This is a genomic window from Paucilactobacillus nenjiangensis, from assembly GCF_008632615.1.
GTDB lineage: Bacteria > Bacillota > Bacilli > Lactobacillales > Lactobacillaceae > Paucilactobacillus > Paucilactobacillus nenjiangensis.
On sequence record NZ_CP043939.1, the window covers coordinates 1,038,089 to 1,153,431 of the forward strand.

A 115,343-nucleotide genomic window follows, 5' to 3' on the forward strand; every position below is an offset into this window, starting at 1 on the left:
ATTCGACAAAGATGTTAGAAAATGTAACATCTCTTGTTGACTTTTTATTTTTCTACTGGTATTCTAAGACACATTAAGGGAAGGAGGGGACATTGTGAGTGAAAAAGAACTTCGTCGCTCGTTAGCGGTTCTTCCAATCGGGACAGTGATGAAATTGACAAGTTTAACTGCACGACAGATTCGGTACTACGAATCCCAAGAGTTAATTAAGCCTGAAAGAAGCGATGGAAATCGTCGCTTGTACTCGCTTAATGACATCGATCGGTTACTTGAGATTAAAGATTATATTGATGAAGGCCTCAACATGGCTGGGATTCGAGAAATCTACACTCAAAAGCAACTTGAGAAGCAGCAAATCAAAGAGCAATTGACGAAGTCGTTAACAGATGATGACGTTCGAAAAATTCTTCGCGATGAGCTTCTTCGGGAAAGTGGTTTTGGTCAGATTAATCAGGCTTCAAATTCACAACCACCCTTACAGAAACCATTTTAATGTTGGGTATAAGAAAGGACAGGAGATATTTTATGGCAAAGCACGTGTTTACAGACGATGAAGTTCGTCAATTAGTTAAGGACGAGAATGTTCGTTTCTTACGTTTAATGTTTACTGATTTATTCGGAACAATCAAAAACGTTGAGGTTCCAACTAGTCAACTTGAGAAGTTACTTGATAACAAAATCATGTTCGATGGTTCATCAATTGATGGTTTCGTTCGAATTGAAGAAAGTGACATGTACTTGTACCCTGATATGTCAACATGGATGGTCTTTCCATGGGGCGCAGAACATGGTAAAGTCGCACGCGTAATCTGTGAAGTTTACAATGCTGATCGTGAACCATTCGCTGGTGATCCTCGTAATAACTTGATTCGTGTCGTAGAAGACATGAAGAAAGCCGGATTCACTGATTTTAACATTGGACCTGAACCAGAATTCTTCCTCTTCAAGATGGACGAAGATGGCAAGCCAACTACTAAGCTAAATGACCAAGGTAGCTATTTTGATATGGCACCAATGGATTTAGGTGAAAATTGTCGTCGCGATATCGTTCTTGAATTAGAAAACATGGGCTTTGAAATCGAAGCCGCTCACCATGAAGTTGCTCCTGGACAACATGAAGTTGATTTCAAATATGCTAATGCACTTGAAGCTGCCGACAACATCCAAACATTTAAGTTGGTTGTTAAGACAGTTGCTCGTAAGTATGGTTTGTTTGCAACCTTTATGCCAAAACCATTGCCATCAATTAATGGTTCAGGTATGCACATCAACATGTCACTCTTTAATGGTAGTGGTAATGCCTTCTTTGATGAAAGTGGTGATCTTCAACTTTCGAAGACTGCTTATAACTTCCTTGGCGGTTTGTTAAAACATGCTCGTAGCTTTACAGCCGTTACCAACCCAATTGTTAACTCATACAAACGTTTAGTTCCTGGATTTGAAGCACCAGTTTATGTTGCTTGGTCAGGTTCTAACCGTTCTCCACTAATCCGAGTACCAAACTCACGTGGAGTTTCAACTCGATTAGAATTACGTTCTGTTGATCCAGCAGCTAACCCATATCTTGCTATTGCAGCAGTTTTGGAAGCCGGCTTAGATGGTATCAAAAATGATATTACGCCAGAAGATAGTGTTGACCGTAACATCTATCGCATGGGCGAAGCTGAACGTGAAGACAATCATATCGATAGTTTACCAAGTACACTTCACAATGCCTTGAAGTATCTTTCTGACGATGAAGTCATCAAGAATGCTATGGGTCCACATCTTTACAATGGTTTTGTGGAAGCCAAGAATCTTGAATACGATGCATATCGTCAAGAAGTTTCCGATTGGGAACGTGAACAATATATGGAAAAATATTAATCATAGTCTCCGATTTGAAGGTGATTTTGCCATTTGGCAGGATTACCTTTTTTATTTTTTTCTTAAATAAAATAAACGACTTTAATAAATTCGCATAATTAGGTATGATTAGTGTAAATACATGTGTTAAGGAGAGTTTGAAATGACAGAAGAGAATAGTCAGGAAAACGTGATTGATGTAATTTCCGACCAAATTACAATTAAAATGCAATATCTACAAAATTTGCAGGCGGCGGTTAGTGATCACGATGATAAACTAGTTTATTCATTGTTAGACTCTCGTCGATACGCATCCGAAATTTTACATACCGAAAACGTTGAAAATGACGTCACGGTTGCAAACTTAGTAGATAACCTATCTGACGAATTGAGCCATTATTTAAGTGCCAATATTATCAAATATTTGGGGCACCGCTATCCATTCTTCTATTATGAAGAATTTAAGCAAGGCCACTTCAGAGTGTACTTTGGTAATTGGTGGGATAGAAGAGAATTCGGTGAACTAGATGTCTTGAATGTTCGTTTCATTTTTGATGAAACAGAATATGAAAAGTTATCTACTTCTTTTGCCTTATCTAAAGAAAGTAAACGTTATAATACCGCCAAAATTGATCAAATTTCAGAAGAAAATGATCATTTACAGGACTTGATTGATAGTCAGGCGACCCGCGAAGCAAAAAAGAATGAAATTCAAGAAGAATTAAAAGAAGTGAACAACAAAAATGGAATGCCATGGGAATCTGGTAAGCAAAAAGAAGCCCGCCAAGAACTAATTGATCAATTAAGTGATTTAGAAGATCAAGATGATCAAGCCCGTGGAGCTAAGAAACAAATTAAAGATAATGAAGCCAAAGTCTTGGTCCTTTCAAAAGAAAATACCATCTTGAGCTATGAACAAAAGAGCATTATTGACACCTTTAAAAACTTCGAAACTTTTGAAGCTGCTAATCGGAGTCTTTATGCTGATTATCTTGCCTTTCTTTCAAGTGAAAAGCAGGTGACAGATCATGAGTAATGAAAAAATCACCACTCAAATGAATACCTTTACGGATACGCTTAAAGCTGGTCTAGATGCTGGTGAAATGTATGTTGACCTGATTAACCAATTAATTGAAACGGACGACGCAGAACAGCTCTTAGGGGCCGCAAATAAGCTCTCTGTCTACGAATTAAAGAACGATTTTGTGAAATACCCATTTCAATACCAGCCTCAAGATTACTATTTGGTACTGGCATCCCGACTGTTGCAATTTCATAATAATGAATCGCTGGAAACGTCAATTGATGATGCAGGGGCAGTGAGTGCGCGACTCAATCAATTAGGTAATTCAGCCAAATTTCAGTTTGTGATGGATAAAAGTAAAAATGGTGGGGCGCTGTTTACTGAAACGAAAACTAACGAAGCCTTATTTTATTTGAACTTACAAAAACGAATGATGCGATTTAATAACCGTTCACTCGTGAATTTATTTGTCGAAAAGTTGAGTGAAGTTACAACTATTATTCAAATTCAACAGGCAATTAATCCGCTAATGACCTTAGCACATTATCTACAAACTGACCTAGGATTTAGTGTAGATTTAGGTATTTTGGATACTAGCAATGCTGCCAAATATTATCTACTCAACAAACATATGGGGCTTGAAGTGATTGACAAGTTATTCGTTTCAACCGAAGGCACCGACTATATGTTGATGAATTTAACCAACGAGACGGGGATGAGTCTACAAATGGACTCAAATTCGAAGCTGACCTTGTCGTCAGGTAGAGAATCTTGGGCATTTTCTGTTTCTGATGAAAAAGAAGCCGTATCGTTCTTTGATATTTTGATTAGATTCAAGTTAATCCGAACTTGGTTTATGGATAATCGGGCATCATTGGAAATTAAGTCTGATCCAATGATTTTTAAAGAATAAAAGAGGAACCAAATATATGTTAGACATTACAGATTTATTGCACAGCTCAATTGAGTTGGATCACCAAATTTCGTACGATCGCCAAATTGCAATGAAACCAGAAAAAAGTTTAGAAAATGTTTATGTTGCCTTAGACGTTGAGTTGGCCGAAATTGCCAATACAGCAGAATGGTTTAAAGTTTGGAAAACCCATAAAGGCAAAGCTCATGATGGTAAAACCAAACGTGAAACTTTGCTGGGTGAATATGTTGATGCAATGGATTTTTTCTTACTTGCAAGTGCTAAGCATCAATGGACTCATTTAATTGTGTTGGACAGAGACGGCATTGAAAAAATCAAAGCTGCGAAAGCAGTACCACAAGATTTAAACAAAGAGTATTTGGCTATTAAACACATGTTAAATTCGGCTTATTTTGAGCATCGACAAGACGATTTTAAACATGCCTGGAGATTGTTCTTAAAACTAGGTCTGGTTGAATTTGGCTACTCAGAAAACGAAATTATGACGGCCTTTAAAAACAAGAATGTCATTAACCAACAACGTCAACAAAATGATTATTAAATTAAAAAGGACTTGAAAACAATAATTGCTTTCAAGTCCTTTTAGATTAGGCTGCTTTACCATTTTGATCATTAGAAATCGTTTGATCTTCCTGGTTATTGAAATGTTTACCAGAAGATTGCTTTTTCTTTGGATTTCCAAAAAATGTTTGCCATAGCATTGAAAATAACAAAATCGAAACAATAATAATAAATGGTCCCATGGCGATTCCTCCCTTAAACACAGATTTAACTGGTGCTTATATTACATTATCGTTTCATTTTTAACATAATGCAATATAATCCAGAAGAACCTAGGCAATCTTAAACTTTTAATATACAACTTAACTTTTATTTAATAATTTTGACTAAAAAGTCGTTGAAATTCTTTAGTTTTAAGCATAAACTGGCAAAAAGTATAAGAGGTGTAGTTAATTGGAAAAAATGCGAAGGCAAGAGCGTCAAATAGATTTAGCACGCATTAAAGACGTAGTTGAATCGAATCATATTTTAAGACTAGGAATGTTGTCTGAAGACTATCCATATGTCGTTCCAGTTAATTACGGTTACGAATGGCTCGATGATCAACTTGTCATTTACATTCATGGAGCACGACAAGGAAAGAAAATCTCCAGTATTAAAGCCAATCCAAAAGTATGTATCGAAATGGATCATGATAGTGAGATGATTAGCGGGGGGTTCAATTGCCCCTGACTATTCAACCGCGTTTTCGAGTGTGATTGGATTTGGACTCGCTGAAATTGTGACTGATTTAGAAGTGAAAAAGCATGCTTTAGATTTATTGATGAGACATGAAACAGGCAAAGGATTAAGTAACTATGATTTAATTCCAGATCAAAAGGTTAACGCGACCGCTATCATCAAAATTAGTATCGAAAAAATAACAGGTAAAGCACATCAACTGCCAAAAAAAGACAACCAAGACGAATAGTCGTGGTTGTCTTTTAGCTTTCACTTAAGCTTCTGTATAGAAGAAGTCGGTGAAGAAAATTTTATCATGCTTCAATTGGGTCATTAACTTAGTCACACTGGATGACATGTATCTTGGAGTATAAATCATGCCTTTTTGTAACCAATACTTAATTAATCCCAACTCAGCTGACACAATTAATGCCATTTGAATATCGGTAGGGACGTCAAGTTCGACGAAATCAGGTTCCAATTTTTCATAGAAGTGATTTATTTCTACACCAACCCGGTCGGATAGGCGATCGAAGAAAACAACATTTTCAGGATTGTTTAGGAGAACATCAAACGCATCTGCTTCATCCTCGATATATTTAAACGCGTGTTGCATTGAAAATACTTTAACGCCATTTGGATAGCTTTTTCCTGCTAAAGAGTAGACTTCAATCATGACGTTTTCAAAAAAATCGTCCAATATTCCATTCATAGCACGATCGATAAAGTCTTGCTTATCTTTATAGTGTAGGTAAAAAGTACCACGTGTAATAGACGCTGTTTCAGTGATTTTTTGAACACTAATATTTTCAATTTTATATTCTTTCATCAGATGCACTAGCGCTTGTTTTAAATTGTTACGGGTTTTGACAACTCTAGGATCTGTACGACTATTCTCCATAATAATCCTCCTCGATATATTTTTTTAATTTGTTAATGTTCAGTAATATGAGTTTAATTGATTATATAACGATGTAAGCGCTTAGTCAAACCCCCTAATAAGACAAATGTGCAAAAAACATTCATAACTTTAATGTCATATGGCATTGACAAGGGGCGTGAAAATTCTTATAATTATTCAAGTCTGGAGCGGTAGCTCAGCTGGATAGAGCATTCGCCTTCTAAGCGAACGGTCGTGAGTTCGAACCTCACTCGCTTCATTATTATAAAAAGCACACTTAACATTTTCAAAATGTTTAAGTGTGCTTTTTGGGTGCGCCCGGCATGGGCGCCAACTAGGTGGTGAAAGTCCACTGTGGGCCGTAGTAGTCGGAACCACTAGCCAAGGACAAGGGTGTCCACTGTGAAGTGGAATCTGAAGGAAGTCTGAGGAGCAAAATACCGCACCAATGAACAAGAAGTAGCTATAAGGCCAGAACTGATTGGATAAGATTGCCAAACAAATCGAAGTCCGATACTACTCAAAATCACGATGGTAAAGCTAATGGTGACATGGTATGAAAGTTGACGTTCTTACCCGGGGAGGCCTGATAGACAAGTCCCGACAAGAAGAGCAATCAAGTTCTACAGGACAACTGTTTCAGTGATGGAATACTGAGTTTATCAGGAGTCAGCCGAGGCCATAGTAGTGACTTCGTCACGAAGGGCTGAACAGTAATAACTCACATTGATTATGGAGGTGGAATTTATGCGACGATCGCAGAAAACAGAAAACAAAGCTGACCACCAGTGGATGGTAGGTCTGGAAGACCAAGAACAAACTGGGGCGCGTAGGATGAATTCTAATGAAACAACGATGATGAGTGGCATTAAGTTTGAACAACGCGTGTTGGATCGAGATAACTTGAATCTGGCCTATCAACGGGTTGTGCGTAATAAAGGTGTCGCAGGCATCGACGGAATGACCATCGATGATCTGTTAGGTTATTTGAGAGTTCATAAAACTGAACTTATTCATCAGTTGAATGATGGGACGTACCGGCCGAAGGCGGTTAAACGGGTAGAAATACCCAAACCAAATGGTGGCGTGCGAAAATTAGGCGTGCCAACGGTAATTGACCGAATGATACAACAAGCAATCGCACAAGTGATGTCTCCGATTTTTGAACAAGTTTTCTCAAATAATAGTTTTGGTTTTCGACCTAATCGAAGTGCGCAAGATGCAATTAAACGAGTGGTATCGCTGTATAACGAGGGTTACCACGTCGTGGTTGATCTTGATTTAAAGGCATACTTCGATACAGTCAATCATGATTTACTGATCAAGTATATCGAACAATATATTGATGATCCTTGGTTGATTAAGCTAATTCGAAAGTTTTTGACTAGTGGTGTTATGACTGGTTCAACCTTCGAAGCGAGTGTCGTGGGAACCCCGCAAGGCGGACCACTGTCACCACTATTGGCGAATATCTATCTCAATGAGCTGGATAAAGTATTAACGGAACGAGGTCTCCACTTTGTCCGATATGCGGATGACTGCAATATTTACGTTAAGAGTAAACGAGCAGGTCACCGGGTACTTGAGAGTATTAGTAGATTTCTGGAAAAGGATCTTAAAGTAACCGTCAATCGTGACAAAAGTAAAGTCGGGTCACCATTGAGATTGAAATTTCTGGGATTCTCACTGGGAGTTGGTAGGGGTGGTGCTTTCTCAAGGCCGTCAAAACAATCCCAAATACGGGTCAAACAGGAACTCAAACGAATTACGAAACGCAATCGCGGAATTTCACTTGAACAAATGTTTATGGAAATCACACGAAAAATGCGCGGATGGATTCAATACTACTCATCTGGTAAGATGACAAACTTCTTGAAACGAATAGATCAGTGGCTACGGTCTAGAGTTCGACAATACATCTGGAAATCATGGAAGAAAATCAAAACGAAGATCACTAACCTGAAACGACTAGGTTTGAATCAGAATAATACTCGGCTAGCTGCTTATACCCGCAAGGGTTACTGGCGCACAGCACATAGCAAAACACTACTTTATACGTTAACAAACGAAAAACTGGAACAACTTGGATTGATGAATCTCTCCAAGGTATTCAAGTCTATTCAAAATGCTTAAATTACTGAACCGCCGTATACGGAACCGTACGTACGGTGGTGTGAGAGGTCGGTAGCTGAACTAATCAACTGCCTCCTACTCGATTGTGGAATGATAGAACAACGAAGTTTTTAACTAGTCGTTCAAATGTTGAATTGCATATGCAGCTTCATCTGCGGTAAATTGTTCGCCATAACTAGAGGTTAATTGGTCTGAAATTGCATCAGGAGACATGTCCATATTATCCTGGTAATCTTTTGCCTTAGTTAACGCATTTTTGTTCCAGTCGACATTTTTTAAATTATCAACTGCGTATTGAGATGCTTCTGGTGAAAATCCTTCGCCAGCATCAGAAGATAATTGATCATATACTCCAGCTTTTGACATGTCCATCATTCTGGCATAAGTGGCTGCTTTACGTAATGCAGATTTATAATCAGCTGGAACGTCATCCGTAGAAGACGATTCTGTATTTTCTTCAGAATCTTCCTTTGATGAAGTCTCAACCTTTGTTGATTCAGTGCTGACCGGTGTATCTGATTTTGAACTTGTATCTGACTTTTTACCCATATTGGACAATGCAGCAACGACTAAAATAATAATTAGCCAAATCCACCATTTTTTGTACCATGCTTTTTGATTCTTTGTTTCCATATTGATTCCTCCAAAAGCAGCTTTTAGTGCCATTCAGAATTTGGGCATTTATTATTTGCTTCCAACAATGCTATTCTTCAAACTGTTTGTTGACGCGACTTGCAATCAAAACTGTATCCTGAAAAGCACGAGTGGCTTCAGGAATCGAATCCGCGTGAATAAATTGAGTCCAGCCGCCGTCAACATGGATCTGAACCTGCATTTCAACCCGGTGAATGGTGATTGCACCAACTCTTGCAAATGAAACATAATTAAACATTAATAAATCCTCCTAAATTTATATCTAATTAATAGATACGGTAAAAAATCGCTTTTACATTAAATTAATTAATTTTTTTTGAAAAGGTTAGTGATATTTTGAATTACATATTGTGGTATACTAATTAAGTATTCGTTTATCTTCTGCGGTTTGACCGTAGAAATGTAATCTGATATAATAAGCAAGTTGTATTTGTGAACCGCAACTACAACCGCACGCAACAAGTCTTCAAAGCTTTAAGTAGCTACTTGTATGGCGAGTCTAAGATATTAAGGAGGTGCACAATATGTACGCAATTATCGTAACAGGTGGAAAACAATATAAAGTTGAAGCCGGAGAAGCTATCTTCGTTGAAAAATTAAACGTTGAAGCTGGTGAAAAAGTTACTTTTGACGAAGTTGTCTTCGTTGGTGGTGACTCAGCTAAGATCGGTACACCAACAGTTGCTGGCGCAACCGTTACAGGTACTGTTGAAAAGCAAGGCAAAGAAAAGAAAGTTATTACTTTCAAGTACAAAGCCAAGAAACATTCACATACTAAGCAAGGTCATCGTCAACCATATACTAAGGTTGTTATTGACGCCATCAACGCTTAATCGAGGTAAGTACAATGATTAAAGCAAATTTTGAATTAGATTCTCAAGACAATATCTTGAGTTTCCAAGTAACAGGACATGCTGAAGCTGGGCCTTATGGACAAGATATTGTTTGTGCGGCCATCTCAGTTTTGACCATTTCAACCATTAATGGGTTAGAAAATGTTGTTGATGTGCATCCCCAAGTCATCTCAGATGATTCAGAGGGTGGATTCATATCAGTTCAAAAGTTGGCAATTGACCATGATAGTCAAATCTTGTTAAAAACTCTGATGAATGGAGTTCGTGATGTAGCTCAGTCTTATCCGGACAATATCATCGTTGAAGAAGTTACAAAAATTTAAAGTTGGAGGTGAACGATTATGATTATGGATTTACAATTCTTCTCACATCATAAAGGGGGCGGTTCTACTGCCAACGGTCGTGACTCAGCTGGACGTCGTCTTGGTACAAAAGCTGCAGACGGTTCAACAGTTACAGCCGGTTCAATCCTTTATCGTCAACGTGGAACACATATCAATCCTGGTGAAAATGTTGGTCGCGGAAACGACGACACACTTTTCTCAAAGGTTGACGGTGTGGTTAAATTCGAACGCATGGGTCGCGACAAACGTAAAGTTTCAGTTTACCCAGTTGCTGAATAATTAAAGTTGATTACTATCCCAAAAGTTTTGGCTTTTGGGATATTTTTGTGGAGTTAAATAGGTGGTGAAACTGATGAACCAGATTGAACAACTAAAAAATTTATTCCCAGAGTTATTTATTGATGCTTTTTTAATTACTGATGAAATTAATATGCAGTATTTAACCAATTTTAGTTTAACACAAGGTGATGGTTGTGTTCTAGTCACAGCTAGTGAAACGTACATAATTACTGATGCACGCTTTGAAGAAGCTCTAAATGAAACAAATTTAGGTGATGTCAAAGTAAGGATTATCCGTGATTACTTTGGGGCTGTGAACACATTGTGTGGTGCATTGGGTTTAGAAACGATTGGAATTGAAGATACGGTTTCTTTACGCATTTACGACGCATTAGTTGATCAGTTGGATGCTGATATCGATGCAATGGATGATGTCATTGAGACTTTACGTTCTGTTAAAAGTTCATCTGAAATTATGAGATTAACTGCTTCCGCAGAATTAAGTTCGGCCGGTTTTGAATATCTGACCCAAGCTATACACGTAGGAATGTCAGAATTGGAAGTAGCTAATTTACTCGATGCTTGGATGAAACAGCAAGGCGCTCAAAAGTCTTCTTTTGATACAATTGTCGCTAGTGGCATCAATGCGGCCAAACCGCACGCCACTGCAAGTGATAAAATTATCCAGTCTGGTGATTCCGTCGTACTCGATTTCGGCTACTTTTTGGACAACTACACGTCCGATATCACCCGAACTGTGGTGATGGGAGAAGCTAGTGAGCAGATTAAAGAGATTTATGGCGTTGTGTTGGCAGCATCTCAGGCGGTGATTACAACTGCTAAAGCCGGCGCCAATGGACAAGAACTTGATGCTGCCGGTCGAAATATCATTGATCAAGCTGGGTATTCACAGCAATTTAATCATGGCATGGGACATGGTATCGGAATGTCAGTGCATGAATTACCAGCAAGCTATGGACCAAACAGTTCATTAAAACTTAAGTCTAATCAAATTATTACCGTCGAGCCTGGAATATATCTTCCAAATCTTGGTGGAGTGAGAATTGAAGACGATATTTTAATCACTGAAAACGGTCACGAAGTACTAACAACTGCTAATAAAGAACTGCTAATTTTGTAATTTAGTTGCAATTTTGCGTTTAATATAGCAAAATATAAATTGATATGTAATCTAGGAGGAAACAAATAATGGCAATCTCAACAGCAGATTTTAAAAATGGTCTTACAATTGAAGTGGATGACGCAATTTGGCGCATCATTGAATTCCAACATGTTAAACCTGGTAAGGGTGGAGCATTCGTTCGCTCAAAATTGAAGAACCTTCGGACTGGCGCAGTGCAAGATAAAACTTTCCGTGCCGGAGCCAAAATGGAACGTGCAAACATTGAAACTAAAAAAATGCAATATCTTTATGCAGATGGTGACAATCACGTGTTCATGGATACAGATACTTATGAACAAACTGAATTACCTGCCGAAAACATTCAAAACGAATTGAAGTTTTTGAAAGAAAACATGGAAGTAAGTATTACTTCATTTGGTAACGAAACTTTAGGTGTTGAATTACCTAACACTGTTACATTGAAAGTGGCAGCTACTGAACCTGGAATCAAGGGTGATACTGCTTCAGGTGGCTCAAAGCCTGCTACAATGCAAACTGGACTTGTAATTCAAGTTCCATTCTTTGTTAACGAAGGCGACGAATTAGTTATTAATACAACTGATTCATCATATATTTCTCGCGCATAATCGAATTCACAAACTAATCGGAGGCGTTTAAAATGGCTGAAGAAACAAATCTAATTTTAAACAAGGATGACCAATCACTAGGATCAATTGAAATTGCACCAAGTGTACTTGAAACAGTAGCTGGCATTGCGGCTAGCCAAGTGGATGGTGTTTCAAAGATGCATGGTTCAATCACCAGTAATGTTACTGAATTATTGGGCCGACCAGATCATGCTCGTGGTGTAAAATTATCAAGAGATGAAGATGAACTTGTGGTAGATGTTGACGTTTATCTTGAATATGGAGTACCAGTTCCTCGGACTGCGCTTGAAATCCAAGACAAAGTTAAACAACAAGTATCACTGATGACGGATTTGAAAATTCAAGAAGTCAATGTTCACATCGAAGGAATGGTTCCTGAAAAATCAGAACAAAAAGTGGATCCCAACGATATTTTTGCAGAAAATGAAAATGGTGAACAATAGTGAGCATGAATCGTCATCAAATAAGAAAGAGCGCATTTCAAACCTTATTTGCTGAATTAGCAAATGAGGATGCGGACATAGCTGAGCTTTATAAAGAAGTTTTAGCTATTGAACACGAAAAGGATATTCCAGACTATCTTGTGACACTGGTTGAAGGTGTCAACAATCATCGGGATTCCTTAAATGAACAAATCCAAAGTTTACTGAGTGCCAAATGGACAGTCAGTCGGATTGCTAAATCTGATTTGATTATTTTACAAATTGCATTATTTGAAATGCAATACGTAGATGATGTTCCGAATGCGGTTGTGATTAACGAAGCATTGGAACTCGCCGCTGCATTCAGCGATGATTCTTCCAAGAAGTTCATCAATGGTGTTTTAGGTAGCTTTGAAAAACAAGTTGGATAATCAAAAGCTGAGATAGATTAAATCTATCTCGGCTTTTTTTACATCTGACAGAAAAATGAGCTCCTAAATATGATAAAATTGAATACATACATTCATTATTGGAGGGATTAAATTATGGCGATTATTTTAGATGGTAAGACCACAGCAGCGTCGCTAAATGATGCTACTAAAATTCAAGCTGATAAGTTAACCGCACAAGGTATCCAGCCAGGAATCGCGGTCATACTTGTAGGAGAAGATCCTGCGAGCCAAATATATACACGCAATAAACACCGTAAAGCTGAAAAATTAGGGATGAAATCGGTCCTAATCGAATTGCCAGAGACTGTCAGCCAAGATGAAGTCATCAATGAAGTTGAAAAGCTAAATCAAGACCAGTCAATCCATGCAATTTTGGTACAATCACCATTACCTGATCACATCGATGCCACCACTGTGACAAATTCAATTTTACCTAGTAAAGATGTGGACGGTTTTAACCCAACTAATTTAGGAAAATTATATGGACGCCAACCGGGTAATTATCCGGTGGCATGTACGCCTAAGGGAATTATGACGTTGCTCAAACAATATGATATTACATTAGCCGGTAAAAACGTTGTAGTCATTGGCCGGAGCGTACTCGTGGGCCGACCAGTCGCTGCTTTGATGATTAACCAAAATGCGACCGTCACGTTAGCAGGACGGTTTACGCAAAATCTCAAGGCACTGGCGAAAACAGCCGATATTTTGGTTGTTGCTACGGGGACGCCAGCGCTGATTTCTGGACAAGATATCAAACCGGGAGCAACGGTCATTGATGTTGGAATCAATCGTGGCGCAGACGGTAAATTGACTGGAGATGTTGATTTTGAAACTGCCAGCCAGGTTGCCGGTGCCATTACCCCAGTGCCGGGTGGAGTTGGGCCCATGACGATTGCGACTTTGATGCAACAAACAGTTGAATTAACTCAATGGAGTCTTAATAATGGAAAATAGTGATCAGTATCTTACTGTGACTGCCCTAACTAAATATATTAAGCGTAAATTTGATGTCGATCCTTATTTGGGTCGCATCTATTTAACTGGTGAACTATCTAACTTTAGATTACGTCCCAATGCTCATCAATACTTCAGTCTCAAGGATGATCACGCTAAAATCAGTGCAATCATGTTTAAGAGTGCATTTGAAAAAGTTAAGTTTACCCCTGAAGAAGGAATGAAAGTCCTTGTAACTGGTCGGATTAGCCTGTATGAAGCTAGTGGTAGTTACCAGATTTATGTTGATAGCATGCAACCAGACGGTATTGGTGCCTTATATCAAGCGTACGAACAATTAAAGAAAAAGTTGACTGATGAAGGGTTATTCGATTTACCAAAGAAACGGCTACCAATGTTTCCAAAGAGAATCGCGGTTGTTACTAGTCCAAGTGGAGCGGTTATTCGAGATATTATCACAACGGTCCAGCGTCGTTTCCCAATTGCACAAATCGTTTTATTTCCAGCACTAGTACAAGGGGAAAAAGCGGCAGCTGATATCGTCAAACAGATTGAACACGCTAATGAAATTGGTAACTTTGATACTTTGATTATTGGTCGTGGCGGTGGCTCTATTGAGGACTTATGGCCATTTAATGAGGAAATAGTTGCTCGTGCGATTGTCGACAGTCAATTACCGGTTATTTCCTCAGTTGGTCATGAAACAGATACGACGATTGCTGATTTGGTAGCGGATGTTCGAGCAGCCACGCCAACTGCGGCGGCAGAGCTCGCGGTACCAGTTTTAAATGACGAACTTCTTAAAATTAATCAGTATCGACAACGACTTTTTCAAGCAATGAATCAAACGATTAAAATTGACCAACAAAAAGTGGCTAAGGTGCGAGAAAGTTACATTTTCACGCAACCCACTAGATTATATGAACGCTATATTCAAAATGTTGATTTAGCCAAAAATCGCCTGGAACAACTCAAAGATGGTTATGAGCAAAATTGGCAACAAAAAGTTGATTTACTCACGAATCGTTTGTCTGGTCGAAATATCCAACAATCAATTGCCAATCAACAGCAACAATTAGCAAACTTAGAGGTTCGGATTAATCAAGCAAGTCGCACAATTATTAATAATCAACGACAATCAACAGCCAAGCTAATTGCACAATTGGATAATTTAAGCCCATTAAAAATTATGAGTCGTGGATATTCATACGTAACTTTGGATAAAGAAGTCGTAAAGTCAGTCACTCAATTAACACCAAATCAGACAATTAAAATGAATTTTGAAGACGGATCTGCTTCGGCAGAAATCAAAGAAATCAATAAGGAGTAGGAAATGGCTGAAAAAGTAAGCTTTGAAGAACAACTCGAAAAATTACAAACAATTGTGAGTCAATTGGAACAAGGGGATGTTCCATTGGAGAAGGCGCTAACCCAATTCCAAGATGGGGTTAAATTAAGCAAGCAACTCCAAGACACACTTGATAACGCTGAAAAAACACTTACTAAATTAATGGACGATAATAATCAAGAAATCAATTTTGATGCTGATCCTAAGGAAGAGTAATCATGATGTTTGAATTAACAACAATTGATGAATTGCAACAGACGATTGACGACTTTTTGAGTCGTAGTATTGAAGCTGATACTGACCAAACTCTTTTACATTCGGCCATGCAATACTCGGTGGCTGCTGGCGGCAAGCGGCTACGTCCAGCACTAACACTGCGAGTCATTCAAGCACTTCAACGCGATAATTTCGACTTAGAAAAGTATCTAAAAGCAGCGAGTGCACTAGAGTTACTTCACACGTATTCATTGATTCATGATGACTTACCAGCGATGGACAATGACGATTTGCGTCGTGGTATGCCTACCAATCACAAAAAGTTTGGGGATGCAATCGCAATTTTAGCTGGTGATGGGCTTTTGACCTTGGCATTTCAATGGTTAGTTGATAATCCACTTAATGATCAAGTGACTCGCAATTTAACTTTACAACTGTCGCATTATGCAGGGCCTGCAGGCATGGTGGCTGGTCAAGTAATTGATATTTCAAATGAAGGAAGCCAATTAACCTATCCGGAATTACAAAATTTACATCTGAAGAAAACTGGCGCTTTGATTGAATATGCAACGCAAGCCGGTGGCATTATGGCCGGTGCAACAGCTGAGCAACAAGCATTACTACTTTCGTTTGGACGACACTATGGACTCGCCTTTCAAATCTTTGATGATTTGATGGATCAAACTAGTACTACTGAACAAATGGGTAAAGCAGTGCATAAAGATGCGGTTGAAGAAAAAAATACATATCCTGGATTATTTGGGATTGACGGTACCAAAGACAAGTTATCTGCGGTGATTAAGGATGCTAAAGCTGATTTAGAAAAACTTTCTGCAATTTCACCAATTAAAAAAACGGATTTTGATGACTTTTTAGCGTACTTTAAGATATAGGGGTTAAATTAATGGAAAAACAACGAGTTGATGTTTTACTAGTTGAACAAGGACTATTTGATTCAAGAGAACAGGCTAAGCGGGCAGTGATGGCGGGTGAAATTTTGGGCCATAACAATGAGCGATTAGATAAGCCAGGCGAAAGGATTCCAACCACAACTACGCTTCACATGAAAGGTAATAAAATGCCCTATGTAAGCCGGGGTGGGTTGAAATTAGCCAAGGCACTAGAGGTGTTTAATATCTCAGTTGCTGACAAGATTGTGCTAGACATTGGATCATCAACAGGCGGTTTTACTGATGTGGTCTTGCAAAATGGTGCTAAAATGAGTTATGCACTCGATGTTGGGACCAATCAACTTGTTTGGCAATTACGTGATGATCCGCGCGTAGTCGTAATGGAACAAACCAATTTCCGGTACAGCAAACTCGCCGATTTTACGGACGGACAACCTCAATTTTCTTGTATCGATGTGTCGTTTATTTCCTTGGATTTAATCTTACCGAACTTAGCCACGATATTGATTCCAGGTGGAGAAGTGGTTGCACTGGTAAAGCCTCAATTTGAAGCTGGCAAGAATAAAGTTGGTAAACATGGAATTGTGCATGACGAAAAAGTCCATCATGAGGTTCTCGAAAAGGTGACTCAATTAGCCATTAATAATTCTTATGATGTAATGCACCTTGATTATTCACCGATTAAAGGTGGTCAAGGAAACATTGAGTTCTTAATGCATTTGAAATTATCTGATCAACCTGGGATAATTCAGGATAACGTATCAATAGATGACGTCATCGCAGCAGCGTATCAAAATTTGGACAAAAATAAAAACTCTGGAGAATAATTATGCGAAAAGTTGAAAGGCAATCACATTTACGTCAATTGATTAATAACACTAATATTGAAAGACAAGACGATTTTGTGCGATTATTGGCTCAAAAACATATCGAAGTCACGCAAGCTACCATTTCACGTGATATTAAAGAAATGCAATTAGTCAAAGTTCCAACTGCGGGTGGCGGTTATCACTATAGTTTCCCACCAAAGAAACAGATGGATAGCGAAAAGAAAATGCGCAGAACATTAAGAGATGCGTTTATTTCGATGAATGCCCAAGACAATATGGTTGTAATCAATGTGCATCCGGGTAATGGTCCAGCACTAGCTACTCTGATTTCTCAAACGAATGATGAGAGTCTCTTTGCGACCATTGGGGACGATGCGACAGTCCTATCAATTTGTAAGACTAAAGCAGCCACCCATGAATTTATGAACAAAATGACTAATTTATTAGCTGACTAGAGTTGAAAGGAGTAGTCGTATGCTTCAAGAATTAACAATTGATAATTTAGCAATAATCGACCATCTCTCATTAAATTTTAGTGACCAAATGACTGTTCTTACTGGTGAAACTGGAGCTGGTAAATCAATTATTATTGATGCAGTTGGATTACTAGTAGGTGGCCGAGGATCTCAAGAATTAATTCGTAAGGGAACCAATACCTTAAAAATTCAAGGCCAGTTTAAAGTAGCGAGTCAAATCGAATTAGATGACGTCTTAAATGAATTAGGGGTTGAAGCTCCTGATCGCATTTTAGTTGTTCAAAGAGAAATTAACCGCAATGGCCGTAATGTCATTCGAGTTAATGGGACTTTAATGAATACAACATCTTTAAAACGGATTGGCTCACGTTTAGTTGACATTGAAGGCCAAAATGATCATCAACTATTAATGCAACCAGAACAACATTTAGGTTTGCTAGATGAATTTGCCAATAAAGATGATAATTTATTAAGTCAATATCAAGAAACATATGAATTATATCAATCGACCCAACGAAAAATTAATCAAAAGCAAGCTAACCAACAACAATGGGCACAACGTTTAGACATGTTGGAGTTTCAAGTTAATGAAATTAAAAATGCTGATTTGATTGAAAACGAAGATGTAGATTTACAAACTGAACAAGAACGACTCAACCATTTTCAACAAATTAATAACGCCTTGCAAATTGTTCAAGGGGCGTTATCTGGCGATGAGAATGGTTCTTCATTAGATGCAATTGCTGCTTCAATGGAATCATTAGAAGAAATCAGTACATTTGATGATGAGTATGCTAAGCTTAATGAAAGTGTTTCAGAGGCTTATTTTAATTTACAAGATGCAGCCAATGAAGCGAGTCGACAATTAGATAACTTATCATTTGACGAGGGCCGTTTGAACGAAATCGAACAACGGTTAAATTTAATTGCTGACCTAGAACGTAAGTATGGCGGCTCGGTAACAGAGATTTTAGCGTACTATGATAAGATTTCCACTGAGTTAGATTCAATGACTGAAAATAACGTCACAGGGGATGAACTTGAAACCCAACTCGATAAATTAATTGCCAAATTAACCAAGCTAGGTGGAAAATTAAGTAAGAATCGTCAAAAAGCCGCGAAGACAATTGAAAAAGAAATCAAGAAGCAATTAGATGATTTGTACATGGATAAAGCAGTTTTTGAAATTAAATTCATGGATCATCAACCAAACACATTTTATCCCAGTGGGATTGATCAAGTTGAATTTTACATTCAAACCAATCCTGGGGAAGAAATGGGACCGTTGGCAAAAATTGCTTCTGGTGGAGAATTGTCCCGTGTGATGTTAGCGTTGAAAACTATTTTTGCACGTTCACAAGGAGTAACCAGTATTATCTTTGATGAAGTTGATACAGGTGTGAGCGGGCGAGTTGCGCAAGCGATTGCAGAAAAAATTAGGGTCATCGCTGATCAGTCTCAAGTACTTTGTATTACCCATTTGCCGCAGGTTGCGGCAATGGCGCAACATCATTTATTGATTTCTAAGGAAGTTCATGATGACCGAACGATTACATCAGTTGATGAACTTGATGAAAAATCTAGGGTTGATGAACTTGCCCGTATGCTGGCTGGCGCTGAGGTCACACAACTGACCGTCGAACATGCTAAGGAGTTATTGAACATGGCCAAATAATTTAACCACCGTTGATACGATGAGTTTTCATAGGAGGATTTATATGCTACTTTCACTCGAACATTTACGCAAAGAATATCCTGGACATAAGGTGGCCGTCAATGACGTCACCCTTGACATAGAAGCAGGTGAATTTGTCTGCTTTATTGGAACGTCAGGCTCAGGTAAAACCACGGTACTAAGAATGATCAATCGGATGCTGATGCCAACCTCTGGTACAGTGCTGATTAATGGTGAGGATACTAGCAAGTTAGATCCAGTTAAATTACGCCGTAAATTAGGTTACGTTATTCAAAACATAGGCCTGATGCCCCATATGACAATTCGTGAAAATATTACGTTAGTGCCTAAATTGTTGAAATGGTCACAGGAAAAACGAGATGCTAAGGCAATTGAACTGATCAAATTAGCCCAATTACCCGAAGAATTTTTAGATCGTTATCCATCCGAATTATCAGGTGGCCAGCAACAAAGAATTGGCGTGGTGCGTGCATTTGCAGCGGATCAAGATATTATTTTGATGGATGAACCATTCGGAGCACTTGATCCAATTACGCGTGAATCATTACAAGATTTAGTTCAAGATTTGCAACAACGCTTGGGTAAAACTTTCATTTTCGTCACTCATGATATGGATGAAGCCCTTCGACTTGCTACCAAAGTGGTCATTATGGATGCCGGTGATGTCATGCAGATTGATTCACCAGAAAATATTCTCAAACATCCAGCCAATGAATTTGTAACCAACTTGATTGGTGAAGAACGTTTGATTCAAGCACGTCCAAGTGTCACGCCAGTTGGACAAATCATGTTGAAGTCACCAATCTATATTACGCAAGATCAATCACTACCAACCGCTCTAGAAACCATGCACAAAAGCCGAGTTGATACTTTGCTGGTCACCGATGCTAATCGCGTACTGCGCGGGGTGGTAGATATTGAAACCTTGAATGATGAATTTAATTCTGGCAAAACGGTTGGCGACATTATGGATGATAAGGTATTTTATGTATTCGAAAATTCAGTTGTTCGTGATACGGTGAACCGGATTTTAAAAATGGGATATAAAAACGTCCCAGTTGTTAACAAAGAGTATCAACTTGTTGGAATTGTTACCCGCGCTACTTTAGTTGATATGGTTTATAACGCTCTTTGGAGCCAAGATGAGGATGCGAATGATCAGACTCAAATTGGAAACAAGGAGGCGAACGTGGATGATTAGTTTCTTTCAAACCAATGGAGCCGAGTTACTAGTTAAAATTTGGCAACATATCTATTTATCGTTTGTGTCGTTAGGATTAGGGATTATTGTTGCTGTACCAGTCGCAGTCGGATTAACACGGGCGAAAAAGCTTGCTGGTTTTGTTATCGGATTAGCCAGTGTCCTTCAAACCATTCCATCAATGGCGCTATTAGCCTTGATGATTCCAATTTTTGGGATTGGTAGTTTTCCTGCAATTGTAGCGTTGTTTATTTACTCATTATTGCCAATTTTACGCAATACGTATATTGGGTTAAATAATGTAGATCCAAGTGTCTTAGATGCGGCTAAAGGAATTGGCATGAGTAATATGCAATCGATTATGCAAGTGGAGTTGAAACTTGCCGCTCCAGTTATTATGTCTGGAATTAGATTGTCAGCTACTTTTGTGATTGCATGGGCTACGCTTGCTTCATACATTGGTGCAGGTGGACTTGGTGATTTCATTTTTAATGGGTTAAATCTTTATCGTAGTGACCTAATTTTAGGTGGTTCGATTCCTGTTATTATTTTGGCATTGATTACGGATTATATACTCGGCAAAATTGAGTATTTGTTAACTCCGAAATCAATCAGAGCGTAGGAGGGTCGTAACTATGAAAAAACGAAGATTAGCAATTATCACAGTTTTAGGAATTTTAATGCTTCTTTTGTCTGGTTGTGGCTTTCCAGGGTTAAATTCATCTTCAGATGATACAATTCGAATTGCTGCCATCAATACCACTGAACAACAAATCTTAGCCTCTATCGATCAACAAATGATTGAACATTATACTGATTTAAAAGTTACGGTTATTAGTAATCTTGGGTCATCAAATGTTACTTTGGAAGCTATGAAAAATGGCGACGCGGACATGTCTGCCGCCCGTTATGATGGGACTGATTTAACGACAATTCTTGGTAAAACCAGTAGTGGTGATCCTGCCAAAGATAGTGCAACGGTCAAGAAAGCATTCCAAAAGAAATATCATTTCACTTACCTGCCAACATATGGATTTGCGGATACGTATGCTTGGATGGTAACGCAAAAAACGGCTCAAAAATACAATTTAAATACCGTTTCTGACATGAAAAATAACGCCTCACAATTAAGCGTTGGACTTGATCAGACCTGGATGAAACGTAGTGGTGATGGTTATCCTGCTTTCCAAAAGAAGTATGGATTTGCCTTTGGTAAGGCTTTGCCAATGCAGATTGGGTTAGTTTATGATGCCGTGTCTGCTGGTAAAATGGATGCCGTACTTGGTTATTCGACTGATGGACGAATTAGCAGTTATAATTTGAAAATTTTAAAAGATGATCAACACTTCTTCCCACCTTATTATGCTTATCCAGTCGCTACTAATAAGGTCTTAAAAGAACATCCGGAATTAATTAAAGTCTTATCCAAACTAAGCGGTAAAATTTCAGTTTCAACCATGCAAAAATTGAATTATAAAGCTGACGATGAATTACAAGAACCTAGCGTTGTCGCTAGGAATTTCTTGAAGGCACATAATTACTTTGAAGGGGGTAGCAACTAATGAAGGGTATGAATTTAGGTCAACAATTAGTCGAATACTTCTCTAACAATGGTATGTATGTCTTACAGCAATTTAGCCGCCATTTCTTAATTTCAATTTATGGTGTCTTAATGGCCGCCATCATCGGTGTGCCCATTGGAATTTGGATTTCTCGTTCTAGAAAGTTAAGTAACGTTGTAATTGGGATTGCCAATGTGATTCAAACTGTTCCTTCACTAGCGATGCTGTCTATCATCATGCTAGGATTAGGATTAGGGGTTAATACAGTAATTGTGACGGTGTTCTTATATTCGTTACTACCAATTATAAAAAATACGTACACAGGTATGCAAAATGTGAATGAAGACGTTTTAGATGCTGGTAAAGGAATAGGAATGACTGTCTTTCAGCGATTACGTTTTATTGAACTTCCATTATCTATGTCAGTAATTATGGCGGGGATTAGGAACGCGTTAGTGATTGCAATTGGAATTACGGCAATTGGTTCCTTCGTGGGTTCTGGAGGATTAGGTGACATTATTATTCGTGGTACCAATGCGACTGATGGTGGGGCAATTATCCTCGCCGGAGCTTTACCAACAGCACTGATGGCTATCATTTCAGATGGAATCTTAGGATTTTTAGAAAAACGACTTGATCCATCGAAACATAGCAATTAAATTACAATAAAAAAGAGAAATTCCAATTTGATTTGGAATTTCTCTTTTTGAATGCACTATTTTAAAGTAATAAATTTAATTTGGTTGAAATCGATAAAGAAACTGACTGACTTAGAACTTTTTAAAAGAAATCTACTCTTCGATATTTTTGAAAGTTGACCAGTTGCAAACGAGGTTGATTCACTTACATTAAAAGGAATCATCTCAATTGTAATTGGAGAGTTATTAGCAATTGCTTTATCAATAAACAATTGTTTTTGGAAATCAGGCATTGCTGGACTGCTGACAGGAGCATCAGTTTTACGAGCATTTGCTAAAAAGAAATCATCAAATCTTTCCTTAAATTCAGTACTAACCCGTTGAATTGGCTTTTGATAATAATTTTGCATTTTTCTCTCCTCCGAACATACGTTTGCTATCAATAAATATAGTATACGAACAAATGTTCGAATTTGCAAGTGCCTTAATTTTTTCTTAATAACTTGGTGCTTTGAATAATGAAAAATGCTTGATAAAACAGCTAATTTAGTGCAAAATGAAAGGTATCATTAAAAAGGTAAGGAGCATTTTCAGCATATGGCAAAGCGCGGCATGTTAATTGTTTTATCTGGACCTTCTGGTGTTGGTAAGGGAACGGTACGTAAAGCAATTTTTGATCAAAAAACAAATGACTTTCAATATTCAATCTCAATGACTACTCGAAAGCCTCGCCCTGGTGAGGTCGATGGAGTTGATTATTTCTTTGTTTCTACTGAAGAATTTGAAAAACGAATTCAAAATGGTGGAATGTTGGAATATGCCAAGTATGTTGACAATTACTACGGAACACCGTTAGACTATGTTGAAGAGACTTTGAACTCCGGAAAAGATGTTTTTCTAGAAATTGAAGTTAATGGCGCTATGCAGGTTCGGGCTAAATGTCCAGATGGTGTGTTTGTATTTTTAACACCACCAGATTTAATCGAATTAAAGCAACGTTTAATTTCTCGCGGTACTGACGATATGGATGTAATCAACAAACGTATTGCCAAGGCTGTTGGTGAGATTAAGATGATGCAAAATTATGATTATGCTGTCGTCAATGATGTTGTCGCAAATGCTGTTGAAAAGATAAAAGATGTCATTCGTAGTGAACGTTTACGCGTTACACGAGTAATGCCTGATTATATCGGAATGTTAGGGGAGAATAACTAATGATTTTATATCCATCTGTAGATAACCTATTAAACAAAGTTGATTCACGTTACTCTTTAATTATGCTTGCTAGTAAACGTGCTCATGAATTAGAAGCTAATCCAGGAAGCGAATTACTAAGTAGCTATAATTCAGACAAGTCAGTTGGTCGCGCTCTTGAAGAAATCGAAGCCGGCGAAGTTACGATTGACAAAGAATAATTAATCCAAAATTTCCATTTTAGATCGCAATTTGTTGCGGTCTTTTTATTTTCAATTGGTTTCGTTGGTTGATAGAGCTTGTAATGGTATAATTTTAGAAGAGAAACCTGAGGGGGAATTTAAAATGGCAAATGTTGCAATTCATGTTACTGGCGGAATCGCTACTTATAAAATTGTGTCCTTAGTGCGTGAATTTCAAAAACATGGTGATGTAGTCCGAGTAGCCATGACAGATGCGGCTGAAAAATTTGTGACAGCAACTACTTTCAGTGCGTTGACCAAATACCCTACATTAACGAGTTTATGGTCTGAAGAAAATGCTGATAAAATTGCCCATATTGAATTGGCTGACTGGACAGACTTAGCCGTAATCGCTCCAGCAACTGCGAATGTCATTGGTAAATTAGCTAATGGAATTGCCGACGATGCAGTCACAACCACTTTAACAGCCACTGCAGCACGTAAAGTCATCGTTCCTGCCATGAACAATCACATGTGGAGTAATCCCGCGGTTAAACGCAATATTACCCAATTAATTAGAGATGGCTATGAAGTGATGCCACCAGTTAGCGGGCGTTTAGCAGAAGGTTATTCAGGTACCGGACGGATGCCAGAAGTCAATGACATTTTTGCCTTTGTGACGCAGGCCACCAAACCAATTTTGAAAGATAAAAAGGTATTAATCAGCGCGGGTGGTACGCGCGAGCAAATTGATCCAGTTCGTTTTATTGGTAACCGTTCATCTGGTAAAATGGGCATTGCACTTGCCAATGAGGCAGCTAATGCCGGTGCAGAGGTTACGTTGGTCGTTGGGCAAATTACAGTGCTATTACCAACGCATCCCCAAATTAAAATAATACACATTGAATCAACTAATGATTTGTTCAAGACAATATCAAATGAATTTACTCAAACGGATATTTTGATTATGGCGGCCGCAGTGGCTGATTTTGAGCCGGAAACCGTAGCCACTCAAAAAATTAAAAAATCCGCTGATAATGATGAATTTTTGTTAAAGCTTAAAAAGACTCCAGATATTTTAAAAACTGTTGGTGCGACAAAAAAAGACCAATTGGTGGTTGGCTTTGCAGCTGAAACACAAGGATTATTAGCCAACGCACAAAAAAAATTAATCAAAAAAAATGCCGATTTGATTATTGCAAATAACGTGGCTACTCCAGGTATTGGCTTTGCCAGTGACGACAACCAAGTGACGTTATTAGAACGTGATCAAGATCCAAAACAATTACCAAAAATGACTAAAAATGAATTAGCAGCACACTTAATAAAACTTATTGCAACCAAAATTAACTAGGTGATTAAATGGCGGAAATCGCACAAATTATTGTTGATGTCCCAACCATGCAAACAAATCGTCCTTATACTTATCAAGTTCCCGAACAACTGGAACATCAAATTCAAACGGGAATGCGTGTAGTCGTCCCATTTGGTAATGGTAGTCGACAAGTACAAGGTTTTGTTGTGGGGCTGGACGATCAAACCGCTTATGACGGCGAACTAAAGTCAATCATTTCAATATTAGATTTGAATCCAGTTTTAAATCAAGAACTGCTAACAATGTCTCAATGGTTAGCAGACTCTTGTTATGCCTTCAGAATTTCATGTATGCATACCATGTTGCCAAATGTCATGAAAACGAAGACTCATCGGCGTTTGAAAATTATTGATGAACTTGACGAGACAGATTTATTTGAATTATTTCATGGTCAAGATGAAATTGACTTTGAACCAGAAAATATGCCTGATGAAATTGTTAGTCGTTTACTCAAGTTGAAACGAAACCAACAAATTGAAGTAGTTTATTCGCTAACTGACCAAGCTAAATCAAAATTTGCCACTGGTATTAAGCCGCTCCTTAGTTTCGAACGGCTTGAAGAAGAACGTACTTCGCTACGAAAAACTGCGAAGGCGCAAAGTGAGTTATTGTCGTACTTACAAAGTATGATAGGCTCTGAAATTAAATTAAGTGAAGCGCGCGAGCAAACCGGCTTATCCAATGCTATTTTTTCGACTGGTGAGAAAAAAGGTTGGCTCGAAAAAATTCAGATAGAAACCTTTCGAACCCCAAAAGCCTTATTAAATGATGCAAAGAAGCCCATTCCAGAATTAACGGCAGACCAACAAACGGCAGTTGATGCGATTTGTGATTCAATTCAATCTACTGACCCACAAACATTTTTACTTCAGGGTGTGACTGGAAGTGGCAAAACAGAAGTTTATTTACGATCAATTGCTGAAACATTGGCCAACAATCAAACGGCCTTAATGTTGGTACCAGAAATTTCACTAACCCCCCAGATGGTCACGCGAGTTAAAAGTCGGTTTGGTGATTTAGTGGCGGTGTTACATAGTGGCTTATCAAATGGCGAACGTTATGACGAATGGCGCCGGATTGAACGTGGAGAAGCCAAAGTTGTTGTCGGTGCACGTTCAGCAGTCTTTGCGCCACTAGAAAACATCGGTTTAATTATCATGGACGAGGAACATGAGTCGAGCTATAAACAAGACGAAACCCCACGTTATCATGCAAGAAACGTTGCCAAATGGCGCAGTGATTATTATGGAGCTACGGTGGTGTTAGGTAGTGCCACCCCGAGCTTGGAATCACGCGCTAGGGCACAAAAAGGTGTCTATCAGCATTTGTTACTTCCGGAACGGATTAATCAACAGCCACTACCAGCGGTTCAAGTCGTCGATATGCGTCAAGAATTACGGAAACATGCGGAAAGTAATTTTTCCACGGAACTATTGGACGAAATTCAGATACGAATGAGTCGGGGCGAACAAAGTATTTTGATGCTTAATCGCCGAGGGTACTCATCATTTATCATGTGTCGGGACTGTGGGTTTGTTTTGCAGTGTCCCAATTGTGATATCTCACTGACTCTGCATATGGATACGCACACGATGAAGTGCCATTATTGCGGACACGAGGAACCTATTCCAAAAATTTGTCCTAATTGTCAGAGCCACAAGATTAGATATTATGGCACTGGAACACAAAAAGTCCAAGAAGAATTACAAGCGATTATTCCAGACGCTAAGATTTTGAGAATGGATGTCGATACTACCCGTCGCAAAGGCATGCACGAAAAGTTGCTGAATTCGTTTGGTAATCAAGAAGCCGATATTTTAATTGGTACCCAGATGATTGCCAAAGGGTTGGATTTTCCGAATGTAACCTTAGTGGGGGTTTTAAACGGCGATACGGCCTTAGGATTACCTGACTTCAGATCAAGTGAACGAACGTTCCAATTGCTCACTCAAGTCAGTGGCCGTGCTGGTCGAGCAGATAAAACTGGTTCGGTAATCGTCCAAACATTTAATCCAGATCACTACGCCATCAAACTAGCGCAGCATCACGATTATGAGCATTTTTTTCAAATGGAAATGAATATTCGCCATCGTGGTAAATATCCTCCATACTTTTATACGTTACAAATTTCGGTTAGCCATGAAGAAGAAGCTCAGGCAGCTAAAGCTATTATGAACATTGCTCAGTTTTTAAAACCAAACTTGGATAAAAATAGCATCGTCTTAGGACCAACTCCCAAGTCAATTGCCAGAATGAACCGTAAATATTACTATCAATTAGTAATCAAATATAAACAAGATACACGGTTACACCAATTATTAACGCAAATGATGGATCAAATTCAAAAACAAAGCCGACATGGTGTTCAAATTTCAATTGATCCGGAACCTCAAAATTTTATTTAAAAGGATGACTTAAATGACCTCAATCGTATTCATGGGAACACCTCAATTTTCAGTACCAATTCTAGAAAGCTTAATTGAACATCACTATGATGTCTTGGCGGTGGTTACACAACCAGACCGCAAAGTAGGGCGCAAACATGTATTAACTGCACCGCCAGTCAAGCAAGCGGCAGTTAAACATGGTGTTGAAGTACTGCAGCCAGAAAAAATTAATCATAGTCCAGAAATGCAGCGGGTAATTGATTTGCAACCCGACTTAATTGTCACAGCTGCCTTTGGCCAATTTTTACCAACCAAATTATTGGAGGCAGCGAAGTTAGCGGCAGTCAACGTCCATGCATCCTTATTGCCTAAATATCGTGGGGGAGCACCAGTCCATTATTCAATTATTAATGGTGATCAACAAACCGGTGTTTCCATTATCTATATGGAAAAGAAAATGGATGCGGGTGATATGCTAGCACAACGGGCCATCGATATTGAAAAAACTGATGACACCGGTAGCATGTTTGATAAATTAAGTATTTTAGGTCGCGACTTGTTATTAGAAACGTTACCAAGCCTATTGGATGGAACTAATCAAGCTGTTCCCCAAGATGACGAATTAGTTACATTTTCGCCAAATATTTCGACTGAAGAAGAATGCATTGATATTAACAAAACTGCCGAACAAATCGACAACCAAGTCCGGGGGATGCGACCATTTCCAATTAGTAACATGATTGTTGATCAATTGGTGACTAAAATTATTGATGTGACCCCGTTAACCGAAACGACTGATTTAAAACCTGGTCAAGTTGTGCGACTAACAAAAAAAGAACTCGTGATTGCAGCTGGGCAAGGGACTACTTTTAAAATTAATCAATTAAAACCCGCTGGCAAGCCTTTGATGACCATCGTCGATTATTTGAACGGTCATCACGATTTATCTGAAGGAGAACAATTAATTACTAATGACTAATTCATCTCAAAAGAAAACCGCGCGCTATCTTGCACTCGAATCACTCGAAAAAGTCTTAACTTCGGGTGCTTATTCGAATTTGCAATTAAATCAAGTGATTGAAAAAAATAATCTGGCCGATAATGATCGTCGATTGCTGACTAACTTAGTCTATGGCGTTATTCAACACCGTTTAACACTTGAATATTGGCTGGAACCTTTCACTAAGGGAAAGAAAATTGATGATTGGGTTAAAGCATTGTTAATGATGGCAATTTATCAGTATCATTATTTGGACAAAGTTCCAGATTGGGCCGTGACTGATGAATCAATCAAACTGGCAAAACAACGAGGCCATGAAGGAATTCGTAAATTTGTGACGGCCATATTGCATCGCATTTTACGTGAAGGCTTGACCGATTTTAATCAAATTGCTTCTGAGACGACGCGGGCAAGTATTGAATACAGTGTGCCAGAATGGCTCATTACCGAATTAATTAATCAATATGGTACTGAAAAAATGATTGAGATTGTCCAATCATTGAATCAACCAGCTAATCAATCATTAAGAATTAATACTCGCCTAACGGATAAAGAAGAAGTTTCACGACAACTCTATGAAGCAGATTTAGATTTTCGGGATAGCCAAGTAGCGGAAAATGCCTTGGTCTTAGAACATGGAGTGATTGCGAATACTGAGGCATTTAAAAATGGTGAAATTACCATTCAAGATGAAAGTTCCATGTTAGCGGTCGAAAATATGCATTTACAACCATCATTTAGAGTTTTAGATGCCTGCGCAGCTCCAGGCGGAAAAACCGTCCAAATTGCCGCTGAACTTGATGCAGATGCTGGTGGGAAAGTCACCGCGCTAGACATCCATCAACATAAAATCAAACTAATCGAGTCAAACGCTAAGAGATTGGCTGTGAATGATGTGGTTAAAGCAATTGATTTAGATGCGCGCAAAGTTGATGAAAAGTTCACTGATGAAAGTTTTGACGCAATTTTAATTGATGCTCCATGTAGTGGATTTGGCTTAATTCGCCGTAAACCAGAAATTCGATATGAAAAACGATTAAGCGATAGTTATAATTTACAAAAAATTCAATTAGAAATATTGGCGGCGGTTGCCCCAAAAATCAAAAAAAACGGTATAATCACTTACAGTACTTGTACAATTTTGCGACAAGAAAATGACGATGTGGTGAATCAATTCTTAGCTAACCATCCAGAATTTACGTTAGAAAGAACTCAGACAAATTTAAATCTAAAAGATGACCGTCAATCTGATACATTGACGATTTTACCAAGTGACTATGGTTCAGATGGATTCTTTGTCAGTTCATTGCGTCGGACGATGTGAGGAGTAGGATTATGAAGATTGCTTTTCAAACGGACGTTGGACAACAACGCGAGGATAATCAAGATTATGTGGGTACCTTTACCAACGATGCAGGCCTAACTTTAGCAATTATTGCTGATGGGATTGGTGGACATCAAGGTGGGGACGTGGCCTCAACAATGGCTGTGACACATATGGGCCATAACTTTGAAGAAACTAATGTCCAAGCACCCATTGAAGCATATCAATGGCTGGCCACCCAGGTTAGAAACGAAAATCAAACGATTATTGAAAAAGCAAATAAATATAAGGGCTTAAATGGAATGGGAACAACGTTAGTAGCTGCCATTTTATTTGAAGACAAAATGGTTCTCGGCAATATTGGTGATAGCCGGGGTTATTTGTTACGCAACGGTGAATTCAATCAGTTGACTGAAGATCATTCGTTGGTTAATGAATTAGTCAAAAAAGGTGTCATGACGGCAGAAGAAGCCCAAACTAATCCGAAGAAAAATATCATCACTCGTACGATAGGAATTTCCAAAGAAGCAGATACGGACATCAGTATTTATCGGCTTGACAAGCATGATCAGTTATTGCTGTGTACCGATGGGTTATCAAACATGGTGAGTGATGATGAAATTGCAGCCGTGTTAAGTTCTGATTTTGATATTAAGGCCAAGTGCCAAGAATTAATTGCACAGGCTAATCAAGCAGGCGGACCGGATAATATTACGGTTCTAATTGCGGATAATACTTGCCAGGAGGAAACTAACTAATGAATCCTGGATATAAAATAAGTGGTCGTTATGAAATTATCAGGTCGCTTGGTGAAGGCGGCATGGCCAATGTTTATTTGGCACACGATTTGATTTTAGATCGTGATGTGTCAGTCAAACTATTGCGTCTTGATTTACGTGACGACGAAAAAACTAAAAAAAGATTTCAACGCGAAGCACTTGCAGCTACCCAATTGAGTAATGACCATATCGTTGGTGTTTATGATGTGGGCGAGGAGCAAGGCTTACAATATATGGTGATGGAGTATGTAGAAGGTACTGATCTTGAGGCCTATATTAAAAAGAATTTTCCAATTCCTTATCAACAAGTTATCGACATTATGGCTCAAATTTTAGAAGCGGTGGAAGATGCGCATGAGCACAATATCATTCATCGAGATTTGAAACCTCAAAACGTCTTGATTGATAATCATCAGCAAATCAAGATTACTGACTTTGGTATCGCTGCGGTTGCCGAAAATTCGATGACTCAAACAAATACCATCATGGGATCAGTTCACTACCTTTCACCTGAACAAGCTCGCGGTGGGATTACAACCAATAAGTCAGATATCTATTCCTTAGGGATTATGTTGTATGAGATGCTAACTGGCAAGGTACCATTTGAAGGTGAAACGGCAGTTTCAATTGCGCTCAAGCATTACCAAGAAGAAACGCCTTCCGTCAGAGAATTTGATCCACGGATTCCACAAGCACTTGAAAATGTCGTGTTAAAAGCTACTAGTAAAGCACCGTCAGATCGTTACCAAACGGCAGATGCGATGCGCGAAGACCTAGCCACATCCTTGTCGTCAGCCCGCGCTGGCGAGAAAAAGTTTGCACCTAAGTCTGACGATCATGGTGAAACTAAAGTTTTAAGCGCAGCAGACCTGGAAAAAGCTGAAAATGGGGTTAAAATTGATGACTCCACACCAGAACCTGACAAAAAATCCAAAAAGAAACGTCGACGTAAGAGATGGCTGTGGCTCATTCCATTAGTGTTAATTATTGGTGTCGTGGTGTGGATTGCTTTAATGCCCGCCCGGCAAGTGATTCCAGATGTCTCGGGTATGACTGAAAGTGCTGCAAAATCAGCACTTGAAAAGAAAGATTTAAGCGTTGGGACAGTAACTACAAAGCATAGCGATACAATTAAAAAGGATCTCGTGATTTCTAGTTCTCCTAAAGCTGAACGAAAAGTCAAAGCTAAATCAAAAGTTAACCTGGTGATTAGCTCCGGAGTCAAAAAGGTAGAAATTCAAAATTATGTGGGGCAATCGTATAATTCAACGGCTGCTAAGTTACGTAAACTTGGTATTACGGTGAAGAAAACGACAATGTCCTCGAATGATTTTGGTAGTGGCAAGATTATGTCACAAAGTGTGAAATCGGGAACTAAGGTCAAGGCTAGTGATACTACTATCACTTTAAAAGTTAGCACAGGCAAAACCAAGATAACGTTACCAAGCTTTACTGGTAAAACATTGGCTGAAGTCCAGGAATATGCTAACCAAAACGACTTAAAAGTTAGTTCAACAGAAGAAACATCGAAAACGGTTAGTGATGGCAGCGTTATTAGTCAAAGTCCTTCAGCAGGATCAACGTTAACTGAAGGTGATACGATTTCAGTGGTAGTTGCTAAAACCTCAACTAAGACTGCGACTGAAACAGTCAGTGTTCCATTTGATAGTTCAAATAGTAAAACCGAAAATACTATTCAAATATATTTACAAGATTCTAACAATAACATTTCTGACGTTTCCCAAACCTTTACCATCACGTCAACTCAAAGCGTCACGTTAACTTTGACTTTGAACAATGATGACAAAGGCGCATATAAAATTGTTTCAGATGGCAACACAATTGCAAGTAAGAACAATATCACAGGAAGTTAATTAGGTGACTACATGAAAGAAGGAATCATCCAACAATCACTCGCTGGCTTTTATGACGTTTTAAGCGATGGTGAATTATATCGAACGCGTGGCCGTGGTAATTTTCGTCAACGCGGGATTAAACCGATGGTCGGTGACCACGTTGAATTTGACGCGCCTAATAATCGAGAAGGCTACTTGCTTGAAGTGTTGCAGCGCAAAAATGAATTAGTCAGGCCACCGATTACAAACGTTGATTTGGCGGTGGTGGTTACTGCTGTTCGCGAGCCAATTTTTTCAACCAATTTGCTTGATCGACAATTAGTTGCCTTAGAGTCTCAAAATATTACGCCAATTATCTATTTTTCTAAAACAGATCTACTGTCTGAAGAAGAGTTTACTCATTTACAAAAATCAGCAGATGGATATCAAGAGATTGGTTATCAAGTTTTTTATCAAAAAGATCCATTTGGCACGACTGAATTAGCTGAGTTACAGGCGGCTTTGAAAGATAACATTAGTGTCGTCATGGGACAAACTGGGGCCGGAAAATCAACTTTGTTGAATCACATCGCACCGCAGTTACAACTTGAAACTGGTGAAATCTCGCAAGCTTTACAACGGGGGAAACATACCACCCGCAAAGTCAGCTTACTCAATATTGATGGCAGTTTAATCGCCGATACACCAGGATTTTCATCATATGAAGCCTTTGAGATGGATGTGACTAAATTACCTAGATATTTCCCAGAATTTGTCGAATTAAGTGTCAATTGTAAGTTCCGTGGTTGTTTACATCTGAAAGAGCCCGGATGCGCAGTGAAAAACGCTTTAGAAAATGGTACAATATTAGCAAGCCGATATAAAAGCTATGAACAATTTCACGATTTAATTGTTCAGCAAAAACCTAATTATAAGAAATGAGGATTTGAATATGATTAAAGTTGCACCTTCAATTTTGAGTGCGGATTATGTTAATTTACAACGGGATATTGAAATGGTAGAAAAGGGTGGCGCCGAATATTTACACATTGACGTCATGGATGGTACATTTGTACCAAGCATTTCTTATGGTCCTGGTTTTGTAAAAGCAATCCGTAAAGTTTCTAACTTGTTTTTGGATGTACATTTGATGGTTGAAAAACCAGGTCATCTGATTCAAGACTTTGCCGACGCTGGCGCCGACTTAATTGGAATTCATGTTGAAGCTACACAACACATTCATGGTGATATTCAAACCATTAACAATGCAGGTGTGAAGTCAGAAGTTGTCATTAATCCTGGTACGCCGGTTTCAGCAATTTTGCCAATTTTACACATGGTTGATCAAGTATTAGTAATGACAGTTAACCCTGGTTTTGGTGGACAAAAGTTTTTGCCTGAAACTGTTGCAAAAATTGCTGAATTAAATCAGCTAAAAGCTGACAAAGGTTACACTTATGATATCGAAATTGATGGTGGCGTAAATGCCGATACTGTTGTGGCTTGCTATGAAGCTGGAGCTACAGTTGCAGTTGCCGGATCATACGTCTTTAATGATGCTGACCCAGTTGCTAAAATTAATGCTTTGAAAACAGCAACGAAATAAAAAAAGTGCGGTTTGTTGATTTCAACATCCGCACTTTTGTTTTTAAGGAGTATGGAGATGGACCAGGTAATTAATATTTTAGTTGGTGGACCAATATCTGAATGGCCCGACCAGCTCACAAATGGCGAAATTAGTGGCGATTGGATTGCGGTTGATAAAGGGGCAATTAGACTGCTTAAAATGGGAATTACGCCCAAAATAGCTGTCGGTGATTTTGATTCGACCGTTGATAGCGAAATGCAAATAGTCAAATCAAAAATTGATCACATTGAAGTTTTTCCACCGGAAAAAGACTTTACCGATACTCAAATTGGCGTCATGACGGCTATGAAATACTTTCCGAAGCATCAGATTGATATCTATGGGGCAACTGGTGGTCGAATTGATCATTTATTAGCTAACTTGTTTCTGTCATTAGAACCGCGTTTTGAGAAGGTTGTTGACAAACTGAGAATTATTGATCAGCAAAACACAATCCGATTCTATCAACCTGGTGAATATGAAATTATCAAAGAAGCCGATAAAAAATATTTAGCTTTTGTCAGTTTAACTGCCGTTGATGGTTTGACTCTGCCAGACGAAAAATACACATTACAAGATTTTAATTCCAGCTATCCAATTTCTTGGGCCAGCAATGAATTTAGTCAACCAACCAATCATTTCTCTTTTAAAAAGGGAATCGTTGCAGTGGTTCAAAGCAAAGATTAAGTGTGAAATCAAAAATACGCAATGACACTCGGAAAATCAAGTGTCATTGCGTATTTTTATTGCGTCTTTAGACCTGGTTGAGCACGTCAAGTGTGCGAAACAAAAAACCACCTGCTATGCGGGTGGAGAGCAAATGGGTTATACAAAAATGCCCCCATCAGATTTAGAATGAAGGTGTCGAAGCCAACATAAAAAATCGAAAGGGAGCATTAAATATGGCGAATAAACTTAATAGTCTTGCGCACACAAAATGGTATTGCAAGTACCATATCGTATTCACACCAAAGTATAGAAGAAAAATCATTTATAATCAATATCGGAAGGATATACAAAACGATATTAGGCTGTTATGCCAGTACAAAGGTGTTGAAATAATTGAAGGACACATGATGCCAGATCATGTACACCTGTTGGTCAGTATTCCACCCAAATTAAGTGTTTCAAACTTTATGGGATACTTGAAGGGCAAAAGTGCGTTAATGATGTTTGACCAACATGCGAATTTAAAATATAAATTTGGAAACAGGCATTTCTGGTCAGAAGGATATTATGTTAGTACAGTTGGTTTGAATGAGGCAACCATAACAAAATATATTAGAGATCAAGAAAAACATGATCAAGCAGTAGATAAATTAAGTGTTAAAGAATATGAAGACCCTTTTAAGGGTTCCAGGTAAGTAATAACGTCGCCACTTAAAGTGGCGGCAAAAGTGACAAATGCATTCAATTGGCTTTGATGAAATAAAAAGCCAGCGCCTTGAGACGCTGGCAAGTACATAGGGCTTATAGCCCATGAACAAACCATCCGTTTTACGGGCGGTTATGATTGAATTATTTAAAGGTCTTTTGGATCAGGTAAAAAATGCAAAAAAATAAACCATCCTGAGGTAGGATAGTTTATTTTAATAAATTAAACTCGAGTGACTTTACCTGATTTAAGAGTACGTGCTGAGACGTAAACTTTCTTTGGCTTACCGTCTACTAAAATCGTAACTTTTTGAAGATTTGGCTTCCAGCTACGACGACTTGAGTTAAGGGCATGAGAACGCTTGTTTCCAAAACGTGTCCGCTTACCAGTAATAAAATCTTTTGCCATGAATAACCCTCCTCATCTCATTGAATTTTGACTTGAGCGCTTGTTACAGCGCGATAACTCACTTAAATAATTTACCATAGCCGCGAATACATTGCAAGAATTTTCTTTCAAGTAATTTCACTTGACAGTAAATTATTTGCAAATTTTCGAAAATAAGCTAAAATATGTATTCGTTGTTGCACAAATGGACTAAAGCAGCATATTCTGATATTATATCATTAATGAGTTCAAGCAGAAGGGAGCCAATAAAATGGCAGTCAAAATTAAAACCCAGTTTGGGACTATTGATATTACAAACGATGTAATTGCAACAGTAGTCGGAGGGGCAGCTACTGACAACTATGGTGTTGTCGGGATGGCAAGTCGTAACCAATTGCGTGATGGCGTTAACGATATTTTAAGGCGTGAAAATTACAATAAAGGTGTAGTTATTCGTCAACAAGATAATGGTGTTTCAGTAGATGTAAACATTATTGTTGGATATGGCACAAAAATTTCAGAAGTTTCAAAAAGTGTGCAATCAAAAGTAAAATACAACCTAGAATCAATGCTTGGTGTTACGGCTAATTCAGTTAATGTCTTAGTACAGGGCGTTCGTGTACTAGCTGACTAATTGATATTTGTTCATCTGGAGGAAATTTAATTGACAGTTACAAAAATTACAAATCTTGAATTCGGTAAAATGGTTCAAGCTGCTTCGGCATGCTTGGAACAAAATGCCGAATTTATTAATTCGTTAAACGTTTTCCCGGTCCCAGATGGTGATACGGGAACAAATATGAGCATGTCCTTAGCAAGTGGTGCTAAATATGAACGCGAAGAAAGTAGTACTCGTGTGGATGATTTAGCTGCTGCAGTTGCTAAGGGCTTATTAATGGGAGCTCGCGGAAACTCTGGAGTCATCCTTTCCCAAATTTTTCGTGGCTTTTCAAAGGGCATGGAAGGCAAGGCAGAACTAACTGCTCAGGATTTTGTTGAAGCGTATGCTAATGGGGCTAAAACAGCTTATAAAGCAGTTATGAAGCCTACTGAAGGTACAATTCTGACCGTAGTGAGAGAATCTGCCGCTGCTGGAAATAAAAAGATTACTGAGACTGATGATTTAATCGAAGTTATTGAAACCATTTTTCATGCTGCTGATGAATCTTTAAAAACAACCCCTGATTTATTGCCAGTGCTTAAAGAAGTTGGCGTAGTGGATTCTGGTGGGCAAGGACTTGTCTTTGTCTTACAAGCATTTTATGAAGTGTTATCTGGCAAAACTATTGAAGTCGAAAGTTATCAACCAGATAATGCCCAAATGGATGAAATGATCAATGCTGAGCACCACCGTAGTGCTCAAGGTCAATTAAATCCCGATGACATCAAGTACGGTTATTGTACTGAAATTATGGTACGACTCGGTCGCGGTAAACAAGTAGATCAAGAATTTGATTACGACAAATTTTATGAAAAATTAGCCGGTTTAGGCGATAGTTTGCTTGTTGTAAATGACGAAGAAGTTGTTAAAGTTCACGTTCATACGGAACATCCAGGCGAAGTATTAGCTTGGGGACAAGAATTTGGTGATTTACAAAAAGTTAAAGTTGATAACATGCGTTGGCAACAAGAAGAAATCATGCAATCTGATGAACAAGAGTCTCCTGTGCCTGCTGCGGAACAACCTAATGGTGAAACAACTAAGACGATTGATACTGCTATTATTTCGATTTCTAGTGGAGATGGCATTGCCACATTATTCAAGAGCCTTGGAGTAACTCACGTGATTAATGGTGGTCAAACCATGAATCCAAGTACCCAAGATATTGTGGATGCAATCAACGCAAGTGGTGCCAAAAGTGCGATTGTATTACCAAATAATGGCAATATTTTCATGGCTGCAGAACAATCCGTTGATGTGGTTGATATTCCGGTTAAAATTGTCCATAGTAAGACGATTGCACAAGGAATGGCCTCATTACTTGAGTTTAATCCTGATGCCACGTTAGAAGACAATCAAACTGCAATGGAAGAAGCTTTATCAACTGTCAAAAGTGGTGAAGTGACTGTTTCAATCCGCGACACAACTGTCGACGGGGTTGAAATCAAAAAAGATAATTATATTGGTATCGTTGATGGTAAAATCACCGTTACCCATCCTGAAATTAAGCAAACGGCGATTGATATGGTTAAATCAATGTTGGATGAAGATAGTGAAATTGTCACAATTATCATGGGAACGGAAGGCAATCAAGCTGACGCTCAAGAAATTGAAAACGCACTATACGAAGTGGACGATGAACTTGAAATTGAAATCCATGAAGGTGGACAACCAGTTTATCCATACTTAATTTCCGTTGAATAATTAAAAAATGTGTGTGACATATTCTAAATCAGTTAGATATATGGAGCCGATTGATACAGACTAAATTGTATATTAATGAGGCTGTGCCGAAACGAATGTTTTGGTACAGCCTCATTTATTCAGAAAGGAGGTAACATGTTAAGTTTACAAGATTCTGTGGGTAATTTAGCTGGTGTTGGACCTAAACGAGTTGAAGATTTAAAAACATTAGGTATTTTTACGGTTGAAGATTTGTTACTGTATTTTCCAACTCGATACGATAGTTATGAAATTCAAAATCCTAATCAGGCTGTTGATCAACAAAAGTTAACTTTGCAAGGGACAGTCATGTCGGAACCGGTGATTGCACGGTTTGGCTATAAACGTAATCGGCTCAGTTTTAGGTTAATGGTCGATACGGAAGTCGTCATGGTTACATTCTTTAATCAACCCTATTTGAAAGATAAGGTTGAATTAAGCAAAGATATTGCCGTATATGGCAAGTGGGATGCAGTCCATAAACGGTTAGCAGGCACAAAAATCGTCAATATTACTACTAATCAAAACTCGGTGGATGCTGTATATTCCACTAATAAATCAATGAAACAAACCACGCTCCGAAAATTTATTAAGACGGCTTTTACAGCATATGAATCTGTGATTGCATCGTTACTTCCTCCTAAATTAATTCAACAATATAAACTAATTGAACGCAAAGACATGATTCGTGAAATGCATTTTCCATCAGATGATACACAAGCTGCTGAAGCCAGACGGACGGCAGCTTATGAAGAGTTTTTCTTATTTCAACTGAGACTTCAAGCCATTAAAATGGAAAATCAACAAAAAAATGGCATTTCAATTTTATATCGGAATGACGAATTAAAAGATTTTATTCACGCATTACCGTATGAACTGACAAAAGCTCAACAACGAGTGATCAATGAAATTTGCCGTGATTTACGTCGACCAATCCAAATGAACCGTTTGTTACAAGGAGATGTGGGGTCCGGTAAAACGGTGGTGGCCGCGGTAGCAATGTACGCCACGATTACGGCAGGCCTCCAGGCGGCCATCATGGCACCAACTGAAATATTAGCCGCGCAACATGCTCAAAACTTTGCTAAAATGTTTGAGGGGTTACATGTTAATATTGGCTTATTGACTGGATCAATGACAGCGAAACAACATCGTGAATTAACCGCCCAAATTAAAAATGGTTCCATCAATTTAATTGTGGGGACCCATGCCTTGATTCAAGATAGCGTTGAATATGCTAATTTAGGCCTGATTGTTACCGATGAACAACATCGTTTTGGCGTTAACCAACGGCAAAAATTGCGCGAAAAAGGTGAAGATCCCGATGTGTTAGCCATGACTGCCACGCCAATTCCGCGAACGCTTGCCATTACTGCCTATGGAGAAATGGATGTGTCCGTGATTGATGAATTGCCAGCTGGTCGGAAAACGATTAAAACTAGTTGGTTGAAAACTAATCAAGTTGGGGTCGCCTGGGAAAAGGTCAGACAAGAATTAGAGCAAGGCGCCCAAACCTATGTCGTGACACCGTTAATCGAGCAATCTGAAACGTTGGACGTTCAAAACGCCCAAGACTTATTTGAAGAATTACAAGAGTATTTTGCTCCACAATATCAAGTTGGTTTACTCCATGGTCGAATGCCAAATGATGAAAAAGATGCAATCATGGAAGCTTTCAAAGCTAATGAAATTCAAGTGCTTGTCTCAACGACGGTAATTGAAGTTGGGGTAGATGTTAAAAATGCATCGTTGATGGTTGTATATGATGCGGACCGTTTTGGATTGGCACAATTGCATCAATTACGCGGACGAGTTGGCCGCGGAGAGCGTCAAAGTTATTGTATTTTGATTGCAGACCCTAAAAATCAAGTGGGAATTCAACGGATGCAAACGATGGTTGAAACGACTGATGGCTTTGTGGTCGCTCAACGTGATTTAGAATTACGGGGATCCGGGGATGTTTTAGGATTAAAACAATCTGGGGTGCCAGAATTTAAAGTAGGTGATCCAGTGGGAGAACTTAAAATGTTACAAATTGCGAAGAGTGACGCGGCCGATTTGTTGTTAACGCCTGACTGGGATACTCAAACTGAAAATTTACCACTCGTCGAATATTTAACGATTAGAAAATTACAAACACACTTTGATTAAGGATGGTAACTGATATGAAAATTGCAGTCGACGCAATGGGCGGAGATCACGCGCCTAAAGAAATAGTACTTGGGGTTGAGCAGGCCCGGGATTTGTATTCCGATATTGAGTTCACCTTGTATGGTGACCAAGCACAAATTAACCCTCTTTTGACTAATCAAGATCGAATTACCGTAGTTCATACGAGTGAAATGATTGAGATGGGCGAGGAACCTGTCCGGGCAATTCGGAGTAAGAAAGATTCTTCAATTGTACGTGCCGCGACAGCGGTGAAGGAAAAAGAAGCAGATGCATTTTTCTCCGCTGGTAATACTGGTGCTGTCATGGCCGCGGGTTTATTTATCGTTGGTCGCATTAAAGGAATAGATCGTCCTGGATTGACTTCGATTTTACCGGCAGCACATCCGGATACCGATAAACAAAATTTTGTTTATTTGGATACTGGGGCCAATGCTGAAAGTAAAGAAAAAAATCTAGTTCAATATGCCTATCTAGGTAAATTTTATGCGCAGAAAGTTTTAGGCATTGAGAATCCTTCAATTGCTTTATTGAATAATGGTGAGGAAGAAGATAAGGGTGATCGATTACACAAAGCTGTCTGGCAATCACTCAACAGTGCAGACGATTTAAACTTTATTGGCAATGTCGAGGCTGGAAGTTTACTCATGGGTAAAGCGGATGTGGTCGTAACTGACGGTTGGACTGGAAATGCTGCCTTAAAAGCGACTGAAGGTACTGCTAAGACCATGTTAGCCTTAATTAAGGACAGTATTTTAAAGGGTGGTCTGCGTGCCAAATTAGGTTATTTGATTCTTAAACCGGTCTTTAGTATCGTTGGTAAAAATATGTCAACTTCAACTTATGGTGGGGCAGTTTTGTTAGGTTTAAAGGCCCCCGTAGTAAAAACACACGGTTCTTCTAAAGCTGATGCAATCAAGAATACAATTGGTCAAATCAAGACCATGATTGAGTCACAGGTCGTTAATCAAACTGTTGATTATTTTAATAACCAAGAAGTACTTGAAAAGATGGACAAGACCGACAAAATCGACTAGAATTGGTTAGGTTAAATTATTACAAGGGGTTTGTAAAATGGAAAAACAAGAAATTTTCGATAAAGTTTGCGAAATAGTTGGAGATCACTTTGACATCGATCAAGCGAAAATCACCAATGATTTGAATTTGAAAAATGATTTAAATGCTGATTCCATCGATTTTGTGGAATTCGTACTTGAAATTGAGGATACTTTTGGTTCTGAAATTTCAGATGCAGAGGCTGAAAAGCTAAACACAATTGGTGAAGTTGTCGATTATATTGCGGAACATCAAGCATAAAAATTGAATCTGAAATGGCCGACACGGGGATTCCTCGTCTCGGTCATTTTTGCGAATACTGCTTTATATAAGCGCTGAAAACACGTATAATATAAGGCAGAAGTATTATTAGGAGGATGATTACCATAAAAGAATTAGAAGAGCATTTGGCTAAAACATTTGGAATCCATTTTAACGATTCCAGTTTGCTGGCTGAAGCGTTTACCCAAGCATCGTATGTCAATGAGCATCCGAAAGAAAATTTAAAATATTATGAACGCATTGAGTTTTTAGGCGATGCCGTCATGCAACTAACTGTTTCAGAGTATATTTATCAACGCTATCCAGAAATGCCACAAGGGAAGTTGTCTCGATTACGTATTGCGATGGTTCAAGAAGATAGTTTTAGTAAATTTGCCTTGGAATGTCAATTTGATAAATTCATTCGACTCGGAAAAGGCGAAGAAAAAGCCGGTGCTCGTCACCGGTCATCATTACTCTGTGATATTTTTGAATCGTTTATTGGTGCACTGTATTTGGATCAAGGACGTGATGCAGTAATCAAATTTGTCACCAGAGTGGTATTTGCCAAGTTAGATCAAGGTTGGTTTGAACAAGAAGTTGATTATAAGACCCGCTTGCAGGAATATTTGCAACGTCATGGGGATGTTGAAATTGACTATGATGTGACCAAAGAAAGTGGCGCTGAAAGTGAGCGTGTGTATACCGTAGCTGTGAGTGCTGATAATAAAGTCATTGGTGAAGGTACTGGTACTTCAAAGAAGCGTGCAGAAATACAGGCCGCCAAAAATGCATTAACGAGATTACAATAATAAGGTAGCTGTGGGAGGGTAACATGCGACTAATTTCGCTTGAAATAAATGGTTTTAAATCATTTGCACAAAAAACAAAAATTGAATTCATGCCGGGGATGACGGGAATTGTTGGCCCGAACGGTAGTGGTAAAAGTAATATTATCGAGGCAGTCCGCTGGGTAATGGGGGAACAGTCTGCTAAGGATTTACGTGGGGATCGCATGGCTGATGTCATTTTTTCGGGTTCCTCAACGCGTAAATCACTCAATCGCGCCGAAGTTTCAATTACTTTTGATAATTCAGATCATTATATTAACAGTGACTTTAATGAAATTCGAGTGACTCGGCAGCTTTACCGTAGCGGTGAGAGCCAATATATGATTAACAATCAGGAATGTCGTTTAAAAGATGTAACTGAGCTATTTATGGACTCTGGACTTGGCCGAGAGTCTTTTTCGATTATCTCTCAAGGTCGAGTTGAAGAAATTTTTAATGGCAAGCCAGCTGATCGTCGCAAGGTAATTGAAGAAGTCGCTGGTGTGTCTAAATACAAGAAAAACAAAGACACTGCTGAGAAACGCCTCAACGATACTAATGACAATTTAAATCGAGTGAATGATATTTTAGCTGAGTTAGAAAGCCAAGTTGAACCATTGGCCGAACAAAGCGCTCTTGCAAAAGAATATCAGGAACAAAAAACTCGCTTTGATCAATTAGATAAAACCAAAACAGTTTTAGATATTACGGATAATCAACAAAAGCATCACGAAATCCAAGATCGAGTTGAAAATGCCAAAAAAATGAGTGAACAATATGACACTCAAAGTACTGAATCCGCACAACAACTTTCCGAGTTAAAGCAACAACAAGTTCGCTTAACGAAAATTAAAGACGATTTACAGGCGAAATTACTGATTCAAACTCAATCAATTTCTGAATTAGAGAACAACCAAAACATCAACGCAGAACGAGCCAATAATCGTCAAGCTAATTTGGAGCAAATTCAAAAGCAAATTGAACAGCTAACGGCACAAATCAGCGAGCTCTCAACTGAATTAGCTGATTTAAATACCGAACAAGCTGCTCACCTGGCAACAGTTAGCCAGAATAAAGACGACCTAAAGCAACTAAAATCAATGAGTGCTGAAGAACGCCAAGCTCAATTAAGCCAGCAAATAGAAGACTTACAAAATCAGCAAATTGAACAGATGCAAGCTTTGACGACATTACATAATCAAAAAGCTTATCTGATTAAGAATCATGAACAAAATGATCAACGACAAAGCCAGTCAAATATTGATTTGGCAGCGGCCAAAAAGCAACAAGCACAGCTCGCCGACAAATTAAACCAAGTTGAAGAAACGTTGACCAGTGAGCAGGCTGCTTTATCAAAACAAGAGACAGCACTGAAAGAAGAAGTCACCCGCCGTCAAACATTACGAAGTCAGTACGACGAGATTCAAAAGCAATGGTATCAAGCACTAGGAACTGAACAAACCTTGCAGGCTAAAATTAACGGTCTAAAATCGTTAGAAGCCGATTACTCAGGATTTTATCAAGGGGTTCGGTATACGTTACAACATCGCAACGAGTTCGATGGGCTACTTGGGCCTGTGTCTGAACTAATTGATGTGCTACCCCAATACATGACAGCTGTTGAAACAGTTTTAGGCAGTCAATTACAGAATTTGGTCGTCGATAATTCTGCGACAGGTAAACAAATTATTAAATACTTAGTTTCAAAAAAAGCAGGCCGGGTTACGATTTTACCGGTTGATTCTCTGTCGGTGCATTCACTAAATTCAAGCTTACTGGATTCACTAACTACGATGGCCGGTTTTGAAGGAGTCGCAAGTGAATTAATTTCGACTTCTAAACAAGCATCAACTGTAGTTAAGCATCTATTAGGTACGACGGTGATTGCAGATAACCTTGATCATGCCACCCAAATTTCAAGAGCTGGACAACATCGAGTCCGGGTTGTCACACTAGATGGCCAATTAATTAATGCCAGTGGTTCTATGACTGGTGGGGCCAATAAGCAACAACGTCAGGGGCTATTAAGCCGCCAACAAGAACTGGAAACTTTGGAAACCAAATTAGTTGATGCGAAAACTGCTAGTACTCAATTTGAAGAAAAAGTGGCTAAATTTGACGATGCGATTAAAGCTAATCAACAAAGTGGTGAAAAGCTGCAACAACAAGTGATTGCACAACGCGCCACGGTCCAAGATATCAACGGGCAATTGCAAATCTTACAAAACGAACAAACCGTCGTGAATAAGCAATTGACTGCTTTGAAATTCGAAGTTGATCAAAATAACGAAGAATCAACTTCGTATGCAGATACGTTAGCGAGAAATGAAACTGATGATAAGACCGTTAATGAGTCAATTGCAGCGTTAAAGACACAAATCATCCAGTTAAAAGATGATTTAGACAATCTACAAACTGATGCGTCGGTACAAGCCAAGCAGATTCAAGCTCGTGAACAAGCGATTGCCGTTGAAACCGAAAAAATTCAACACGGCCAACAGGAAATTAATCGAGTTCAACAAAGTATCGAAGCTCAAGAAGCACGTTTGGCTAATCTCAAACAACAAACGGATACGACCAGCGCTACCCAAGCTGAACAGGAAACTCTCCAAAAAAATAATCATTTGCGATTAGAAGAATTGATTGCTGCCAAGTCAGCAACTGAAAAAGAAATTACCACGACTAGTCAAAAACTAGACACTAATTCATCTGAGGTGGAACTCGCAGATCAAAAACAAGTTCGCACCCAAGAATTACAACGTGCGGCTTTAAATGAGTTAAATGATGTCAACGCCCGCAGTGTGAAACTAGAAACCCTGATTGATACGGGGATGAATCGCTTGAGTGAACGCTATGCGATGTCCTTTGACGAAGCTAGCCTAGACTTAATTGATTTGCCCATGCCTGAGATTATGAGTCAATTAAAATTACTCAAACGAGGATTGGATGAAATTGGTCCAGTTAACCTTGGTTCAATTGATGAATACGAACGAGTTTCTAAACGGTTCAATTTCTTAACTGAACAAAAAGATGATTTAATGGCTTCGAAACAACAGCTGAACGAAACCATGGCTGAAATGGATGAAGAAGTTAAAACTAGATTTGAAACTAGTTTCCATGAAGTTGCTCATGAATTTGAGCAAATTTTCGTCGAAATGTTTGGTGGTGGACAAGCTAAACTAGTTTTAACGGAACCGGATAACATGTTAACGACCGGGGTAGATATCATTGCACAGCCACCTGGGAAAAAGAATCAACAGATGAGTTTACTGTCTGGTGGTGAACGGGCACTGACGGCGATTACGCTTCTATTTTCAATTTTGGCCGTGAGACCAGTACCATTCGCTATTTTAGATGAAACTGAAGCTGCCCTTGACGACGCCAACGTTAATCGATTTGCGAGGTATTTGAGCACGTACGGGGATGATGGACCACAATTTATTGTCGTGACCCACCGTAAAGGTACCATGATGAATGCTAAAGTTTTGTATGGGGTAACCATGCAAGAATCTGGAGTGTCCAAGATGGTATCCGTGTCATTGGAAGATGTTAAAACAACTTAAAGGAGTCAGAATATGGGATTATTTGATATATTTAAGCGCAAAGCAACTAAACCTGAAGAACCCAAACCGGTTGAATCAGAAACTAGCGAGGCACCACTGACTGCCAGTGAAGAAAGTGCGATTAGCTCAGACACATCAGTTGATCAAACGTCTGTCGTAGAACCTGAATCAAGCTCTAATGTTGAAGCACAACAATCGTCAGAGGTTGATAGTCAAACAGCCGCTTCGACTGAAAGCTTAGAATCAGAATCGATGGTTAGCAAATTAGCCAGTCAAGAAACTAGTACCATTGCTGAACAATCAGAAAGTCTTGCATCAGAAGACTCTAATGAATCGTCTGAAACTGAAACCTCAAAAACACCAGTCGAAGTTGATTCTACTGAGACCAGTGATGAACCTGAAGAACCAGTAGCCGATGAACCTGAAGATTCAGTAACTGAAGAACCGGCAGTCGCCGAACATGAAGAAGCAACCTATGAAAAAGGACTGGAAAAAACCCGTTCCACATTTGGTAGCCGTTTAAATGAATTTTTAGCTAATTTTAGAAGTGTCGATGAAGATTTCTTTGAAGAGTTGGAAGAAACATTAATTAAATCAGATGTTGGTTTTGACATGGCAGTTTCCATCAGTGACCAATTACGTGATGAAGTTAAGCTTCAAAATGCCAAAAGTAAACAGGCGGTTTCCAATGTTATTATCGAAAAGCTAGTCCAAATTTATGATGACCAAGGTAAAGACGAAGATAACAGCATTCATTTTGCAGCTCAAGGCCCAACCGTCATTTTATTTGTTGGGGTGAATGGAGTTGGAAAAACCACTACCATTGGGAAAATGGCTGCTAAATACAAGCAACAAGGCAAAAAGGTGCTCTTAGCCGCTGCTGATACTTTCCGAGCGGGAGCAACCAAACAATTGCAAGTTTGGGGTGACCGCGACGGTGTTGAAGTAGTTACCGGTCCAGAAGGTAGTGATCCAGCGTCGGTTGTTTTTGATGCTGTTGATAAAGCTAAAAAAGAAAATTATGATGTCTTGTTCGTTGATACCGCCGGTCGTTTACAAAATAAAGTTAATTTGATGAACGAACTAGAAAAAATGAAACGGATTATTGAACGTGAAATCGCGGGTGCTCCTCAAGAAGTATTGTTAGTTTTGGATTCTACGACGGGACAAAACGCCCTGACACAAGCCAAAATGTTTAAGTCAAGTACCGATGTCACCGGTATTGTGTTGACTAAACTAGATGGTACTGCTCGTGGGGGAATTGTGTTAGCCATCCGCAATGAATTACATTTACCAGTCAAGTTTGTGGGCTTAGGTGAACAAGTTGCTGATTTACAAGAATTTGACGCCAGTGAATACGTCTACGGTCTCTTTAAAGGGCTTGTAACTGAAGAAGGATAAAGCACATGGAAATTGAAAAAAACGAGCGCATCAATTCATTATTTGAATTTTACCAGGCACTCTTAACTCAAAAACAAACGGACTATATCCAACTTTACTACGCTGATGATTACTCATTAGGTGAAATTGCTGAGGAATTTAATGTCAGCCGACAAGCAGTTTATGATAATATAAAGCGTACAGTCGCCATCTTGCAAGACTATGAAAACAAACTTCATCTTTACGCCGAATTTGTGGCACGAAATCAAGTGGCGGATGAAATTCAAACTTATATAAACAATCAATATCCAAATGATCAAACCTTGAAGTCATTGATTAAACGACTTGAGAATTTAGAAGAAGAATAGGAGAGCTGATTAATGGCTTTTGAAGGATTAACTGAACGATTACAAAGCGCGATGTCTAAGTTACGTCGCAAACCTAAAGTTACTGAAGCAGACCTCAAAGAAACCATGCGTGAAATCCGCTTGGCCTTGCTGGAAGCCGATGTTAACTTCACCGTTGTTAAAGACTTTGTCAAACAAGTTCGTGAACGTGCAACTGGAACTGATGTTTTACAAGGATTAAACCCAGCCCAACAAATTGTTAAAATTGTTGATGAAGAATTAACCAAAACAATGGGTTCAGAAGCGGTTCCGCTGAACAAGTCAGATAAGATTCCTACTATCATCATGATGACCGGGCTCCAAGGGGCTGGTAAAACTACCACCGCTGGTAAATTAGCCTTAAAGTTAAAAAATGAAGAAAACGCACGACCAATGTTCATCGCGGCCGATGTTTATCGCCCAGCTGCGATTGACCAATTAGAAACAGTTGCCAAATCAATTGATGTTCCGGTTTTCCAACTTGGAACAGATGTTGATCCGGTAGAAATTGTCCGTCAAGGACTTGAAGAAGCCAAAGCAAAACATAATGATTATGTCATCATCGATACGGCCGGTCGTTTACAAATCGACGAAAAGTTGATGAACGAATTAGTTAATATTGAAACCTTGGCTCAACCTGATGAAATTTTGTTAGTTGTCGATGCCATGACTGGTCAAAATGCGACTGAAACCGCCGATGGATTCAACAGTAAGCTCAATATCACCGGGGTCATCTTAACTAAGTTAGATGGCGATACCCGTGGTGGGGCTGCGTTATCAATTCGGGCAGTCACTGGCAAGCCAATTAAGTTTGTCGGTCAAGGTGAAAAAATGACTGATTTGGATGTCTTCCATCCAGATCGAATGTCATCTCGAATCTTAGGCATGGGTGACATGCTGACCTTAATCGAAAAAGCACAACAAGATTTTGATGAAGATCAAGCCAAGAAAACTATGGATAAAATGCGTGAAAACTCATTTGACTTCAACGATTTTCTCGACCAAATGGAACAAGTTCAAAACATGGGCCCAATCGAAGATATCATGAAAATGATTCCAGGGATGGCCAATAATCCAGCCATTAAAAATGTGAAAGTTGATCCAAAAGATATGGATCATATCAAAGCAATTGTCTATTCAATGACGCCAGCGGAACGTGAAAACCCAGATTTATTAAATCCAAGTCGTCGTCGCCGACTAGCAGCTGGTGCAGCACGACCAATTGTCGAAGTTAATCGAATGATTAAGCAATTCAATGAAATGAAAAAGATGATGAAACAAGTCTCTAGCGGTAATATGGCGGGGATGGAACAAATGATGGGCGGCAACATGCCTGGTGGTCGTTTGGGCAAATTAGCCATGAAACAAATGACTCGCAAGATGAAGAAAAATAAGAAAAAGCGCAATAAGCGTAAATAAATTTTAACTGTTAAGTAAAAATACTTTACAAACTATTTTTGAAATGGTATATTTATATCTGTTAAAAAACTTCGAGGAGGTGTTTACACATGTCAGTTAAAATCCGTTTGAAACGAATGGGATCAAAGAAGCGTCCATTCTATCGTATCGTTGTTGCCGATTCACGTTCACCACGTGACGGCCGTTTCATCGAAACAGTTGGAACATACAATCCATTAGTTGAACCAGCAGAAGTTAAGCTTGAAAAAGAAGACATCATGCAATGGTTAAACAATGGTGCCCAACCTTCAGATACAGTTCGTAACTTGTTATCTCAGGCTGGAATCATGAAAGAATTTCATGAATCTAAAATGACAAAAAAGTAGTCGTTTAACGAATACTCAATAATGAAATTAAGTCACTTTATAAGGGACGTGTTGCTTCTACGGTCCGGTCTTTGATGAATAATCAAATCGCGGAAGTTTCGTTTCATTATTAATGATCGTCAAACACAAAACTCCCACACATTAGTGTTGGGAGTTTTTTTAAACTAATTTCGGACTTAATGAGGAAATGAAATGAACTATTACAAAATTGGCACCATCGTTAATACACATGGATTAAAAGGGGAACTCAAAATTTTGTCAGTCACGGACTTCCCTGAATTACGCTATAAAAAAGGTAACCAAGTCTATATCGCAGCTAAAGATAGCAAAATACCCGTGACTATCAAAACCGTTAAGTTACAAAAAAATATGTATCTAGTTACTTTCAAAAATTTGGAAGATATTAACTTGGTTGAAAAATACAAGGGTCTTGATTTAATGATTAGTGAAGATGACCAACAAGAATTAAATCAAGACGAATATTACTATCGTGACATTGTGGGTCTAACCGTTGAAACTGAAGATGGTCAAACCATTGGAACAATTAAAGAAATTCTTTCACCTGGGGCAAATGACGTTTGGGTCGTTAATCGCAAAGGCCAAGATGATTTACTTTTGCCAGTTATCGATGATGTAATTAAAACAGTCGATTTAGCAGAACATAAGGTGATTGTTGAACTGATGGAGGGACTATAAAATGCGGATAGATGTATTGACCTTGTTTCCAGACATGGTTAAAGGTCCCTTAAGCGAGTCAATCATTGGTAAAGCCATTGAAAAGAATTTATTAGATGTTGAAGTAACTGACTTTCGCGATTACACTGACGATAAACAAAACCATGTGGATGATTATCCATATGGTGGTGGTGCGGGGATGTTATTGCAAGCCCAACCCATTTTAACCGCCTATGCAGATACCGTTGCTAAAACAGCAGATCAATACCCAACTGGGAAAGTTATTTTAGTTGATCCAGCGGGTCGAAAATTTGATCAACAAGTCGCCCAAGAATTATCACAGGAAGAACATTTAACGTTTATCTGTGGCCACTATGAAGGCTATGATGAGCGAATTCGGAGTATTGTCACTGATGAAATCTCCCTTGGGGATTTTGTCTTAACTGGTGGTGAATTGCCAGCCATGGTGATGATTGATGCTGCAGTGCGTTTATTACCAGAAGTGTTAGGTAATCAAGAATCTGCTCCGAGTGATTCATTTTCAAATGGGCTACTGGAATACCCACAATATACACGCCCACCTGAATATCAGGGGATGAAAGTCCCAGAGGTGCTGATGAATGGTAATCATCAACTAATCGCTGATTGGCGTGAAAAAGAATCGTTGCGAAGAACTTATTTGCGTCGTCCAGATTTATTAGAGCAAATCGAATTAACAACCAAACAACGACATTTGTTGTCAGATATTAAAATCGAAGAATCTGAAGATGAAATTGAATAGTACTTTACATTAAACTATCATGTATGCTATTATTCTATATGGCTGTAGAGCCACAGTAACGATATTCCGCTGCTAATAAAACATGAATGTCGATTGAAAAGGGAGAAACAACATGCGTCAAAATGACTTAATCCAAAAAATCACTTCAGATCAATTACGTAGTGATATTCCAGATTTCCGTGCCGGAGACACTGTTCGAGTTTATGCTCGTATCGTCGAAGGAACTCGGGAACGTGTTCAATTATTCGAAGGTGTTGTTATCAAACGTCATGGTTTCGCAATCAGCGAAACTTATACTGTTCGTAAGATCAGTAATGGTATTGGTGTGGAACGTACATTCCCACTTCATTCACCACGTATTGATAAAATTGAAGTAGTTCGTCATGGTCGTGTTCGTCGTGCTAAGTTATATTACTTACGTGCACTTCATGGTAAGGCAGCTCGTATTCAAGAACGTCGAGTTTAATTACAGAAAAAAGCAATCCGCTTGGATTGCTTTTTTTGTTGAGTGCGCCCGGCATGGGCGCCAACTAGGTGGTGAAAGTCCACTGTGGGCCGTAGTAGTCGGAACCACTAGCCAAGGACAAGGGTGTCCACTGTGAAGTGGAATCTGAAGGAAGTCTGAGGAGCAAAATACCGCACCAATGAACAAGAAGTAGCTATAAGGCCAGAACTGATTGGATAAGATTGCTCAACAAATCGAAGTCCGATACTACTCAAAATCACTATGGTAAAGCTAATGGTGACATGGTATGAAAGTTGACGTTCTTACCCGGGGAGGCCTGATAGACAAGTCCCGACAAGAAGAGCAATCAAGTTCTACAGGACAACTGTTTCAGTGATGGAATACTGAGTTTATCAGGAGTCAGCCGAGGCCATAGTAGTGACTTCGTCACGAAGGGCTGAACAGTAATAACTCACATTGATTATGGAGGTGGAATTTATGCGACGATCGCAGAAAACAGAAAACAAAGCTGACCACCAGTGGATGGTAGGTCTGGAAGACCAAGAACAAACTGGGGCGCGTAGGATGAATTCTAATGAAACAACGATGATGAGTGGCATTAAGTTTGAACAACGCGTGTTGGATCGAGATAACTTGAATCTGGCCTATCAACGGGTTGTGCGTAATAAAGGTGTCGCAGGCATCGACGGAATGACCATCGATGATCTGTTAGGTTATTTGAGAGTTCATAAAACTGAACTTATTCATCAGTTGAATGATGGGACGTACCGGCCGAAGGCGGTTAAACGGGTAGAAATACCCAAACCAAATGGTGGCGTGCGAAAATTAGGCGTGCCAACAGTAATTGACCGAATGATACAACAAGCAATCGCACAAGTGATGTCTCCGATTTTTGAACAAGTTTTCTCAAATAATAGTTTTGGTTTTCGACCTAATCGAAGTGCGCAAGATGCAATTAAACGAGTTGTATCGCTGTATAACGAGGGTTACCACGTCGTGGTTGATCTTGATTTAAAGGCATACTTCGATACAGTCAATCATGATTTACTGATCAAGTATATCGAACAATATATTGATGATCCTTGGTTGATTAAGCTAATTCGAAAGTTTTTGACTAGTGGTGTTATGACTGGTTCAACCTTCGAAGCGAGTGTCGTGGGAACCCCGCAAGGCGGACCACTGTCACCACTATTGGCGAATATCTATCTCAATGAGCTGGATAAAGTATTAACGGAACGAGGTCTCCACTTTGTCCGATATGCGGATGACTGCAATATTTACGTTAAGAGTAAACGAGCAGGTCACCGGGTACTTGAGAGTATTAGTAGATTTCTGGAAAAGGATCTTAAAGTAACCGTCAACCGTGACAAAAGTAAAGTCGGGTCACCATTGAGATTGAAATTTCTGGGATTCTCACTGGGAGTTGGTAGGGGTGGTGCTTTCTCAAGGCCGTCAAAACAATCCCAAATACGGGTCAAACAGGAACTCAAACGAATTACGAAACGCAATCGCGGAATTTCACTTGAACAAATGTTTATGGAAATCACACGAAAAATGCGCGGATGGATTCAATACTACTCATCTGGTAAGATGACAAACTTCTTGAAACGAATAGATCAGTGGCTACGGTCTAGAGTTCGACAATACATCTGGAAATCATGGAAGAAAATCAAAACGAAGATCACTAACCTGAAACGACTAGGTTTGAATCAGAATGATGCTCGGCTAGCTGCTTATACCCGCAAGGGTTACTGGCGCACAGCACATAGCAAAACACTACTTTATACGTTAACAAACGAAAAACTGGAACAACTTGGATTGATGAATCTCTCCAAGGTATTCCAGTCTATTCAAAATTCTTAAATTACTGAACCGCCGTATACGGAACCGTACGTACGGTGGTGTGAGAGGTCGGTAGCTGAACTAATCAACTGCCTCCTACTCGATTATATTTAATTTAGCGCCACCGCGCTAATTTCTTTAATTGATAAGGATAACCCCAAATCATAAACTTTTTGCTGAATAAATTTCGCTGACTATTATTTAAACCGTCAATTCCACGCTTTAACATTTGGTCAAATGTGATGTTGGGCTCAATAAATTGACCATCACGATAACACATTTCACAATATTCATTTGATAGAGTGCCATCCGTTTCAGTTCCTTGATGTTTCTCCAGTGGCATCCCACAGCTTTGACAAAATTTATTCATGTGTAAACTACTCGTATTATAAGTTAGCGTCAGTTTTAAAATTAAGCAGTGATAAGTCAGTTGATTCGGTAATTAGCTGACGGGCAAAGTTCCGATAGGCTGTAGATGCGTATTCTGCCATCTCAGTCGATTTATCAGTTAAGTAAGCTTCTCGGCTGTCAGCATTTGTTTCAAGCTCAGAATCGGCGTTTTTGAGCATTTCACGTAGGTGAGTATTGATTTGTGTTTGCAAATCCGTCATCGGTTTCCAAAAATGGTCTAAATGTGCATCAACTAATACACCGACTAATTTGTAATTCCAATATTCACTATTAACGTTGTATTGTTGTTTACCGCGTTGGTAGCGGAGAGGAGTGTCGTTGATTTCAGCATAAAATGGCACGTAGACACTTTCGGCACTTACACCAAGCGAGAGCCAATGAAGATTAACGGGTTCTCGATTCATCTGTAAGACGTGTGATTCTTGTGTTTTAGCCAAACTGATGGGGCGATACTTACGTTTATCACTATTATTACCCGAACCCAATGGATCAAATTGTGTCCCTTGAAAATGAGAACTCAAGTAATTTTGAGCATCGTCAATAGACAATAATTGGTCGGGTTTCATTAAAAATGGTAGCGTGTCGGATTCGGGTTGTTCGTCATACATTTGACTTGCACTAAACATCCGGTGCCCATACCAAACTCGAGGAGTATTATAAACAGCATCTGACGCATCATGAGTACCGAAAATGTTTCTAAAGTTGAAAGTCCCAGGTGATGGATTCAACTGATTTTCAGTTACAAATTGTTGGAGCTTTGGATGTGTCATGAAATTATCTGAATCAGCAAAATCGATTTCTTGAATACTAATTTGATTAGCTACAACGGCATAACAATCATCGGGAATACGTTGAGCTGCCCAATAGTGTCCACCGACTGTTTCAATGTACCAAGCTTCTTGATTGTCCGCAAACAAGATTCCATTAGACTCGTTGGTACCGTGAGCTTCAATAATTTTGCCTAGTCTTTGGACACCTTCACGAGCAGAATGAATAAAGGGAAGGACTACAGTTACCATCGCTTCTTCTGTAATACCAGCTTCAACAAGCGGGTCAGAAGCTAAAACACGAATGTTTGAATAGGCACTTTCAGTTGCACTCATTGCTACATTGAATTCATTAATCCCATCTTCCTCGAAAACGCCAAACTTATCTGTCCATTCTGGAGTGGCCGTGTATTTAGCACTGGTAGCCGGCAAATCAATTTCAAACTCATTATCGGTAGATTTAAAATGGTTAGTGATATAGTTTTTGGGACGGACGACAAAATGCTTAGGCCAGGCAGACTTGGCGTCTTCGTTTCGTCCAATCATGATGGTTCCGTCGATACTAGCCTTACGACCAATTAATATACTGGTACATGCTGAATATTTTGATTTATTTTCCATTCTAGAATCCCTTTCGCACGTTATTAAATTCATTGTAACTGATATTGTGAATTAATTTAAGCAAAACACATGAGTTCAATTGGCAAAGTCACAATTTTAAAGTATAATGTATCTAACTAGTTTAGAGGAGTGAATCAAATGCCATTAGTACACATTGAGTTAGTCGCAGGCCGTTCACAAGAACAGCTAAAAGGCCTTGTTAAAGACGTTACCGCTGCAATCGCCAAAAACGTTAACGTTCCTGAAGAACGAATTCATATTGTTTTAGACGAAATGCAACCTGATCGTTACAGCGTTGGTGGAGTTTTAAAAAGCGACCAATAGACAGAAGAAATAAAGAAAAGGTGGCAGGATGATTTATTTCAATCCGCTACCTTTTTTCTTTATGTAATCATTGGAGGAATAGGATTGAGTACTCAAATTACTGAACATCAAATAACCAACGACGGGCATCTCTTAATTGGTGGTGTGGATACAACCAAGTTGGCAAGTGAATATGGCACACCATTGTATGCCTATGATATAAGCATTATTCGGAATCAAATTACCCATTTTAAAACAATTTTTGAAAAAGCAGATGTTAAATATCAAATCAGTTACGCTAGTAAAGCCTTCGCTATCCTAGCGATGTATCAATTGATTAATAAAGAAAATATTCATTGTGACGTAGTTTCCGAAGGCGAATTGTATACTGCTAAACAGGCCGGCTTCCCAATGGATAAAGTTTCATTTCATGGCAATAATAAATCAGTTCAAGAATTGACGATGGCTCTTGATCAAAAAATTGGTTGTATCATCATCGACAATTTTTATGAACTTGATTTATTAAAACAATTAACTCAAGAACGTCAACAATCAATTAACGTCATGATTCGAGTTACTCCTGGTATTTCAGCGCATACGCATGAATATATTTCAACCGGTCAAGAAGACTCTAAATTTGGCTTTGACTTAAATAGTGGGCAAGCCGACAAGGCATTAGAACAAATCCTTGCCGCTCCATATCTGAAGATGCTAGGCGCACATTGTCATATTGGTTCTCAAATCTTTGCCACAGCCGGATTTGTTGGCGCAGCAGAAAAGATGATGGACCTCTTAATTCATTGGCAAGCAGATTTTGATTTCACGGCGACGGTGCTGAATCTAGGCGGCGGATTTGGGATTCAATATACTGATGATGAAAAACCATTAGCACCCGAAGTCTTTATTACTTCAATTATCGAGGAAGTTAAACAATTATCAGCAACAAATAATTTTCCATGTCCTGAAATTTGGATTGAACCGGGTCGTTCAATTGTGGGTTCAGCTGGAATTTCTTTATATACAGTGGGTTCACAAAAGACGATTCCAAATGTTCGCGATTACGTAGCGGTCGATGGTGGGATGGGTGACAATATTCGACCTGCTTTATACGAAGCCAAATATGAAACTGTGCTCGCCAATAAAATGAACGAACCAGCCACACATAAAGTTTCAGTTGCAGGTAAATATTGTGAATCTGGTGATATGTTGGCATGGGACCAAATATTACCAACGACGACGGCAGGTGATTTGCTAGCAGTCCTTGATACAGGAGCCTATGGTTATTCAATGGCTAGTAATTATAATCGCAATCCACGACCAGCTGTGGTATTTTGTGATGAGGGAGAATCAAAGCTAGTGGTTAATAGAGAAACTACAGAGGATCTAATTAAATTAGATCTTCCACTAGAATAAATTCTTGTTTGAAAGGATGAATTAATTTGGCAAATCAACAATATGTAATGTCAATTGATCAAGGTACAACTAGTTCACGAGCCATAATTTTTGACCATCAAGGTCAGGTGGTAGCTAAAGCACAACGTGAATTTAAACAATACTTTCCCGAACCAGGTTGGGTTGAACATGACGCAACTGAGATTTGGGAAGGCGTGCAGCAAGTAGTTGCTGACGTCATGATACAATCGCAAATTAAGCCTTATAAAATTGCTTCGATTGGAATTACGAATCAGCGTGAAACGACAATTATTTGGGATAAAAACACAGGCAAACCTATTTATCACGCTGTCGTTTGGCAATCAAAACAAACAAGTGAAATCGCTGATCAATTAATCGCCGATGGTTACAAAGATTTTATCCATGAAAAAACAGGTTTAATCATTGATTCATATTTTTCTGCTACCAAAATTAAATGGATTATGGATCATGTTCCTGGTTCCTACGAACGTGCACAAAAAGGTGAATTGTTGTTTGGAACGATTGATACCTGGTTACTATGGAATTTAACCGGGCGCAAAGTTCACGCTACTGATGTGACCAATGCGAGTCGGACCATGCTGTTCAATATTCATGATATGAAATGGGATTCTGACATTCTGGAATTGCTAAATATTCCAGTGCAAATGTTGCCAGAAGTCCGTTCATCATCAGAAATATACGGCTATACCGGTGACTACCATTTTTACGGGGTAGAAATACCAATTAGTGGGATTGCTGGTGATCAACAAGCTGCACTCTTTGGACAGGCTGCATTTGAAAAAGGCAGTGTCAAAAACACGTATGGTACTGGAGCTTTCATTGTGATGAACACGGGAAATGAACCAACGATTTCTGACAATGGTTTGCTCACCACCATTGCGTATAGTTTAAACGGTCAAGTTAATTATGCGTTAGAGGGTAGTATTTTCGTAGCCGGTTCAGCCATTCAATGGTTACGTGACGGCATGCAGATGGTTGAACACGCATCTGATTCCGAACAAGCTGCGGTTGATGCTGAAACAACAAATGGTGTTTATGTGGTGCCGGCATTTACTGGGCTAGGTGCGCCATACTGGGATCAAGATGTCCGTGGGGCAATGTTTGGTCTTACTCGTGGAACTACCAAGAATCAAATTATTCGAGCCACCGTCGAATCAATCGCATTTCAAACCAAAGATGTCATTGATACGATGGTCCAAGATACCGGTTTAAGTTTAAAAGCTTTGACCGTCAATGGTGGGGCATCCAGAAATAACTTCCTAATGCAGTTTCAAGCTGATATTTTACAAACCAAAATCAATCGAGCGAAAATTGAAGAGACAACTGCTCTAGGGGTAGCCTTCTTGGCTGGACTCGCTGTTGGATTCTGGCATGATCAGGCAGAATTAAAACAATTGAGTGCGATTGGTGATGAGTTTAACGCACAGATGGACAGTCAACGTGCTGAGACTATCTATGCGGGTTGGCGTAGTGCAATCTCGGCTGCACAATACTTTTCACATCCAAAATAAATAATTGTTAAATTACCATCAAAAAAGGGTTGAAGAACAAAACAATGTTTTGTCTCAACCCATTTGTATTTAAACGCTTAATTTGAAGTAGTTTTGTAAATAATGTGCTAAGCCGTCATGTTGATTATCATCTTCAGTTTGATCATCAGCATCAGCAGCAATTGATGGGATGGCATTCTTCATTGCTACGCCACGACCAGCGTATTTCAACATTTCTGCATCGTTAGCTTCATCACCAAAGGCAATCACATTTGACTGATCAATGTTGTATGTTTTGGCAAGGTAGGCAACACCCATAGCTTTTTGAATACCTTTAGACACAACTTCAAGAATGTTATGAGGTCCGCCCCAGACGCGAATATCAACGTCAGAACCATACTTATCAGTGATATTCTTGATCAGTTTGTCTTTTTCACCTGGATGGTATTCAACAGTTAACGCAGTGGGATCCGAGGTTAGATTATTACTATTGAGAATTTCTTTTGGCGTTAACTTAGTAGGGAAGAAGTCAGCCATGATGTTACTCTGTTGATTAGCCCAGAGATGTAATTTGTTTTCGGCAGTCATGGTGTCGATCCCTAATTCATCTTTATGAGTCAGTAAATCGAGTGCAATCTCACGATTCAAATTTTTTTGATATTCTTGATGCCAAGTTTGGTGGGGAATATGGGCTAAAGCCCCGTTAAAATTAACCATGGCAGATTTCAATCCTAATGAGTCATAGTATCGTTGAGAAATTCGATAAGGTCGTCCTGTTACGATACTGACAATGTGGCCAGCCTTGCTAGCAGCCTGAATTGTTTTAATTGTTGTTTCTGATAATTGTGCGTCGTTATTAAGTGTAGTACCATCTAAATCAATGGCAATTAGATGTTGATTCATAATTAGATGACCGTCCTATATTTTTAGATTATATTATTTAAATCTAACATATCTAAGTAGAATTAGCCAATAATCGAGCGTTAAAGTAGTTATAATTAGCATTATTTGTATATAGCAAATAGTTAATTGCTATATACAATAAGTAATAGAATGGAGACAAAGTTGAAATTACCTGAAGGATTTATTAAAAAGTATACTAAGTTACTCAATGAGGAAGCTCCAGCATTTTTTGCAACTTTCGATGACCCTAGTTATAGTGGATACCGCATCAATACCAACAAGCCCGGGAAACTAACTACTATGGAGTATCTTGAAAATAAAGATAGAATAGACTATTGTGACACGGGCTTTTATGGACAAATTGATGGCAAGACTATGGATCACGTGACAGGTTACTTGTACAGTCAAGAACCTTCTGCAATGTATGTGGGTGAAGTTGTTGATGCACAACCTGGCGAGAGAGTGCTAGACCTTTGTGCAGCACCTGGTGGAAAAAGTACTCATATCATTAATAAAATGAACAATGAGGGTATTTTGGTCAGTAATGAAATCTTTGGCAAACGAGCTTCAATTTTGTCAGAAAATATTGAACGTTGGGGTGCAACGCACACTGTCGTTACCAATGAAAGCCCAGATAAATTAGCTCCACATTTCTTACAATATTTTGACCGGATTCTTGTAGACGCACCATGTTCTGGTGAAGGAATGTTTCGTAAGGAACCTACCGGAATCCAATATTGGACTGAAGATTACGCTGCTGAATGTGCTAATCGGCAAAAAAAGATTCTGGCTTCAGCTCTTGAAATGTTAAAACCAGGTGGTACTTTAATCTATTCAACCTGTACCTTTGCACCTGAAGAAGACGAACAAATCGCTGCCTGGCTCTTGTCAGAGTACGGTAACTTAGCAATGGTGCCTATTAAAAAATACGATGGCATGGATGAAGGTCAACCACAATGGGCCAATGACAATCCCGAATTATCAAAAGCTGTTCGTTTATTCCCACATCATCTTCAGGGAGAAGGACATTTTATTGCTAAATTTGTCTTAGATGCTGACCCAGCTCCAGAGGAAATCAAAGTAAAAGCACCTAAATACAATACCATGGATAAAGATGAAACTAGTTTATTCAATGATTTTCTCACCGCAACTGGCTTACGATTGCCAACGGGTGATTTAGTTAAATTTGGTGACAACTTATTCTTATTACCAATTGGATTGAACTCCATTGCCAAAGTAAAATTTGTAAGACCAGGATTGCAATTAGGTATTTTTAAAAAAAACCGTTTTGAACCGGCTCACTCATTGGCGTTAGCAACTCATCCAGATGATATTAAAGCGAAAATTGAAATCACCGATGAACAATGGCATCACTATATCCATGGTGAAACTATTACTATTGAGGAAACAAAAGACAAAGGTTGGTATTTACTAGTTTGTCAGGGACACTCCATCAGTTTTAGCAAGTTAGTGGGTAAAACCCTGAAAAATTTCTATCCAAAAGGATTACGAGTTTAAAAAATAGGATTGCCGTAATTGGCAATCCTATTTTTGTCTTTGATTAAGAAAATTGATTAATTCACTGTTTAAAACATAGGGGGTATTTTTCAAATCTGCAAATGATTTTGATCCACAAAGCAACAGCAGCTTTTGAACTTCATCTGACCACTGAGTCAACGTTAGGTCCAAAGCATCATAGCCTTGTGACGTCAAAATATGGAGGAAATAACCAGCCACGCCAACTGCTTGAGCACCTAAAACACCACATTTGATGACATCCAGTGGAGTAGTAACTCCACCCGATGCAAACAAGTTAACGTTCGTTACAGTCCCACAATCTAATAATGACTCAACGGTTGTTTGACCCCAATCGGAGAGGTATGAATAATCATTTTGGTGGTTCCGACGATTTTCAATTTCTACAAAATTAGTGCCACCATGGCCGCTCACATTAACGTTGTTAATGCCAATTTGCGCTAATTGTTCAACGGTCTCGTGACTCATTCCAAAGCCAACTTCTTTAACAATCACAGGAATTGACAATGAAGATTTCAGCTGTTTCAAATTTTCTAACCAGTAAAATTCACGTTCACCTTCTGGCATGACAATTTCTTGAGCTGAATTCACGTGAACTTCTAATGCATCAGCTTTCATAAAATCAATAATGAATTCAGCTTGTTCAACCGTCGTATGTGCACTGACATTGGCAAAAACAAGACCATTAGGATTTTGCTGCCTGATTACCGCAAAACTATCTTTGGCAGATTCATCGGCCAATAAGATGCTGGCCGAACCAACGGCCATAGCCAAGTTATGCTTTGCAGCTAATTTGGCCAATTGTGAATTAACCTTAGCTGCCGTCTGGCTACCGCCGGTAATTGCTTCAATGTAGTAGGGGTGAACAAAAGAAAGACCGGCGACTGTGGTTTGAAGAGTAGCGTCGTTCAACCCAAGTTCCGGCAAACTATTATGAATAATTCTAATTCCGTCAAACGAATCTGTTTGATGCACGGTGGAATAAAATTTTTCGGCTAATGATAAATGTTCATCCTTGCGATGTGATTGGATTGATTCCATGTTTAAGACCTCATGTGTTGAATTAATTTATTTCATGTACGGATAAATCTAATTGTTCAATATCAGCGTCAGCCCATTTGTTAATTAATGATTTCAAATCTTTTGTCGAATCAATTGCGACGATTCCACAATCTCCACCACCAGCACCAGAAGTCTTGGCAGCTCCTTCAAATTCTTCCGCAGTATCACAAAGATTTGTGAGGACATCTGTTTCAATCGAAACACTTGAAAAGACTGAAAGGTTTTGTAAAATTCTACGATTATGACGAATTTCTTCTTGAATTATTGATAGTTCACCGTTGCGAAAACCAGAAATCATTTTTTGAATACAAAGACGACTTTCAGCAAGAAAATCTTGATATTCGGTACTTTCACGAGCTTTGGCAATTGAAACCTTATCAACTAACTTGGAAGTAGAAGCGGGGGAACCAGTCCACCCAATTAATAAAGTCATATTTTTAGGTGCTTTGAGTTGTTCAATTTTTAGTTCTGGCCAAGGCATCGAGATTAAGTCGATTAAACTAGTTGTTTTGCGTTGTTCCATCAGCCATTGACGATCAAAAGAATGATAGGCAATCCAGCCACCATAAACCGAGGCCGCAATATCACCTAATGAACCATTACCTTGCACTTCAAAATGTGCAATCGCAGAGAGCTTGAAAATTTCATCTTGTGTTACATCCAGTTGATAGAATTCACACAAAGCTTTGACCGTAGCAACGGTGACCGCTGCTGAAGAACCAAGACCATATTTTTTCCCGTCAGCACTATCGAGTTGACTGTCCACGTTCAAGTGGTAGACGCTTAAATCACGTCCTAATGCATGGGCATAATCTTCAGTAATCTTGATTGCTGATAAGATATAATGAAAAGGGTTATCACGGTTGTCAAAGACCATTTGACCATCTTGACGACGCCAATAGATTGAATTTTCTGAATATTGCGTAGATAAAATACTTCCTACGTCTGAACTTTTTTCAACGGTACAAAAAACAAACTGGTTTAATGCGACTAAGATAGCGGGAAATCCCGTTTCAACAACGGCGTATTCGCCAGCAATATATAATTTTCCAGGTGCAGCTGCTTTAATCAATTAAATTGTTCCTTTCAAAAATAAGACTACTTCATAAATGTAATGCCGGGGCCTGGTTGACTAACAACCAGTTGATTGCGGCCGAAAACTTTTGCGAGGCTCGCAAGAATTACATCACGATCCTGACAATCGTAAATGACTTTGACATTAGGGCCGGCATCCATAGTATAAAAACATTCTACTCCATTTTCACGTAATTTCTCAACTTCCTGCATTGCGAGAAGACTATCCGCATTAAAGTAAGTGAAATGTGGATCAGCAGAAAGCGTTAAAGAATGCATACGCATCGCATTTGATTCTGCAATTTTGCCGATAAGATGAACATCTTTGTCAGCAATGGCTTGTTTCATGGCACGCATATCATTTTCGACTACCGACAACCACTCGTGATAAAAAGGCGAGGTGGTCACAGTATTTTGCATCCCCGAACGACTCGAAATTTTTTTCTTTTTGGTATCTAATAAAATGGCAATCATTTCTAACCCAAAATCTAATTTTTCTTGAATGGGGGAAGCAAAGGAATCATTATCATCGGTACCTTTGTGCCATTGTGCTAAACCACCAAATACTGAGCGGGTCGCTGAACCAGATCCACGTCTAGCCAGACGTGACACATCGGTCATCGTATAAGGTTTGCCACTGGCTTCATAAATCGCACCTGCAAGAGCAGCAAAGGCGGACGAGGATGAGGCCAAACCTGCAGAAATCGGTACATGGTTGATTGAATCCACATGAGCGAATTGGGTCAACTCAATTTTTTCACGCGCAATATCCATAAAATGCGTCAACTTCATAAAATTTTTTTCATCGACAGGCATTTGATCAATCGTAAATTCATCTTGGGATAGTTCTGAATCAAATTTTACCGTAGTCGTTGTATAAAATTCATTCAAAGTCAGTGATAAACTGTCGGTCCAGGGGAGAATTAATTGATTATCACGTTTGCCCCAATATTTAACTAAAGCGATATTCGTATGAGCTTTCGCTGTCGCAATAAAATTAGTCATGATTTACTCCAATTGTATTTAATGGTTGCACCCAAGTGGCTGTTGCACCGGCATCAATTAATTTATCTGAAATTAATTTGGCGTCAGTTTGATTCTTGGCAATCGCGATGATACAACCACCGCGGCCACCGCCGGTAAATTTAGCGCCTAACGCACCATTAACTTTTGCCACCTTAATTAATTTGTCAATTTCTGAATGACTTAGTCCCAGGTCAGCCAAAAGTGTCTGTGCCTGATTAAAAAGCTGACCCAACTCCAGTGACTGGTTATTTTTTAAACAAGTCGCAGCTTGCACCGTTAACTCACCAAGTTGATGAATGACTGACTGGGTGGCTTGTGGTTGATCACGTAATTGAGTTTTAACTAAGGCAATGGCTTCTTTAGTTTTACCGCGAATGCCAGTATCGGCAATTACCAACGTGGCATTCATCTTCATTTCAAAAGGTTCAATTACCTGATCTCGAATAAACCAGATAGGGTGCGAAGAACTAACCGTTGCCGCGTCCAAGCCACTCGGATTATTATGGGTAATATGCTCTTCTAAATCGGCTAATTTAAGTAATTCATCTTCTGTGAGTGTGGCTTGGTAATAGTCATAAAAGCAACGAATTAAGGCAATGGTGGTGGCGGCAGATGAACCCATTCCACGCTCAGCAGGGAGCATACTCGTAATTTTCATGTGCCAGGTGTCGTCCTGTCCGTAAAACCGTTGTTCTAATATGTTAATGACTTGTGCAATTCCTGTCATATCAGTTGGTAAATCATTAATTTGACCACTGAAGTAGCGACTATCAAGAGTCTGTTGTCCATCGGTTGTACTTTTCATGGTGACACTACATTTGATTTCTGAAATGGGCATCGCAATGGCTGGTTCACCATAAACGACACTATGTTCACCCATTAAAATTATTTTGGCATGACTGTTACCTAGTCCTGTTTGAATCACGTCATAACCTACTTTCTATTTATCCGAACTTTGAAAACCAAATACAATTATACCTGTTTCAACGATTTTTTACAGTAAAAGATAAGAAATTCTTCAATAAATGGCCGTGGTAAACTTTCCATAGAAATAGTATGATAGACAATAGATTAAATGATAGGTGATACGGAGAAAATTATGGATAAGCAACCGATATATTCAATTGTTGATTTAGAGACCACTGGGACCAGTGTCAAAAACGGGGATCGAATCATTCAAATTGGATGCGTGCTCATCTCGAACAACAAAATAGTCAACCAATTTAACACGTCAATCAATCCACAAAAATCGATTCCGCCAATTATTGAACAATTAACTGGTATTTCCAGTGATGATGTTAAAAATGCTCCTTATTTTGATGACGTCGCGGGGACTTTATTTAGTTTACTATCTGGGACTATTTTTGTGGCCCATAATGTCAGTTTTGATTTCCCATTTCTAAATGCAGAATTTGAACGGGCCGGTTATCCAAGTTTAGAAATTCCAGCCATAGATACAGTCACCCTCAGTCAAATTCTATTTCCCACCGCGCCTGGTTTTAGATTACGGGATCTAACCAGCTATTTAACCATCAAGCATGACGCACCACATAGCGCCGACTCCGACGCAGAGGCAACCGGACAATTATTGATTCATTTATTACAACGAATTCAACAATTACCCACGCTCACTTTGCAAACGTTGGTTAAGCTTAATTTAGGCTTACCGTTTGATACAAACGAAGTCTTTAAGTCCGAACTAGCTAACCGTGAAAAAAGCAACTTTAAATTACCCAATAATTTATATATTAAGAATAATTTAGTCCTAACGCGCACAAAAAAGGTAGTCCGCAACGGAAACTTAAAGAAAAAGAAATATCCCAATTCTAAACAATCTAAAGAAAAGCTATTTGGTGGTAAATTAATTTATCGTGGTGGCCAAGCCAAAATGATGAATATGATTTATAACAATTTCGTTCATGAAGAATCCCATAATATTTTGATTGAGGCCGGTACGGGTATCGGTAAAACATTGGGATATATGTTGCCCTTAGCTTATTTAAGCTATCCAAATGACAAAATCATTGTTAGTACCGCTACTAATATTCAGCAGCGACAAATGGCTGATATTGCCGTGACTCAATTAAATAGCATTCTACCTTTCAAAATTTCGAGTGTTGTCCTCAAAGGTAACTCACATTATGTTGATATTACTCGCTTTTACCGTTCGTTGAGCGCGATGGGGGAGTCAACGCCAATTCAATTATTAAAAGCTCGCATCTTAATTTGGCTATTAGAAACGAACACCGGTGATTTGGATGAGTTGAATTTGGTTAATTACAATTCCACCTACTTTAATGAAATCCGGCATCAGGGGATTGATGGCTTAGATAAAGATAGTGTCTTTTATAATGACGATTTTCTGGTTCGTCGACAAAAAGCGATGCTTGATGCTGATGTGATTATTACTAATCATTCCTATTTAGCACAACACGCTGAAGAACTCGGCACTAATTTAAACACTCCTTACTTAGTTGTTGATGAGGCACAACATCTCAGTGAAAACATTTTACGGCAATCCCGTCACGAAATAGATTTTCAATCGTTTAGTACTATACTAAATATCCTACGGGGATTAGTGAACGATGGTCATGATCGTAACTTAGCATCGATATTTACTGACTTACCGAATGGTGATTACTATATTCGGGCTATTCGGAATGATTTGATGAGTTTATCTGATTCCGTTAAACAATTTGAACAAGTCTTATATCGCGGTTTCATGTTAAATGTGGTCGCTGACGAAGCGCATTCCATTATTGAACAACCAATTGACAGTCGTCAGTTAAAGCAACTGCTGAATCCAGAAGACAAACTAGTCAAAAATTACACCAAAATTGTTGGAGATTTGAATGAACACTTCGTTGCCTTAGACAATCTATTTACTCGCAGTGCCGAACGCTGGATGATTAGTGATCGTTTCTTAATGGGTCAATTTGAAAGTCAATTATCGAGTATTTCCAATATTCATGAACGCTTATTAGAATTCATTGAAATTTTGACAAATCAAACCTCATCGTCTGTTTTTTGGCTCACCATTCACCAATCAATGGATCAAAGTTCGATGCGCTTGAGTGGGGGACTTTTGACTACGAATCAATTCTTATCCAAAAATGTTTATCCTTACTTTAAGAAACCGATTTTTACTGGGGCTACGTTATTTTCATCCAGTCGCTCACAATTCATTTACGATCAACTCGATATAAATTATAAAGATACGAAAATCAAACGGATTGAATCACCATTTGATTTTGCTAAACACAGCAAAATGTACATTGCAAAAGATGCACCCGAAATTTCAAACCAACACTATCAGGAATACCTAGATTATCTCTGCAACACCATCTACCAGCTGACAAAAGATAATAGCCGCCAAACGATGGTCTTATTTAATTCACTATTAACAATTGAACAAGTGTATAGTAAATTACGCGGTACCGATTTATTTGCCGGTCGTGAAATTCTCGCGCAGGGCATTACTGGGAACCGCGATAAATTGTTAAAGCAATTTAGCAACAGTTCAAATGCAATCCTACTAGGTGCTTCTAGTTTTTGGGAGGGCATTGATTTGCCTAACGAACAACTTGAATTGTTAATTGTCACACGCTTACCGTTTGATTTTCCCGATGCAATTGTGACCCGGGCAGAAAATGAGTGGTTACAAAAAAATGGCAAAAATCCGTTTTACAATTCATCGCTACCTAAAGCAACATTACGCTTACGCCAAGGGATTGGACGCTTAATTCGGACTGAGGATGATCGAGGAGTTGCGGTCATTTTAGACAAGCGTTTGGTTGATCGTCGTTATGGTCAAACGATTTTAAAAACTTTCCCACAGAATATGCCGATAGAAGCTTTAACCACTGAAGATTTGCTGACTAAATCCGCCAAATTCTTTAAACATAATCAATAACCAAATCATGTAATTTCTGCTATAATTACAAATCATCTAAAAAAGGGGATTGCACTTAATGCAAAGCCGCAGCAGACAAAAATCACGTTTCCATCCCATTCGCATCACAATCGTCGCAATTATCGTCGTCTTTTTAGCGATTTGGGCAGTTTTAGCAATTGCTAATCATCCCAAGAATCAAGCCAAGCAAACGACTATCTCGATTGCAAAATCAAAAGCTAATCTTAAGGACCCCGGTGACTTTTTTACCTATAATCGCGAAAAAACTTATTATTCAATTGCTGGCAAAAACAGTAAGAATAAGGGCATTTTCGTCATTACCAATTCAAAGGGGAAAGTCGTCAAAGTACTGAAACAAAGCGCGGGAATCTCTAAAAACGCCGCACTGACACAAATTTGGGATAAACGTAATCCCAAAAAAGTGCTAAAAATCGCTTTGGGTATTTTCAAGGGCGAGCCAGTATGGGAAATTACCTATACCAATAAACAGGGTCAACTCTGCTATGAACTTTTAGATTATAAGAATGGCAAAGATTTGCAAAAAATTGTTAATATTTAACAATGCTAGTAGGAGGCGCAGTGAATGGACAAAGCAAGTAATGCGCACAAATGGCTTTCAGCCGGACAAACGGTCGTTAATGACTTAATCTTGCATGATTATCGCAAGCTGGGAATGTCGACGACTCAATTTATGGTTTATCTGGAATTAAAGTCTTATTTAGACAAGGGGATTGTTTCTCCGGATATCAACTTAATAGCGGAACATCTAGGGAGTGAACCGGCCCAAATCTATGAAATTATGCATGAAATGATCCAACAAAAATTAATGACGCATGATACCACTACAGACGCATATGGTAAGCAAAGCGAGTCATATAGCTTTGATAATTTGATTCTCCGGGTTCTAGGCCTGGAACAAGCAGAAGTTACCAAACAAACTCGTGCTGAAGTTGAGAATCAACGAGAACAAGTTTTTAACAAGATTGAAGTAGAATTTGGTCGACCTTTAACACCCATGGAAATGGAAGTGGTGGCCAAATGGATTGATGAAGAAAACTACTCGATGAATTTAATTACTCAGGCTTTGCAAGAAGCTGTGATGAACCAAGCGTGGAGCTTAAAATATATGGACCGAATTCTCAGCAGTTGGGATCGGCAAAATATTCGCACGGTTCAGCAAGTTGAACAACTGCAAGCTAATCGCTTTGAAGCAAAACAAAAGGCCAAAGGGGAAACCAAATCTAAAACTCCGAAGCCCAAAATACCAATCTATAAAATTTCTCAACAAGATGAATAGTCAAAAAAAAGAGCTACGATACCATTTCTGATATCGTAACTCTTATTTTTTTGATCATTTATGGGGTTGTAGCGGTTGAGGAAGATGTTGAAGATGTTGAAGATGTTTCAGTGTCATTATTGCCACCGTTACCACCGGTTCCTTGGCCAACGCTGTTAGCATTATTTGAACTGCTACTTGCCGTTTCTGATTCTTGTTTAGCTTCACTAGATGAAGTAGTTGAACTTGAAGTAATAACTGACGAGCTACTTGATGATGAGCCAGACGAACTATTGTTCTCAGCATAAGTATCACTGACACCAGTAGAACTCCAACTTGCACCAGTAACTTCGTATTCAGTATTACCGTTTTTAGTCACCTTGGTAACTGAACTTGGTGCTGTCCAATCAGAACTTGAATTTTCGTCTTCCAAGTAACTCATTTCGTTACTATAAACTCGAGCAGCTACTTTTTCATAGGTACTTGTTACGGCATGACCAGTTTCATACTGTTTATCATACCCAGTCCATACTGAAATTGAATATTTCTTAGTGTAGCCGGTGAACCAAGAATCCATAACGCCAGAACTTGATGTCGTGCCGGTAGGATATTCAGTCGTACCAGTTTTACCAGCTTGATGTACACCAGAAAGGGCAGCAGTAGTACCAGTTCCTGAACTACTATCAATAACATCTTTCAGCATATCTGTAATCATAAATGCTGTTGAAGACTTCATTGCTTTTTCACCTTGAGCACTATACTTATGGGTTTCACCACTCTTAGTAGTGATAGAGCTAATATAGTAAGGCTTGTAATACGTTCCTCCATTTGCAAAGGCGGCATACGCAGCTGCTTCCTGGAGTGGAGAGATATAAAGACCAATCCCATTTTGTAATTCATAATCTGTTTTAGAAGTAATTCCCAATTTAGTCAGGAACTTAGTAGCTTTTGTAATTCCAACGTCTTGTAAAGTACGAAGAGCAGGGATATTACGTGATTGAACTAAGGCACTTCTCATCGTGATACTGCCTTGATATTCGTGATCAAAATCATAAGCTTTCTTCGTTGTACCTGGATACGTAAATGGTAAATCCTTCACTGTTCGATAAGTAGGGTAGTTAAGGTCTTCAATGGCAGGACCATAATCCATAATTGGTTTCGAAGTTGATCCGGAACTGCGATCAGTTTGGACCGCACGATTCAATCCGAATGTAACGTTCCCAGTTTTACGACCACCTAACATGGCAAGAATTTTACCATTCTTAGGACTAGTAACGGCAACACCAACTTGCATGTCTGAGCTTTGGAAGGTGATGGTTCCATTATTAACAATATCGTAAAGATTTTGTTGAGCGCCCATATTCAAATTAGTATGAACTTCAAGGCTGTCATTATAAGGATCATAACCATCAGATTTCAATTGACTAACGACTTGCTTCAAGTAGGAATCCACTACTTTAGACTTATTCGTGCTTGAATCAGCACTCGCAGTATCTCCGTGGCTTGAATCTAGCCCATCCTGAACGCTAGTTTTTTCAGCGGCTTTAGCTTGACTACTAGTAATGTAGTTACTTCGAGCCATGGCTTCCAAGACTTCGTTGCGTCGAGTTGTTGAAACCTTTGGATTAGTAATTGGATTGTAATAGGTTGGTGATTGTGGGATTCCGGCTAACATCGCATATTGGGCGATAGTTAAATCTTTCAAATCTTTACCGTAATAATATTGGGCACCGGTTTGCATCCCGTAAACACCATTACCCATGTAAACTTTATTAATGTAATATTCTAGAATTTGGTTCTTTGAAAAATGGCGTTCAACATTTAAGGCTAACCAAGCTTCTTGTGCTTTTCGCTTAAAGGTTTGGTCAGATGATTTGGTTGAGAAAACTGATAATTTAACTAATTGTTGAGTTAAGGTACTACCACCTTGTAATCCTGAAGAAGAACCGGTGATATTAGAGAAGGCAGCCCCAACAATCCGAACTGGATCAACTCCATGATGTTTATAGAAGCGACGATCTTCAATAGAAACAACCGCTTCAGAAAGTTTTGAAGGTATAGCACTACTCTTAACGTACTCACGTTTTTGGACGCCTAATTGTGAAATCACGTTATTATCAGAATCATAAATTTTAGTCGCATTTTGACTCTCTAATGAACTTTGGGTAATTTCTGGTGCACTTGAGGCCCAGTAAAAGAACAAAACTGCACCAAGCAAAATTAAAATTCCAACAGCACTAGCTCCCCAAAGAAGAATCTTTTTGATAAGTGACTTCGGGCCTTTGGGGCTCTTGTGATTGTTAGAATATTGTTCTCGTCGCGATGATCGCGATGGTGTCTGATTGTCTGACATATGTAACTCCTTTAGTGAATTGAATTTTCAATCATTTTATCTACAGCATCTAAATAGGGAATCACTGGATTAAATTGGTAACTGAGTGAATAACCAAACTTTTTAATATCAGCCAATTTAATTGACTTTCGACCGCTATCTTGATGGTCCCAATATTCAAATAGCTTTGAAGCTGGTAAAAGGTAAATCTGATTCAAACTTGTAAACTTCAGAAATGCAAAACAAATTCCGCCTTGCTTCAGGCAAGCTTTTAAGTGGTTAATTTGATGCTCATGAAAATTATACAACGGAAACGAGGTTTTATTCTTAGTTTCTTTAGCATCAAAGTCCAAGTAATAACCTTTATAGACACCATTATAGTCGGTAGTCGACGGTGTTTTGAAATAAGCTTCCTTAATCACTGCCGCACTTCTTTTGGGATAATCGACTTTAACTAACTGGACGGGAGTTGGCTTTTTATGAATTACGGCCTGTCCGCGAGCAGCATAATAAGCGTTGCTTTCATTAATTTCTTCTTCCAGTGTCATACCACGTTTAGCGAAATTAACGGTTCTAACAATCGATTTCGAAGATTTATTTTTAATGTTATACTGATTACCATTTGGATAGTTGATAGGCATTTATCATTCACCTTCCTGTATTCACAATATTATAACAAATTTATACAAGAATATTCATCTTTTTTGAAGGAGTTAGCTATATGAGCCGTTTATGGATATCCGGATATCGCAGCTATGAGCTAGGTGTCTTTGGTGATAAGGATCCCAAAATTGAAATTATTAAATTTGCTTTACAAGATGCCATCAACCAAAAAATTGATAATGGCGTCGAATGGATCATCACTGGTCCGCAATTGGGAGTCGAACAATGGGGTGCTGAAGTGGCACTCCAGGCAAAAGAAGATTACCCAGAATTGAAAGTGGCAATTATGCGACCATTTGCCGAATTCGGTAACCAATGGAACGAAACCAATAAAATGAAATTAGCAGATTTAATGAAACAAGTTGATTTTTCTGATCAGGTCAGTGATCAACCATATACAAATCCATCGCAGTTGAAAAATTTTCAAGCATTCATGCTGTCCCACACCGATGAGGCATTATTTGTCTATGATGAGGAACACGAGGGCAAAAGTAAGTACGATTATCTGGCAGCCCAACAATTTGCGAATCAACATCCATATCCAATTACTTTGATTGATTTTGATCAATTGCAAGAATATGCAATTGAATTTTCTGAGAAGAAAAACTTAGAAAATTACGAAGATGAATGATTTATGTTTTAATTCTGCATACTTTCTGGTATATTTAAATATATATTGAATAAGATTGAGGTGTGACACATTGGATAATATTATTTTTAGCCAAAAAGATATCCTAACTAAAGAATTCAAAGAAAAACGAATGGGCTCAGCATATGATCCCGCTGATGTCGATGCATTCTTAGATGACGTTATCAAAGACTATGATACGTATTCAAAAGAAATTACACGTTTAAACGACGAAAACGAACGTTTACGTGCAAAGGTTGACGAATTAAATCGCCAAGTTGAAGTTGGTACAGTTAGCGCGCCACGGCCAGCTGCTGCCACTACTAATACAACTGAGCAACCAGTTTCAAATGCCACTAACATGGATATTTTGAAACGACTATCTAATCTTGAACGCCGCGTTTTTGGTTCACAATTAGACAATGGTCAATCTGATTCACATTTAATTTAATATCACATTTGTAAATTTCGGGTGATTGCGGCTGACTTATGTCAGTTGAGGAAAGTCCATGCTCGCACAGGCTGAGATGCTTGTAGTGTTCGTGCTCGGTGAAAAAATAAGCCGGGGGACCAGCAATGGTTACGGCGAGTAAAATGGCTAAGGCTTCGGCTATGCTTGAGTAACTCTGAAAGTGCCACAGTGACGAAGCAATATTGGAAACGGTATTGATGGAACGCGGTAAACCCCTCGAGCGGGAAACCCAAACTTTGGTAGGGGAGCTTCACATAAGGAACTGAACTGATTGTGGGGGGAGACAGCAATGTCTCGAGATAGATGATTGCCACTGTACAATTGAGCCTGAAAATTGTACTTCGACATAACATGGCTTACAGAAATTTACATTCAGGAACTCGAATGGACTTCCATTCGAGTTTTTTTGTATAATTGAAACGATAAAATAAAAAAAGAGGTACAACATGGAACAATTCAATTTAATGGCGACTGCTGCAGCGGGTATCGAAGCATTAGTTAGTAAAGAATTAAAAGATTTGGGTTACAAAACACAAGGTGAAAACGGTCGAGTGAGATTTCAAGGGACCATTAAAGATATTCTGAATACTAATTTATGGTTGCGTACCGCTGACCGTATCAAAATAGTGGTCGGTGAATTTGATGCAGTCACGTTTGATGAATTATTCGAAGGGGTCAAAGCATTACCTTGGGACGAGTTACTGCCAATCGATGCAGAGTTTCCTGTAGAAGGACGCTCACGTAATTCACAATTGCATAATGTGCCTAGCGCGCAAGCAATTACCAAAAAAGCCATCGTCGAAAAAATGAATTCAGTTTATCATCGACGCACTGCACTTCCTGAAACCGGTGCTTTATATCCACTAGAAGTCATGATTAACAAAGATCACGTTATGATTACTCTCGATACGACCGGTAGTAGTTTATTTAAACGTGGTTATCGGGTTGATAAAGGTGGCGCACCCCTCAAAGAAAATATGGCAGCTGCGTTAGTTTTATTAGCGCATTGGTTTAGTGACAATCCATTTGTTGATCCAGTTTGCGGTTCAGGGACTATTCCCATTGAAGCAGCGCTAATTGGTCGTAACATCGCCCCTGGATTCAATCGTAATTTTGTGTGTGAAGATTGGTCACTAACGCCTGAGGGCATGTCTGACGAACTACGAGCAGAAGCTGATAGCAAAGCCGACTACTATACACCACTACAAATTTTTGGTTACGATATTGATCCTAAAATGATTGAAATCGCTAAAGTAAATGCTCAAGAAGCCGGTTTAGCCGCTGATATTCATTTCGAAACTATGGCCGCCAAAGATTGGCATACCGACCTAATCAATGGTGTTCTGGTCGCTAATCCTCCATATGGTGAACGATTAGGGGACGAAGAAACTGTTCGTCAATTGTACAAAGAAATGGGCGAAGTTTACCGTCCAATGAAAACCTGGAGCAAATATATTTTGACCAGCGACCTAGAATTTGAACAATTTTATGGTGCTCGGGCCACTAAGAAACGTAAGTTATATAATGGTTCGCTTCGGACAGACCTATTTCAATATTGGGGCAAAAAAGAGCGTTAATAAAAAAAGTAGCTAAAATACTTTACTTACAAAAAGTAAGTGTGTTATATTGATTACTGTTAAATAATATTAATCAACGGAGGCATTAAATATGCAAACAGAAACACTTAAATTAGCTACTCAACGTCGTTCAATCTACGCTTTAGGAAAGAACGTTAACGCGTCTGAAGACGAAGTTGCTTCAGTAATTAAAGAAGCCGTTCGTCAAGCACCAACTGCTTTTAACAGCCAAACAACTCGTGCAGTCATCGCATTTGGCGATTCACATGACAAAGTCTGGGACATCGTAATGGAAACTTTACGTAAAATTGTTCCTGCTGAAAGCTTTGCTAGCACTGAAGAAAAAGTTAACAGCTTCAAAGCTGCTTTCGGAACTGTTTTATTGTTCACTGATACAGATGCCGTTGCAGATCTTAAAGAAAACTTCCCATTGTACGCTGACAATTTCGATGATTTTGCAGAACAAGGAATTGGTTTAGCAACACAAAACATCTGGACTGTTTTAGCTGAAAACAAGATTGGTGCAAGTAACCAACATTACAATCCATTGATTGACAAAGCTGTTCAAGATGCCTTTGGTGTTCCTGCTAACTGGCACTTGCGTTCAGAAATGCCATTTGGTTCAATTGAAGCACCAGCTGGCGACAAAGACTTTATGGACGATGCAGATCGTTTCAAGGTTCTTAAATAAAATACGTTTTTTTGGCAAAAGTGGCTGGGAAAAAACTAACCAGCTATAGAGAAATCGACCAAGAATTCTATAATTAATAGAATTTTTGGTCGGTTTTTTGTTTTTTTTATATTTGATAATTGTTTATGTGAAAAATTAGCGGTTGCTTTGGTTAAAATTCCCGCTAATTTTGTTAGATTCATTGTCATTAATAGAATACCCAATTCATTTTCCACAGGCTGTTTCCCTCTAAGATGAGTTCTGCGCACACCAAAAATGGACTTCATTCTGCCAAACATTGGCTCAACATCATACTTACGATGCGAATAAATCTCTGAGCCATGATCAGATGAAAGTAAATCCTTAACATAATTTTTAAAGTAGTTCCAAGTTGGATTATAGGCAACCTGTCGTTGCCTTCCCTTAGGGGTTTTAGCTAGTTCATCTAGCTTGAATGTTTCCTGTGTTTTATCCGCTTCATAAATTTTGAACTGTCGTTCGTATCCATATTTATCATGACGAATACTGTATCGTTTAAAACTGAATTTAACACTCAAATGATCCGTATAGTAATCGTCTGCGGCATTGTACTTCCAATTGTGTATTCGTGTAGGATCATTTTTAAATTCGCGCTTCTGTTCCTTTTCATACATACCATACGGTATCAGTGGTGTCTTATCAAAATCGTCGACAATCGCGGAATAATTAGATTCACTACCGTAACCTGCATCCGCCACGATGTATTTAAACAAATCGAGTGAATGCATGTCAGATAAAAATGGTAATAAAGTTCTCGTATCCGTCGGATTCGAGAAAATTCCGTAATTTAGCACGAACTGTCCATTAGTGGCAGCCTGTAAATTATATCCAGGCTTTAATTGACCATTCATCATTGGATCTTCCTTCATACGCATAAAGGTAGCATCATGGTCGGTTTTTGAAAAACTGTTCCGACCATTAAAAAGGCGTTCAGCTTCTTCGTACTTTTTTGCTCGGGGCAAATAATCATTTTCCATTTTGTGCGCTAATTTTTTGAGTTTTCGCCGCTGTTGTTTATTCTTAGAGCCACCTTTGATAACCTTCGGTTCTTGTTCAATGACATAATCTAAGTGAGTAATTTCATCGTGCGTTTTTTCTAAAATCTCAGCTAATCCATCGCTAGACGTTAGGTATTCTTTCTCCATTTCTTTGACAACTTGATTTTCAATCAATTCTTCATAAAGGAGCACAATTTTTTCTTTTAGTTTTGGATAGAATTTATCAACTGCACGTTTCCAAGTAAATGAGTACTTATTTGCATCGGCTTCAATCTTCGTACCATCAATAAATAAGGCCTCATCTTCAATCATACCGTTGTCGGCTAACAATTTGGTAAAGTAAATAAAGGAAATCTTGATTAAGTTAGAAACTTCTTTACTGGATCGAAAATTATTGATTGTTTTGTAAGAAATTGTGGCATCTTGACTCAACCATTTCATTGGAATATTTTCGGTATTCATTTCAACAATTCTACGTCCAGAAAATACTTTGCGAGAATACGCGAAAAGGAGCATTTTTATTAACATAGCCGGATGATAAGCAGGACGACCGGTGGTCGCCACAGAGGTTTCAATAATATTATGCGGAATTGTCTCAACAAACATATCAATTAGTCTCGCAATATGGTTATTAGGAATATCAAAATTTAAGTTTAAAGCGATGCTAGTTTGTGCTGTGTTATAATTCTTGTACATGGAAGGAAACTCCTTTACTGTTTTGTTGTTTGGTTTGGTCGCTAACATCATAACAGGAATTTACTTCCTGTGTACATAGTTAAAGGGACTTTGGAGTGTTTTTCCAAAGTCCCTTTATTTTTTATAGTCTGGAATTAGTTTTTTCCCAGCCACTTTTTGTATGAAATTAGAAGTAATAATCAGCCTCAATGCCTCGAAATTTGGTATAATTGTTATTGTAATTTAACTAGGAGGCTTCCATGAATAAAATTGCAATTATTGGTGGCGGGATTGTTGGTGCATCCGCCGCGTTTTACTTAAGTAAAGCAGAAGATTTTGACATTACTGTCTTTGATGAAAAGACGGGGCAAGCAACTTCGGCAGCTGCCGGAATTATTGCACCTTGGCTATCTAAACGTCGTAACAAGCAATGGTATCAGTTAGCACATCACGGTGCCGCATTGTACAGGCAATTAGCTCAAGATGCCAACTTAGACACACAAGCATTTTCTAAAGTTGGCGTGTTTGTTAATCGTAACAAACCAGAGTCACTCGATGATTTAAGTCGTTTAGCACAAGCAAGAATCAAAACAGCACCTGAAATGGAAGTCATTGAAAAATGGGATAAACAGACAATCGTCGATCGAATGCCTTATTTATCCGACTGGGCAAAACCAGGACTATTTGTCAGTGGTGGGGCTCGTGTTGACGGCAAACATTTAATTGCCCAGTTAGAAACCGCTTCAAATTTAACCATCAGAAATGGAAAAGCCAATATTACAGTTAAAAATCATGAAGTATTAGTCAATCAAGAACATTATGACTCAATTGTCATTGCTGCTGGAGCGTTTGCAAAAGAATTAGTTTCACCATTTGGTTTTGAGTTAAAAATCACCCCACAAAAAGGACAACTGATTGAACTACAGAGTAACTTAATTCAAGCTGATGATAATATGCCAATTGTCATGGCAGAAAGCTTGTCTGAGTTAATTCCAATTGGTAATCACCAAGTCTTAGTTGCAGCTACACATGAAAACGATGCTGGCTTTGACTTAAGAGCGACCCAACCAGAAATTAATGGCTTAGTTCAAAATGCCGAAGTTACCATGCCGAAGCTCGCTGGCCATATTGCCAATATGATTACCGAAGTACGAGTGGGGACGAGACCCTATACTGCAGACTTTGCGCCGTTTATGAGCACCATCCCCGGATTTGATAATGTTTGGATTGCAAATGGGCTTGGTTCATCAGGCTTAACTACTGGACCAATCTCCGGGAAACTAGTTGCTGACGATATCATGTCAGGAACAGGCTTTGATGGCTACACTAAGCCAATCAGTAATTATTTATCCGAAATTTGATGTAACGCTTGGAGCGCTAATTCATGCGCACCGTGATTGGATTTGTCAGGGATCCATTGCGTAACTACTAAATTGAATGAGTCAATTAATTGATTGAGTTCAACTAATAAATTTTCGTAATGTTTGGTGTAATTTTTGCCAATTGCATCGCTTAATAAGCGGCTGTCGGTATAAAATAAAATAGAATCTGGATTTTTATGATGATCAATCAAATATTGAAAACCGAAAATAGCAGCTAAAAATTCTGCTTCATGATTGGTCACTTGAGTTGGATAAGCTTGTTTTAATTGGATTTGGTGTTGTTCTTCAACAATCAATGCACCAAGTCCAGTTGGCCCAGGATTCCCAATTGTTGCACCATCAGTATAAATTTTAATCATTATGATTACCTCTTGAAGGGAGTTTTATGTAATTATGCAAGAAGAAAAATTTTTTTACCAGCCTAATCTGGTAAATACCATCATTATCTGGTCATGGACGACGATGATATTATTGCTCGGAATCATTATGTGGCTTGAAATCACACACTTTCAATGGATTACAGCCGTACTGTTTCTAATTTTTATTGCATTAACAGTACTTCAAATCTTTCGTCGAACGTTAAAAATTACGCCGGACAAATTAGTTTTTAGTAGAATGCTTCAAGCCAACTACTTAACAATTCCGAAAAGCAACTTAGAACAATTACGTTTCACCAATTCAACGTTGCAATTCACAGCTGGTGGACAAACTTTCTATTTTACTTTTACACCACATTCATTAGCCGCGATTAAAGAAATTTTAGCTGACAAATAAATGGAATTCTAAGGAGAGAATAGACATGACTGATTTAGAAATTGCAAAAGCAGCAACCCTTACACCCATCGTTGATATTGCCGACAAGGCCGGACTAAAAGAAGACCAAATTGAAATGTACGGCAAGTACAAGGCCAAGGTTAACGTGACTGGTTTAAAAAATCAAAGTATTGAAGGCCACAAGTTAGTGTTAGTGACCTCAATTAATCCAACTCCAGCAGGCGAGGGTAAATCTACGGTTTTGGTTGGACTTGGTGACGCCATGAACCAACTAGATAAACAAACCATGATTGCGATGCGTGAACCATCAATGGGGCCCGTGATGGGAATCAAAGGTGGCGCAACCGGTGGGGGATATAGTCAGGTTATCCCTATGGAAGATATCAATTTGCACTTTACGGGGGACATGCATGCCTTAACCAGTGCACATAATACGTTGATGGCCTTAGTCAATAACTATTTGCAACATGACAATGCCCTTAATTTAGATCCAAGAAGAATTATTTGGAACCGTGTTGAAGACGTCAATGACCGCACGCTCAGAAATGTAATTACCGGGCTCGGTGGCGTTACCCAAGGAATCCCACAAGAATCTAGCTTTGACATTACGGCAGCTTCTGAATTAATGGCAATTTTATGTCTCGCCAGTGATTTAACAGATTTAAAAGCCCGCATTGGAAAAATTGTCGTTGGTTATACCCATGATAAAGTGCCAGTTTCAGTGGCTGAATTAGGATTTGAAGATGCAATCACGATTTTATTAAAGGATGCTTTCAAGCCTAACTTAGTTCAAACGTTAGCACACACTCCAACCTTGATTCATGGCGGCCCATTTGCTAATATTGCTCATGGCTGTAATAGCGTAATTGCAACTAAAACGGCACTCCAGTTAGCAGATTATACTGTCACTGAAGCTGGCTTTGGTGCTGATTTAGGTGCAGAAAAGTTCTTAGATATCAAACGACCCGTCTTAGGCAAAACTCCAGATGTTGTCGTGATTGTTGCGACCGTTCGTGCATTAAAATATAACGGTGGGCAATCAGTGAAAGAACTTACTACCGAAAATATCGATGCCTTAAACGCCGGCTTACCAAATTTACAACGTCACATGCAAAATATTCAATCATTTGGACTCCCAACAGTTGTGGCGATTAACCGCTTTACGAGCGATACGGATGCCGAATTGAACTTAATCAAAGAATATTGTGCTGCCCAAGGAGTCACTGCTGTCATCACCGAAAGTTGGGGTAAAGGCGGGGATGGAACTCTTGATTTAGCTAAAGAAGTTGTTCAATTAACTACCAAGCCAGCTAACTTTACTAGCTCATATGAAGCTGATGATACAATTGAAGCTAAGTTAAATAAAATCGTCACTAACATTTATCATGGCCGTTCTGTTAGCTTAACCAAAAAAGCTCAAAATCAACTCAAAACCTTTGCCAAAAACGGCTGGGATAAATTGCCTGTCTGTGTTGCCAAGACTCAATATTCATTTTCAGATGATGCAAAACGACTCGGTGCACCGACAGATTTTGATGTGGAAATTAGAGAATTTGTACCAAAAATAGGAGCTGGTTTCATCGTCGCCTTGGCAGGTAACGTCATGACGATGCCAGGCTTACCTAAACAACCTGCCGCATTGAAAATGAAAATCGATGCACAGGGCGAAATTACCGGATTATTCTAAATAAATTTTTACTTGGAGGCTGTTATGCCGTACTATGGCTTATTAATTGTGCTACTCGTGATTGGTGATCAGTCACTTAAATTTTGGATTACCAACAACATTCAATTAGGAGCTGTAGATTCTTTTATTCCCGGCTTACTTTCTTTCACTAATCTGCGTAACATTGGGGCAGCCTGGAGTATCCTTGAAGGACAACAATGGTTCTTTATTGTTATTTCAATTGTCGCTTTGATTTTGATTTGTTACTTTTTATGGAGATATCGTGCCAATTGGCATTTTGGCTGGCCACTATCACTCATTTTAGCTGGAACGATTGGCAATTTTGTTGATCGTCTTCGATTAGGATATGTTGTTGATATGTTCCAATTAGATTTCATTAATTTTCCAATTTTTAACATTGCAGATATGTGCTTAACCGTCGGTGTAATCTTAATGATTATTGCCATACTTTTTGAAGATGAGGGAACCAAGAATGACTGAACCACAAACAATCAAAATTACGGAACCTGACCAAACTGGGCGAATTGACAAAATTTTACCTAAGTTAACCGAACACTTGTCACGTTCACAAATTCAAAAACGAATTGAAAACGGCCAGATATTGGTCAATGGTGAAACTATCAAAGCCAACTATAAGTTACGTTTAAACGATCAAGTTGACTTAAAGGTCGTTGAACCACAAACTTTAAGCATCGAACCTGAAGATATTCCATTAGATATTATTTACGAAGATGATGATGTGTTAGTCGTGAACAAACCCCAGGGGATGGTCGTCCATCCCTCAGCCGGGCATGCAAATCACACGTTAGTGAACGCACTCTTATTCCATACACCTTTATCAACTATCAACGGTGAATATCGTCCAGGAATTGTGCACCGTATCGACAAAGACACTTCTGGTCTATTGATGGTTGCTAAAAATGATATCGCTCATCAAAGTTTGGCTGAACAATTAAAAAACAAAACCAATACCCGCGAATATTGGGCCATTGTCCATGGTCAAATTGCCGAAGATGAAGGCACAATCGATGCTCCAATCGCTCGCAATCCGCAAAATCGTCAAAAGCAAGCGATTGTCCAAGGTGGAAAAAACGCCGTGACCCACTTTAAAGTCATCAAACGCTATCAACATTACACATTGATTAGCTGTCGACTTGAAACCGGCCGAACCCACCAGATTCGCGTCCACATGCAATATATCAAACATCCAGTTGCCGGAGACCCTTTATACGGTCCACATAAAACGTTACCTGGCAACGGCCAGTATTTGCATGCTAAAACACTCGGCTTTGAACACCCAAGAACTCATGAACAACTATTATTTGACGCACCATTACCAGATTACTTTGATAAAATGATTAAATATTTGGATGAACACGATTCATAAAAATAATTAGGGAGGAGGGACTAACATGGTTGAACGTTATTTAATTCTAGAAGATGGCACCGCCTATAAAGGTGAAGGCTTTGGCGCACCCGCGGTTACAACCGGGGAACTTGTATTTAATACCAGTATGACTGGTTATCAACAAATCATTACTGACCAAATTTACCACAATCAGATTGTGATTTTTACCCAGCCAAATATTGGTAGTTATGGGATTAATCAATCAAATTACGAATCAATTGTACCAACGATTAAAGGTGTGATTGTTCGAGATTTAGCTAATGTTTCAACTAATCGCATTAGTCGTCTCTCCCTTGATCAGTATCTGAAGCAAATGAACATTCCAGGTATCAGTGGTATTGACACTCGCGCAGTTGTTTCAAAACTGCGTCAAATGGGCGAAACTGTCAAAGCTAGTATTGTGCCCGTGGCCGATGACCATGCGTTTGATCAACTCCATGCCACAGTGCTAACTAATCAACAAGTGGCTCAAGTTTCTACGCCCAAACCGTATCCGAATCCTGGTACAGGCAACAGTGTGGTTGTGATTGATTTTGGACTCAAACATGGTATTTTACGCGAACTAGTGAAGCGCAATTGTAACGTGACCGTGCTGCCTTACACTGCTTCTGCTGAAGATATTTTGAGTTTGGATCCAGATGGCGTCATTTTGTCAACTGGGCCAGGTAGTCCATATGATATTAACGACTCCGTGATTGAGATGATACAATCAATTCAAACTAGAGTGCCGTTATTTGCGATTGGCTTAGGACATGAATTGTTTGCGTTGGCGAATGGTGCAAACGTGGTCAAACTACCAGCTGAGCATCATGGTATGAATCACCCAATCAAAGAAGTGATTACAACCCATATTATTTATGCGTCTCAAGGACAGGGATTTGCTGTGGAACGAAATTCAGTCGATCGCAGAACATTGTTTATTACGTACGTTGATTTGCTCAATGACACTGTTCAAGGATTACGGCACCGTGATTTCCCAGCATTTTCCGTTCAATTTTTCCCAGATGGCGCACCAGGTCCTGATGAAACTAAGGGCCTATTCGATGAATTTCTAGAAACTATTCATCGTCAGGAGGACAATCGATGAATCATCCAATCTCTAAAGTTTTAATAATTGGTACTGGTGCTGATCAAATCAACCAGTCAACCGAAACTGACGACGCTATTTATCAAGTAGCGTCTTCTTTAAATGACCTTGGAATTGATGTTTCGTTGATTGATAACAATCCATTCTCAGTAGCCCTCGGTGACAAAACAATTATTCATGACAGCAAAATTGCTCCAATCACCTTTGATAATGTGCTCGAAACAATTAATGAATTTCAACCCGATGCGATTTTACCAAACTTAGGTGGTTTGAAAAGCATTCAGATTGCACAACAACTATTTGAGTCTGAAGAACTTAAAAAGCGTGACATCACCATGTTAAGCATGCCTGAATTTGCCATTAGACAAATTAGTAATCCAGTCTTAATGAATGAAATGCTAAAAAAAATGGGTGCTCCAATTACAACGACTGAAACCATCACTAGCTTTAGTGATGCAATACATATTGTCCAAGAAATTGGCTATCCGGTCATTATTAAACCAGTTTCACCATTTGGAAACTCAAGTCGGCGACTGTGCAACGATAATGACGAGTTGGCTGAAGCCGTCGAAATAGCGATGTCTCAATCCAAAATCCAACAAGCTGTCTTGCAACAAAGTATTGTTGGCTATCAAGAAATCGAATTAGTGGTAATCAGAGATCGGCTTGGCTCGATGCTCCAAGTTGCCGGAATTGAAGACTTTGATCCAATTGGTATTCATGCTGGTGATTCAATTTCCTTTACACCAACTCAAACCTTAATGGATATCGAATTACAAGAATTACGTGATTTGGCCTTTTCGATTACTCGAAAATTAAGAATTGTTGGCGTAAACCACGTTCAATTTGCGTTAAATCCAGATACTGGTAAATTCTACGTAATTAAAAATAGTCCTTATTTTGACCGAATTACTTCGTTTGCTGGTCACGCCACCGGCTATCCATTGTTATACGTTTGTGCCAATTTATTAATGGGTAAAACGTTAGAGCAACTGGAATTACCAGCCAGCTTTGGCTTTAAATCAGCTTTATTAGAACCCACAATGGACCATATTGCTGTGCGCATGCCCATCTGGCCATTTCAGTCATTACCAGATGCCGACCAAAATCTAGGTACCCAAATGCGGTCGACTGGGGCAGTAATTGGAATTGGACGAAGTACGGAGGAAGCTTTAATCAAAGCAATTCGAGCAACACGAGCACAAGCGGATTCTCTGAGCATTGAGTCCCAAGTTAAGTTAACCGATGACCAAATTATCCAGTATATTATTCATCCGCGTGCCAATCGCATTGTGATTTTGATGGAGGCTCTGCATCGGGGTTATTCCAGAGATGAATTATCGGAATTGACCAAAATTGATCCATTTTTCTTCTATAAATTAGAAAAGATAATCAGTTTAGAAAATGAAATTGCTGAAAATCCTGATGATGTCGAAGTTTTGACTAGAGCTAAATACTTTGGGATGAGTGACCGAATGATTAGTGTCTTATGGAATCAAACAGAAGACAAAGTTAGACAGTTTAGGATTGATAACGAGCTGTCACCAACGTATAAACAGGTCGACTTCAGTGCAGGAGAATTTGATCAACATTCGAATCGATTCTACTCAACCTTTGAGCTGGAAAATGAAAGTCATCCATCCGACGCCGAACACAGGGCATTAATCATTGGAACGGGAGGTCTACGTCTCGGTAATGCAGGGGCGTCAGATTACTTTACCTCGAAATTGATTTTATCGCTCCAAAAGCAAAATTACGAAACCGTGCTCGTTAATAATAATCCCAGTGCTGTTTCAATGAACTTGGCTGATAAACTATATACCGAACCCTTGGAAGCACCTGATATTTTAGAGGTAATTTCCATTGAAAAGCCTGAAATTGTTTACGTTCCCGGCAGTCGTAGTCGCTTAATTACAATTCTCGAACAAAAAGATTTAAAAGTAGAAAAATTGCCACAAAATGGCCAATTACTGTCTCATTTAGCCAGCGGTAAGGAATACGCCTTAACCATGATTTATGATGGCACTAATGCTGTGTCATTAGATTTAACCTCTTATCTAATTCAAAACGAGAGTGGTTTTGGCGATCCAACCGCATTTATTTACCCAGCCAAAGTTAATTCTCGCCTTAAATCGGACATTATGTCGATTGGTACTGAACGCATTAAGCAACAGGTCACGCCAGGTATTTATCAAGCGTTGTTCGTTGTCACAGGTGGGGTACATTTTGAGCAAGTTAGACAATTACCCTTAGCTGAACAATCATTTTTGGCAAAGGTATTAAATCTAGATTTAGTTGATATTTCACTGAAGCTTGCTCAATCGCAATGTGACGTCAACCAACTAGAAATCAATCTCGTTAATAATAAAATCTGGGCGTTTTCTGCTGCCTTTCCATTCAGATCACTTGGGCTTCATGATGAAACTATTCAAAGTGAAACTATCATTGGAGCAGAGATGGCATACGGTCACAGTATTACAGACGCATTAAAACAACTCAGTCCGAATGGTGAAGATTCAATCCATAATGGTACCTACTATTAAATTGCAGACAAATAGCCTAAAACCAGCAAAATTGGTTTTAGGCTATTTTTTATTTAGTACGTAATTCATTTACTTTTTGACTATCAGGCGTGATTGACAATGTCGTTTGACCTGTAAAGGTCACGAAGCCAGGATTTGTACCAGCTGGCTTTTTTAAACGTTTGACGGGAAGGTAATCAACTGGCACATGCGCAGAATCACGACCCTTTGAGAAGTAAGCAGCAATATTAGCAGCTTCTTGAATAGTTTCGTCTGAAGGGTTGGAATCACGAATGACCACGTGTGAACCTGGAATATCTTTCACGTGTAACCAAATATCGTCCTTATTTGCAACTTTGAAAGTCAGCCGTTCATTTTGTAAATTATTCTTACCAACCAAGATAGTTGTTCCATCAGTAGCTGTATATTCTTCTGGCTTGCTAATTGTTACTCGTGCTTTTTTCTTTTTATTTTGATTTTCGCGCAAATAACCTTGTTGTTGTAATTCAAGCTTAATCTCTTCTGTATCGGCAGGAGAGGCGAGTTCAATTTGAGATTGAATACTCTCTAAGTATTCAACCTCTTGATTGGTTAAGGCTAATTGCTCCTCAACGTGAGCAACCGCATTACGTAATTTTTGGTAACGGGTAAAATATTTTTGAGCATTTTGTGAAGCTGTTAATTGATTTGAAAGCGTAATTTTAATTGGTGAATTATTATCATAAAAATTTTCCAAGGTAATTTCAGTCATGCCTGGTTCAATTTTATGAAGATAAGTGGTTAAGATCTCACCCTTAATCCGAAACTGATCCGCCTTTTTGGTATCTTCCATAGTTTGATTTAGCTTCTTAATTTTGGAATAATCTTTTTTCAAAATATTTGAAATAATTTGAATTAGTTGTCCCGCCACTTGCCGAGTACGGTCTAACTGTGACTTTTCAGTATAAAATCCATCCAATAGAGCGGACAGAGTAGGATAGCTGATTTGTTCACCAATCGTATCTGGTTTGAAGACTGAAAAAGAAACTTTACCATCTGGCGTTTTAGTCAAGGTTGGTGTGGGATGGTCGAAGTGTTGAAGAAATTCTTGATAAGTTTGTGGCGTGTTATCTGAATCAATCAGTTGAGTAGCTAAGTATGATGCTGTATCTGATGCTAGCCCTTGGTAAACAGTTTGTAACTCGGATTTTAATTCCTTAACGTCTGTATGTTTAAGTGCTAAATCTGCATATGCTTGATTAGCGATAAACGGATTCAGTTTGTTTTCTTGCTTAGGGGGCATCACAAATGTTGCTCCAGGTAACAAGAGACGATAACGGTTCTGATCACCGCTGACGTGTTTGATGGTATCAATAATTTTGTTTGTTGCCGTATTAACTAAAGAAACATTACTGTGGCGAGACATAATTTCAACGTACATCAACAAGTTCTGCGCATCACCCAATTCATCACGAGTGTCAAAAGCTAATTCCACGACTCGGTCATTATCTAACTGTTTAATTGACTCTAAAATAGCACCTTCAAGATACTTACGCATTGCCATGGCGTATTTCGTAGGTGTTTTAGGATTTCGGTATGGCACGTCCGTAATTTGAATTCGTGGGTAGGTCGGATTTGCTGAAAGAAGTAAAGTTTGATTATGTCGATTTGCTCGAATTACTAAGATTAGTTCACCAGGATAAGGTTGGTGGATTTTTGATACGCGCCCGGTGGCTAACGTATCATTTAATTCTTTCACCATCGCATGGGTGAAAAAGCCGTCGAATGACATTTGAATGCCTCCAATTTATAAATTTAACAGTAACAAGTATACAGTTATTTGGGAATTAACACAAAAGTTAAGATTTTTTTAAGAAAATACTTGTACATTACAATTTCGATATTGTATAATACAAGTAAATATTAATTGGTAATGAGCGGGTGAACTAAATGAAGGATAGTCTTTCAGCATTAACAGACATTTCAAAAAACCATAAAAGTGCTTTGCTTCGGATTACGAAGCAAGTTAATTTGACAATTGCTGAATGGCAACTTCTACTTCAAATTATAGATGGCAATACAACACAAGATCTCTTATCTAAAACAACTGGTTTAGATACGTCGACTTTGAGTCGACAACTGAAGCATCTAGAAACTAAAGAAATGCTTGATAAAACACCAACCGGACGTGATAAGCGACAACTTATTTACGCAGCCACAGAGTTAGGTGTTAATGCCGTTAAGACAATTAACGAGCAAACCGAACAATTGGATAAGCAGATATTTGATCGTTGGACTGAGGAAGAAACAAATCTATTACAAATTCTTTTAAACCGTCTAGATAAGAGTGTTAAGCGGATTTTAAGCAAAACTGAAAAATGAAAAAATAGTCGTGTGAATTGGCCTCGGCTATTTTTTGTGCTAATATTATTAAGACATTTAAGTATTGATAGTGGAGGACGATCTAATGAAAATAGCTGTTGTTACTGACAGCACGGCTTACCTGGATCCAAAGGAAGTTGAAGCTAATAACATCAAAATTGTACCAATTCCAGTAATCATCGATGGCAAAAGTTACAGTGAGGGAGTCGATATTGGAACCGAAGAGTTTTATGACAAACTTAGAACATCAGCTTCGTTTCCAAGTACTTCACAGCCACCACTTGGTGAAATGATTGAACTGTATCGCTCATTAGCAAAAGAGGGCTATGACACTGTAATCAGTATCCACTTATCAAGTTCCTTATCAGGATTGCTTGGGAGCTTAGTTCAAGTCGCTGAAGAAGTCAAAGACGAAATTCGTGTGATTCCATATGATTCGCATGTAACTGTTAAGCTAATGGGTTACATCGTTTTAGAAGCAGCCAGACTAGTAAAAACTGGGATGGCTGCCGATGATATTGTTTTACGTCTTGATAGTTTACGTGAGACCGTGGATAACATCTTCGTTGTTGATGACCTACAAAACCTTGTTCGTGGTGGTAGATTGTCAAACGCATCAGCGTTTATTGGTTCTATTTTAAAAATTAAACCGCTGTTAACAATGAGCACGCCAAATCATGAAATTCAAGCTTTTGAAAAAGTTAGATCTTCAAAGAAAGCATTAGCAAGAGTTGAAGAATTGTTCGGTGAACGAGTTAGCAAGTTGAGATATCCAGTGAAAGCCATCATTATTCATGCTAACGATGAACCAGCAGCAATTAAGTGGCGTGACAAATTAGCACAACAATTCCCAGACATTGATTTTGAAATTAGTTATTTTGGTCCCGTGATTGGAACCCATCTCGGTGAAAAAGCTTTGGCTTTAGGCTGGATGAAAGATACTACAAAGTAATTGCCATTATTATATAAATAACCATACTGAAGTTTAGTATGGTTATTTTTTGATTTATAGGGGGGCTTTTATTGATATTGGTAATAGTTTAGCTTTTTGTTATATTCTAGTTTACATAATATATATTATACAAAGTAGATTGCTTAATTAATTCTGGACAGTAGTTCATCTAATTCTACCGCCTTCAATTTTTTTGCTTATCTACAATCATCTTTAAGTAAATTTTTTATTTTAATTCTTAGTTAGATCAGTAAATTTGTATGATCGCAATCATGAATCTAGAACGCTGTCGTCTTTAGTTTAATTTAACGCTGCATGACTCTTAACTCGTTTCATTAAGTACGCCATTTTGATTATATTAGTAGCATTATTATATATATCTAGCATTATAATGATTCGTTTAAAAACAGTTAAATTACCATATTTAGCAAATAAACTATGTGAACATAGATTCTAGATAATTGGTGTTAAGTTACTTAATAGATAGCCCGATGAAGAATACATAATTGTCATTTTGATACCTGTCATTAAAATTTTTATTTTAATGACTACAGGTCCACTATCCGTGCTATGCTGTAAGTAATAAAACTTATTGAAGGAGTTGTCTTTAATGGAAAATGAACGCTATATTCACCTAATTGATTCTGAACTCGCCAACTTACCTGACTTCGTTAATCAATATCGAATCGGCACTAATCTGTCACTAACTACTACCTACCAGTATTTGACGGAATTTAGACGTTTCTTTGATTGGCTTCGAATAAGCTCCCTCTCTCAAGCTGCAGATAACAATCATGTCTCTCCTACAGACCTGGAACAACTTAAACGCAACGATATCATGCTTTATATTGATTCCATTAAACATAACAGCAACGAACACAAGAATAGCGTCTCACCTACTACCATTAACCGGTCCATTAATGCGTTGCGCTCACTCTACAAATTTTTAACAATTAAATCTGATAACGTCAATGGACACTCATATTTTGATCAAAATGTAATGTTAAAAATAGATTCCATGAATACCAATCAAACACTGAGCTACCGTGCACATGCCATTAAAGCACACATGTTAATTGGAGAAGAAAAGTTTAAGTTATTAGACTTCATTGATACTACCTACATCAGTAAAATAAATAAGCAGGCAATCTATTCTTTTGAAAAGAATAAAGAACGTGATTTAGCCTTAATTGCTTTAATGTTAGGTACAGGAATTCGCGTCTCTGAAGCAGCCAATGTCAATATGAAAGATATCAATCTGAGTGACAAATACTTAGATATCACTCGCAAAGGTGGACAAAAAGACACAGTGCCAATTGCTGATTGGACCATCGACTATCTAAAAAATTACGCAAACCATCGTAGCAGCACCTATCATCCCGATAAAACTCAAACTGCTTTCTTTATTACTGAATATCATGGCAAAATCAATCGAATTGCATCAAATTCAATTGAACGTTTGGTTAGTAAGTATTCAGCAGCTTATGGTCGTAAACTCACGCCACATAAGTTACGACATACTGTAGCATCGGAAATTTACAGCAACACTAAAGATCAAGTCGTTGTTGCTCAGCAGTTAGGACAAAAAGGTACTTCTGCCACTTCACTTTATACCCATGTTGATCCAGATAAGCAACGTGCCGCACTGAATGATAATTCCAATCAACGTCAAAATAAATAGCTTTAACGCAAAAGAACTTCTAACTAGACAACTAGCCAGAAGTTCTTTTTGAACCAGATTGTATTATTCAGGAATAATCATTGCCTTGATTGCCTTACGGTCAGTCATTGCCTGATAAGCATTATTAATATCATCTAAACTAAATGATTGAGTGAAGACTTTACCTGGATGAATATCGCCATCTAAAACGGCCTTCAATAATACTTGTTTATCATAGGTAGTCACAGATGCTGGTCCACCAGCAATAATCGTATTACTATAAAATGATTGGGTCATATCCATTTTAGGTTCATGAGGCAATCCAACCCGTCCCACAATTGCACCAGGACGACCAAACTGCATTGCTTCAGCATTAGATTGTTCACTACCCACACATTCTAAAACTGCATCGACACCATCATTATTCGTCAGTTCTTTAATTTTGGCTACCGCGTCATCACCACGTTCTGCAATAATATCAGTTGCTCCAAATTCAAGAGCTAATTTTTGACGATCTTCATGGCGACTTAACGCAAAAATACGTTTAGCACCACGCATCTTAGCTGCAATTACACCACACAACCCAACTGCCCCGTCACCAACGACGGCCACACTGTCACCTCTTTGAACATTGGCAACACGCGCTGCATGATACCCAGTTGCCATCACATCAGCTAATGTTAGTAATGACTTTAACATTTCTTCGCTATAGTCTTCTGGCTGGCCAGGAATTTTAACCAAGGCCCATTCACCATGTTGAAACTTGATGTATTCAGCTTGTACACCATTACTAAAGTTATCACTATGGTTTTGACAATCGCCATCAAATCCTGCTAAACAAGCGGCACAACGACCACAGCCATGCGTAAATGGTGCTATGACAAAATCACCAGGAATCACAGTCGTGATATCAGACCCAACGGCCGTGACAATTCCAATCGCTTCGTGACCGGAGTTCTCAGAGTTAGCTGGCACTTTGTCTAGCCCTCGATATGCCCACAAATCAGAGCCACAGACACAAGTTCTGACAATTTTGATGATGACATCATCGCTTTCCTTGATAGTTGGTATTTCAACATCTTTAACTTCAACTTTTCCTGCTTCAACAAAAATGGTAGATTTCAAACCAAACACTTCCTCAAGTTATTATTTAATACAGCAGAAAGTAAACTGCTGCCTAATTAAATTGTACTCCTTAAAGTGAACTCTAAGTCAAGCTACTATGATCTTGATATTTACGCTTAAAGTACAATTTACTCATTTACAATCGCCTGGCTGATCAAGCTATGAAAATAATGGTATTCTTTTGCAAATCTTGCGTAATCACTAAAGCAATTAGATTCATATTGATTTAAAACAACTTGATTAACATCAAAAAATGCTTGTTTGATGTTGTTAAATTCGATTTGTTCCAGAGTATCATCTGACAACTTTTCCTCCAGTAAAGTTAATTATTGATTTGCCTCAATTAAATACGTAGAAGAAATTGAAGCAACATCAGCTCTGGAGGCCTGTTTGACTAAATTATCAATAATTTCAAAACTGATATTTATTTTGCTACTTTGTGAATCTTCAACTTGAAGCATAATAATCCATCCTTTCTAACCAAAAATACTTAACGAAATCCACAATCCACACAAGGTAATAAACAAAACTGGTATTGTAATCGTAATCCCAATTTTAAAATACGTACCCCATGCAATTTTGACATCTTTTTGTGCTAACACATGTAACCAAACTAACGTGGCTAATGAGCCAATCGGAGTGATTTTAGGACCTAAGTCGGATCCAATGATGTTCGCGTAAACTAATGTTTGATGCATGAGACCAGTCGCATTCGCCCCCTTTATTGATAGTGCATTAATCATTACTGTCGGCATGTTATTCATTGCCGAAGACAAGAATGCTGCTAAATATCCCATTCCCATTGTGGCCAGGAATCTGCCCCCAGCCATCATCTTCGCAATTATTCCAGCTAATAAAGTCGTTAGGCCAACATTTTGTAACCCAAACACCACAACGTACATACCCAAGGAGAAAAATACAATATTCCATGGTGCTCCTTTGAGAACTGCTTTGGTATCTACAGAATGACTGCGTTGACCGACAATCAAGAAAATGATCGCAATTGTTAGTGCGATAAATGATACTGGAATATTTAAGAAACTGCTGCTAAAGTAGCCAATCAATAAAGCAGCTAAGACGAACCAGGAAAATTTGAATAACTTTTCATCTTTGATGGCTGATTTAGGTGTGGCGACTTGGCTGACATCATATTCTTTAGGAAGAGCTTTACGAAAATATAGATACAAGATACTGATACTAGCTACCAATGAAAATAAATCCGGAATCCACATACGAAGCGCATATTCAGAAAATGTAATGCCAAAAAAGTCAGCGGAGACAATATTAACTAAATTACTCACAACTAATGGTAGTGAAGTCGCATCGGCAATAAAACCACTGGCTATAATAAACGGAAAGACTTTCTTTTCGTCAAAGTGTAAAGCTCGAACCATCGCCAAAACAATTGGTGTTAATATCAGTGCGGCACCATCATTCGCAAACAATGCTGCCACGATTGCTCCTAAGACGGCAATCAGTATAAACATTCTCACTCCGTTGCCTTTAGCAATTCGAGCCATATGCAATGCTGCCCATTCAAAGAAACCAATCTGATCTAATATCAATGAAATCAAGATAATCGCGACAAATGACAGTGTAGCATTCCAAACAATACCCGTCACCGTGCCAACATCGTGTAATGTCACAACTCTAAATATCAGTGCTAAAATGGCCCCGCCAATGGCGGTAATGCCAATTGACAATCCTTTTGGTTGCCAGATAACAAATAACAAAGTGATTAAAAAAATTGCGACAGCTAAAAATACTTGCATAACTCCTCCAAATTATTCTCATAAATTTTATAGCAAATTCAACCATTTCGGCTAATCATTTTGCGCGCTACCATCTCCTCAGATAGACATCCATCGATGTTTTAAGCAAACTAAACCATGAGTTAATCATTTCGCTTCAATATCCTCAGTTGGCTGACATTCATCACAACTTAAATTAGTCTGTGACTGGCAAATGCAGTGTTGACTACCAGTCAATAAGTCACCAGCATTAGTCTGAAAATCTCTAATGAAATGTGGTTCTAATGAGTAACGTTGCCATTTTCCATCTTTTTTGGCACTAACAATTCCGGCTGATTGTAAAACTTTCATATGATGCGACAATGTTGGTTGCGTAAATTCAAAATGCGTTAAGATATCGCACGCACAAAGCGATCCGCAGGATAACAAGTCAATAATCTGCAGTCGATTTGAATCTGCCATGGCTTTCAACATTTTCACGTATTTAGGATAATCCATTATTAACTCCTTACAAAAAAACATAGACAACGCTCTATGTCTAATATAGAGCATCATCTATGTAAGCGCAATCTTTTAGTGAAAATTAACACAAAGATTGTTTATTGTAAGACGGTTATTACTTGTCCCAAATCAGGTAAGATTTTAAATGCCTTCTCCGCATATTCTGGACGCGGTGTGCACATATCAGGTACACAAATTACTTTAATTTCAGCATTAGTTGCCGCGGTTATACCCGCCTCACTATCCTTTAAAACCAAAGATTCGACATTTTTGGCATTCAATTTGTCTAAGCTAGTTAAGAAAATATCTGGACTTGGTTTACCGTGCTTGATTTCTGGGCCATAAGTTTCTGCATCAAAATAATCGTAAATATTATTTTGTTTTAAAATTTCAACGGCTCGTGACTTATGGCTCGATGTGGCTAGAGCAATCTGATAATTATTACTTTTGAGATATGTTAATAACTCTGTTGCCCCAGGTTTTAAATTGACACCTTTGGCAATCAAATCTTTCTCAATTACATCGACAAAATCTAGCCCTTCTTGCGTTGTGATTGGTAAATTAAACATTTGAATGAGTAGGTTCATATTGACCACGGCTGGCTTGCCACTAAAATTTTCCGCATATTGATCAGTTGTTAATTCTTGATTGTTGGTCCCCTGTCTATAAAATAGACAATTTAAATAGAGACTTTTTTGTCCTATGCCACGACTAAATTTTGAATTTGAGTTTGATACTCATCTTCAAGTTGCTTTGGTGATTTGAATCCACAGTGACTGTGAATTCTAACTGTGTTGTAAAACGTTTCAATGTACTGAAAAACTAGTCGTTTAGCTTCGGAGTATGAATGGATTTTAAACCGATTTATCCATTCACGCTTAATCAAGGCATGAAACGACTCAATGCAGGCATTATCCCAAGGATAAGCTTTCTTTGAATAGCTTAATGTCATGTTAGCTGTAACTTGATTGTAAGCTTCAGACGTAAACTGACTACCACGATCACTGTGCATGATTAATGGCTTGCTAATATGGCGACTGTGCTTAGTCTTTTCAATAAGTGGGATGACATTCGATACCTCCAAGGTTTCAGATAAGTCCCAACCAATGATCCGTCGGGAGTACAAGTCCATAATACTGGTTAAATAAACGAATCCGTCATGAACTGGAATATAAGTGGTGTCAATGCACCAAACGGCGTTTGGTCGCAATGGATTGAACTGCTCGTCTAAAATATTTATTAGCTGTTTATCAAACTTAGAATTGCGAGTGGTAGTCGTCCAAGGGGTTAGGTAAACGGCGTGAATGCCAAGCTCACGCATATGCTTACCAACAGTTCGTTCAGCGATCTTATATCCTTTTGAGCGAAGTTCTTGGGTGATTTTGCCGGCACAGTAAATACAAAGGCTTTTGAGCCAAATTGCTTTAATTTCACCTTGAATAAACTTCTTCCGAAGCTTTCGCGGTGATTGGTGATTATGACGCTTTTCTCGTTGATAGTAACCACTTCTTGAGATTCCAACATAATCACACATACCATTGATGGAAGGGTGGGATTCCAAAGCGTGCTGAACGTCCATTTCTTGGTATACCTTTTCGGTAGTTACTTGCTCAGAATCCCGATTGATTTTTTTAACACTTCGATCGCTCCTTCAGCGTCACGAAGTTGACGCTTTAGTCGTGCAATCTCCTTGTCCTTATCGCTGGCAAAATTACCAGAGCCACGGCCAAACTCCCCAGTCTCAGTAAACAGCTTAATCCATTTATGTAATGTACTAGCCCCAATACCTAGATTCTTACTTATTTCATTCATGGTCATGTGATCCTTGTTATCTAAGTAATACTGAACGGCCTGTTCCTTAAATTCCTTGTCATAACTGTGCTTCGTCATTATTTGATCCTCCAATTTACTTCCTTAATTATACTAAATCAGAGTCTCTATTTAACTTGTACACTTTTTATTCTAGGCCCAAGCTGTGACACGTTTTTTAACAAAAATTCAATATATTCTCTGGGATTGGTTTTGTTTGCTTTGGCACTTTCAACGATGCTCATCCAGATGGCATTTGCTTCAGCGCCTTGCGGGCTGGTTGAGAACAGCCAGTTCTTACGGCCGATGACGTAACTTTTCATATTACGTTCCGATGCATTATTGGTAAAATCGACTTCGCCATAAAGTAGAACTCGATTTAATGCAGTTCGTTGACCCTGTGCATAGGCAATAGCTTTTCCTAAACGTGTTTTAGGAAGGACATCTGCCATATCGCACCACTGCCAAAATTCATCAAGTAATAGCTTTAGATACTTTTGGCGTGCCTGATATCGTGCAACACTATCCCATTTTCGCCACTTTTGTTCTTCATGCATCATCTGACCAATTAAAGTTAATCCCTTTGATGCATTGAAATGTTTCTTGTCGATATTGGCATCGTCGTAAAACTTACGTCGTACATGGGCCCAACAGCCAACATGTTCAACTGAGTCCGCAATGGCGTTATAGCCGTAGTAGCCGTCACACTGAAGAACTCCTGTAAATCCGGAATATAGTTGCTGCGCCACTTTTCCTGCCCGACTATCTGCATAGTGATAGCATACAATTTGATGTTGGGCACGACCGATGGTTCGTGCAAGCCAAATATATGATTTACTGGTGGCTAATTTACCCGGCTCTTGTAAAACTTGATAGGGCGTTTCATCACCTTGAAGGAATTTCTGGGATACCAAATTTTGTCGGAGTAGATCATAAACCGGCTTCACAATCTGGGCACAAGCAATCATCCAATTACCCATAGTCTTATCGCTCAAATCTAGTCCTTGGTTTTTCCAATATCCTTTTTGTCGATATAGCGGTGTACCGAGGACATATTTGTGATAAGCAATTTCAGACACTAAAGAAGCCGATGCCATGCTGTGAGGTATTAACGCCCACGGCGCATTTCCTTGGTAGAGATGGCTAATCGCATCTTGTTGGTCACATTGATGGCATTTGTAAGTTGCCTCGTATATGTTGGCGACATATAGTCGACCCGGAATCACGCGAACTTCTTGTCGCACATAATGTTTACCAACTCGTTGGAGGTCATGCCCCTGCGGACACAGTTTTATCATTGGTTCATGGACTTCATCTTCCGTCGGAAGATCAGTACTGATAATCTCAGATCGTTTTCGTTTCGGTTTACGTGTCTTACCTTTTTCGCCGGTTGTTACTTCCGGTTCTTCGCTTTGTTGGCCAGTCTGCTCTGGTTCGGTAAAAACACCATTGTCCTCAAATAACGATTGTTGATTAGGATCATCAAGTTTTTCAGAATGACGCCCATATAACTTATTGGTCAGGTACGCAATGTTTTCGTTGAGCTGCTTGATTTCTTTCAAAAATTCAGTTTGTTGTTTCAGCAGTTCCTGATTTTTCTTAAGCAAGTATTCTTCAGTTGATGTCATGCATACCACCACCGTTCATTGTTGTGTTGGCATGATTTTACCACTGGTCACCGTCGGTGCCTAGTGTTTTCTGGGCGGTGTGCTCTGTTTTATCGAAGATTCTAATGACCACCCTGAAAGTAGTCTCTCAAGTTGCTTTGAATGGAGCTTTTTGACTTCATTCATATTACGCGGCCATTGAAGTCTTCCATTCTCAATCCGCTTATAAAGTAACAGAAATCCATCGCCATCCCAAAGTAGTGCTTTAAACCGATCTTTTCGTGTGCCACAAAACATAAATAGCGATTTACTGTATGGATCAAGACTATACTGCTGGCTGACAACGTTAGCCAATCCGTCAATTCCACGTCGCAAATCGGTCTTGCCACATACCAAATAAATACCGTGAAGTTATTTCATATCAATGATCATTCCTAAACACCGCCTTTAATAATGCATCCAGAATGTAGTTATTGATTCGGTTGTAGACGAGAACAGTCTTATTTTCACCTAACTTCATTTGAAAAGCTTTACTGGCAGTAGCGGCCTGATAATTTTTTGGTTGATCCAATTTCACTTGGACAATTTCTTGGTCATTATTCAAAAAAATCACCTCATCATATTTGATAAAGTGATTCTATCGCACTGAAGTGCGTAATTATAGCCGGTTTGTTATTGGGTGCTTACTGCCATACTAGGTTGATAATTTAAAATTTTAAATTGATTTACCTCATAATATTTTTGTCTATCATAGTATAGCATTTAACCAACATTTTACTCCATCAAAAAAAGGCCCCCACTATTGTGAGTGCCAATTTATCAACCTAATTTAGTTCATTTTTGCAGCAATGTTATCTAATGTAACTAAACTTGTTTGTTCAAAGTTTAGAGCCGCTTTATTTAATACTTTTGGATCACCAATACCTAACGAAACTTGGCCAGCGCCATTAATTGATTCAATCCCTGCAGCTGAATCTTCTAAGCCAATCACCGATTCAGGGACCAAATCAATAACCTCAGCAGCTCGAACAAAGATTTCTGGATCCGGTTTACCGGCATGTAAAGTAGCTGGGTCAACGATACCAACAAAATACTTCGTTAAACCAAGTTGCTTCAAAATTAACGGTGCATTCTTAGAAGCCGATGCAATTGACATTTTATAGCCAGCTTTGTCAGCTGAAGTAATGAAATCCAACATACCGGGTAAAATATCGTCTGGCGTTAACGTTTCAATCAACTTTTGATAATTTAGATTTTTTTTGGTGGCCAAGGCTTCTTTTTGTTCTTGCGAAAATTCATCAGCATGGTCTCCATGGTCTAAAATCATTTGTAATGAATCCATTCGACTAATGCCTTTAAGTGATTCGGCCAATTCTTCAGTCCAAGTGGTCCCAACTTCATCAGCCGTCTGATGCCATGCCTGACCATGAAAACGTGCCGTATCGGCAATGACACCATCTAAATCGAAGGCAAATCCCTTAATTTCGTCAAATTTGGTCATTCTAGTTACCTCTTTCTCTTCATATTTTACATTCTAAATTTAAAAACTTCTAATCAACTTCGTCTCTTTGAATAACAATAACGGCCACCAAACGTGGCGTCCGTTATTATTAATTAACCTAATTTTTGATCAGAGCCGTTCAAATCAATTACTAATGGATCACCAGAAATTAATTCAACCTCGGTTCCCTTCTTATCAACATGAACTTCTAACACATGTCCACGGAAGACAAGACGGAACGAATATCCTGTCCATTTAGCAGGTAAAAATGGTGCCAAATGCAATTTGCCTTCTCTGACACGCATGCCAGCAAATCCTTGGACAATCGCTAACCATGACCCGGTCATCGCTGTGATGTGTAAGCCATCATCAGTATCATTATTATAATTATCTAAATCTAATCGAGCTGCCCGTTCATACATTTCAACAGCTTTGTCTTCCATCTTCAAATCAGCTGCTAAAATTGAGTGAACAGATGGTGATAAGGAAGATTCATGAACCGTTAATGGTTCATAGAATTCAAAGTTATTACGTTTTTCTTCTTCAGTAAATGCATCTGGGAAGTAGAACATTGCATGTAATGTATCGGATTGCTTGATATATGGTGAACGAAGAATTCGATCCCATGACCAGTGTTGATTAATTGGACGAATTTTTGGATCCAAATCGGCGGCTGGAATCAATTCTTTATCTAAGAATGTATCGTTTTGTTCAAAGATATGTTTAGTTTCACCGTTAATTTCAACATCAGCTTGTGGAAGATACATCTTGTTTGCAATTTCTTGCCAATGAGTTAACTCATCTGGTGTAATTCCTAACTTCTCTTTTTCGTTATCACCAACAGTTGGGTAATTATCAATCGAGTATTGTAAGACCCATTTAGCCATCCAATTGGTGTAGAAGTTATTGTTAACGTTATTTTCATATTCGTTTGGACCAGTAACACCGTGAATCATGTATTGATCTTTACGAGCTGAGTAGTGCACACGGTCTGCCCAGAAACGAGCAATGTTGTACAAAACTTGAGCTCCATCGCCTTCAATCCAGCTACGATCACCAGTGATATTCGTGTAATTGTAAATTGCGTAAGCAATTGTCGAATTACGATGAATTTCTTCAAAAGTAATTTCCCATTCATTATGTGATTCAATCCCATCGAACGTCACCATTGGGTACAAAGCACCTGCTAAGTTTTGTTGTTTAGCATTATGTTTGGCACCGTCAAGTTGGTCAAAACGGTATTGTAGTAATGAACGAGTAACCTTAGGATCTGCAACACCGAGATAAACTGGAATAGCGAAAGCTTCAGTATCCCAATATGTCGCACCACCATACTTTTCACCAGTGAACCCTTTAGGACCAATATTAAGGCGAGGATCATTACCATAATATGTTGAAAATAGATGGAACAAATTGAAACGAATTCCTTGTTGAGCGGCGTCGTCCCCTTCGATTTGAACGTCAGCTTTTTCCCAACGTTTACCCCATTCTGCTACATGAGCATCGTAAATATCTTGGTAACTTGCAGAAGTCAAAGTCTTGAGTAATTTTGCACCAGCGTTAACAATTGCATCAGTCCCGTCATAATCACGAGACGTAGTGACAATCACACGTTTTTCAAAGGTTGTACTGCCAGAAGTTGCAACATCGATTTCAAACGTATCAGTCACTTGCTCATCCGTCTTTTCTGAACCGGTCTTTTTACCACCGATAAAGGCTTGACGACCAACCACTGTAAACTGAGGTACTCCGAAATCATTTGGTACAGTTTGGGTAACAATGTATGACGCATCGCTTTCATTCCCTGCTCCCAAAACTTGCCAGAATTTTTCGTCGTAGTTTGAATCTTCATTTGCAACATCGGCATCGATTGACGCATCATACTTGATTGTATGTGCCTTGCCATCTGTTGAAGTGAATTCATAGTGTAAATCTGCCAATTCTTTCGTGGCGGCTGAAACTAACCGTGTAACGACAAACTTCACTCCGTAAACACTAAACGTCCGTGTTAAGGTTCCCTTTTGCATGTCTAATGAAATTTCAAATTCATCTGGCTTATTCACGGCCAAATCGACTTGTTGCCCATCGACATAAATATCAGTTTTCATGAAATTAAGTGCGTTGATAGCTTTACCAAAGTACAGTGGATAACCATTTTTCCACCAACCAACCCGAGTCTTATCTGGGAACCAAACACCCCCGATATAAATACCTTGGTGAGTATCGCCAGAATATTGTTCCTCAAACATTCCTCGCATACCCATATATTCATTACCCAAAGAGGTAATCGATTCTTGTAATCGTTTATCTTTGGGATTTAAATCGTGAGTTGTGAGGGTCCATGGATTCACTTCAAAAGTTCGTTTCATCTATTTTCTCCTTATTCAATAACCAAATTCATTTTTTAAAAATTATTGTGCAACATTAGCATTGGCACCATCAATTTCTTTGATACCAAAGACTGAAACTGCCCCGATGAGCATTAAAATACCAGCTAACAAAATCATTGACTTCATTTCTGATCCTAATAATGGATACAATCCAAATGATGCAACTGAGGCTACAATTTGTGGCAAACAGATTGAACCATTAAATAAGCCAAGATAAGTACCCATGTGATCACCATTCAATGAATTAGTAAGCATAATGAATGGGTATGCCATCATACCTGCCCATGAAATCCCAATCAAAATGAATGAGAAGATCAAGACCCATTTGTTTGTAACAAAGAAGACGGAAATAAATCCAAAGGCACCGATGAATAATGAAAGTGCGTAACCAACTTTACTTTTTTCAGCTGGAATTTTTGATAATACTAATGACCAAACAACAGCGGAAATTGCATAAACGGCAGACATAACACCATACCAGTTACCACCATCTTGGAAGGCTTGTGAAGCAGCATTAGTTGTGTGATAGATATTATCAGCAACAGTACCAGTTCCGTAAGTCCAAAGATATTGGAAGGCCATCCAACAGAAGAATTGAGTTAAAGAAACCATCCAAAATGTTTTTGGAGCACGTTTTAATAACGTGAATATGCCAACATGTGGTTCCGTTTTATCATTCAAAGCAACACCATGATAAAGTTCATATGTAGCATCATCGTATTCATGAACTGAGAAAACAGAAATTAATGAGAAAATAACTAAGACAATTGCACCAACGTAAAACGAAATAATAACAGATGCAGGTAATTGACCTTTGGCAGCAACGTTAGCAACCCCAATTGCAGTTAAGAAATATGGGAAGATAGTTGCCAACACTGAACCAGTATTTGATAAGAAAGATTGAATTGAGTATGCGTATGATTTTTGCTTTTCATTGACCATATCACCAACGACCATCTTGAATGGCTGCATGGCAACGTTAGAACTTAAATCCATAAACAAGATTGTGATAGCACCAAACCAGAGAGCTGCAAAGGTTGAGAATCCAAATGAACCCGAGTTAGGTAGCAAAAACATAACAATAACTGATACGAGTGCACCAATTAGCAGATATGGCATCCGACGCCCAAATCGTTTCGACCAGGTACGATCAGAATAGTAACCCACCATTGGTTGAACAACTAATCCTGCCAAAGGAGGCAAAATGAAGAAGAATCCTAGTTTAGTTGGATCAGCACCTAAGGTTTGGAAAATCCGAGACATTTGTGAAGATTGTAGTGAGAATGCCATCTGGACACCTAGGAAGCCGATACTCAACATCCAAATAGTGCTTTTTCGGAGGTCAGGCAAGCCTATCCCCTTTTTTTGCTTTGTTTCATCCATGAGTTCCACTCCTTCATAGTTTAAAGATAATTATAATTGTTGTAACCGATTACATTCATAATGATAACCCAAAACAATAATTTGCGCAAGCGCTTGCGCAAATAAAAATTTATTTATTTTAATTTATGTAAAAAAAATAACAGACTCTTCCCAAGCCACCGGGCTTTTGAGTCTGTTATATTAATTAGAAAAAAATCAGTAAATCAACTAAAAACTAGTTTAATTATTTATAAAAAATGGTTTTCCAGCCTAATCTATCAGTAATCATAGTTTAAAACTTACCATAGTAATCGTTAAAAATTATGGAATAGATGGTAAGCGATATGGCACCATAATTTGCTTCAGGTTGTCCTTTTTATCCTTGTCATTAAAGAGCAAACGGACTGATTCAGAGCCCAGAATATTTGGTTGCACATCAACCGAATAAAAGTTTCCCTTGCTTAGTTGGCCATATTCAGATGCATTAAACGCAACAGTTGGCAGTTTTTGATGATTATCCAAAACATTTTCAGCTTGTAATTGGGCTAAAATCCCAATTTTATCATCGGTGGCAATGATGCCATCGACATTCGGATGAGTTTCAAAGAATTCTTTCAGCTGACTCTTCTGATCGACGAAAGATTGGGACAATTTGATAACTTCGCCATCTGGCCAAACTTGTTTAAAACCAGCTTCACGATTAATTTCGAAGAACCAATCAGCTTCCGTGCGAATAAAGATTGGATGGCTTAAGTTAAACTTGTCCGTCAATAATTGCGTCGCTTCTCGACTTGCCTGCTGATTATCATTATCGACAAAGAGTGTTTGCAATTTTGACTGGGGTTCACCAATCACGACTACGCGAGCATTAAATTCCTTTAAAAGTTGGGTAATTGGATCATGGCCAGTCGTATATAACAAGATAAAACGACGGACTTTCCCCGCTTCAACCATCATTTTAACCGACTCAAATACCTCACCCCAAGAATTACCGGTCGCTGCAGCCAACAAATAATTCATTTTACAGAGCTGGTTATTAATACCAAATAATTCATGGAGCACGAAATCGTTGCCAGATATCTCAGGGTTTTGTGGCTGAAAGACCACTCCCACCGTGTTACTTTCATCTGCCATTAGGTTTCGAGCAGCAAAATTAGGAGTATATCCCATTTCTTGAGCGAGTGATTGAATTCGTTTCCGAGTTTCTAGGCTAATTCGGGTAGAATTATCTAAGGCTCGAGAAACGGTTGAAATCGATACGCCGGCTCTATTCGCAATGTCTTGTATTGTTATCATTCTTTATTTTCCTTTACAATCAAGGCTTAAAATTCCTCGTGAGTTGCTGGATCCTGATTTGAAGTTCGGCCATCAGGTCTAGTCAATGAATTAATAGTTTGCATTTCAGCTTCTGTCAATTGAAAATCAAACACGGCTAGATTTTCCAGTTGACGACTCTGAATAGTCGCTTTTGGCACTGGAATCGTATTGAGTTGTAATTCCCAGCGAAGAATTACTTGAGCAACTGATTTGCTGTGACTAGCTGCAATTACAGCAATTGTTTGATCTTTAAGCATTTGATTGGCATGACCAATCGGGCTCCAATCAATCGTAGCTATGCCTTTGCTAGCATTATAGGCACGCAAATCAGCATTATTGAAGTATGGTTGAACTTCAATTTCATTTGCAACTGGTAACACACCAGTTTCTTGCTCCAACTTTTCCAAATGTTCTGGTAAAAAGTTAGACACCCCAATGGATTTGATTAATCCAAATTTTTGAGAATCAATCAATGCTTGCCAAGCTTCTACATAAAGCTTTTGATTGGGATTTGGCCAATGAATCAAATACAAATCAATATAATCCAATCCAGTCCTTAATACAGATTCTTGAATGGCTTTAATCGCTTGGTCATAGGCATGAAAACGCCCTGGTAATTTAGACAACACGGTAATCTCATCCCGAGAAATATTGCTACGCCGAATCGCCTCACCAACTGCTCCTTCATTATCATAGTTAAAGGCAGAATCTAAGAAACGATAACCATTATTTAACGCGCTACTAATCGCATTCACGCCTTGATAACCATTCAATAAATAAGTCCCAAATCCGACTCGTGGAATGATTCTGCCATCACTGAGTTTAATTAAATTTTCCATTCTACTAAACTTCCTTTTTGATTGATTAAATACCATACATTCCAATTACCATCGCAATCACCAAAATAATCAGCACGGCGGTCGTAATCCATACATATAGTTTATCACCAGCAACCACAAATGCGTATATTGAAACGACCACTCGTAGCACAGGAGTTAAAATTAATAAGAATAATCCACCCATAATAATCGCATACGACTTTAATTGAACAATGCCCAACAAAATTGAGCTAAAATCATGGGGATGGCTATTACCAACATACCCAGATTTACCGGAAACAAATAGTAATAAAATACCTACAATCATAAAGGCAGCGGCGATCATAACTCCAATTTGCATAACTTTGCCAATCATGATTTCAACTTTTTGCATTTCTGCTTGTTTGATTTCATCTTGTGCTTTTTTCATTAGAATCTCACCCCGAATCCTTTAAGGAACATTTCGACTCCCATGATTAATAAGATGGGCACAAAAATCATTCTCAAAACTCTTGATTGAATGCGTGGCATAATCCGAGTCCCGATTGCAGCACCAATCAAAATTCCAATCGCTAATGGAGCAGCTATTTCAGGTTTGATGGCCCCGTTAAAGAAATAGACCGTTGCACTTGCAGCAGCTGTAACCCCCATCATCAAATTACTAGTCGCACTTGAGGGTTTGAGGGGCATTTTCATGATAGAATCCATGGCAATCACTTTGAAGACCCCACTACCAATCCCGAGTAGGCCACTGGCTAATCCAGCGCCATACATCATGGCAAAACCGCCCTTAACATGAGTCACTTCATAATCAACATGTTCCATGCTGACCTTGTCTGTGTAGGCGCCATTTAATTTCAATTGTGTTGATAAAACATCTGGTTCAACATCGGTGGCATCATCTTTTTTACCCTTGCCACGAAGCTTTTTGACCATGTTGAAGCATTGATACAGTAAGAATAAGCCAAAAATAGTTTCCAACCATAACGGATGAATAACGCCAGCAATCAAAGCACCACTAATTGCTCCAACTGTTGTGGCAATTTCCAAAAACATCGCCACACGTAAATTAATCAAATCATCTCTTAAATAAGCAATTGTCGCCCCTGAACTGGTGGCAATTACGGCAATGATACTCGCGCCAATCGCATATTGAATTGGTAATCCCATGAAAACGGTCAAAACAGGCGTGACAATCATTCCGCCACCAATTCCTAGTAATGAGCCTAATGTACCTGCGGCAATTCCCACAAGTAATAAAATAAATGCTGTTTGAACCAACTCTTCTTCCTCTTCTCTGTCTCTTATTTATCCCAATTATTGCGAATAAATTCTTTACGCTGAGCTTCCTCTGCATCGTGACGTAAAGGATCTTTTTTATAAAAATCCTGATGATACTCTTCGGCCACATAAAATGGCTTAACATCTTCAATCTTGGTTACAATCTCATCATCAAAGGGATTATTATCAATTAAATTTTGTCGTGATTGAGTCGCAATTTGGCGCTGTTCGTCACCATCGACAAAAATAACCGGGCGATAATTATCTCCGCGGTCTTGAAATTGTCCCATTGCGTCAGTTGGATCAGTTTGTCGCCAATAGATTTCAACTAAATCAGCATAGGAAATCACCGATGGATCAAAAGTGATTTCAACCGCTTCAGTATGACCTGTTGTATGGCTAGAGACTTCTTCATACGTTGGGTTCACAGTATGACCACCTGTATAGCCAGAAAGGACTTTTTTTATTCCGGGTTGTTGGTCAAAGGGCTCAACCATACACCAAAAACAACCGCCTGCAAATATTGCTTTTTCTTCTGCCATCTTGATCCTCCTTTTATAAAATCATGCTTATATTTTATCATAGTTATCAAATTATATTAATTAACTAGCAACTAATTCTACGATTACTAGAACAAACAAAAAGTACTCGGCATCAATTTACCAAGTACTTGAATACTTAATGAAAGTTATTATTATGCGAAAGCATCAGTCAATGGAGGCACAACTTGTTTCTTACGAGAAACAACGCCTGGAAGACTCATTGTATCATCAGCGGCAAATTTGCTACCAAAAGCAGTTTCAACCGTAGCTTTTGGTTCGCCAACTGCTAACAATTTTGAATCGCTGTTTAAGATGTTAGTAGCTAAGAGCAAGAAAATGTCATAACCTTTGGCATCAATTTCTGATTGCATGGTTTTGACTAATGCATCACGACGAGCAAAGACGTCATCTAAATCAACCGTGTTAACTTGGCCAATTCGTAAAGTTTTGCCGCCAAGTTCAAAGGTTTTAGCATCGCCATCAACAAGCTCCAAATCAGACTTACTATCTAAATCAGTGCCAGCTTTTAACAAATCCATGCCATATGAGTTAGCATCGATGCCAGCAATTTTAGCAAGTGTTTCTAACGCATTAACATCAAAATCAGTTGTGGTTGGTGACTTTAATAATAATGTGTCTGAAATAATGGCAGATGCCATTAAGCCAGCTAATTTAGCTGGGACTTCAATATCATTTTCAGTGAACAAATCAAGAATGATTGTGCTGGTACATCCAACTGGACGAGCAGTATACCAAACTGGACCTGCAGTAGCAAAATCAGCAATCCGATGGTGATCGACTACGTGAGTCACTTCAACGTCAGCGATGTCGCTAACACTTTGAGGTGCTTCATTATGGTCAACTAACATTACAGATTTAACTTCATTAGCGGCTGTCTTAATTACACGAGGTAATTCTTCGCCAAAATGATCAAATGCAAACTTAGTTTCAGCATTAGCTTCTCCTAAAGCAACGGCTTCAGTGTCAAAGCCAATTTCATTTTGTAAATATGAGAATGCTTTTGCTGCAACAATTGCATCCGTGTCTGGCTTTTGGTGCCCGAAAACTAATTCTTTACTCATGATTAATAAACTTCCTTCTTTAGTTTTTGTCAGAGTTTTTGATCTTTTTTGCTACGATATCGTCCAATCTTTCAAAATAATCTCTATCTCCAAGATAATTATTAAACTCTGTTAAGAACTTGTCAATACGTGGAATATCTTGTTTTTCAGTCCGATAAACAAATGACAAATCAAATTTAATTTTTGGTTCAAAGTTAGCAGTCATAATTTCATCACGATCGTAACGTGACATGATATAACTCTTTGGTAAAGCTGTATACGTATCAGTTTCCTTTAAGAAACGATAGATTTGACCAGGCTGTGTAAATCGTGCAGCGACATCTGGGGATGCAACTAATTCACGTTTATAAGCATCGGTGATTACATCGTTTAAATAGAAGCCAACTGGATATGTGACCCATTTGCGATCATCTAACCGTGAAAGTTTAACCTTATTTTTACTGGCTAATTTTTCATTGTTATGAATTAACAATAAGTCTTCGGTCACAATTGTTTTTGAATCGTATGGTTTCCAATTTTTGATGCTGCCATCAGGTAAGTACATAATTGCCAAGTCAATTTTGTTAGATTCTAAGGCTGCCCAGATTTCACGACGTGTCAGCATGTGAACACTGACTTGAATGTCTGGATTATCACGATAATAATCGACAATAAAATCTTCAAAAACTTGTGATTCAATCGATGACAAAATTCCTAAATGGATTTCACCATGATTTTCACTAGTCGTTTGTTGAATTTCGTCAGCGGCTTTATTCAATAACGAATAGACTTGATTAGTTGTTTGTAACATTGTGTATCCAGCTTCGGACAAACGAAGACGTTTTCCAACTGAATAAAATAATGGTGCACCAACGATTCTTTCAAGTTTTTTAATTTGTTGTGTTAAGGCTGGTTGTGTAATACCCAGGATTTGTGCTGCTTGAGTATAATTCATAGTTTGAGTTAGTTGTAAAAAATAACTTAAACTCTTTGATGCGAAGATGTTCTCTTGTTGAGTCTTCTTTGGACGTACTCCTCGGTTGTTCTGCATGACAAATAAATCCTTTCAATATAAGCTAAAATTTAAGTTCATTATTCATAACTACATATCATTATAAATGATTATTTTTAATAATACAAAGAATAATGTTCATATGCTAATGATTATATTACCCTAACTAACAGATATTTTAATGAATAATATTTAGCTTTTTTATGATGATTTATTTAAGAACTAATTAAATTACTAGTTCTATAGCTTTTTGCTTAATCATCACTGGTGTTCCTTGAGTTTCAACATCTAACACAAACGAACCATTAGAATAACGTGATCCTAATCCATGTTCTTCTGCCAAAACTTCTTGAACCGTTGGTCGATCAGTGATAATTTCAAAGGCACCCTTAAAGTCAGCGTGATAACTGATAAAGCCACCAACACGATGCGGATCACTCTTTAACTCACGTAAAATGAGGACCCCTTTACGGGCACGAGAAGTAACAGGTACTTCTGCTAATTTCATAGCTTTAAATGCACCACGCGTGGTTACAATTGCAACGTTATCATCATCGCTAACGATTTGCATGTTCACTACATGGTCATCACCTTTAAGTCCCATCGACTTGACACCGGCCGTGCGAGCACCATTAACCGGTACTTCTGCTAAGTCAAAACGTAATGCCAACCCTGTGTAACTCATCAAAAGAACAGTAGAATTTTCGGAAACTGTCTTTCGATACGAAATTGAAACCACTCTTGAGTCATCGGACTTCAATTTGATGTATACGCTTGGATGTTTCTTGTAAGTCCGACCTGGTAAATAATCTTTAAAGGTTGTTTGCTTAATATAACCATCATCGGTGGCCATAATAAATTGACCCGTTTCATCCAACGTCTTAAACGTCATCGCTTCAATAATTTGCTCATCACTGTCTAACCCAATTGATTGAGAAATATGTTCGCCAGTGTCTTTCCATTTGGAATCGGCAATCTCGTAAACTGGGCGATAAATCAAATGACCTTTGTTGGTAAACAAGAACAGATGCGATAAAGTATTCGATTTTTCCAATAAAATTGGATAATCATCTTCCTTTAACCCATTCTCAGTTTCACAAGTGGCTGTAAATGAACGAAGACTGCTTCGCTTGATATAGCCATCTTTCGAGACCATAACCACAACATCTTCATCAGGTACCAAGACCTTCGTATCAATCTTTAATTCGGATACTTCGGATTGCACTTCAGATAATCGAGGAGTGCCAAATTCTTTTTTAACTTCTAATAATTCTTTTTTGAGAACTTTAAATAATTCTTTTTCATCGCCAATAATCAGTTTAAAATTCGTGATTGCGGCTTGTAACTTCTTTTGTTCATCTTCCAGTTCGGTAACATCAGTATTTGATAACCGATACAATTGCAATGTTACAATGGCTTCTGCTTGTGGATCAGTGAACTCGAATTGATCAATTAAGTTTTGTTTGGCATCTTTACGGTTTTTACTAGCACGAATAGTAGTAATAATTTGATCTAAAATTGATAAGGCCTTAATCAAGCCTTCCACAATATGCATCCGGTTTTGTGCCTTATTCAAATCAAACTTAGTCCGTTTCAAAATGACTTCTTTACGGAATTCTAAATAAGCCGATAGCATCCTTAACAAGCCAACTCGTTTGGGCGTCATCTTATCAATGGCCACCATATTAAAATTGTAATTCACTTGTAAGTCGGTGTTTTTAAAGAGAAAGTTTAAAATTCCCTCTTTGTTAGCTTCACGCTTTAATTCAATCGCAATTGACAGCCCATTACGATCAGATTCATCACGGACTTCAGCTATACCTTCAACTTTTTTGTTGATTCGCATTTCATCAATTCGCTTAACCAGTTGTGCTTTATTCACTTCATAAGGAATTTCAGTCACATTAATCTGTGACTTTCCGCCTTTTAAGTTTTCAGTGTTGGTTTTAGAACGAACAACAATTTTTCCACGTCCAGTGGTATAAGCTTTTTTAATTCCTTCTACACCTTGAATAATACCCCCGGTTGGAAAATCGGGTGCTGGAATAAATTCCATCATTTTATCTAAAGTGACGTTAGGATGGGCCAACATATAAATTAGTCCATCGACAACTTCACCTAAATTATGTGGTGGAATATCCGTTGCATACCCCGCTGAAATCCCAGTAGAACCATTCACTAATAAATTAGGTATCCGTGATGGTAATACGGTTGGTTCATTTTCTGTATCATCAAAATTCAAGACCATTTCAACGGTATCTTTTTCAATATCTTGCAACATCAAACCAGATATTTTACTTAATCTAGCTTCAGTGTACCGCATAGCGGCCGGTGGATCACCATCCATTGATCCGTTGTTTCCGTGCATTTCGACCAATGGAGCGCGTAATTTCCAATCTTGACTCAAGCGAACTTGGGCTTCATAGATTGAGCTATCTCCATGGGGATGAAAATTACCCATGATATTACCAACTGACTTGGCTGCCTTACGAAAGCCTTTATCGTAGGTATTACCATCTTTGTTCATCGCAAATAGAATTCGTCGTTGAACTGGTTTCAGTCCATCGCGAATATCTGGCAATGCACGTTCTTGAATGATTGACTTTGAGTACCGACCAAAACGGTCTCCCATCACATCTTCTAAGGTTAATTCCTCAATTTTTGTTCCACTCACAAACGTTACCTCACTTCAAATTACTCATTAAATAAATCCATTTGTTCCTCGCCACTATTATCCCAAGTCGTGATGGTTGGTTCTGATGATTTAGACTTTGGTTTCGAGTCAGTCGTTAATGTTTCTTCAACTGATTCCATTTCATCTTCTTCAGCTTCTGCATCAGCTTTTTCTTGAGTCGTATCCAAAATACTACCCGCTTCTTCCAAAGTGAATTGCACGTTATCTTCAATCCACTTACGACGTGGTTCCACTTTGTCACCCATCAGGGTAGTAACTCGACGTTCAGCCAAGGCTGCATCTTCAATCCGAACCCGAATTAAAGTCCGTGTATCTGGATTCATGGTTGTATCCCATAACTGATCCGCATTCATTTCACCTAAACCTTTAAATCGTTGTAAACTACCACCCTTACCAAATGTTTTGGATAGTGTGTCCAATTCTTCGTTGGTCCAAGCATATTCAATCTTAGTTTTAGCGCCTGCCCCTTTTTGCAACTTATAAAGTGGTGGCAACGCAATATATATCTTACCGGCATCAATCATAGGCCGCATATATTTATAAAAGAACGTTAATAACAAAATCTGGATATGAGCACCATCATCATCCGCATCGGTCATAATAATAATCTTGTCATAATTAGAATCGTCAGGATTAAATTCTGAACCAGCTCCAGCACCAACAGTATAGATAATTGTATTCAGTTCTTCGTTCTTCATCACATCATCAAGCTTAGCTTTTTCAGTGTTTAAAACCTTACCACGCAATGGCAAAATAGCTTGGAATTTACGGTCTCGGCCTTGTTTGGCAGAGCCACCGGCAGAATCACCTTCGACTAAGAATAATTCATTTTTAGCCGCATTTTTTGATTGTGCTGGGGTCAGCTTACCGGATAACAGGCGATCGTTCTTCCCCTTTTTCTTACCAGTTCGTGATAAATCACGTGCTTTCCGTGCGGCCTCACGTGCTTCACGTGCCTTTAGGGATTTGCGAATCAGCATTTGAGCGAATTCACCATTTTCCATTAAGGTATAGCCAAGTTGTTCGTTCACAACTGTATCCACGATTTTACGGGCTTCTGGAGTACCTAACTTATCCTTGGTCTGTCCTTCAAATTGAAGAATTTTTTCTGGAATTCGGACCGAAATGACTGCTGAGAGTCCTTCACGAACATCACTACCCTCAAGATTCTTGTCTTTGTCTTTCAACAAGCCAACTTTTCGAGCATATTCATTAAAGGCCTTCGTCCAAGCTGAGCGCATACCGGCTTCATGAGTTCCACCATCTGGCGTCCGCACATTATTAACGAACGACAGTAAGTTCTCTGAGTAACCATCGTTGTATTGTGCTGCCACTTCAACTTCGACGCCTTCACTGGTACCATCAAAATATAAGACATCGCCTAGGACATCCTTATCTTCATTTAAGTAAGCGACAAAGGCCTTAATCCCGTCATCATACAAGAAAATATCTTCTTTTTCTTGCCCGACCCGCTTGTCAGTGAGCGTGATTTTAATTCCTTTTAACAAGAACGCTGATTCACGCAGACGTTCAGCGAGCGTGCCGTAATTATAAACAATCGTTGAAAAAATCGAACGGTCTGGTTTAAAAGTCACTAATGTACCATTAGGCTTTTTAGTCTTACCCAATTTTTCTAGGGTTCCTACGGGATGACCACCATTTTCAAATTGTTCTTCGTATTCCATACCGTCACGGACAATTTTTAAAGTAACGTGGGTTGACAGAGCGTTCACAACGGAAGCCCCCACCCCATGTAAGCCACCAGATGTTTTGTAACCGTCTGCTTGGCCAAATTTACCACCCGCATGTAGCACGGTCATAATTACTTCTGCAGTAGGTACTCCTGATGAATGCATCCCAACCGGCATTCCCCGTCCATGATCTTGGACGGTAATTGAATTGTCCGCTTCAATAATGACGTTTATTTCGTCACCAAAACCAGACAATGCTTCATCAACAGCATTATCCACAATCTCATAAACCAAATGGTGTAATCCACGTGTGTCTGTAGAACCTATATACATTCCTGGTCGTTTCTGAACCGCTTCTAATCCTTCAAGCACTTGGATTGAAGAATCATCATATTTATTTTTTGCCAATCTAAAAGACTCCTTGCCACTTCGAAATCAAATTTCGAGTAATAACATATTTAAGTATATCTGTTTTTCGGCATAAATGCTTGCCCAATTTTTTAACTACCAGTTCTGATAATAAAACAAAGTACCTCATATTTTCAACTAATTTAAAATTAGTTGATGCAATGTTGTAAAAATATTTCTCAAATGCGGCGTGAAATGATAGAATTAATAGGACGAATTTTAAGGAGTATTTATATCATGCAAATTGCAATAATGATTATTATCGCGTACCTAATTGGTTCGATTCCTTCGGGAGTCTGGATTGGAAAAATCTTTTTCCATGTCGACATCCATCAAGAAGGTAGCGGTAATAGTGGTACGACAAACACTTTTCGTGTTTTTGGTAAAAAAGCCGGCATTGCTGTCTTATTAATCGATATTCTCAAGGGAACTTTGGCCGCTAGTCAACCCTATTTCATTGGAAGTGACATCAATCCACTTCTCATTGGGGTGTTTGCATCACTGGGACACACTTTTTCAATCTTTGATCATTTCAAAGGCGGCAAAGCAGTGGCGACCAGTGCCGGAATCTTGCTCGCTTACAACCCATTATTATTTTTAATGGCCAGTTCAATTTTTGTAATTACCTTGTGTCTATCAAGCATGGCCAGTGTGGCGAGTGTGTTAGGTATTACTATTACCGCCATTGTAGCAATTATCATGCAAGACTGGATTTTTGCAGCGATTGCTAGTTTCTTAGCGATTGTGGTCATTTTACGACACCGTGGTAATTTCAAACGAATTTTCAGTGGCACCGAGTCAATGGTCCCATTTGGCCTGGGCAACTACTTGCGACATAAAAAAGAACAATAATTTAACATCCGTAAAAGGACTGTGCACTCTCACCATATTGGTAGAGTCACAGTCCTTTATTGTTAGAACAATGAAATTGAATATCCATGTTCTGCGCTGGCTTCAGGTGCCAGTTTATTAATAGCCATTTTGTTTTCTAGTCGTTGATTGGAATCCACACTATCAGCAATTCCCCACCATGGTTCGA

117 protein-coding genes, 1 tRNA gene, 1 other RNA gene and 1 other annotated feature (1 of these 120 cut by a window edge) are annotated in these 115,343 nt (G+C 38.7%); of the genes, 77 read left to right on the top strand and 42 right to left on the bottom strand.

The genetic code is table 11. The features are described from left to right. Positions 1 to 94: 94 nt before the first annotated feature. From F0161_RS05305 to F0161_RS05325, 5 genes are all read left to right on the top strand, one after another. Positions 95 to 493, top strand: coding sequence for a MerR family transcriptional regulator (locus F0161_RS05305; RefSeq protein ID WP_150203932.1), 399 nt, complete (start codon positions 95 to 97; stop codon positions 491 to 493). Between the two features lie 32 nt (positions 494 to 525). Next, positions 526 to 1,866, top strand: coding sequence for a type I glutamate--ammonia ligase (gene glnA, locus F0161_RS05310; protein WP_137602457.1), 1,341 nt, complete (start codon positions 526 to 528; stop codon positions 1,864 to 1,866). 142 nt (positions 1,867 to 2,008) lie between these two features. Continuing rightward, positions 2,009 to 2,881: an exonuclease SbcC gene (locus tag F0161_RS05315; RefSeq protein WP_150203933.1), complete on the top strand. Its 873-nt coding sequence runs from the start codon at positions 2,009 to 2,011 to the stop codon at positions 2,879 to 2,881. Continuing rightward, positions 2,874 to 3,782 carry a hypothetical protein gene (locus F0161_RS05320; RefSeq protein WP_150203934.1) on the top strand — a complete coding sequence of 303 codons (909 nt, stop codon included), beginning with the start codon at positions 2,874 to 2,876 and terminating at the stop codon, positions 3,780 to 3,782. Before F0161_RS05315 ends, F0161_RS05320 begins: the two co-directional genes overlap by 8 nt. A 16-nt stretch (positions 3,783 to 3,798) precedes the next feature. After that, positions 3,799 to 4,344, top strand: a complete 546-nt coding sequence (locus tag F0161_RS05325) for a dUTPase (RefSeq protein ID WP_150203935.1) — start codon at positions 3,799 to 3,801, stop codon at positions 4,342 to 4,344. 46 nt (positions 4,345 to 4,390) lie between these two features. On the opposite strand, the gene F0161_RS11420 is transcribed toward F0161_RS05325, so the two are convergent. Next, positions 4,391 to 4,546, bottom strand: coding sequence for a hypothetical protein (locus tag F0161_RS11420; protein WP_170175963.1), 156 nt, complete (start codon positions 4,544 to 4,546; stop codon positions 4,391 to 4,393). Between the two features lie 220 nt (positions 4,547 to 4,766). Between F0161_RS11420 and F0161_RS05330 the strand changes: the two genes are divergently transcribed. Both F0161_RS05330 and F0161_RS05335 read left to right on the top strand, forming a co-directional pair. Next, positions 4,767 to 5,036, top strand: a complete 270-nt coding sequence (locus F0161_RS05330; protein ID WP_225423239.1) for a pyridoxamine 5'-phosphate oxidase family protein — start codon at positions 4,767 to 4,769, stop codon at positions 5,034 to 5,036. Between the two features lie 22 nt (positions 5,037 to 5,058). Then, the gene (locus F0161_RS05335; protein ID WP_190318918.1) at positions 5,059 to 5,274 is read left to right on the top strand and encodes a pyridoxamine 5'-phosphate oxidase family protein; all 216 of its coding nucleotides are present in this window, start codon (positions 5,059 to 5,061) and stop codon (positions 5,272 to 5,274) included. A gap of 24 nt (positions 5,275 to 5,298) precedes the next feature. Here F0161_RS05335 and F0161_RS05340 read toward each other — a convergent pair whose 3' ends face one another. After that, entirely contained in the window at positions 5,299 to 5,925 is a 627-nt protein-coding gene (locus tag F0161_RS05340) for a TetR/AcrR family transcriptional regulator (RefSeq protein WP_150203938.1), read from the bottom strand. A gap of 185 nt (positions 5,926 to 6,110) precedes the next feature. Between F0161_RS05340 and F0161_RS05345 the strand changes: the two genes are divergently transcribed. Beyond that, a tRNA-Arg gene (locus F0161_RS05345) sits at positions 6,111 to 6,184 on the top strand. Positions 6,185 to 6,672: 488 nt separating this feature from the next. Beyond that, the gene (gene ltrA / locus F0161_RS05350; RefSeq protein WP_150204646.1) at positions 6,673 to 8,058 is read left to right on the top strand and encodes a group II intron reverse transcriptase/maturase; all 1,386 of its coding nucleotides are present in this window, start codon (positions 6,673 to 6,675) and stop codon (positions 8,056 to 8,058) included. 114 nt (positions 8,059 to 8,172) lie between these two features. Here ltrA (F0161_RS05350) and F0161_RS05355 read toward each other — a convergent pair whose 3' ends face one another. Next, a complete protein-coding gene (locus F0161_RS05355; RefSeq protein ID WP_190318919.1) occupies positions 8,173 to 8,691 on the bottom strand; it encodes an Ltp family lipoprotein in 519 nt (172 codons plus the stop codon). Between the two features lie 70 nt (positions 8,692 to 8,761). Beyond that, the gene (locus F0161_RS05360; protein ID WP_137601979.1) at positions 8,762 to 8,950 is read right to left on the bottom strand and encodes a hypothetical protein; all 189 of its coding nucleotides are present in this window, start codon (positions 8,948 to 8,950) and stop codon (positions 8,762 to 8,764) included. Between the two features lie 199 nt (positions 8,951 to 9,149). Beyond that, positions 9,150 to 9,223, top strand: a sequence feature (ribosomal protein L21 leader region). A gap of 13 nt (positions 9,224 to 9,236) precedes the next feature. Here F0161_RS05360 and rplU point away from each other — a divergent pair. The 18 genes from rplU to F0161_RS05450 all read left to right on the top strand — a co-directional run bounded on the left by rplU (position 9,237) and on the right by F0161_RS05450 (position 22,710). After that, positions 9,237 to 9,545, top strand: coding sequence for a 50S ribosomal protein L21 (gene rplU / locus F0161_RS05365; RefSeq protein WP_137601978.1), 309 nt, complete (start codon positions 9,237 to 9,239; stop codon positions 9,543 to 9,545). 14 nt (positions 9,546 to 9,559) lie between these two features. Further along, a complete protein-coding gene (locus F0161_RS05370; protein WP_137601977.1) occupies positions 9,560 to 9,889 on the top strand; it encodes a ribosomal-processing cysteine protease Prp in 330 nt (109 codons plus the stop codon). Positions 9,890 to 9,907: 18 nt separating this feature from the next. Beyond that, on the top strand, positions 9,908 to 10,189 hold the full coding sequence (gene rpmA, locus F0161_RS05375; protein ID WP_057890644.1) for a 50S ribosomal protein L27: 282 nt from the start codon (positions 9,908 to 9,910) through the stop codon (positions 10,187 to 10,189). Positions 10,190 to 10,262: 73 nt separating this feature from the next. Then, a complete protein-coding gene (locus tag F0161_RS05380) occupies positions 10,263 to 11,330 on the top strand; it encodes a M24 family metallopeptidase (RefSeq protein WP_150203939.1) in 1,068 nt (355 codons plus the stop codon). Positions 11,331 to 11,398: 68 nt separating this feature from the next. Continuing rightward, the gene (efp, locus tag F0161_RS05385; protein ID WP_137601975.1) at positions 11,399 to 11,959 is read left to right on the top strand and encodes an elongation factor P; all 561 of its coding nucleotides are present in this window, start codon (positions 11,399 to 11,401) and stop codon (positions 11,957 to 11,959) included. Between the two features lie 32 nt (positions 11,960 to 11,991). Beyond that, positions 11,992 to 12,423 (top strand): Asp23/Gls24 family envelope stress response protein, encoded by a 432-nt coding sequence (locus tag F0161_RS05390; RefSeq protein ID WP_137601974.1) that lies wholly within the window; start codon positions 11,992 to 11,994, stop codon positions 12,421 to 12,423. Further along, complete coding sequence (gene nusB, locus F0161_RS05395; RefSeq protein ID WP_150203940.1) at positions 12,423 to 12,833, top strand: transcription antitermination factor NusB; 411 nt, start codon at positions 12,423 to 12,425, stop codon at positions 12,831 to 12,833. Before F0161_RS05390 ends, nusB begins: the two co-directional genes overlap by 1 nt. Positions 12,834 to 12,947: 114 nt before the next feature. Then, a complete protein-coding gene (locus F0161_RS05400; protein WP_150203941.1) occupies positions 12,948 to 13,811 on the top strand; it encodes a bifunctional 5,10-methylenetetrahydrofolate dehydrogenase/5,10-methenyltetrahydrofolate cyclohydrolase in 864 nt (287 codons plus the stop codon). Further along, positions 13,801 to 15,141 (top strand): exodeoxyribonuclease VII large subunit, encoded by a 1,341-nt coding sequence (xseA, locus tag F0161_RS05405; RefSeq protein ID WP_150203942.1) that lies wholly within the window; start codon positions 13,801 to 13,803, stop codon positions 15,139 to 15,141. The genes F0161_RS05400 and xseA overlap by 11 nt, the downstream gene beginning before the upstream one ends. Before the next feature lie 3 nt (positions 15,142 to 15,144). Next, positions 15,145 to 15,375 carry an exodeoxyribonuclease VII small subunit gene (locus F0161_RS05410; protein WP_150203943.1) on the top strand — a complete coding sequence of 77 codons (231 nt, stop codon included), beginning with the start codon at positions 15,145 to 15,147 and terminating at the stop codon, positions 15,373 to 15,375. Between the two features lie 2 nt (positions 15,376 to 15,377). After that, positions 15,378 to 16,268, top strand: a complete 891-nt coding sequence (locus tag F0161_RS05415; RefSeq protein WP_225423224.1) for a polyprenyl synthetase family protein — start codon at positions 15,378 to 15,380, stop codon at positions 16,266 to 16,268. 11 nt (positions 16,269 to 16,279) lie between these two features. Then, positions 16,280 to 17,113, top strand: coding sequence for a TlyA family RNA methyltransferase (locus F0161_RS05420; protein WP_150203944.1), 834 nt, complete (start codon positions 16,280 to 16,282; stop codon positions 17,111 to 17,113). A 2-nt stretch (positions 17,114 to 17,115) separates the two neighbouring features. Next, a complete protein-coding gene (locus tag F0161_RS05425) occupies positions 17,116 to 17,571 on the top strand; it encodes an arginine repressor (RefSeq protein ID WP_137601968.1) in 456 nt (151 codons plus the stop codon). 19 nt (positions 17,572 to 17,590) lie between these two features. Continuing rightward, positions 17,591 to 19,267, top strand: coding sequence for a DNA repair protein RecN (recN, locus tag F0161_RS05430; protein WP_150203945.1), 1,677 nt, complete (start codon positions 17,591 to 17,593; stop codon positions 19,265 to 19,267). A 43-nt stretch (positions 19,268 to 19,310) separates the two neighbouring features. Then, positions 19,311 to 20,489, top strand: a complete 1,179-nt coding sequence (locus tag F0161_RS05435; protein WP_150203946.1) for a betaine/proline/choline family ABC transporter ATP-binding protein — start codon at positions 19,311 to 19,313, stop codon at positions 20,487 to 20,489. Continuing rightward, entirely contained in the window at positions 20,482 to 21,111 is a 630-nt protein-coding gene (locus tag F0161_RS05440) for an ABC transporter permease (protein WP_137601965.1), read from the top strand. The genes F0161_RS05435 and F0161_RS05440 overlap by 8 nt, the downstream gene beginning before the upstream one ends. Positions 21,112 to 21,124: 13 nt before the next feature. Further along, positions 21,125 to 22,051: an osmoprotectant ABC transporter substrate-binding protein gene (locus tag F0161_RS05445; protein ID WP_150203947.1), complete on the top strand. Its 927-nt coding sequence runs from the start codon at positions 21,125 to 21,127 to the stop codon at positions 22,049 to 22,051. Next, positions 22,051 to 22,710: an ABC transporter permease gene (locus F0161_RS05450; protein WP_150203948.1), complete on the top strand. Its 660-nt coding sequence runs from the start codon at positions 22,051 to 22,053 to the stop codon at positions 22,708 to 22,710. Before F0161_RS05445 ends, F0161_RS05450 begins: the two co-directional genes overlap by 1 nt. 56 nt (positions 22,711 to 22,766) lie before the next feature. On the opposite strand, the gene F0161_RS05455 is transcribed toward F0161_RS05450, so the two are convergent. Next, positions 22,767 to 23,099 carry a hypothetical protein gene (locus F0161_RS05455; protein ID WP_137601962.1) on the bottom strand — a complete coding sequence of 111 codons (333 nt, stop codon included), beginning with the start codon at positions 23,097 to 23,099 and terminating at the stop codon, positions 22,767 to 22,769. Between the two features lie 187 nt (positions 23,100 to 23,286). Between F0161_RS05455 and gmk the strand changes: the two genes are divergently transcribed. The 12 genes from gmk (at position 23,287) to tnpA (ending at position 35,756) form a co-directional block, all read left to right on the top strand. Continuing rightward, positions 23,287 to 23,904 (top strand): guanylate kinase, encoded by a 618-nt coding sequence (gmk, locus tag F0161_RS05460; RefSeq protein ID WP_137601961.1) that lies wholly within the window; start codon positions 23,287 to 23,289, stop codon positions 23,902 to 23,904. After that, positions 23,904 to 24,104 (top strand): DNA-directed RNA polymerase subunit omega, encoded by a 201-nt coding sequence (gene rpoZ, locus F0161_RS05465; protein WP_137601960.1) that lies wholly within the window; start codon positions 23,904 to 23,906, stop codon positions 24,102 to 24,104. Before gmk ends, rpoZ begins: the two co-directional genes overlap by 1 nt. 124 nt (positions 24,105 to 24,228) lie before the next feature. Beyond that, on the top strand, positions 24,229 to 25,419 hold the full coding sequence (gene coaBC, locus F0161_RS05470) for a bifunctional phosphopantothenoylcysteine decarboxylase/phosphopantothenate--cysteine ligase CoaBC (RefSeq protein WP_150203949.1): 1,191 nt from the start codon (positions 24,229 to 24,231) through the stop codon (positions 25,417 to 25,419). Between the two features lie 8 nt (positions 25,420 to 25,427). Next, positions 25,428 to 27,845: a primosomal protein N' gene (gene priA, locus F0161_RS05475; protein WP_150203950.1), complete on the top strand. Its 2,418-nt coding sequence runs from the start codon at positions 25,428 to 25,430 to the stop codon at positions 27,843 to 27,845. 13 nt (positions 27,846 to 27,858) lie between these two features. After that, positions 27,859 to 28,806 (top strand): methionyl-tRNA formyltransferase, encoded by a 948-nt coding sequence (gene fmt / locus F0161_RS05480; protein WP_150203951.1) that lies wholly within the window; start codon positions 27,859 to 27,861, stop codon positions 28,804 to 28,806. After that, the gene (gene rsmB, locus F0161_RS05485; RefSeq protein WP_150203952.1) at positions 28,799 to 30,151 is read left to right on the top strand and encodes a 16S rRNA (cytosine(967)-C(5))-methyltransferase RsmB; all 1,353 of its coding nucleotides are present in this window, start codon (positions 28,799 to 28,801) and stop codon (positions 30,149 to 30,151) included. Before fmt ends, rsmB begins: the two co-directional genes overlap by 8 nt. An 11-nt stretch (positions 30,152 to 30,162) precedes the next feature. Beyond that, on the top strand, positions 30,163 to 30,909 hold the full coding sequence (locus F0161_RS05490) for a Stp1/IreP family PP2C-type Ser/Thr phosphatase (RefSeq protein ID WP_150203953.1): 747 nt from the start codon (positions 30,163 to 30,165) through the stop codon (positions 30,907 to 30,909). Continuing rightward, the gene (gene pknB / locus F0161_RS05495) at positions 30,909 to 32,804 is read left to right on the top strand and encodes a Stk1 family PASTA domain-containing Ser/Thr kinase (RefSeq protein ID WP_150203954.1); all 1,896 of its coding nucleotides are present in this window, start codon (positions 30,909 to 30,911) and stop codon (positions 32,802 to 32,804) included. The genes F0161_RS05490 and pknB overlap by 1 nt, the downstream gene beginning before the upstream one ends. A 12-nt stretch (positions 32,805 to 32,816) precedes the next feature. Beyond that, on the top strand, positions 32,817 to 33,707 hold the full coding sequence (gene rsgA / locus F0161_RS05500) for a ribosome small subunit-dependent GTPase A (protein WP_150203955.1): 891 nt from the start codon (positions 32,817 to 32,819) through the stop codon (positions 33,705 to 33,707). A gap of 10 nt (positions 33,708 to 33,717) precedes the next feature. Next, on the top strand, positions 33,718 to 34,371 hold the full coding sequence (rpe, locus tag F0161_RS05505; protein WP_137601952.1) for a ribulose-phosphate 3-epimerase: 654 nt from the start codon (positions 33,718 to 33,720) through the stop codon (positions 34,369 to 34,371). A 57-nt stretch (positions 34,372 to 34,428) separates the two neighbouring features. After that, complete coding sequence (locus tag F0161_RS05510) at positions 34,429 to 35,079, top strand: thiamine diphosphokinase (protein ID WP_137601951.1); 651 nt, start codon at positions 34,429 to 34,431, stop codon at positions 35,077 to 35,079. 215 nt (positions 35,080 to 35,294) lie between these two features. Continuing rightward, complete coding sequence (tnpA, locus tag F0161_RS05515; protein ID WP_150203956.1) at positions 35,295 to 35,756, top strand: IS200/IS605 family transposase; 462 nt, start codon at positions 35,295 to 35,297, stop codon at positions 35,754 to 35,756. Positions 35,757 to 35,989: 233 nt separating this feature from the next. On the opposite strand, the gene rpmB is transcribed toward tnpA, so the two are convergent. After that, a complete protein-coding gene (rpmB, locus tag F0161_RS05520) occupies positions 35,990 to 36,175 on the bottom strand; it encodes a 50S ribosomal protein L28 (RefSeq protein ID WP_057890616.1) in 186 nt (61 codons plus the stop codon). A gap of 250 nt (positions 36,176 to 36,425) precedes the next feature. Here rpmB and F0161_RS05525 point away from each other — a divergent pair, with 250 nt between their 5' ends. From F0161_RS05525 to ltrA (F0161_RS05595), 15 genes are all read left to right on the top strand, one after another. Further along, on the top strand, positions 36,426 to 36,788 hold the full coding sequence (locus F0161_RS05525; RefSeq protein ID WP_137602407.1) for an Asp23/Gls24 family envelope stress response protein: 363 nt from the start codon (positions 36,426 to 36,428) through the stop codon (positions 36,786 to 36,788). A 30-nt stretch (positions 36,789 to 36,818) separates the two neighbouring features. Continuing rightward, complete coding sequence (locus F0161_RS05530) at positions 36,819 to 38,519, top strand: DAK2 domain-containing protein (protein ID WP_150203957.1); 1,701 nt, start codon at positions 36,819 to 36,821, stop codon at positions 38,517 to 38,519. A 135-nt stretch (positions 38,520 to 38,654) separates the two neighbouring features. After that, positions 38,655 to 40,688 (top strand): ATP-dependent DNA helicase RecG, encoded by a 2,034-nt coding sequence (gene recG, locus F0161_RS05535; protein WP_150203958.1) that lies wholly within the window; start codon positions 38,655 to 38,657, stop codon positions 40,686 to 40,688. 14 nt (positions 40,689 to 40,702) lie between these two features. Further along, positions 40,703 to 41,743, top strand: a complete 1,041-nt coding sequence (plsX, locus tag F0161_RS05540) for a phosphate acyltransferase PlsX (RefSeq protein WP_150203959.1) — start codon at positions 40,703 to 40,705, stop codon at positions 41,741 to 41,743. A 37-nt stretch (positions 41,744 to 41,780) separates the two neighbouring features. After that, positions 41,781 to 42,023, top strand: a complete 243-nt coding sequence (gene acpP, locus F0161_RS05545; RefSeq protein ID WP_137602403.1) for an acyl carrier protein — start codon at positions 41,781 to 41,783, stop codon at positions 42,021 to 42,023. Positions 42,024 to 42,139: 116 nt separating this feature from the next. Continuing rightward, the gene (rnc, locus tag F0161_RS05550) at positions 42,140 to 42,835 is read left to right on the top strand and encodes a ribonuclease III (protein ID WP_150203960.1); all 696 of its coding nucleotides are present in this window, start codon (positions 42,140 to 42,142) and stop codon (positions 42,833 to 42,835) included. A gap of 23 nt (positions 42,836 to 42,858) precedes the next feature. Continuing rightward, positions 42,859 to 46,416 (top strand): chromosome segregation protein SMC, encoded by a 3,558-nt coding sequence (gene smc / locus F0161_RS05555; protein ID WP_150203961.1) that lies wholly within the window; start codon positions 42,859 to 42,861, stop codon positions 46,414 to 46,416. Positions 46,417 to 46,428: 12 nt separating this feature from the next. Then, complete coding sequence (ftsY, locus tag F0161_RS05560; protein ID WP_137602400.1) at positions 46,429 to 47,817, top strand: signal recognition particle-docking protein FtsY; 1,389 nt, start codon at positions 46,429 to 46,431, stop codon at positions 47,815 to 47,817. Between the two features lie 5 nt (positions 47,818 to 47,822). Next, positions 47,823 to 48,164, top strand: coding sequence for a putative DNA-binding protein (locus F0161_RS05565; RefSeq protein WP_137602399.1), 342 nt, complete (start codon positions 47,823 to 47,825; stop codon positions 48,162 to 48,164). A 12-nt stretch (positions 48,165 to 48,176) separates the two neighbouring features. After that, positions 48,177 to 49,601, top strand: a complete 1,425-nt coding sequence (gene ffh / locus F0161_RS05570; RefSeq protein WP_150203962.1) for a signal recognition particle protein — start codon at positions 48,177 to 48,179, stop codon at positions 49,599 to 49,601. 89 nt (positions 49,602 to 49,690) lie between these two features. Beyond that, a complete protein-coding gene (gene rpsP / locus F0161_RS05575) occupies positions 49,691 to 49,966 on the top strand; it encodes a 30S ribosomal protein S16 (RefSeq protein WP_137602397.1) in 276 nt (91 codons plus the stop codon). Between the two features lie 192 nt (positions 49,967 to 50,158). Continuing rightward, on the top strand, positions 50,159 to 50,662 hold the full coding sequence (gene rimM / locus F0161_RS05580; protein WP_137602396.1) for a ribosome maturation factor RimM: 504 nt from the start codon (positions 50,159 to 50,161) through the stop codon (positions 50,660 to 50,662). Position 50,663: 1 nt separating this feature from the next. Next, complete coding sequence (gene trmD, locus F0161_RS05585; RefSeq protein ID WP_150203963.1) at positions 50,664 to 51,422, top strand: tRNA (guanosine(37)-N1)-methyltransferase TrmD; 759 nt, start codon at positions 50,664 to 50,666, stop codon at positions 51,420 to 51,422. A 112-nt stretch (positions 51,423 to 51,534) separates the two neighbouring features. Beyond that, positions 51,535 to 51,888, top strand: coding sequence for a 50S ribosomal protein L19 (gene rplS, locus F0161_RS05590; RefSeq protein ID WP_137602394.1), 354 nt, complete (start codon positions 51,535 to 51,537; stop codon positions 51,886 to 51,888). 477 nt (positions 51,889 to 52,365) lie between these two features. After that, the gene (gene ltrA / locus F0161_RS05595) at positions 52,366 to 53,751 is read left to right on the top strand and encodes a group II intron reverse transcriptase/maturase (protein ID WP_150204649.1); all 1,386 of its coding nucleotides are present in this window, start codon (positions 52,366 to 52,368) and stop codon (positions 53,749 to 53,751) included. 94 nt (positions 53,752 to 53,845) lie between these two features. Here ltrA (F0161_RS05595) and F0161_RS05600 read toward each other — a convergent pair whose 3' ends face one another. Both F0161_RS05600 and F0161_RS05605 read right to left on the bottom strand, forming a co-directional pair. Then, on the bottom strand, positions 53,846 to 54,100 hold the full coding sequence (locus F0161_RS05600) for a zinc ribbon domain-containing protein (RefSeq protein ID WP_150203964.1): 255 nt from the start codon (positions 54,098 to 54,100) through the stop codon (positions 53,846 to 53,848). 16 nt (positions 54,101 to 54,116) lie between these two features. Then, positions 54,117 to 55,529: a C69 family dipeptidase gene (locus tag F0161_RS05605; protein ID WP_150203965.1), complete on the bottom strand. Its 1,413-nt coding sequence runs from the start codon at positions 55,527 to 55,529 to the stop codon at positions 54,117 to 54,119. A 138-nt stretch (positions 55,530 to 55,667) separates the two neighbouring features. Between F0161_RS05605 and F0161_RS05610 the strand changes: the two genes are divergently transcribed. The 3 genes from F0161_RS05610 to glpK all read left to right on the top strand — a co-directional run bounded on the left by F0161_RS05610 (position 55,668) and on the right by glpK (position 58,777). After that, positions 55,668 to 55,853, top strand: a complete 186-nt coding sequence (locus F0161_RS05610) for a 2-hydroxymuconate tautomerase (RefSeq protein ID WP_150203966.1) — start codon at positions 55,668 to 55,670, stop codon at positions 55,851 to 55,853. An 84-nt stretch (positions 55,854 to 55,937) separates the two neighbouring features. Continuing rightward, the gene (lysA, locus tag F0161_RS05615; RefSeq protein WP_150203967.1) at positions 55,938 to 57,245 is read left to right on the top strand and encodes a diaminopimelate decarboxylase; all 1,308 of its coding nucleotides are present in this window, start codon (positions 55,938 to 55,940) and stop codon (positions 57,243 to 57,245) included. 26 nt (positions 57,246 to 57,271) lie between these two features. Further along, a complete protein-coding gene (gene glpK / locus F0161_RS05620) occupies positions 57,272 to 58,777 on the top strand; it encodes a glycerol kinase GlpK (protein WP_137602096.1) in 1,506 nt (501 codons plus the stop codon). A gap of 69 nt (positions 58,778 to 58,846) precedes the next feature. On the opposite strand, the gene F0161_RS05625 is transcribed toward glpK, so the two are convergent. Further along, on the bottom strand, positions 58,847 to 59,659 hold the full coding sequence (locus F0161_RS05625; RefSeq protein WP_150203968.1) for a Cof-type HAD-IIB family hydrolase: 813 nt from the start codon (positions 59,657 to 59,659) through the stop codon (positions 58,847 to 58,849). Positions 59,660 to 59,821: 162 nt separating this feature from the next. On the opposite strand from F0161_RS05625, the gene F0161_RS05630 reads away from it, so the two are divergent. Further along, positions 59,822 to 61,177, top strand: coding sequence for an RsmF rRNA methyltransferase first C-terminal domain-containing protein (locus tag F0161_RS05630; protein WP_150203969.1), 1,356 nt, complete (start codon positions 59,822 to 59,824; stop codon positions 61,175 to 61,177). 27 nt (positions 61,178 to 61,204) lie between these two features. Here F0161_RS05630 and fni read toward each other — a convergent pair whose 3' ends face one another. The 4 genes from fni to mvk are packed head-to-tail and all read right to left on the bottom strand — an operon-like array spanning position 61,205 to position 65,282. After that, a complete protein-coding gene (gene fni, locus F0161_RS05635; protein WP_150203970.1) occupies positions 61,205 to 62,236 on the bottom strand; it encodes a type 2 isopentenyl-diphosphate Delta-isomerase in 1,032 nt (343 codons plus the stop codon). 22 nt (positions 62,237 to 62,258) lie between these two features. Next, the gene (locus tag F0161_RS05640; RefSeq protein WP_150203971.1) at positions 62,259 to 63,329 is read right to left on the bottom strand and encodes a phosphomevalonate kinase; all 1,071 of its coding nucleotides are present in this window, start codon (positions 63,327 to 63,329) and stop codon (positions 62,259 to 62,261) included. Between the two features lie 26 nt (positions 63,330 to 63,355). Further along, positions 63,356 to 64,324, bottom strand: coding sequence for a diphosphomevalonate decarboxylase (mvaD, locus tag F0161_RS05645; RefSeq protein WP_150204650.1), 969 nt, complete (start codon positions 64,322 to 64,324; stop codon positions 63,356 to 63,358). A gap of 4 nt (positions 64,325 to 64,328) precedes the next feature. Continuing rightward, positions 64,329 to 65,282 (bottom strand): mevalonate kinase, encoded by a 954-nt coding sequence (mvk, locus tag F0161_RS05650; RefSeq protein WP_137602091.1) that lies wholly within the window; start codon positions 65,280 to 65,282, stop codon positions 64,329 to 64,331. 174 nt (positions 65,283 to 65,456) lie between these two features. On the opposite strand from mvk, the gene F0161_RS05655 reads away from it, so the two are divergent. From F0161_RS05655 to F0161_RS05665, 3 genes are read left to right on the top strand one after another with little or no spacing between them, the layout of a single operon-like run. Beyond that, a complete protein-coding gene (locus F0161_RS05655; RefSeq protein ID WP_225423071.1) occupies positions 65,457 to 68,270 on the top strand; it encodes a helicase C-terminal domain-containing protein in 2,814 nt (937 codons plus the stop codon). 58 nt (positions 68,271 to 68,328) lie between these two features. Then, positions 68,329 to 68,829, top strand: a complete 501-nt coding sequence (locus F0161_RS05660; protein ID WP_137602089.1) for a cell wall elongation regulator TseB-like domain-containing protein — start codon at positions 68,329 to 68,331, stop codon at positions 68,827 to 68,829. Between the two features lie 24 nt (positions 68,830 to 68,853). Continuing rightward, the gene (locus F0161_RS05665) at positions 68,854 to 69,567 is read left to right on the top strand and encodes a DnaD domain-containing protein (RefSeq protein ID WP_137602088.1); all 714 of its coding nucleotides are present in this window, start codon (positions 68,854 to 68,856) and stop codon (positions 69,565 to 69,567) included. A 58-nt stretch (positions 69,568 to 69,625) separates the two neighbouring features. On the opposite strand, the gene F0161_RS05670 is transcribed toward F0161_RS05665, so the two are convergent. Next, on the bottom strand, positions 69,626 to 71,899 hold the full coding sequence (locus F0161_RS05670; RefSeq protein ID WP_150203973.1) for a PBP1A family penicillin-binding protein: 2,274 nt from the start codon (positions 71,897 to 71,899) through the stop codon (positions 69,626 to 69,628). Positions 71,900 to 71,910: 11 nt separating this feature from the next. After that, the gene (recU, locus tag F0161_RS05675) at positions 71,911 to 72,519 is read right to left on the bottom strand and encodes a Holliday junction resolvase RecU (protein ID WP_150203974.1); all 609 of its coding nucleotides are present in this window, start codon (positions 72,517 to 72,519) and stop codon (positions 71,911 to 71,913) included. An 80-nt stretch (positions 72,520 to 72,599) separates the two neighbouring features. Between recU and F0161_RS05680 the strand changes: the two genes are divergently transcribed. The 5 genes from F0161_RS05680 (at position 72,600) to F0161_RS05700 (ending at position 75,909) form a co-directional block, all read left to right on the top strand. Further along, positions 72,600 to 73,172, top strand: coding sequence for a DUF1273 domain-containing protein (locus tag F0161_RS05680; protein ID WP_150203975.1), 573 nt, complete (start codon positions 72,600 to 72,602; stop codon positions 73,170 to 73,172). Between the two features lie 70 nt (positions 73,173 to 73,242). Beyond that, positions 73,243 to 73,620 (top strand): cell division regulator GpsB, encoded by a 378-nt coding sequence (gpsB, locus tag F0161_RS05685; protein WP_137602084.1) that lies wholly within the window; start codon positions 73,243 to 73,245, stop codon positions 73,618 to 73,620. Positions 73,621 to 73,633: 13 nt separating this feature from the next. After that, positions 73,634 to 74,005: RNase P RNA component class B (rnpB, locus tag F0161_RS05690), an RNA gene on the top strand. Positions 74,006 to 74,087: 82 nt separating this feature from the next. Next, the gene (locus F0161_RS05695) at positions 74,088 to 75,218 is read left to right on the top strand and encodes a THUMP domain-containing class I SAM-dependent RNA methyltransferase (RefSeq protein WP_150203976.1); all 1,131 of its coding nucleotides are present in this window, start codon (positions 74,088 to 74,090) and stop codon (positions 75,216 to 75,218) included. 91 nt (positions 75,219 to 75,309) lie between these two features. After that, on the top strand, positions 75,310 to 75,909 hold the full coding sequence (locus F0161_RS05700; protein ID WP_137602082.1) for a nitroreductase family protein: 600 nt from the start codon (positions 75,310 to 75,312) through the stop codon (positions 75,907 to 75,909). A gap of 35 nt (positions 75,910 to 75,944) precedes the next feature. Here the strand turns inward: F0161_RS05700 and F0161_RS05705 are convergent, their stop codons facing one another. Beyond that, positions 75,945 to 77,621 (bottom strand): IS1182 family transposase, encoded by a 1,677-nt coding sequence (locus tag F0161_RS05705; RefSeq protein ID WP_225423072.1) that lies wholly within the window; start codon positions 77,619 to 77,621, stop codon positions 75,945 to 75,947. A gap of 239 nt (positions 77,622 to 77,860) precedes the next feature. On the opposite strand from F0161_RS05705, the gene F0161_RS05710 reads away from it, so the two are divergent. Continuing rightward, on the top strand, positions 77,861 to 78,961 hold the full coding sequence (locus F0161_RS05710) for an NAD(P)/FAD-dependent oxidoreductase (RefSeq protein ID WP_150203977.1): 1,101 nt from the start codon (positions 77,861 to 77,863) through the stop codon (positions 78,959 to 78,961). On the opposite strand, the gene F0161_RS05715 is transcribed toward F0161_RS05710, so the two are convergent. Continuing rightward, complete coding sequence (locus F0161_RS05715; protein ID WP_137602080.1) at positions 78,943 to 79,341, bottom strand: ribonuclease HI family protein; 399 nt, start codon at positions 79,339 to 79,341, stop codon at positions 78,943 to 78,945. The genes F0161_RS05710 and F0161_RS05715 overlap by 19 nt on opposite strands. A 34-nt stretch (positions 79,342 to 79,375) precedes the next feature. Between F0161_RS05715 and F0161_RS05720 the strand changes: the two genes are divergently transcribed. From F0161_RS05720 to F0161_RS05745, 6 genes are read left to right on the top strand one after another with little or no spacing between them, the layout of a single operon-like run. Then, positions 79,376 to 79,756: an EbsA family protein gene (locus F0161_RS05720; protein ID WP_225420300.1), complete on the top strand. Its 381-nt coding sequence runs from the start codon at positions 79,376 to 79,378 to the stop codon at positions 79,754 to 79,756. A 25-nt stretch (positions 79,757 to 79,781) separates the two neighbouring features. Then, positions 79,782 to 81,443: a formate--tetrahydrofolate ligase gene (locus F0161_RS05725; protein WP_150203978.1), complete on the top strand. Its 1,662-nt coding sequence runs from the start codon at positions 79,782 to 79,784 to the stop codon at positions 81,441 to 81,443. A gap of 24 nt (positions 81,444 to 81,467) precedes the next feature. Further along, positions 81,468 to 81,923, top strand: a complete 456-nt coding sequence (lspA, locus tag F0161_RS05730; RefSeq protein WP_150203979.1) for a signal peptidase II — start codon at positions 81,468 to 81,470, stop codon at positions 81,921 to 81,923. Continuing rightward, positions 81,916 to 82,830, top strand: coding sequence for an RluA family pseudouridine synthase (locus tag F0161_RS05735; protein ID WP_137602629.1), 915 nt, complete (start codon positions 81,916 to 81,918; stop codon positions 82,828 to 82,830). The genes lspA and F0161_RS05735 overlap by 8 nt, the downstream gene beginning before the upstream one ends. 25 nt (positions 82,831 to 82,855) lie before the next feature. Then, positions 82,856 to 83,938: a carbamoyl phosphate synthase small subunit gene (locus F0161_RS05740; protein ID WP_137602628.1), complete on the top strand. Its 1,083-nt coding sequence runs from the start codon at positions 82,856 to 82,858 to the stop codon at positions 83,936 to 83,938. Then, positions 83,935 to 86,481 carry an ATP-binding protein gene (locus F0161_RS05745; RefSeq protein ID WP_137602627.1) on the top strand — a complete coding sequence of 849 codons (2,547 nt, stop codon included), beginning with the start codon at positions 83,935 to 83,937 and terminating at the stop codon, positions 86,479 to 86,481. Before F0161_RS05740 ends, F0161_RS05745 begins: the two co-directional genes overlap by 4 nt. Positions 86,482 to 86,530: 49 nt before the next feature. Here the strand turns inward: F0161_RS05745 and F0161_RS05750 are convergent, their stop codons facing one another. Continuing rightward, positions 86,531 to 88,231 (bottom strand): NFACT RNA binding domain-containing protein, encoded by a 1,701-nt coding sequence (locus F0161_RS05750; protein WP_150203980.1) that lies wholly within the window; start codon positions 88,229 to 88,231, stop codon positions 86,531 to 86,533. Positions 88,232 to 88,389: 158 nt separating this feature from the next. Between F0161_RS05750 and F0161_RS05755 the strand changes: the two genes are divergently transcribed. The 3 genes from F0161_RS05755 (at position 88,390) to xerS (ending at position 91,454) form a co-directional block, all read left to right on the top strand. Next, positions 88,390 to 88,821 (top strand): MarR family winged helix-turn-helix transcriptional regulator, encoded by a 432-nt coding sequence (locus F0161_RS05755; RefSeq protein ID WP_150203981.1) that lies wholly within the window; start codon positions 88,390 to 88,392, stop codon positions 88,819 to 88,821. Positions 88,822 to 88,906: 85 nt separating this feature from the next. Beyond that, positions 88,907 to 89,773, top strand: a complete 867-nt coding sequence (locus F0161_RS05760; RefSeq protein WP_150203982.1) for a DegV family protein — start codon at positions 88,907 to 88,909, stop codon at positions 89,771 to 89,773. A gap of 610 nt (positions 89,774 to 90,383) precedes the next feature. Next, positions 90,384 to 91,454, top strand: a complete 1,071-nt coding sequence (gene xerS, locus F0161_RS05765; protein WP_150203983.1) for a tyrosine recombinase XerS — start codon at positions 90,384 to 90,386, stop codon at positions 91,452 to 91,454. A 63-nt stretch (positions 91,455 to 91,517) separates the two neighbouring features. Here xerS and F0161_RS05770 read toward each other — a convergent pair whose 3' ends face one another. The 23 genes from F0161_RS05770 to parE all read right to left on the bottom strand — a co-directional run bounded on the left by F0161_RS05770 (position 91,518) and on the right by parE (position 114,304). Then, positions 91,518 to 92,558 (bottom strand): zinc-binding dehydrogenase, encoded by a 1,041-nt coding sequence (locus F0161_RS05770; RefSeq protein WP_150203984.1) that lies wholly within the window; start codon positions 92,556 to 92,558, stop codon positions 91,518 to 91,520. Positions 92,559 to 92,686: 128 nt separating this feature from the next. After that, positions 92,687 to 92,863: a hypothetical protein gene (locus tag F0161_RS11425; protein WP_190318835.1), complete on the bottom strand. Its 177-nt coding sequence runs from the start codon at positions 92,861 to 92,863 to the stop codon at positions 92,687 to 92,689. 21 nt (positions 92,864 to 92,884) lie between these two features. Beyond that, on the bottom strand, positions 92,885 to 93,019 hold the full coding sequence (locus F0161_RS11700) for a hypothetical protein (protein WP_263862612.1): 135 nt from the start codon (positions 93,017 to 93,019) through the stop codon (positions 92,885 to 92,887). Positions 93,020 to 93,034: 15 nt separating this feature from the next. Further along, positions 93,035 to 94,330, bottom strand: coding sequence for an arsenic transporter (locus F0161_RS05775; RefSeq protein WP_150203985.1), 1,296 nt, complete (start codon positions 94,328 to 94,330; stop codon positions 93,035 to 93,037). Between the two features lie 126 nt (positions 94,331 to 94,456). Further along, positions 94,457 to 94,807: an ArsR/SmtB family transcription factor gene (locus F0161_RS05780; protein ID WP_150203986.1), complete on the bottom strand. Its 351-nt coding sequence runs from the start codon at positions 94,805 to 94,807 to the stop codon at positions 94,457 to 94,459. A 101-nt stretch (positions 94,808 to 94,908) separates the two neighbouring features. Next, on the bottom strand, positions 94,909 to 95,397 hold the full coding sequence (locus F0161_RS05785) for an HAD family hydrolase (RefSeq protein ID WP_190318836.1): 489 nt from the start codon (positions 95,395 to 95,397) through the stop codon (positions 94,909 to 94,911). Positions 95,398 to 95,510: 113 nt separating this feature from the next. After that, the gene (locus F0161_RS05790; protein WP_150203988.1) at positions 95,511 to 96,389 is read right to left on the bottom strand and encodes an IS3 family transposase; all 879 of its coding nucleotides are present in this window, start codon (positions 96,387 to 96,389) and stop codon (positions 95,511 to 95,513) included. A 23-nt stretch (positions 96,390 to 96,412) separates the two neighbouring features. Further along, positions 96,413 to 96,700 carry a transposase gene (locus tag F0161_RS05795; RefSeq protein ID WP_003688751.1) on the bottom strand — a complete coding sequence of 96 codons (288 nt, stop codon included), beginning with the start codon at positions 96,698 to 96,700 and terminating at the stop codon, positions 96,413 to 96,415. A 47-nt stretch (positions 96,701 to 96,747) separates the two neighbouring features. Next, positions 96,748 to 98,247, bottom strand: coding sequence for an IS66 family transposase (gene tnpC, locus F0161_RS05800; RefSeq protein ID WP_225423073.1), 1,500 nt, complete (start codon positions 98,245 to 98,247; stop codon positions 96,748 to 96,750). 60 nt (positions 98,248 to 98,307) lie between these two features. After that, complete coding sequence (tnpB, locus tag F0161_RS05805) at positions 98,308 to 98,622, bottom strand: IS66 family insertion sequence element accessory protein TnpB (protein WP_225423074.1); 315 nt, start codon at positions 98,620 to 98,622, stop codon at positions 98,308 to 98,310. 25 nt (positions 98,623 to 98,647) lie between these two features. Further along, positions 98,648 to 98,830 (bottom strand): hypothetical protein, encoded by a 183-nt coding sequence (locus F0161_RS05810; protein ID WP_057779393.1) that lies wholly within the window; start codon positions 98,828 to 98,830, stop codon positions 98,648 to 98,650. A gap of 225 nt (positions 98,831 to 99,055) precedes the next feature. After that, entirely contained in the window at positions 99,056 to 99,727 is a 672-nt protein-coding gene (gene pgmB, locus F0161_RS05815) for a beta-phosphoglucomutase (RefSeq protein ID WP_137601344.1), read from the bottom strand. A gap of 113 nt (positions 99,728 to 99,840) precedes the next feature. Next, positions 99,841 to 102,096, bottom strand: coding sequence for a glycoside hydrolase family 65 protein (locus F0161_RS05820; protein WP_137601343.1), 2,256 nt, complete (start codon positions 102,094 to 102,096; stop codon positions 99,841 to 99,843). A gap of 42 nt (positions 102,097 to 102,138) precedes the next feature. Then, a complete protein-coding gene (locus F0161_RS05825) occupies positions 102,139 to 103,500 on the bottom strand; it encodes an SLC45 family MFS transporter (protein WP_150203989.1) in 1,362 nt (453 codons plus the stop codon). Between the two features lie 300 nt (positions 103,501 to 103,800). Beyond that, the gene (locus F0161_RS05830) at positions 103,801 to 104,775 is read right to left on the bottom strand and encodes a LacI family DNA-binding transcriptional regulator (RefSeq protein WP_137601341.1); all 975 of its coding nucleotides are present in this window, start codon (positions 104,773 to 104,775) and stop codon (positions 103,801 to 103,803) included. 26 nt (positions 104,776 to 104,801) lie between these two features. Then, positions 104,802 to 105,635 (bottom strand): aldo/keto reductase, encoded by an 834-nt coding sequence (locus F0161_RS05835; protein ID WP_150203990.1) that lies wholly within the window; start codon positions 105,633 to 105,635, stop codon positions 104,802 to 104,804. Positions 105,636 to 105,660: 25 nt separating this feature from the next. After that, positions 105,661 to 106,044, bottom strand: coding sequence for a DUF1634 domain-containing protein (locus F0161_RS05840; protein WP_137601339.1), 384 nt, complete (start codon positions 106,042 to 106,044; stop codon positions 105,661 to 105,663). Then, positions 106,044 to 106,895, bottom strand: a complete 852-nt coding sequence (locus F0161_RS05845) for a sulfite exporter TauE/SafE family protein (RefSeq protein WP_150203991.1) — start codon at positions 106,893 to 106,895, stop codon at positions 106,044 to 106,046. The genes F0161_RS05840 and F0161_RS05845 overlap by 1 nt, the downstream gene beginning before the upstream one ends. A gap of 23 nt (positions 106,896 to 106,918) precedes the next feature. Next, positions 106,919 to 107,437 (bottom strand): peptide-methionine (S)-S-oxide reductase MsrA, encoded by a 519-nt coding sequence (msrA, locus tag F0161_RS05850; RefSeq protein ID WP_137601337.1) that lies wholly within the window; start codon positions 107,435 to 107,437, stop codon positions 106,919 to 106,921. Positions 107,438 to 107,589: 152 nt separating this feature from the next. Continuing rightward, a complete protein-coding gene (locus tag F0161_RS05855) occupies positions 107,590 to 108,519 on the bottom strand; it encodes a manganese-dependent inorganic pyrophosphatase (protein ID WP_150203992.1) in 930 nt (309 codons plus the stop codon). Positions 108,520 to 108,538: 19 nt separating this feature from the next. Continuing rightward, complete coding sequence (locus tag F0161_RS05860) at positions 108,539 to 109,549, bottom strand: LysR family transcriptional regulator (RefSeq protein ID WP_150203993.1); 1,011 nt, start codon at positions 109,547 to 109,549, stop codon at positions 108,539 to 108,541. Between the two features lie 187 nt (positions 109,550 to 109,736). Next, on the bottom strand, positions 109,737 to 112,184 hold the full coding sequence (gene parC, locus F0161_RS05865) for a DNA topoisomerase IV subunit A (protein ID WP_150203994.1): 2,448 nt from the start codon (positions 112,182 to 112,184) through the stop codon (positions 109,737 to 109,739). 20 nt (positions 112,185 to 112,204) lie between these two features. Then, entirely contained in the window at positions 112,205 to 114,304 is a 2,100-nt protein-coding gene (gene parE / locus F0161_RS05870) for a DNA topoisomerase IV subunit B (protein ID WP_150203995.1), read from the bottom strand. A gap of 237 nt (positions 114,305 to 114,541) precedes the next feature. Between parE and plsY the strand changes: the two genes are divergently transcribed. Next, positions 114,542 to 115,156 (top strand): glycerol-3-phosphate 1-O-acyltransferase PlsY, encoded by a 615-nt coding sequence (gene plsY, locus F0161_RS05875; protein ID WP_150203996.1) that lies wholly within the window; start codon positions 114,542 to 114,544, stop codon positions 115,154 to 115,156. Positions 115,157 to 115,218: 62 nt separating this feature from the next. On the opposite strand, the gene F0161_RS05880 is transcribed toward plsY, so the two are convergent. Then, positions 115,219 to 115,343, bottom strand: partial view of an aldose 1-epimerase family protein gene (locus tag F0161_RS05880; RefSeq protein WP_150203997.1) — the 3' portion only. The gene runs 754 nt beyond the window's last position; the window shows 125 of its 879 coding nt (coding positions 755–879); its start codon lies off the right edge, out of view — the gene reads right to left on this strand; it ends in the stop codon at positions 115,219 to 115,221.

What these genes read in the sequence shown, in the direction of transcription:
- glnA (WP_137602457.1), top strand. Translation starts at nt 526, where the DNA reads ATGGCAAAGCACGTGTTTACAGACGATGAAGTTCGTCAATTAGTTAAG.
- F0161_RS05315 (WP_150203933.1), top strand. Translation starts at nt 2,009, where the DNA reads ATGACAGAAGAGAATAGTCAGGAAAACGTGATTGATGTAATTTCCGAC.
- F0161_RS05320 (WP_150203934.1), top strand. Translation starts at nt 2,874, where the DNA reads ATGAGTAATGAAAAAATCACCACTCAAATGAATACCTTTACGGATACG.
- F0161_RS05325 (WP_150203935.1), top strand. Translation starts at nt 3,799, where the DNA reads ATGTTAGACATTACAGATTTATTGCACAGCTCAATTGAGTTGGATCAC.
- F0161_RS11420 (WP_170175963.1), bottom strand. Translation starts at nt 4,546, where the DNA reads ATGGGACCATTTATTATTATTGTTTCGATTTTGTTATTTTCAATGCTA.
- F0161_RS05330 (WP_225423239.1), top strand. Translation starts at nt 4,767, where the DNA reads ATGCGAAGGCAAGAGCGTCAAATAGATTTAGCACGCATTAAAGACGTA.
- F0161_RS05340 (WP_150203938.1), bottom strand. Translation starts at nt 5,925, where the DNA reads ATGGAGAATAGTCGTACAGATCCTAGAGTTGTCAAAACCCGTAACAAT.
- ltrA (WP_150204646.1), top strand. Translation starts at nt 6,673, where the DNA reads ATGCGACGATCGCAGAAAACAGAAAACAAAGCTGACCACCAGTGGATG.
- F0161_RS05355 (WP_190318919.1), bottom strand. Translation starts at nt 8,691, where the DNA reads ATGGAAACAAAGAATCAAAAAGCATGGTACAAAAAATGGTGGATTTGG.
- F0161_RS05360 (WP_137601979.1), bottom strand. Translation starts at nt 8,950, where the DNA reads ATGTTTAATTATGTTTCATTTGCAAGAGTTGGTGCAATCACCATTCAC.
- rplU (WP_137601978.1), top strand. Translation starts at nt 9,237, where the DNA reads ATGTACGCAATTATCGTAACAGGTGGAAAACAATATAAAGTTGAAGCC.
- F0161_RS05370 (WP_137601977.1), top strand. Translation starts at nt 9,560, where the DNA reads ATGATTAAAGCAAATTTTGAATTAGATTCTCAAGACAATATCTTGAGT.
- rpmA (WP_057890644.1), top strand. Translation starts at nt 9,908, where the DNA reads ATGATTATGGATTTACAATTCTTCTCACATCATAAAGGGGGCGGTTCT.
- F0161_RS05380 (WP_150203939.1), top strand. Translation starts at nt 10,263, where the DNA reads ATGAACCAGATTGAACAACTAAAAAATTTATTCCCAGAGTTATTTATT.
- efp (WP_137601975.1), top strand. Translation starts at nt 11,399, where the DNA reads ATGGCAATCTCAACAGCAGATTTTAAAAATGGTCTTACAATTGAAGTG.
- F0161_RS05390 (WP_137601974.1), top strand. Translation starts at nt 11,992, where the DNA reads ATGGCTGAAGAAACAAATCTAATTTTAAACAAGGATGACCAATCACTA.
- F0161_RS05400 (WP_150203941.1), top strand. Translation starts at nt 12,948, where the DNA reads ATGGCGATTATTTTAGATGGTAAGACCACAGCAGCGTCGCTAAATGAT.
- xseA (WP_150203942.1), top strand. Translation starts at nt 13,801, where the DNA reads ATGGAAAATAGTGATCAGTATCTTACTGTGACTGCCCTAACTAAATAT.
- F0161_RS05410 (WP_150203943.1), top strand. Translation starts at nt 15,145, where the DNA reads ATGGCTGAAAAAGTAAGCTTTGAAGAACAACTCGAAAAATTACAAACA.
- F0161_RS05415 (WP_225423224.1), top strand. Translation starts at nt 15,378, where the DNA reads ATGATGTTTGAATTAACAACAATTGATGAATTGCAACAGACGATTGAC.
- F0161_RS05420 (WP_150203944.1), top strand. Translation starts at nt 16,280, where the DNA reads ATGGAAAAACAACGAGTTGATGTTTTACTAGTTGAACAAGGACTATTT.
- F0161_RS05425 (WP_137601968.1), top strand. Translation starts at nt 17,116, where the DNA reads ATGCGAAAAGTTGAAAGGCAATCACATTTACGTCAATTGATTAATAAC.
- recN (WP_150203945.1), top strand. Translation starts at nt 17,591, where the DNA reads ATGCTTCAAGAATTAACAATTGATAATTTAGCAATAATCGACCATCTC.
- F0161_RS05435 (WP_150203946.1), top strand. Translation starts at nt 19,311, where the DNA reads ATGCTACTTTCACTCGAACATTTACGCAAAGAATATCCTGGACATAAG.
- F0161_RS05440 (WP_137601965.1), top strand. Translation starts at nt 20,482, where the DNA reads ATGATTAGTTTCTTTCAAACCAATGGAGCCGAGTTACTAGTTAAAATT.
- F0161_RS05445 (WP_150203947.1), top strand. Translation starts at nt 21,125, where the DNA reads ATGAAAAAACGAAGATTAGCAATTATCACAGTTTTAGGAATTTTAATG.
- F0161_RS05450 (WP_150203948.1), top strand. Translation starts at nt 22,051, where the DNA reads ATGAAGGGTATGAATTTAGGTCAACAATTAGTCGAATACTTCTCTAAC.
- F0161_RS05455 (WP_137601962.1), bottom strand. Translation starts at nt 23,099, where the DNA reads ATGCAAAATTATTATCAAAAGCCAATTCAACGGGTTAGTACTGAATTT.
- gmk (WP_137601961.1), top strand. Translation starts at nt 23,287, where the DNA reads ATGGCAAAGCGCGGCATGTTAATTGTTTTATCTGGACCTTCTGGTGTT.
- rpoZ (WP_137601960.1), top strand. Translation starts at nt 23,904, where the DNA reads ATGATTTTATATCCATCTGTAGATAACCTATTAAACAAAGTTGATTCA.
- coaBC (WP_150203949.1), top strand. Translation starts at nt 24,229, where the DNA reads ATGGCAAATGTTGCAATTCATGTTACTGGCGGAATCGCTACTTATAAA.
- priA (WP_150203950.1), top strand. Translation starts at nt 25,428, where the DNA reads ATGGCGGAAATCGCACAAATTATTGTTGATGTCCCAACCATGCAAACA.
- fmt (WP_150203951.1), top strand. Translation starts at nt 27,859, where the DNA reads ATGACCTCAATCGTATTCATGGGAACACCTCAATTTTCAGTACCAATT.
- rsmB (WP_150203952.1), top strand. Translation starts at nt 28,799, where the DNA reads ATGACTAATTCATCTCAAAAGAAAACCGCGCGCTATCTTGCACTCGAA.
- F0161_RS05490 (WP_150203953.1), top strand. Translation starts at nt 30,163, where the DNA reads ATGAAGATTGCTTTTCAAACGGACGTTGGACAACAACGCGAGGATAAT.
- pknB (WP_150203954.1), top strand. Translation starts at nt 30,909, where the DNA reads ATGAATCCTGGATATAAAATAAGTGGTCGTTATGAAATTATCAGGTCG.
- rsgA (WP_150203955.1), top strand. Translation starts at nt 32,817, where the DNA reads ATGAAAGAAGGAATCATCCAACAATCACTCGCTGGCTTTTATGACGTT.
- rpe (WP_137601952.1), top strand. Translation starts at nt 33,718, where the DNA reads ATGATTAAAGTTGCACCTTCAATTTTGAGTGCGGATTATGTTAATTTA.
- F0161_RS05510 (WP_137601951.1), top strand. Translation starts at nt 34,429, where the DNA reads ATGGACCAGGTAATTAATATTTTAGTTGGTGGACCAATATCTGAATGG.
- tnpA (WP_150203956.1), top strand. Translation starts at nt 35,295, where the DNA reads ATGGCGAATAAACTTAATAGTCTTGCGCACACAAAATGGTATTGCAAG.
- rpmB (WP_057890616.1), bottom strand. Translation starts at nt 36,175, where the DNA reads ATGGCAAAAGATTTTATTACTGGTAAGCGGACACGTTTTGGAAACAAG.
- F0161_RS05525 (WP_137602407.1), top strand. Translation starts at nt 36,426, where the DNA reads ATGGCAGTCAAAATTAAAACCCAGTTTGGGACTATTGATATTACAAAC.
- recG (WP_150203958.1), top strand. Translation starts at nt 38,655, where the DNA reads ATGTTAAGTTTACAAGATTCTGTGGGTAATTTAGCTGGTGTTGGACCT.
- plsX (WP_150203959.1), top strand. Translation starts at nt 40,703, where the DNA reads ATGAAAATTGCAGTCGACGCAATGGGCGGAGATCACGCGCCTAAAGAA.
- acpP (WP_137602403.1), top strand. Translation starts at nt 41,781, where the DNA reads ATGGAAAAACAAGAAATTTTCGATAAAGTTTGCGAAATAGTTGGAGAT.
- rnc (WP_150203960.1), top strand. Translation starts at nt 42,140, where the DNA reads ATGATTACCATAAAAGAATTAGAAGAGCATTTGGCTAAAACATTTGGA.
- smc (WP_150203961.1), top strand. Translation starts at nt 42,859, where the DNA reads ATGCGACTAATTTCGCTTGAAATAAATGGTTTTAAATCATTTGCACAA.
- ftsY (WP_137602400.1), top strand. Translation starts at nt 46,429, where the DNA reads ATGGGATTATTTGATATATTTAAGCGCAAAGCAACTAAACCTGAAGAA.
- F0161_RS05565 (WP_137602399.1), top strand. Translation starts at nt 47,823, where the DNA reads ATGGAAATTGAAAAAAACGAGCGCATCAATTCATTATTTGAATTTTAC.
- ffh (WP_150203962.1), top strand. Translation starts at nt 48,177, where the DNA reads ATGGCTTTTGAAGGATTAACTGAACGATTACAAAGCGCGATGTCTAAG.
- rpsP (WP_137602397.1), top strand. Translation starts at nt 49,691, where the DNA reads ATGTCAGTTAAAATCCGTTTGAAACGAATGGGATCAAAGAAGCGTCCA.
- rimM (WP_137602396.1), top strand. Translation starts at nt 50,159, where the DNA reads ATGAACTATTACAAAATTGGCACCATCGTTAATACACATGGATTAAAA.
- trmD (WP_150203963.1), top strand. Translation starts at nt 50,664, where the DNA reads ATGCGGATAGATGTATTGACCTTGTTTCCAGACATGGTTAAAGGTCCC.
- rplS (WP_137602394.1), top strand. Translation starts at nt 51,535, where the DNA reads ATGCGTCAAAATGACTTAATCCAAAAAATCACTTCAGATCAATTACGT.
- ltrA (WP_150204649.1), top strand. Translation starts at nt 52,366, where the DNA reads ATGCGACGATCGCAGAAAACAGAAAACAAAGCTGACCACCAGTGGATG.
- F0161_RS05600 (WP_150203964.1), bottom strand. Translation starts at nt 54,100, where the DNA reads ATGAATAAATTTTGTCAAAGCTGTGGGATGCCACTGGAGAAACATCAA.
- F0161_RS05605 (WP_150203965.1), bottom strand. Translation starts at nt 55,529, where the DNA reads ATGGAAAATAAATCAAAATATTCAGCATGTACCAGTATATTAATTGGT.
- F0161_RS05610 (WP_150203966.1), top strand. Translation starts at nt 55,668, where the DNA reads ATGCCATTAGTACACATTGAGTTAGTCGCAGGCCGTTCACAAGAACAG.
- F0161_RS05625 (WP_150203968.1), bottom strand. Translation starts at nt 59,659, where the DNA reads ATGAATCAACATCTAATTGCCATTGATTTAGATGGTACTACACTTAAT.
- fni (WP_150203970.1), bottom strand. Translation starts at nt 62,236, where the DNA reads ATGGAATCAATCCAATCACATCGCAAGGATGAACATTTATCATTAGCC.
- F0161_RS05655 (WP_225423071.1), top strand. Translation starts at nt 65,457, where the DNA reads ATGGATAAGCAACCGATATATTCAATTGTTGATTTAGAGACCACTGGG.
- F0161_RS05660 (WP_137602089.1), top strand. Translation starts at nt 68,329, where the DNA reads ATGCAAAGCCGCAGCAGACAAAAATCACGTTTCCATCCCATTCGCATC.
- F0161_RS05665 (WP_137602088.1), top strand. Translation starts at nt 68,854, where the DNA reads ATGGACAAAGCAAGTAATGCGCACAAATGGCTTTCAGCCGGACAAACG.
- F0161_RS05670 (WP_150203973.1), bottom strand. Translation starts at nt 71,899, where the DNA reads ATGTCAGACAATCAGACACCATCGCGATCATCGCGACGAGAACAATAT.
- recU (WP_150203974.1), bottom strand. Translation starts at nt 72,519, where the DNA reads ATGCCTATCAACTATCCAAATGGTAATCAGTATAACATTAAAAATAAA.
- F0161_RS05680 (WP_150203975.1), top strand. Translation starts at nt 72,600, where the DNA reads ATGAGCCGTTTATGGATATCCGGATATCGCAGCTATGAGCTAGGTGTC.
- F0161_RS05695 (WP_150203976.1), top strand. Translation starts at nt 74,088, where the DNA reads ATGGAACAATTCAATTTAATGGCGACTGCTGCAGCGGGTATCGAAGCA.
- F0161_RS05700 (WP_137602082.1), top strand. Translation starts at nt 75,310, where the DNA reads ATGCAAACAGAAACACTTAAATTAGCTACTCAACGTCGTTCAATCTAC.
- F0161_RS05705 (WP_225423072.1), bottom strand. Translation starts at nt 77,621, where the DNA reads ATGTACAAGAATTATAACACAGCACAAACTAGCATCGCTTTAAACTTA.
- F0161_RS05710 (WP_150203977.1), top strand. Translation starts at nt 77,861, where the DNA reads ATGAATAAAATTGCAATTATTGGTGGCGGGATTGTTGGTGCATCCGCC.
- F0161_RS05715 (WP_137602080.1), bottom strand. Translation starts at nt 79,341, where the DNA reads ATGATTAAAATTTATACTGATGGTGCAACAATTGGGAATCCTGGGCCA.
- F0161_RS05720 (WP_225420300.1), top strand. Translation starts at nt 79,376, where the DNA reads ATGCAAGAAGAAAAATTTTTTTACCAGCCTAATCTGGTAAATACCATC.
- F0161_RS05725 (WP_150203978.1), top strand. Translation starts at nt 79,782, where the DNA reads ATGACTGATTTAGAAATTGCAAAAGCAGCAACCCTTACACCCATCGTT.
- lspA (WP_150203979.1), top strand. Translation starts at nt 81,468, where the DNA reads ATGCCGTACTATGGCTTATTAATTGTGCTACTCGTGATTGGTGATCAG.
- F0161_RS05735 (WP_137602629.1), top strand. Translation starts at nt 81,916, where the DNA reads ATGACTGAACCACAAACAATCAAAATTACGGAACCTGACCAAACTGGG.
- F0161_RS05740 (WP_137602628.1), top strand. Translation starts at nt 82,856, where the DNA reads ATGGTTGAACGTTATTTAATTCTAGAAGATGGCACCGCCTATAAAGGT.
- F0161_RS05745 (WP_137602627.1), top strand. Translation starts at nt 83,935, where the DNA reads ATGAATCATCCAATCTCTAAAGTTTTAATAATTGGTACTGGTGCTGAT.
- F0161_RS05750 (WP_150203980.1), bottom strand. Translation starts at nt 88,231, where the DNA reads ATGTCATTCGACGGCTTTTTCACCCATGCGATGGTGAAAGAATTAAAT.
- F0161_RS05755 (WP_150203981.1), top strand. Translation starts at nt 88,390, where the DNA reads ATGAAGGATAGTCTTTCAGCATTAACAGACATTTCAAAAAACCATAAA.
- F0161_RS05760 (WP_150203982.1), top strand. Translation starts at nt 88,907, where the DNA reads ATGAAAATAGCTGTTGTTACTGACAGCACGGCTTACCTGGATCCAAAG.
- xerS (WP_150203983.1), top strand. Translation starts at nt 90,384, where the DNA reads ATGGAAAATGAACGCTATATTCACCTAATTGATTCTGAACTCGCCAAC.
- F0161_RS11700 (WP_263862612.1), bottom strand. Translation starts at nt 93,019, where the DNA reads ATGCTTCAAGTTGAAGATTCACAAAGTAGCAAAATAAATATCAGTTTT.
- F0161_RS05775 (WP_150203985.1), bottom strand. Translation starts at nt 94,330, where the DNA reads ATGCAAGTATTTTTAGCTGTCGCAATTTTTTTAATCACTTTGTTATTT.
- F0161_RS05780 (WP_150203986.1), bottom strand. Translation starts at nt 94,807, where the DNA reads ATGGATTATCCTAAATACGTGAAAATGTTGAAAGCCATGGCAGATTCA.
- F0161_RS05785 (WP_190318836.1), bottom strand. Translation starts at nt 95,397, where the DNA reads ATGAACCTACTCATTCAAATGTTTAATTTACCAATCACAACGCAAGAA.
- F0161_RS05790 (WP_150203988.1), bottom strand. Translation starts at nt 96,389, where the DNA reads ATGGACGTTCAGCACGCTTTGGAATCCCACCCTTCCATCAATGGTATG.
- F0161_RS05795 (WP_003688751.1), bottom strand. Translation starts at nt 96,700, where the DNA reads ATGACGAAGCACAGTTATGACAAGGAATTTAAGGAACAGGCCGTTCAG.
- tnpC (WP_225423073.1), bottom strand. Translation starts at nt 98,247, where the DNA reads ATGACATCAACTGAAGAATACTTGCTTAAGAAAAATCAGGAACTGCTG.
- pgmB (WP_137601344.1), bottom strand. Translation starts at nt 99,727, where the DNA reads ATGACCAAATTTGACGAAATTAAGGGATTTGCCTTCGATTTAGATGGT.
- F0161_RS05820 (WP_137601343.1), bottom strand. Translation starts at nt 102,096, where the DNA reads ATGAAACGAACTTTTGAAGTGAATCCATGGACCCTCACAACTCACGAT.
- F0161_RS05825 (WP_150203989.1), bottom strand. Translation starts at nt 103,500, where the DNA reads ATGGATGAAACAAAGCAAAAAAAGGGGATAGGCTTGCCTGACCTCCGA.
- F0161_RS05830 (WP_137601341.1), bottom strand. Translation starts at nt 104,775, where the DNA reads ATGATAACAATACAAGACATTGCGAATAGAGCCGGCGTATCGATTTCA.
- F0161_RS05835 (WP_150203990.1), bottom strand. Translation starts at nt 105,635, where the DNA reads ATGGAAAATTTAATTAAACTCAGTGATGGCAGAATCATTCCACGAGTC.
- F0161_RS05840 (WP_137601339.1), bottom strand. Translation starts at nt 106,044, where the DNA reads ATGAAAAAAGCACAAGATGAAATCAAACAAGCAGAAATGCAAAAAGTT.
- msrA (WP_137601337.1), bottom strand. Translation starts at nt 107,437, where the DNA reads ATGGCAGAAGAAAAAGCAATATTTGCAGGCGGTTGTTTTTGGTGTATG.
- F0161_RS05855 (WP_150203992.1), bottom strand. Translation starts at nt 108,519, where the DNA reads ATGAGTAAAGAATTAGTTTTCGGGCACCAAAAGCCAGACACGGATGCA.
- F0161_RS05860 (WP_150203993.1), bottom strand. Translation starts at nt 109,549, where the DNA reads ATGCAGAACAACCGAGGAGTACGTCCAAAGAAGACTCAACAAGAGAAC.
- plsY (WP_150203996.1), top strand. Translation starts at nt 114,542, where the DNA reads ATGCAAATTGCAATAATGATTATTATCGCGTACCTAATTGGTTCGATT.